94 protein-coding genes, 7 tRNA genes and 1 pseudogene (1 of these 102 only partly in view) are annotated in these 100,883 nt (G+C 73.4%); 66 read left to right on the forward strand and 36 right to left on the reverse strand.

Annotated elements, in window-relative coordinates; translation table 11 throughout:
• Positions 1–741, forward strand: partial view of a DEAD/DEAH box helicase gene (locus IF89_RS0121345; protein WP_030770396.1) — the final stretch only. It extends 2,100 nt beyond the left edge of the window; only the last 741 of its 2,841 coding nucleotides appear in the window; its start codon lies beyond the left edge, outside the window; the stop codon is at positions 739–741.
• Positions 742–826: 85 nt separating this feature from the next.
• On the opposite strand, the gene IF89_RS0121350 is transcribed toward IF89_RS0121345, so the two are convergent.
• From IF89_RS0121350 to IF89_RS0121360, 3 genes are all read right to left on the reverse strand, one after another.
• Entirely contained in the window at positions 827–1,813 is a 987-nt protein-coding gene (locus IF89_RS0121350) for an RluA family pseudouridine synthase (RefSeq protein WP_030770399.1), read from the reverse strand.
• Positions 1,814–1,899: 86 nt separating this feature from the next.
• Complete coding sequence (locus IF89_RS0121355) at positions 1,900–2,739, reverse strand: siderophore-interacting protein (protein ID WP_030770402.1); 840 nt, start codon at positions 2,737–2,739, stop codon at positions 1,900–1,902.
• Positions 2,740–2,786: 47 nt separating this feature from the next.
• Entirely contained in the window at positions 2,787–3,692 is a 906-nt protein-coding gene (locus tag IF89_RS0121360; RefSeq protein ID WP_030770405.1) for a 5'-3' exonuclease, read from the reverse strand.
• Between the two features lie 312 nt (positions 3,693–4,004).
• Between IF89_RS0121360 and IF89_RS0121365 the strand changes: the two genes are divergently transcribed.
• Positions 4,005–4,553 (forward strand): helix-turn-helix domain-containing protein, encoded by a 549-nt coding sequence (locus tag IF89_RS0121365; RefSeq protein ID WP_030770408.1) that lies wholly within the window; start codon positions 4,005–4,007, stop codon positions 4,551–4,553.
• A 3-nt stretch (positions 4,554–4,556) separates the two neighbouring features.
• The gene (locus IF89_RS0121370) at positions 4,557–5,288 is read left to right on the forward strand and encodes a helical backbone metal receptor (RefSeq protein WP_030770411.1); all 732 of its coding nucleotides are present in this window, start codon (positions 4,557–4,559) and stop codon (positions 5,286–5,288) included.
• Between the two features lie 394 nt (positions 5,289–5,682).
• On the opposite strand, the gene IF89_RS0121375 is transcribed toward IF89_RS0121370, so the two are convergent.
• Positions 5,683–6,822 (reverse strand): TDT family transporter, encoded by a 1,140-nt coding sequence (locus IF89_RS0121375; protein WP_030770414.1) that lies wholly within the window; start codon positions 6,820–6,822, stop codon positions 5,683–5,685.
• Between the two features lie 70 nt (positions 6,823–6,892).
• On the opposite strand from IF89_RS0121375, the gene IF89_RS0121380 reads away from it, so the two are divergent.
• A complete protein-coding gene (locus IF89_RS0121380; RefSeq protein WP_030770416.1) occupies positions 6,893–7,813 on the forward strand; it encodes a LysR family transcriptional regulator in 921 nt (306 codons plus the stop codon).
• 19 nt (positions 7,814–7,832) lie between these two features.
• Here IF89_RS0121380 and IF89_RS0121385 read toward each other — a convergent pair whose 3' ends face one another.
• The 4 genes from IF89_RS0121385 to IF89_RS0121400 all read right to left on the reverse strand — a co-directional run bounded on the left by IF89_RS0121385 (position 7,833) and on the right by IF89_RS0121400 (position 11,892).
• On the reverse strand, positions 7,833–8,642 hold the full coding sequence (locus IF89_RS0121385) for a hypothetical protein (RefSeq protein ID WP_234327836.1): 810 nt from the start codon (positions 8,640–8,642) through the stop codon (positions 7,833–7,835).
• A gap of 125 nt (positions 8,643–8,767) precedes the next feature.
• A complete protein-coding gene (locus IF89_RS0121390; protein WP_030770421.1) occupies positions 8,768–9,475 on the reverse strand; it encodes a gamma-glutamyl-gamma-aminobutyrate hydrolase family protein in 708 nt (235 codons plus the stop codon).
• A gap of 44 nt (positions 9,476–9,519) precedes the next feature.
• A complete protein-coding gene (gene eat / locus IF89_RS0121395) occupies positions 9,520–10,998 on the reverse strand; it encodes an ethanolamine permease (RefSeq protein WP_030770426.1) in 1,479 nt (492 codons plus the stop codon).
• A 147-nt stretch (positions 10,999–11,145) separates the two neighbouring features.
• Entirely contained in the window at positions 11,146–11,892 is a 747-nt protein-coding gene (locus IF89_RS0121400) for a FadR/GntR family transcriptional regulator (RefSeq protein WP_030770430.1), read from the reverse strand.
• Between the two features lie 77 nt (positions 11,893–11,969).
• Between IF89_RS0121400 and IF89_RS0121405 the strand changes: the two genes are divergently transcribed.
• The 3 genes from IF89_RS0121405 to IF89_RS0121415 are packed head-to-tail and all read left to right on the forward strand — an operon-like array spanning position 11,970 to position 15,553.
• Positions 11,970–13,340 carry a glutamine synthetase family protein gene (locus IF89_RS0121405; protein ID WP_030770432.1) on the forward strand — a complete coding sequence of 457 codons (1,371 nt, stop codon included), beginning with the start codon at positions 11,970–11,972 and terminating at the stop codon, positions 13,338–13,340.
• Positions 13,341–13,377: 37 nt separating this feature from the next.
• Positions 13,378–14,757 carry an aldehyde dehydrogenase family protein gene (locus tag IF89_RS0121410; RefSeq protein ID WP_030770435.1) on the forward strand — a complete coding sequence of 460 codons (1,380 nt, stop codon included), beginning with the start codon at positions 13,378–13,380 and terminating at the stop codon, positions 14,755–14,757.
• Between the two features lie 4 nt (positions 14,758–14,761).
• Positions 14,762–15,553: a 3-oxoacyl-ACP reductase gene (locus IF89_RS0121415; protein ID WP_030770440.1), complete on the forward strand. Its 792-nt coding sequence runs from the start codon at positions 14,762–14,764 to the stop codon at positions 15,551–15,553.
• A gap of 90 nt (positions 15,554–15,643) precedes the next feature.
• Here IF89_RS0121415 and IF89_RS0121420 read toward each other — a convergent pair whose 3' ends face one another.
• The gene (locus tag IF89_RS0121420; protein WP_030770445.1) at positions 15,644–16,846 is read right to left on the reverse strand and encodes an amino acid deaminase/aldolase; all 1,203 of its coding nucleotides are present in this window, start codon (positions 16,844–16,846) and stop codon (positions 15,644–15,646) included.
• Positions 16,847–17,041: 195 nt separating this feature from the next.
• Here IF89_RS0121420 and IF89_RS0121425 point away from each other — a divergent pair, with 195 nt between their 5' ends.
• From IF89_RS0121425 to IF89_RS0121435, 3 genes are read left to right on the forward strand one after another with little or no spacing between them, the layout of a single operon-like run.
• Positions 17,042–17,899, forward strand: a complete 858-nt coding sequence (locus tag IF89_RS0121425) for a hypothetical protein (RefSeq protein WP_063831325.1) — start codon at positions 17,042–17,044, stop codon at positions 17,897–17,899.
• Positions 17,896–19,116 carry a type VII secretion-associated serine protease mycosin gene (gene mycP, locus IF89_RS0121430; RefSeq protein WP_030770451.1) on the forward strand — a complete coding sequence of 407 codons (1,221 nt, stop codon included), beginning with the start codon at positions 17,896–17,898 and terminating at the stop codon, positions 19,114–19,116. Before IF89_RS0121425 ends, mycP begins: the two co-directional genes overlap by 4 nt.
• A 21-nt stretch (positions 19,117–19,137) precedes the next feature.
• Positions 19,138–19,878, forward strand: coding sequence for an SseB family protein (locus tag IF89_RS0121435; RefSeq protein ID WP_030770457.1), 741 nt, complete (start codon positions 19,138–19,140; stop codon positions 19,876–19,878).
• 73 nt (positions 19,879–19,951) lie between these two features.
• Here the strand turns inward: IF89_RS0121435 and IF89_RS0121440 are convergent, their stop codons facing one another.
• Entirely contained in the window at positions 19,952–20,335 is a 384-nt protein-coding gene (locus IF89_RS0121440) for a DUF1844 domain-containing protein (protein ID WP_030770459.1), read from the reverse strand.
• Positions 20,336–20,659: 324 nt separating this feature from the next.
• On the opposite strand from IF89_RS0121440, the gene infC reads away from it, so the two are divergent.
• The 9 genes from infC (at position 20,660) to IF89_RS0121485 (ending at position 30,704) form a co-directional block, all read left to right on the forward strand.
• Positions 20,660–21,373 carry a translation initiation factor IF-3 gene (gene infC, locus IF89_RS0121445; RefSeq protein ID WP_030770463.1) on the forward strand — a complete coding sequence of 238 codons (714 nt, stop codon included), beginning with the start codon at positions 20,660–20,662 and terminating at the stop codon, positions 21,371–21,373.
• Between the two features lie 104 nt (positions 21,374–21,477).
• Positions 21,478–21,672, forward strand: coding sequence for a 50S ribosomal protein L35 (gene rpmI / locus IF89_RS0121450; protein WP_030770466.1), 195 nt, complete (start codon positions 21,478–21,480; stop codon positions 21,670–21,672).
• A gap of 107 nt (positions 21,673–21,779) precedes the next feature.
• The gene (gene rplT, locus IF89_RS0121455; protein WP_007263143.1) at positions 21,780–22,166 is read left to right on the forward strand and encodes a 50S ribosomal protein L20; all 387 of its coding nucleotides are present in this window, start codon (positions 21,780–21,782) and stop codon (positions 22,164–22,166) included.
• Between the two features lie 134 nt (positions 22,167–22,300).
• Positions 22,301–23,161, forward strand: coding sequence for a TrmH family RNA methyltransferase (locus IF89_RS0121460; protein WP_030770469.1), 861 nt, complete (start codon positions 22,301–22,303; stop codon positions 23,159–23,161).
• A 56-nt stretch (positions 23,162–23,217) separates the two neighbouring features.
• A complete protein-coding gene (locus tag IF89_RS0121465; RefSeq protein WP_030770471.1) occupies positions 23,218–24,477 on the forward strand; it encodes a PAS domain-containing sensor histidine kinase in 1,260 nt (419 codons plus the stop codon).
• A 151-nt stretch (positions 24,478–24,628) separates the two neighbouring features.
• Entirely contained in the window at positions 24,629–25,756 is a 1,128-nt protein-coding gene (gene pheS / locus IF89_RS0121470) for a phenylalanine--tRNA ligase subunit alpha (RefSeq protein WP_030770475.1), read from the forward strand.
• A complete protein-coding gene (pheT, locus tag IF89_RS0121475; protein WP_030770477.1) occupies positions 25,756–28,284 on the forward strand; it encodes a phenylalanine--tRNA ligase subunit beta in 2,529 nt (842 codons plus the stop codon). Before pheS ends, pheT begins: the two co-directional genes overlap by 1 nt.
• Before the next feature lie 491 nt (positions 28,285–28,775).
• Entirely contained in the window at positions 28,776–30,116 is a 1,341-nt protein-coding gene (locus tag IF89_RS0121480) for a hypothetical protein (RefSeq protein WP_030770480.1), read from the forward strand.
• A 54-nt stretch (positions 30,117–30,170) separates the two neighbouring features.
• On the forward strand, positions 30,171–30,704 hold the full coding sequence (locus IF89_RS0121485; protein WP_030770481.1) for an NUDIX hydrolase: 534 nt from the start codon (positions 30,171–30,173) through the stop codon (positions 30,702–30,704).
• 16 nt (positions 30,705–30,720) lie between these two features.
• On the opposite strand, the gene IF89_RS0121490 is transcribed toward IF89_RS0121485, so the two are convergent.
• Positions 30,721–31,614: a 3-hydroxybutyryl-CoA dehydrogenase gene (locus IF89_RS0121490; RefSeq protein WP_046780433.1), complete on the reverse strand. Its 894-nt coding sequence runs from the start codon at positions 31,612–31,614 to the stop codon at positions 30,721–30,723.
• A gap of 140 nt (positions 31,615–31,754) precedes the next feature.
• On the opposite strand from IF89_RS0121490, the gene IF89_RS0121495 reads away from it, so the two are divergent.
• A complete protein-coding gene (locus IF89_RS0121495; RefSeq protein WP_030770487.1) occupies positions 31,755–32,996 on the forward strand; it encodes a glycoside hydrolase family 10 protein in 1,242 nt (413 codons plus the stop codon).
• A gap of 2 nt (positions 32,997–32,998) precedes the next feature.
• Here the strand turns inward: IF89_RS0121495 and IF89_RS0121500 are convergent, their stop codons facing one another.
• Complete coding sequence (locus IF89_RS0121500; protein ID WP_030656039.1) at positions 32,999–33,196, reverse strand: DUF1918 domain-containing protein; 198 nt, start codon at positions 33,194–33,196, stop codon at positions 32,999–33,001.
• A 33-nt stretch (positions 33,197–33,229) separates the two neighbouring features.
• On the reverse strand, positions 33,230–34,159 hold the full coding sequence (locus IF89_RS0121505) for a DMT family transporter (RefSeq protein ID WP_030770493.1): 930 nt from the start codon (positions 34,157–34,159) through the stop codon (positions 33,230–33,232).
• On the opposite strand from IF89_RS0121505, the gene IF89_RS0121510 reads away from it, so the two are divergent.
• From IF89_RS0121510 to IF89_RS0121545, 8 genes are all read left to right on the forward strand, one after another.
• Positions 34,158–35,600, forward strand: coding sequence for a PLP-dependent aminotransferase family protein (locus IF89_RS0121510; RefSeq protein ID WP_051807377.1), 1,443 nt, complete (start codon positions 34,158–34,160; stop codon positions 35,598–35,600). The two genes, IF89_RS0121505 and IF89_RS0121510, sit on opposite strands and share 2 nt — an antisense overlap.
• Before the next feature lie 90 nt (positions 35,601–35,690).
• On the forward strand, positions 35,691–36,266 hold the full coding sequence (locus IF89_RS0121515) for a histidine phosphatase family protein (RefSeq protein ID WP_030770499.1): 576 nt from the start codon (positions 35,691–35,693) through the stop codon (positions 36,264–36,266).
• Positions 36,267–36,538: 272 nt separating this feature from the next.
• Positions 36,539–37,567 (forward strand): N-acetyl-gamma-glutamyl-phosphate reductase, encoded by a 1,029-nt coding sequence (gene argC, locus IF89_RS0121520; RefSeq protein WP_030770502.1) that lies wholly within the window; start codon positions 36,539–36,541, stop codon positions 37,565–37,567.
• A 34-nt stretch (positions 37,568–37,601) separates the two neighbouring features.
• Positions 37,602–38,771: a bifunctional glutamate N-acetyltransferase/amino-acid acetyltransferase ArgJ gene (gene argJ / locus IF89_RS0121525; protein WP_030770504.1), complete on the forward strand. Its 1,170-nt coding sequence runs from the start codon at positions 37,602–37,604 to the stop codon at positions 38,769–38,771.
• Positions 38,768–39,700 (forward strand): acetylglutamate kinase, encoded by a 933-nt coding sequence (argB, locus tag IF89_RS0121530; RefSeq protein WP_030770506.1) that lies wholly within the window; start codon positions 38,768–38,770, stop codon positions 39,698–39,700. Before argJ ends, argB begins: the two co-directional genes overlap by 4 nt.
• Complete coding sequence (locus IF89_RS0121535) at positions 39,697–40,902, forward strand: acetylornithine transaminase (RefSeq protein WP_030770509.1); 1,206 nt, start codon at positions 39,697–39,699, stop codon at positions 40,900–40,902. Before argB ends, IF89_RS0121535 begins: the two co-directional genes overlap by 4 nt.
• A gap of 7 nt (positions 40,903–40,909) precedes the next feature.
• The gene (locus tag IF89_RS0121540; RefSeq protein ID WP_030027366.1) at positions 40,910–41,446 is read left to right on the forward strand and encodes an arginine repressor; all 537 of its coding nucleotides are present in this window, start codon (positions 40,910–40,912) and stop codon (positions 41,444–41,446) included.
• Between the two features lie 66 nt (positions 41,447–41,512).
• Positions 41,513–42,439, forward strand: a complete 927-nt coding sequence (locus tag IF89_RS0121545) for a hypothetical protein (protein WP_030770513.1) — start codon at positions 41,513–41,515, stop codon at positions 42,437–42,439.
• Here IF89_RS0121545 and IF89_RS0121550 read toward each other — a convergent pair.
• The 3 genes from IF89_RS0121550 to IF89_RS0121560 are packed head-to-tail and all read right to left on the reverse strand — an operon-like array spanning position 42,426 to position 45,177.
• Complete coding sequence (locus tag IF89_RS0121550) at positions 42,426–43,124, reverse strand: L,D-transpeptidase family protein (RefSeq protein WP_030770516.1); 699 nt, start codon at positions 43,122–43,124, stop codon at positions 42,426–42,428. The genes IF89_RS0121545 and IF89_RS0121550 overlap by 14 nt on opposite strands.
• A gap of 6 nt (positions 43,125–43,130) precedes the next feature.
• On the reverse strand, positions 43,131–43,712 hold the full coding sequence (locus tag IF89_RS0121555) for a pyridoxamine 5'-phosphate oxidase family protein (RefSeq protein WP_030770518.1): 582 nt from the start codon (positions 43,710–43,712) through the stop codon (positions 43,131–43,133).
• Positions 43,713–43,719: 7 nt separating this feature from the next.
• The gene (locus IF89_RS0121560; RefSeq protein ID WP_051807379.1) at positions 43,720–45,177 is read right to left on the reverse strand and encodes a hypothetical protein; all 1,458 of its coding nucleotides are present in this window, start codon (positions 45,175–45,177) and stop codon (positions 43,720–43,722) included.
• Positions 45,178–45,494: 317 nt separating this feature from the next.
• Here IF89_RS0121560 and argH point away from each other — a divergent pair, with 317 nt between their 5' ends.
• Entirely contained in the window at positions 45,495–46,925 is a 1,431-nt protein-coding gene (argH, locus tag IF89_RS0121565; protein ID WP_030770526.1) for an argininosuccinate lyase, read from the forward strand.
• A gap of 143 nt (positions 46,926–47,068) precedes the next feature.
• Here argH and IF89_RS0121570 read toward each other — a convergent pair whose 3' ends face one another.
• Both IF89_RS0121570 and IF89_RS38150 read right to left on the reverse strand, forming a co-directional pair.
• A complete protein-coding gene (locus IF89_RS0121570) occupies positions 47,069–48,253 on the reverse strand; it encodes a hypothetical protein (protein ID WP_030770529.1) in 1,185 nt (394 codons plus the stop codon).
• A 98-nt stretch (positions 48,254–48,351) separates the two neighbouring features.
• A pseudogene (locus IF89_RS38150) lies at positions 48,352–48,860 on the reverse strand (HAD domain-containing protein).
• An 89-nt stretch (positions 48,861–48,949) separates the two neighbouring features.
• Between IF89_RS38150 and IF89_RS0121580 the strand changes: the two are divergent.
• From IF89_RS0121580 to IF89_RS0121590, 3 genes are all read left to right on the forward strand, one after another.
• Positions 48,950–49,501, forward strand: coding sequence for a TetR/AcrR family transcriptional regulator (locus IF89_RS0121580; protein WP_030770532.1), 552 nt, complete (start codon positions 48,950–48,952; stop codon positions 49,499–49,501).
• Positions 49,498–51,042, forward strand: coding sequence for an MFS transporter (locus IF89_RS0121585; protein ID WP_030770534.1), 1,545 nt, complete (start codon positions 49,498–49,500; stop codon positions 51,040–51,042). Before IF89_RS0121580 ends, IF89_RS0121585 begins: the two co-directional genes overlap by 4 nt.
• A gap of 69 nt (positions 51,043–51,111) precedes the next feature.
• A complete protein-coding gene (locus IF89_RS0121590) occupies positions 51,112–52,587 on the forward strand; it encodes a hypothetical protein (RefSeq protein ID WP_030770538.1) in 1,476 nt (491 codons plus the stop codon).
• Between the two features lie 66 nt (positions 52,588–52,653).
• Here the strand turns inward: IF89_RS0121590 and IF89_RS0121595 are convergent, their stop codons facing one another.
• Complete coding sequence (locus IF89_RS0121595) at positions 52,654–53,283, reverse strand: lysophospholipid acyltransferase family protein (RefSeq protein ID WP_037696105.1); 630 nt, start codon at positions 53,281–53,283, stop codon at positions 52,654–52,656.
• Between the two features lie 307 nt (positions 53,284–53,590).
• On the opposite strand from IF89_RS0121595, the gene IF89_RS0121600 reads away from it, so the two are divergent.
• The 3 genes from IF89_RS0121600 to IF89_RS0121610 all read left to right on the forward strand — a co-directional run bounded on the left by IF89_RS0121600 (position 53,591) and on the right by IF89_RS0121610 (position 55,923).
• Positions 53,591–54,757, forward strand: coding sequence for a glycerophosphodiester phosphodiesterase (locus tag IF89_RS0121600; protein ID WP_030770542.1), 1,167 nt, complete (start codon positions 53,591–53,593; stop codon positions 54,755–54,757).
• A 73-nt stretch (positions 54,758–54,830) separates the two neighbouring features.
• Positions 54,831–55,379 (forward strand): sigma-70 family RNA polymerase sigma factor, encoded by a 549-nt coding sequence (locus tag IF89_RS42265; protein ID WP_078628431.1) that lies wholly within the window; start codon positions 54,831–54,833, stop codon positions 55,377–55,379.
• Positions 55,380–55,416: 37 nt separating this feature from the next.
• Entirely contained in the window at positions 55,417–55,923 is a 507-nt protein-coding gene (locus IF89_RS0121610) for a GNAT family N-acetyltransferase (protein ID WP_030770548.1), read from the forward strand.
• 12 nt (positions 55,924–55,935) lie between these two features.
• Here the strand turns inward: IF89_RS0121610 and IF89_RS0121615 are convergent, their stop codons facing one another.
• Positions 55,936–56,364 carry a hypothetical protein gene (locus IF89_RS0121615; protein ID WP_030770550.1) on the reverse strand — a complete coding sequence of 143 codons (429 nt, stop codon included), beginning with the start codon at positions 56,362–56,364 and terminating at the stop codon, positions 55,936–55,938.
• Complete coding sequence (locus tag IF89_RS0121620; protein ID WP_030770552.1) at positions 56,357–56,725, reverse strand: hypothetical protein; 369 nt, start codon at positions 56,723–56,725, stop codon at positions 56,357–56,359. The genes IF89_RS0121615 and IF89_RS0121620 overlap by 8 nt, the downstream gene beginning before the upstream one ends.
• A gap of 600 nt (positions 56,726–57,325) precedes the next feature.
• Between IF89_RS0121620 and IF89_RS0121625 the strand changes: the two genes are divergently transcribed.
• The 8 genes from IF89_RS0121625 to IF89_RS0121660 all read left to right on the forward strand — a co-directional run bounded on the left by IF89_RS0121625 (position 57,326) and on the right by IF89_RS0121660 (position 68,461).
• The gene (locus IF89_RS0121625) at positions 57,326–58,399 is read left to right on the forward strand and encodes a methionine ABC transporter ATP-binding protein (RefSeq protein ID WP_030770555.1); all 1,074 of its coding nucleotides are present in this window, start codon (positions 57,326–57,328) and stop codon (positions 58,397–58,399) included.
• Positions 58,396–59,064 carry a methionine ABC transporter permease gene (locus tag IF89_RS0121630; protein ID WP_030770558.1) on the forward strand — a complete coding sequence of 223 codons (669 nt, stop codon included), beginning with the start codon at positions 58,396–58,398 and terminating at the stop codon, positions 59,062–59,064. Before IF89_RS0121625 ends, IF89_RS0121630 begins: the two co-directional genes overlap by 4 nt.
• Before the next feature lie 107 nt (positions 59,065–59,171).
• Entirely contained in the window at positions 59,172–60,035 is an 864-nt protein-coding gene (locus tag IF89_RS0121635) for a MetQ/NlpA family ABC transporter substrate-binding protein (protein ID WP_030770560.1), read from the forward strand.
• 230 nt (positions 60,036–60,265) lie between these two features.
• Positions 60,266–60,988, forward strand: a complete 723-nt coding sequence (locus IF89_RS0121640; protein ID WP_043194232.1) for a GNAT family N-acetyltransferase — start codon at positions 60,266–60,268, stop codon at positions 60,986–60,988.
• 70 nt (positions 60,989–61,058) lie between these two features.
• Positions 61,059–62,261 carry a precorrin-6y C5,15-methyltransferase (decarboxylating) subunit CbiE gene (gene cbiE / locus IF89_RS0121645; RefSeq protein WP_030770564.1) on the forward strand — a complete coding sequence of 401 codons (1,203 nt, stop codon included), beginning with the start codon at positions 61,059–61,061 and terminating at the stop codon, positions 62,259–62,261.
• A 274-nt stretch (positions 62,262–62,535) separates the two neighbouring features.
• Positions 62,536–65,745, forward strand: coding sequence for a nicotinate-nucleotide--dimethylbenzimidazole phosphoribosyltransferase (gene cobT, locus IF89_RS0121650; RefSeq protein ID WP_030770567.1), 3,210 nt, complete (start codon positions 62,536–62,538; stop codon positions 65,743–65,745).
• Positions 65,746–66,370: 625 nt separating this feature from the next.
• Positions 66,371–67,606 (forward strand): uroporphyrinogen-III C-methyltransferase, encoded by a 1,236-nt coding sequence (gene cobA, locus IF89_RS0121655; protein WP_030770569.1) that lies wholly within the window; start codon positions 66,371–66,373, stop codon positions 67,604–67,606.
• A 42-nt stretch (positions 67,607–67,648) separates the two neighbouring features.
• A complete protein-coding gene (locus IF89_RS0121660) occupies positions 67,649–68,461 on the forward strand; it encodes a TrmH family RNA methyltransferase (RefSeq protein ID WP_030770571.1) in 813 nt (270 codons plus the stop codon).
• A gap of 171 nt (positions 68,462–68,632) precedes the next feature.
• Here IF89_RS0121660 and IF89_RS38155 read toward each other — a convergent pair whose 3' ends face one another.
• Positions 68,633–69,838: a serine/threonine-protein kinase gene (locus tag IF89_RS38155; protein ID WP_199820539.1), complete on the reverse strand. Its 1,206-nt coding sequence runs from the start codon at positions 69,836–69,838 to the stop codon at positions 68,633–68,635.
• A 543-nt stretch (positions 69,839–70,381) separates the two neighbouring features.
• On the opposite strand from IF89_RS38155, the gene IF89_RS0121670 reads away from it, so the two are divergent.
• Positions 70,382–70,567, forward strand: coding sequence for a hypothetical protein (locus IF89_RS0121670; protein WP_030032802.1), 186 nt, complete (start codon positions 70,382–70,384; stop codon positions 70,565–70,567).
• 216 nt (positions 70,568–70,783) lie between these two features.
• Here IF89_RS0121670 and IF89_RS0121675 read toward each other — a convergent pair.
• The 5 genes from IF89_RS0121675 to IF89_RS0121695 all read right to left on the reverse strand — a co-directional run bounded on the left by IF89_RS0121675 (position 70,784) and on the right by IF89_RS0121695 (position 71,245).
• Positions 70,784–70,855, reverse strand: a tRNA-Val gene (locus tag IF89_RS0121675).
• Between the two features lie 40 nt (positions 70,856–70,895).
• A tRNA-Val gene (locus IF89_RS0121680) sits at positions 70,896–70,967 on the reverse strand.
• A 19-nt stretch (positions 70,968–70,986) separates the two neighbouring features.
• Positions 70,987–71,058, reverse strand: a tRNA-Val gene (locus tag IF89_RS0121685).
• 1 nt (position 71,059) lies between these two features.
• Positions 71,060–71,133 (reverse strand) — tRNA-Cys (locus tag IF89_RS0121690).
• A 39-nt stretch (positions 71,134–71,172) separates the two neighbouring features.
• Positions 71,173–71,245, reverse strand: a tRNA-Gly gene (locus tag IF89_RS0121695).
• 179 nt (positions 71,246–71,424) lie between these two features.
• Here IF89_RS0121695 and IF89_RS0121700 point away from each other — a divergent pair.
• From IF89_RS0121700 to IF89_RS0121710, 3 genes are all read left to right on the forward strand, one after another.
• Positions 71,425–72,507, forward strand: coding sequence for a chorismate-binding protein (locus tag IF89_RS0121700; protein WP_030770573.1), 1,083 nt, complete (start codon positions 71,425–71,427; stop codon positions 72,505–72,507).
• Entirely contained in the window at positions 72,504–73,331 is an 828-nt protein-coding gene (locus IF89_RS0121705) for an aminotransferase class IV (protein ID WP_030770576.1), read from the forward strand. Before IF89_RS0121700 ends, IF89_RS0121705 begins: the two co-directional genes overlap by 4 nt.
• A gap of 127 nt (positions 73,332–73,458) precedes the next feature.
• Positions 73,459–74,301, forward strand: coding sequence for a GNAT family N-acetyltransferase (locus IF89_RS0121710; RefSeq protein ID WP_030770581.1), 843 nt, complete (start codon positions 73,459–73,461; stop codon positions 74,299–74,301).
• Positions 74,302–74,326: 25 nt separating this feature from the next.
• Here IF89_RS0121710 and IF89_RS0121715 read toward each other — a convergent pair whose 3' ends face one another.
• Positions 74,327–74,821: a DsbA family protein gene (locus tag IF89_RS0121715; RefSeq protein ID WP_030770583.1), complete on the reverse strand. Its 495-nt coding sequence runs from the start codon at positions 74,819–74,821 to the stop codon at positions 74,327–74,329.
• Between the two features lie 183 nt (positions 74,822–75,004).
• On the opposite strand from IF89_RS0121715, the gene IF89_RS0121720 reads away from it, so the two are divergent.
• Positions 75,005–75,421 carry a hypothetical protein gene (locus tag IF89_RS0121720; protein ID WP_030770586.1) on the forward strand — a complete coding sequence of 139 codons (417 nt, stop codon included), beginning with the start codon at positions 75,005–75,007 and terminating at the stop codon, positions 75,419–75,421.
• Positions 75,422–75,676: 255 nt separating this feature from the next.
• Here IF89_RS0121720 and IF89_RS0121725 read toward each other — a convergent pair whose 3' ends face one another.
• Together IF89_RS0121725 and IF89_RS0121730 are read right to left on the reverse strand one after the other, a co-directional pair.
• Complete coding sequence (locus IF89_RS0121725) at positions 75,677–76,297, reverse strand: CGNR zinc finger domain-containing protein (protein WP_030770589.1); 621 nt, start codon at positions 76,295–76,297, stop codon at positions 75,677–75,679.
• 199 nt (positions 76,298–76,496) lie between these two features.
• The gene (locus IF89_RS0121730; protein WP_030011909.1) at positions 76,497–76,910 is read right to left on the reverse strand and encodes an SsgA family sporulation/cell division regulator; all 414 of its coding nucleotides are present in this window, start codon (positions 76,908–76,910) and stop codon (positions 76,497–76,499) included.
• 176 nt (positions 76,911–77,086) lie between these two features.
• Between IF89_RS0121730 and IF89_RS0121735 the strand changes: the two genes are divergently transcribed.
• Positions 77,087–77,569 (forward strand): TIGR02611 family protein, encoded by a 483-nt coding sequence (locus IF89_RS0121735; protein WP_030770592.1) that lies wholly within the window; start codon positions 77,087–77,089, stop codon positions 77,567–77,569.
• A 46-nt stretch (positions 77,570–77,615) separates the two neighbouring features.
• Positions 77,616–77,687 (forward strand) — tRNA-Val (locus tag IF89_RS0121740).
• Between the two features lie 130 nt (positions 77,688–77,817).
• On the opposite strand, the gene IF89_RS0121745 is transcribed toward IF89_RS0121740, so the two are convergent.
• Complete coding sequence (locus IF89_RS0121745) at positions 77,818–80,169, reverse strand: SCO7613 C-terminal domain-containing membrane protein (RefSeq protein WP_030770596.1); 2,352 nt, start codon at positions 80,167–80,169, stop codon at positions 77,818–77,820.
• A 140-nt stretch (positions 80,170–80,309) separates the two neighbouring features.
• On the opposite strand from IF89_RS0121745, the gene IF89_RS0121750 reads away from it, so the two are divergent.
• A tRNA-Val gene (locus tag IF89_RS0121750) sits at positions 80,310–80,381 on the forward strand.
• Positions 80,382–80,472: 91 nt separating this feature from the next.
• Here IF89_RS0121750 and IF89_RS0121755 read toward each other — a convergent pair.
• Positions 80,473–81,198, reverse strand: a complete 726-nt coding sequence (locus IF89_RS0121755; protein WP_030770599.1) for a 3'-5' exonuclease — start codon at positions 81,196–81,198, stop codon at positions 80,473–80,475.
• A 229-nt stretch (positions 81,199–81,427) separates the two neighbouring features.
• On the opposite strand from IF89_RS0121755, the gene IF89_RS0121760 reads away from it, so the two are divergent.
• Positions 81,428–82,045 carry a DUF4365 domain-containing protein gene (locus tag IF89_RS0121760; protein ID WP_030770603.1) on the forward strand — a complete coding sequence of 206 codons (618 nt, stop codon included), beginning with the start codon at positions 81,428–81,430 and terminating at the stop codon, positions 82,043–82,045.
• Positions 82,045–83,274 carry a hypothetical protein gene (locus tag IF89_RS0121765; protein ID WP_030770606.1) on the forward strand — a complete coding sequence of 410 codons (1,230 nt, stop codon included), beginning with the start codon at positions 82,045–82,047 and terminating at the stop codon, positions 83,272–83,274. Before IF89_RS0121760 ends, IF89_RS0121765 begins: the two co-directional genes overlap by 1 nt.
• On the opposite strand, the gene IF89_RS0121770 is transcribed toward IF89_RS0121765, so the two are convergent.
• Positions 83,216–83,728 (reverse strand): GNAT family N-acetyltransferase, encoded by a 513-nt coding sequence (locus IF89_RS0121770; protein WP_051807380.1) that lies wholly within the window; start codon positions 83,726–83,728, stop codon positions 83,216–83,218. The two genes, IF89_RS0121765 and IF89_RS0121770, sit on opposite strands and share 59 nt — an antisense overlap.
• A gap of 198 nt (positions 83,729–83,926) precedes the next feature.
• On the opposite strand from IF89_RS0121770, the gene thrS reads away from it, so the two are divergent.
• Positions 83,927–85,903: a threonine--tRNA ligase gene (gene thrS, locus IF89_RS0121775; protein ID WP_030770612.1), complete on the forward strand. Its 1,977-nt coding sequence runs from the start codon at positions 83,927–83,929 to the stop codon at positions 85,901–85,903.
• Positions 85,904–85,973: 70 nt separating this feature from the next.
• Complete coding sequence (locus IF89_RS0121780; protein ID WP_030770614.1) at positions 85,974–86,534, forward strand: HIT family protein; 561 nt, start codon at positions 85,974–85,976, stop codon at positions 86,532–86,534.
• Positions 86,535–86,641: 107 nt separating this feature from the next.
• Here IF89_RS0121780 and IF89_RS0121785 read toward each other — a convergent pair whose 3' ends face one another.
• From IF89_RS0121785 to IF89_RS0121795, 3 genes are all read right to left on the reverse strand, one after another.
• Positions 86,642–87,043 carry a DUF1992 domain-containing protein gene (locus IF89_RS0121785; RefSeq protein WP_030770617.1) on the reverse strand — a complete coding sequence of 134 codons (402 nt, stop codon included), beginning with the start codon at positions 87,041–87,043 and terminating at the stop codon, positions 86,642–86,644.
• Between the two features lie 84 nt (positions 87,044–87,127).
• Positions 87,128–88,792 (reverse strand): hypothetical protein, encoded by a 1,665-nt coding sequence (locus IF89_RS0121790; protein WP_030770621.1) that lies wholly within the window; start codon positions 88,790–88,792, stop codon positions 87,128–87,130.
• Positions 88,793–88,933: 141 nt separating this feature from the next.
• Positions 88,934–91,129, reverse strand: a complete 2,196-nt coding sequence (locus tag IF89_RS0121795) for an elongation factor G-like protein EF-G2 (RefSeq protein ID WP_030770626.1) — start codon at positions 91,127–91,129, stop codon at positions 88,934–88,936.
• A 372-nt stretch (positions 91,130–91,501) separates the two neighbouring features.
• Between IF89_RS0121795 and pgsA the strand changes: the two genes are divergently transcribed.
• The 11 genes from pgsA (at position 91,502) to yajC (ending at position 100,648) form a co-directional block, all read left to right on the forward strand.
• A complete protein-coding gene (pgsA, locus tag IF89_RS0121800; RefSeq protein WP_030770628.1) occupies positions 91,502–92,164 on the forward strand; it encodes a phosphatidylinositol phosphate synthase in 663 nt (220 codons plus the stop codon).
• The gene (locus IF89_RS0121805; protein ID WP_030770630.1) at positions 92,164–93,069 is read left to right on the forward strand and encodes a phosphatidylinositol mannoside acyltransferase; all 906 of its coding nucleotides are present in this window, start codon (positions 92,164–92,166) and stop codon (positions 93,067–93,069) included. Before pgsA ends, IF89_RS0121805 begins: the two co-directional genes overlap by 1 nt.
• Entirely contained in the window at positions 93,066–94,238 is a 1,173-nt protein-coding gene (locus IF89_RS0121810) for a glycosyltransferase family 4 protein (RefSeq protein ID WP_030770633.1), read from the forward strand. Before IF89_RS0121805 ends, IF89_RS0121810 begins: the two co-directional genes overlap by 4 nt.
• Before the next feature lie 254 nt (positions 94,239–94,492).
• Positions 94,493–95,035, forward strand: coding sequence for a membrane protein (locus tag IF89_RS0121815; protein ID WP_030770635.1), 543 nt, complete (start codon positions 94,493–94,495; stop codon positions 95,033–95,035).
• A gap of 135 nt (positions 95,036–95,170) precedes the next feature.
• Positions 95,171–96,088: a pyridoxal 5'-phosphate synthase lyase subunit PdxS gene (gene pdxS / locus IF89_RS0121820; protein WP_030656154.1), complete on the forward strand. Its 918-nt coding sequence runs from the start codon at positions 95,171–95,173 to the stop codon at positions 96,086–96,088.
• Positions 96,089–96,095: 7 nt separating this feature from the next.
• Positions 96,096–96,689: a pyridoxal 5'-phosphate synthase glutaminase subunit PdxT gene (gene pdxT / locus IF89_RS0121825; RefSeq protein ID WP_030770639.1), complete on the forward strand. Its 594-nt coding sequence runs from the start codon at positions 96,096–96,098 to the stop codon at positions 96,687–96,689.
• A gap of 57 nt (positions 96,690–96,746) precedes the next feature.
• A complete protein-coding gene (locus IF89_RS0121830; RefSeq protein ID WP_030656159.1) occupies positions 96,747–97,499 on the forward strand; it encodes a YebC/PmpR family DNA-binding transcriptional regulator in 753 nt (250 codons plus the stop codon).
• Between the two features lie 204 nt (positions 97,500–97,703).
• Positions 97,704–98,234, forward strand: coding sequence for a crossover junction endodeoxyribonuclease RuvC (ruvC, locus tag IF89_RS0121835; RefSeq protein ID WP_030770643.1), 531 nt, complete (start codon positions 97,704–97,706; stop codon positions 98,232–98,234).
• The gene (ruvA, locus tag IF89_RS0121840) at positions 98,231–98,854 is read left to right on the forward strand and encodes a Holliday junction branch migration protein RuvA (RefSeq protein WP_030770646.1); all 624 of its coding nucleotides are present in this window, start codon (positions 98,231–98,233) and stop codon (positions 98,852–98,854) included. Before ruvC ends, ruvA begins: the two co-directional genes overlap by 4 nt.
• Positions 98,855–98,956: 102 nt before the next feature.
• Positions 98,957–100,018 carry a Holliday junction branch migration DNA helicase RuvB gene (ruvB, locus tag IF89_RS0121845; protein WP_030656164.1) on the forward strand — a complete coding sequence of 354 codons (1,062 nt, stop codon included), beginning with the start codon at positions 98,957–98,959 and terminating at the stop codon, positions 100,016–100,018.
• 165 nt (positions 100,019–100,183) lie between these two features.
• Positions 100,184–100,648, forward strand: coding sequence for a preprotein translocase subunit YajC (gene yajC, locus IF89_RS0121850; protein WP_030770649.1), 465 nt, complete (start codon positions 100,184–100,186; stop codon positions 100,646–100,648).
• Positions 100,649–100,883 lie beyond the last annotated feature (235 nt).

The following is a 100,883-nucleotide window of genomic DNA, read 5'->3' on the forward strand; positions in this document are numbered from 1 at the left end:
CGCGCCGCGCTGCGGGCCCACCCCTGCCACGGCTGCGACGAGCGCGAGGACCACGCCCGCTGGGCGGAGCGCTACCACCGGCTCAAGCGGGACACCCTGCAGCTGGAGCGGCGGATCGAGGGCCGCACCAACACGATCGCCCGCACCTTCGACCGCATCCACGCCCTGCTGACCGAGCTGGACTACCTGCGCGAGGACGAGGTCACCGTGCACGGCCGGCGGCTCGCCCGGCTGTACGGTGAGCTCGACCTGCTGGCGTCCGAGTGCCTGCGCGAGCGGATCTGGGAGGGACTGAGCCCGGCGGAACTGGCGGCCTGCGTCTCCGCGTTGGTCTTCGAGGCCCGCCAGTCCGACGACGCGGTCGCACCGAAGGTGCCGGGCGGCGCGGCGAAGGTGGCGCTGGGCGAGATGGTCCGCATCTGGGGCCGGCTCGACGCGCTGGAGGAGGAGCACCGCATCAACCAGGCGGAGGGCGTGGGCCAGCGCGAGCCGGACCTCGGCTTCGCGTGGGCGGCGTACCAGTGGGCCTCCGACAAGAGCCTGGACGAGGTCCTGCGCGAGGCGGAGATGCCGGCCGGTGACTTCGTGCGCTGGTGCAAGCAGGTCATCGACGTCCTCGGGCAGATCGCGGCGGCGGCCCCCTCGGCCACCGGCGACAGCGGCAGCACGGTGGCGAAGAACGCCCGCAAGGCCGTGGACGCGCTGCTCCGCGGCGTGGTGGCCTACAGCTCCGTCGGCTAGCGGGCGCGTCCCGGGAGCGGCGTGACCGCGAGCGGTGACCGGCCGCCGTACGGGGGGATCCCCCCGTACGGCGGCCGCTTCGGTCTCAGGGGCCGCAGCGGTGCGGGGTCTGCGGCGTGGGGCCGGCCTCCCAGCCGGGGCGGTCGTGCCAGGCCTGGAGGGTGCGGGAACTCTCGAAGCGGTGGGCCGCGCCGGTGACGGGGTCGGTGAAGGCCAGGACGCGGGCCAGGAGTTGCAGGGGCCGCCGGTAGTCGTCCGGGGCCGGGTCCGTGACCTGCGGGTAGACCGGGTCGCCGAGGATGGGCAGGCCCAGGCCGTTCATGTGCACCCGCAGCTGGTGGGTGCGGCCGGTGTGCGGGGTCAGCCGGTAGCGGGCGAGAGGGCCGCGGACGTCGGCGAGCTCGATGAGGCTCTCGGCGTTCGGCGGGCCGGGGACCTCGGTGGCGGCGATCACTCCGCGGACCTTCTCGATGCGGCTGCGGACCGTACGGGGAAAGGCCTGCGCCGGGTCGTGGCGGGCGAGTGCCTCGTACTCCTTGTGCACCTCGCGCCGCTGGAAGAGGAGCTGGTAGGCGCCGCGGTCCTCGGGCCGGACGCTGAACATCACCAGGCCGGCGGTCAGCCGGTCCAGGCGGTGCGCGGGGCTGAGGTCCGGCAGGTCCAGCTCCTCGCGCAGCCGGGCCAGGGCGGTCTCGGTGATGTGGCTGCCGCGCGGTGTGGTCGCCAGGAAATGCGGCTTGTCCACGACCAGCAGGTGTGCGTCCCGGTGGATCACGTGCACGGCGAACGGCACCCGCGGCTCCGGGTCCATGTCCCGGTGGAACCACAGGTAGGCGCCCGGCTCGTACGGATCCCGCGCGGCCAGCACGCGCCCGCCGGGGCCGAGGACCCGGCCCGCGGCCAGCAGGCGCGCCATGGACTGCGCGCCGCGGGTGCCGGCGTAGCGGGCGGCGAGGTAACTGCCGAGGTCCGGCCACGCCCCGTCCGGATCGGGCGGCAGCCGGAGCCGGACCGGGTCGATGCCGGCCATCTGGGGCAGGGGCGAGGGGGGTGCCGGGATTCTGCGTCTCATCGGCACCAGGCTATGCGGCGGCCGCCGGGGCGGACCGCCGGAGACAGGGGGCCGGCCCGAACGGACGGCCGGCCCCGCAGGGAGGGTCAGGCGGCGGCGCGGTGCTCCTGTTCCGCCTCCACCATGGCGTTCCAGTCGCGCTTGATCGCCCGCCAGCCCTCGTCCGTCTCGCCCAGGCGCCAGTAGCCCGAGATGGACAGGCGTTCGCGGGCGACGCCGCGCTCCAGGCGGAGGTGGCGGCGCAGGTCCTTGACGAAGCCGGCCTCACCGTGGACGAAGGCGTGGACGTCCGTCGAGGGGAAGTGCAGGGCCTGGACCGCCTCGACCAGCGCTTGGCCGACCGGACGGTCCCCGCGGTGGAGCCACACCGGTACGACGCCGTCCGGGGTCGCGACCTCCAGCTCGTCGGCCGGGCCGTCGACCTCCACGAGCGCGTGCACCCGGGCGCCCCGCGGCATCCGCTCCATCGCCGCGGCGATGGCCGGCAGCGCGCTCTCGTCACCCACGAGGAGGTGCCAGCCCGCCGTCGGGTCCGGGGCGTAGGCGCCGCCGGGGCCGAGGAAGTGCACCAGCTCGCCCGGCTGGGCCCGGGCCGCCCAGGGGCCGGCCAGGCCCTCGTCGCCGTGGACCACGAAGTCGAGGGTCACCTGCCGGTGGACCGGGTCCCAGTGGCGCACGGTGTACGCGCGCTGGCGCGGCCACTGCGCCCTCGGAAAATCACCGCGGATGCGTTCCAGGTCCCAGGGGGCGGGGTAGGAAACACCCTCGGGAGCGAAGAGGAGTTTCACGTAATGGTCGGTGTACTCGCCCGCGCCGAAGTCCGCCAGGCCCTCACCACCCAGCACGAGCCGCACCATGTGCGGCGAGAGCCGCTCGGTGCGTACGACAACGGCGGTGCCGACAGTGCGGCCGCGTCCTTCTGCCACGGTATCCCCTGACTCCCATGAAACTTAGCCTTACCTAAGTTAGCACCTCAGGAGTGCAGGGCGCCGCTCAGACGGGACACAGCGCCCCCCAATCCCCACCGATGGGCTAGCGCGTCGACGAGTTCGGGCTGCGCCGGGGCCTTCGGCAGGGCCGCGTCGAACTGCGGGAGCGGGACGTCGGTGGCCACTTTGACCACCTTCGGGGCCACCGCCAGGTACGGCCGCGACTCGTCCAGCCGCTTGCGCTGGGTCGGCGTCAGCTTCGACTTCGGGTCGTCGACCGCCGCGACGATCCCCGCCAGGTCGCCGTAGGCGTCCAGCAGCTTCGCCGCCGTCTTCTCGCCGATCCCGGGTACGCCCGGCAGGCCGTCGCTCGGGTCGCCGCGCAGCAGGGCGAGGTCCGCGTAACCAGGGCCGTCCACCCCGTACTTCTCCCGCAGCCACGCCTCGTCGGTCACCTGCAGGGTGCCGACGCCCTTGAGGGGGTACAGCACCCGCCGCTGCCGGGCGTCGTCCACGAGCTGGTACAGGTCCCGGTCGCCGGTGACGATGTCCACCGGTCCCGTCGCGCGATCCGTGAGCGTACCGATCACGTCGTCCGCCTCGTAGCCGGCGACACCGACGCGGGCGATGCCGAAGGCGTCCAGGGCGGCCTCGATGATCGGCACCTGCGGGGCGAGCGTGTCCGGGGTCTCCTCCACATCGGGACCCGTCTGCGTCTCGACGGCGACCCGGTGGGCCTTGTACGACGGGATCAGCTCCACCCGCCACTGCGGCCGCCAGTCGGCGTCCATGCAGGCCACCAGGTCGTCCGGCCGGTGGTCCTGGACGAGTCGGCCGATGAAGTCGAGGAGTCCGCGTACGGCGTTGACCGGGGTGCCGTCCGGGGCCTTCACGGAGTCCGGCACACCGAAGTAGGCGCGGAAGTAGAGGGAAGCGGTGTCCAGGAGCATCAGGCGTCGTGTCGTCACGCAGACGATGATGCCGCAACGGCTCGCGGGGCTCGTCCGGTCCGCGGGGCGCCCCGGCGCGCGCCCGACCGCCCCCGGAGCGCCACTGACGGTGAGCGGTCGGGTACGGGAAGGTCGGTGCGGGCGAAACCGGAGGCGGTTGCTGCGTAAGGTGCTTACAGCACACCGATGTGCGACGGACATGGGGAGGGCAGCCCCGACATGAACGACAGGGACGGCAAGGACGGCCTGAGCGGCAAGCCGAACGACGTGGACGACAAGAGCAAGGACAAGGACGGCAAGGAACCGCTGCGGGTGGGTGTGGCCGTGCGCAAGCGCCGCCGCGCGCTCCACCTGACGCTGGCCGCCGTGTCGGCGCGGAGCGGTCTGTCGGTGCCCTTCCTGAGTCAGATAGAGAACGAGCGGGCCCGGCCCAGCATGCGGTCCCTGGAACGCGTCGCCGATGCGCTGGAGACCACGGCCGTCGAGCTGTTGGCCGCCTCCGACACCGCGCGCACGGTGGACCTGGTACGGGCCGGCGACGAGTCCGGGCTGACGCCGGTGCCGGGCGTACGCCCCCTCGTGCGCGGTCACCACCAGCTGCACGCGCTGGAGTTCACCGGGGACCAGGACGCCGGGCGCGAGTACCAGCACCGCAACGACGAGCTGATGTACGTGGTCGCGGGCGCCTGCCAGGTGGAGGCCGAGGGGCGGGCGTACCGGCTGGAGCGCGGCGACGCGCTGTTCCTGTCCGGAGGTGTGCGCCACCGGTGGCGGGCGGTCACCGAGGACACCCGGATCCTGGTGGTCGCCGTGGGCGACCACATCCACGCCACCTCCGAGCCGCCCTCGCCGGGGCACTGAGGCGTGCGGCGACGGGTCGTGTCGCTGGTGCCGTCGCTGACCGAGGCGGTGGCCGTGAGCGCGCCGGGACTGCTGGTCGGGGTCACCGACTGGTGCACGCACCCCGGCGACCTTGGGGCGGCGGAACGGATCGGGGGGACGAAGAACCCCGACGTGGGCAGGATCGCGGAGCTCCGCCCCGACCTGGTGATCGCCAATGAGGAGGAGAACCGGGCGCCGGACCTGGACGCGTTGCGGGCGGCGGGGGTGGAGGTGCTGGTGACGGAGGTCCGGGACCTGCCGCAGGCGCTGCATGAACTCGACCGGGTGCTGGTGGGGGCGCTGGGGTTGACGAGGCCGGGGTGGCTGGCGGACGCGGAGGCGGCGTGGGGCCGGGCGGAGCCCGTGGGCGACCTCAGGGCCGTCGTGCCGGTGTGGCGGCGGCCGTGGATGGTGCTGGGGCGGGACACCTTCGGCGGTGACCTGCTGGGGCGGCTCGGCGTGCGCAACGTCTTCGCCGGGCACGCGGAGCGGTATCCGCGGATGGCGGCGGCGGAGCTGGCCGCGGTGGCGGGGGCCGAGTGCGACCTGGTGGTTTTGCCGGACGAGCCGTACCGCTTCACCGCGGAGGACGGGCCGGAGGCGTTCCCCGGCGCGCCGGCGGCCCTGGTCAGCGGGCGGCACCTGACCTGGTACGGGCCGTCGCTGACCGAGGCGGCGGGGGTGTTGGCGGCGGCCGTGCGCTCCGCGGGCTGAGCCGGTGTGCTGGGGCGCTGCCCCAGACCCCGCGCCTCAAGCGCCGGCGGGGCTGGGGTGTGCCTGGTCGGGGGTGTGCTGTGGGGGCGAAACACGGTCGTGGTGTGGCGGAGTCGCGGTGCCGGGCAGGGGTGTCTCCTCGGCTCGGCGGGTGCCGTACTTCGCGGTGGTGCTCGGGGGTGACGCCTCGTCCTGCGGGGACACCCGACCCCTGAGTACCGCCGCGATCGCTCGAACGCGCCGAGCCGAGGAGATGCTCCGCCCCGCACAGCACCGACACCGACCAGCAAAATCCAGCCCCGCCGGCGTTTGAGGCGCGGGGTCCGGGGCGGAGCCCCGGCTACCACCGGCCGGGCCGGGGGGCCGGACTGCGTCCCCCCGCGGGAGCCCGACGCTAGGGCCGGTCCGCTGCCCCCGCGGGAGCGAGGAGGCGGCCCGAGGCGAGGCCGCGGAGGGTGTGGGCGGCGGCCAGGAGCCAGGCTGTCAGCAGGGCCAGGAACAGGGCCGCGGCGAGCCAGGCGAGGGCGGTGAGGCCGGTGTGGCGGGCCAGGCCGGCGGCGCCGGTGACACAGGTGCCGACGGGGAAGGTCAGCGCCCACCAGGTCATCGAGAAGCCCATGCCGGCCCGGGCCGCCCGGACCAGCAGGCACACGGCCAGGGTCAGCCACAGCAGGGCGAAGCCCATCACGGGGACCCCGTAGACGACCGCGAAGGCGCCGAGCGCGTCGGCGTAGGGGGCGCCGATGGCCTGCGGCGCCACGTCGGCCAGCTGGTTCACGGCGGTGGTGGACTGCCCGAGGGGGCCGAGGACCAGGAACAGGGTCGGGGTCAGGGCCAGGGGGAGGGGGCCGCCCACGATCAGGCGGCCGAGGATCAGCGGCAGCATCAGCAGCGTGGCGAGCAGGCTGATGCCGAACATCGCGTAGCAGGCGAGCAGCAGGGCCTCGCGGGGCTGGCCCGGGGCCAGGTGCGGTATCAGCAGCGGGCCGACGGCGGCGGAGACCATGGGGGCGACGAGGGGCAGCAGCCAGACGGGGGTGGCCTGCTGCGGCTCCACCTGGTGGCGCACCACCATCAGGTACGGCACGGCCACCGCCATCACCAGGCCGATCGCGGTGCCCGCGGCGAACAGCACGGCGTCCGCGGCCACGGCGGAGCCGGTCCCGATGAGGTCCTTGCCGACGGTCAGCGTGGCGCCGCCTACGGACAGGAGGGCCATCGAGAGGCATCCGTAGAAGGGGGCGACCGCGGGGTCGAGGAGGTGGGCGCGGGCCTGGTCGCGGTGGTGGAGCCAATGCCCGGCGCGGGCGGCGAGCACGACGGCGAGGGCGGCCGCGGACAGCGCCCAGACGAGCTGGCAGGCCACGCGCTGGCCGGGAAGCTGGTACGGCAGGGCCGCGCCGGCGCCGGCGACGATCGCGGTGCCCATGACGGGGGCGTACCAGTTGGGGCCGAGGTGCCGCAGCGCCGGTGCCTTGTGGGCGGGGGGCGCGGGTTCGGTGAGGGTGCGGGGTCGCACGAGGGTGGTGGCCATGGGGCCAGCCTCACGCCGGGGCGGGCCGCGCGGCAGGGATCACCTGCCTATAAGGCCATAAACTGATGTTATGGGTGAGGAGAAGTCGGTTCCGCTGGCGCACCGCGTACCGGACCTCGGGGCGCTGGAGCTGTTGCTGACCGTGGCGCGCGTCGGGAGCCTGAGCGGGGCCGCCCGGCGGCTGGGCATCACCCAGCCCGCGGCGAGCAGCCGGATCAGGGCGATGGAGACCCGACTCGGTGTGGCGCTGGTGGACCGTTCCCCGCGCGGGTCCACACTGACGGCCGAGGGTGCGCTGGTCACCGACTGGGCGCGGCGGGTGGTGGAGGCGGCGGAGGCCTTCGACGCCGGAGCACAGGCGCTGCGCGGGCGGCGGGACTCGCGGCTGCGGGTGGCTGCCAGCATGACCATCGCGGAGTACCTGCTGCCGGGCTGGCTGATCGCGCTGCGCGGGCAGCGGCCGGACACGGCCGTGTCGCTGCACGCGGGAAACTCCGCGGTGGTCGTACAGCGGGTGCTCGCGCACGAGGCCGACCTCGGCTTCGTGGAGGGGCTGACGGTGCCGGAGGGACTGGACTCGGCGGTGATCGCGCAGGACCGCCTCGTCGTGGCGGTGGCGCCGGTGCATCCGTGGGCGCGGCGTGCGCGGGGCGTGGGCGCGGCGGAACTGGCGGCGACCCCGCTGATCCTGCGCGAGCGGGGATCGGGCACCCGGCAGGTACTGGACGCCGCGCTCGCCGGTCACGGCGGGCTCGCCGCGCCGCTGCTGGAGCTGGCGTCGACGACGGCGGTGAAGGCGGCGGCGCTGGGCGGGGCGGGTCCGTGCGTGCTGTCGGAGCTGGCGGTGGTGGACGAACTGGCGGCGCGCCGGCTGGTGGCGGTCCCCGTGTCGGACGCCGACCTCGGCCGGGCCCTGCGCGCGGTCTGGCCGGCGGGCGCCCGCCCGGCGGGCCCCGCCCGGGACCTGCTCTCCTTGACCCGGGGCGGCTAGGGCGAGAGTGCGGCAGTGGTCAGGTCGGGTGCTCCTCGGCCCGTGAGCGGAGGGTCTTCGTCAGGAGGGTGCCCACGACGATCAGGGCGGCCCCGAGCCACCACATGTTGTCGAAGATCAGGACCGCGATGCCGATCGGTACGAGCATGCCCGCCAGCGGCACCAGGAAGCCCGCCCAGGGCGTCGGCTCCGGGGGGAGGCCGGCGGCCTCGCGGACCGCCTGGGCGCGGGCGACGTCCGGGTACCACACGGTGAACTTCACCGCCGCGACGATGGCGAGGATCTGGATGATCCAGCCGGTCCAGATGTTGCCGGGGTCGTGCAGGACCAGGTCCCCGATCGCGCCCGCGGCGGCCGCCACCAGGAAGGCGACGCCCCAGGCCCCGGTGATCATGTAGTTGGTCCGCAGGAAGCCGCGGGTGTGCCACAGCGACGGGTCGACCTGCTCGCGGGCGTACTGGATGGTGAAGGGCGTTCGCACGGCCATCGAACCGAAGGCGATCACGGCCAGCGCGATGTTGGCCACTTCGCCCGCGTACGTCTCCAGCCAGCGCAAGGTGCCCTCGCTCGCCAGCAGGCCGATCACGGCCATGGTCGCGAAGAAGGTGATGTCGGCCAGTTCCAGCAGCTTCCAGGAGCTGCCGCGGTGGACGAGGTGGGTGAGGGCGGTCAGGGTGACGGCGGCTGCGAGGGCCAGGCCGACGGCCAGTTCGAACCGTCCCGGGCCGACCAGCAGCGAGAAGATGATCCACGGCGCCATGCCCACGACCGGGTTGTCCAGGACCCCGGCCATCGGCCTGCGCGCCGTGCGGTGTGCCTCGGTGCTCACCCCTCCAGCGTGCGCGCCCGGCGGCCGAAGGGCCATTCGTGGTGGCGTCCGCGCTCGGCGCGTCGGGCCGGCCGCGGGGCCCCGGCGGTGGGGAGGACGCCGGTGCCACCGCGGCCGGCGGCCGGTCAGGCCACCGGTACCGCGCCGCGCACGGCGGCGGCCTCGATCAGGGACGCCATCACCCGGGTGTCCTCGTCGCGCTCCGGATGCCATTGCACGCCCATCACCCAACGGGCGGGGTCGGGCAGCTCGATGGCCTCCACCGTGCCGTCGAGCGCGTGCGCCGAGGCGACCAGCCCGCGGCCCAGGCGTTCGACCGCCTGGTGGTGGTAGGTGGGGACCTGGGCCTCCTCGGGGACCAGGTCCGCGTACCGGGTACCGGGGACGGGGCGGACCGGGTGCCAGGACATGACGCCCGGGGTGTCGACGTGCCCGTCGATGTGCTGGATCAGCGTGCCGCCCAGGGCCACGTTCAGAGCCTGCATCCCCCGGCAGATGCCGAGCACGGGCACGTCCGCCTCCAGCGCGGCGCCGATCAGGGCCAGCTCCCACTGGTCGCGCACCGTCGCGGGGGCGCCCGTACGGGGGTCGCGAGCAGCCCCGTAGTGGACCGGGTCCACGTCCGGGCCGCCCGCCACGACCAGGCCGTCCACCCGGCTCAGCACCTCCGCCGCCCACCCCGGCTCGTCCGGGGGCAGCAGCACCGCCGCGCCGCCCGCCGCCCGGACGAGTTCGTGGTAGGCGGCGGGTACGAGGGACGCCGGCAGGTCCCACACCCCGTAGCGGGTGGATTCCTCGACGTAGGTGGTGATGCCGATGAGCGGCCTGGGCACGGGCGAACCTCCGGAAGGGGGCGTGGACGGACGGTGACAGCGTTTCAGTCGCGGGCCAGTTCCGCCTCCGCTTCCGCGAGGGCCGCGAACTCCTCCTCGGGGGCCGACGCCACCAGGCGGTGCCGGCTGTAGAAGGCGAAGTAGGCCAGGGCGACGGCGTACACGGCCAGGGCGATGAACGCCGCGTCCTTGTCCACCAGGAAGGTGGCGACCAGGGCCGAAAGGGCCAGCACGAAGGCCACCGAGGAGGTCAGGATCCCGCCCGGGGTGCGGTACGGGCGTTCCAGTTGCGGCTCCCGGCGGCGCAGCACGATGTGGGAGAGGGCCATCAGGGCGTAGGAGATGGTGGCGCCGAACACGGCGATGTTGAGCATGCGGGCGCCGTTGCCGGTGGCGGCGGCCAGGGCGAAACCGATCGCCCCGGGGATGATCAGACCGAGGTACGGGGCCTTGCGCTTCGAGGTGAGCGAGAGGAAGCGGGGCAGGTAGCCGGCGCGGGAGAGGGCGAAGAGCTGGCGCGAGCCGGCGTAGATGAGGGAGAAGAAGGAGGCCACCAGGCCCGCCAGGCCCGCGTAGTTCACGAAGCGGCTCAGCGCGGTCGGGCCGCCGTCCCCCTCCAGGGCGACGACGAGGGGGTTGCCGGCCGTCCTGACGGCGTCGGCGCCCTGCGCGCCGGTCGCGGCGAAGAAGGTGATCAGGGCCAGCAGGGCGAGGATGCCCATGGAGACGGCCAGGGCCCTGGGCATGGAGCGGACCGGGTCCTTCGCCTCCTCGGCCGCGAGCGGTACGCCCTCCACGCCCAGGAAGAACCACATGCCGAAGGGAAAGGCGGCCCAGATGCCGAGCACGCCCAGCGGCAGCCAGGAGTTCGAGCCGAAGGCGCTCGGGTCGACGGGGATGTCGTTCAGGCGGTCGGCGCTGAACTCGGTGAAGGCGCCCACCGCGAAGATCAGCAGGGCGGCGACCGCGACGGCGGTCACGACCAGGCTGAAGCGCAGCGCCTCGCCGACACCCCAGAGGTGCACGCCGATGAAGATCACGAAGCAGGCGAGGTAGACGGGCCAGCCGGAGGTGAGGCCGAAGAGACCGAGGGACTCCACGTAGTCGCCGATGAAGATGACGATCGCCGCCGGGGCCAGGACGTACTCGATGAGGATGGCGGTGCCGGTGAGGAAGCCGCCCCAGGGGCCGAGGGCCCGCCGGGCGAAGCCGTAGCCGCCGCCCGCGGTCGGCAGGACGGTGGACAGTTCCGCGAGGGAGAAGACCAGGCAGGCGTACATGGCGCCCATCAGGACGGTGGCGATGGCCAGACCGCCGAAGCCGCCCTTGTCGAGGCCGACGTTCCAGCCGGAGAAGTCCCCCGAGACGACATAGGCGACGCCCAGCCCGGTCAGCAGCAGCCAGCCGGCGCTGCCGCGGCGCAGGGTGCGGCGCTCCAGGTAGTCGTCCGGGCCGTCGCCGCCGGCGGGTGACGTGGGGGGTGCGGGCGCGGCTGCCAGCCGTGCCTCGATGTCGTCGGCCATCGTGCGCTCCTGCCTCGGGGCAATGGTTGTGGGGCGTACCTTTGTCCGAGTGGAGCGGAACGCGCAAGACCTGCGCGTAAAACAGAAGTTACGAAAACCTCTCGGGCCGCCCCCTCGCCCCCGGTCCCGGTCCGCCCCCCGGCCGTCTCAGGCGAGGAATCCGCGCAGCAGCGCCGCCGTGCCGCAGCAGTGCTCGCGCATGGTCTCGCGGGCCCCGGCCGCATCCCCCTCCAGCACGGACTCCACCAGCGTGCTGTGCTGCTGCTGGGAGTGCTCCAGGTTGCGGACCAGCAGGGGGATGCAGTCGAGCAGGTCGTTCACGGTGGCCCGGACGGCCGCGTACTGGGCCGTCAGGGTGGCGGACCCGGCGAGCTCGCACAGGGTGAGGTGGAAGAGGGTGTCCTGGCGCCGGTAGTCGGCGAGCGGGGCGTCGTGGGTCGCGCCCAGGGCCGCGAGCAGCCGTTCGGTGCCCTCCTCGGTCAGCCCCTGGGAGGCGCACAGCCCGGCCGCCCCCACCTCCAGGACCTCGCGGAAGCGCAGGACGTCCTCGATGTCGACGCCCGCGACCCGCCTGCGCAGCTCCTCCTCGGTGCCGCCGGCCGGGGTGTCGCGGCGGGGCAGGACGAACGTTCCGCCGTACCGGCCGCGCCGCGCCTCCACCAGGCCCTGGTCCTGCAGTACCTTCAGGACCTCGCGCAAGGTGACCCGGCTGATCCCCATCCGCTCCGCCAACTCGCGCTCGGGCGGCAGCCGCTCCCCGCCCGGCACCAGCCCCAGGCGGACCACCTGGAGGATCTGCTCCAGCGCCTCCTCGAACCCGTTGCCCGCCCGCACCTGGCGCAGCACCGGGTTCAGGCGCCGGGCGGCGTCGCCCTCGCTCGCCGTGTCGGTCATCTCGGCTCCTCCCCTTCCCAAGCAATGGTTCTATTCAATACCTTAGGCCTCCTCGGCTCACCGAAGGAGAGAATCCCGTGGTAGACCGCAAGCCGCCGCTCACGTCCGAGGAGCTCCGCGTCCTCGTCGCGAGCGGCGAGATCGACACAGTCGTCCTGGCCTTCCCCGACATGCAGGGGCGGCTCCAGGGCAAGCGGTTCGCCGCACCGTTCTTCCTGGACGAGGTCCTCGCGCACGGCACCGAGGGCTGCAACTACCTCCTGGCCGTCGACACCGAGATGAACACCGTCGACGGTTACGAGATGTCCTCGTGGGACCGGGGCTACGGCGACTTCGCCATGCACCCCGACCCCGCCACCCTGCGCCGCATCCCCTGGAATCCCGGCAGCGCCTTCCTCCTCGCCGACCTGGCCTGGAACGACGGCACGCCCGTGGTGGCCGCACCCCGCCAGATCCTGCGCCGCCAACTGGACCGCCTCGCCGAGCACGGGTACACCGCGATGGTCGGCACGGAGCTGGAGTTCATGGTCTTCCAGGACACCTACGAGCAGGCCTGGAACGCCAACTACCGCGGCCTGACCCCCGCCAACCAGTACAACATCGACTACTCGGTCCTCGGCACCGGCCGCATCGAACCCCTGCTGCGCCGGATCCGCAACGAGATGCAGGCCGCCGGCCTGACCGTCGAGTCGGCCAAGGGCGAGTGCAACCTCGGCCAGCACGAGATCGCCTTCCGCTACGACGAGGCGCTCACCACCTGCGACCAGCACTCCGTCTACAAGACCGGCGCCAAGGAGATCGCCGCCCAGGAGGGCGTCTCGCTCACCTTCATGGCCAAGTACGACGAGCGCGAGGGCAACTCCTGTCACATCCACCTCTCGCTCACCGACGCCGACGGGCGCAACGCGATGGCCGGAGAGGGCCACGAGGAACACGGCATGTCACCCGTGATGCGCCACTTCCTGGCCGGCCAGCTCGCCGCGCTGCGCGACTTCTCCCTTCTCTACGCCCCGAACGTCAACTCGTACAAGCGTTTCCGGCCGGGATCCTTCGCCCCGACCGCCGTCGCCTGGGGCCTCGACAACCGCACCTGCGCCCTGCGCGTCGTGGGCCGCGGCCGCTCCATGCGCTTCGAGAACCGCCTCCCCGGCGGCGACGTCAACCCCTACCTCGCCGTCGCCGGCCTGGTCGCGGCCGGCCTCCACGGCATCGAGAACCGCCTGGAGCTGCCGCCGATGTGCGCCGGCAACGCCTACACCGGCGACTACGCGCACGTCCCCACCACCCTGCGCGAGGCCGCCGAGCTCTGGGAGACCAGCGAGATCGCCAAGGCCGCCTTCGGCCCCGAGGTCGTCGCCCACTACCGGAACATGGCCCGCGTGGAACTCGACGCCTACGACTCCGCGGTGACCGACTGGGAGCTGCGCCGCTCCTTCGAACGCCTGTAGCCACCCACGCCACCGAACCGAAACTGTGAGGCACCACGTGTCCGATGCGTCGGCTCCCGCCGATCTGAGAGTGCTGAATCCGGCCACCGAGGAACTCGTCGCCGTCGTCCCGGCCGCCACACGGGACGACGTCGACGAAGCAGTCACCCGGGCCGCCGCGGCCCAGCGCGCCTGGGCGGCGGCCGCGCCCGCCGACCGCGCCCGCCTGCTGCGCAGGTTCGCCGCGGTCGTCGACGCGCACACCGAGGAACTGGCCCTGCTGGAGGTCCGGGAAGCCGGCCACACCATCGGCAACGCCCGCTGGGAGGCCGGCAACGTCCGTGACCTCCTCGACTTCGCCGCCGGGGGAGTGGAACGGCTCTCCGGCCGCCAGATCCCCGTCGCCGGGGGCATCGACGTCACCTTCCTCGAACCCCTCGGCGTCATCGGCGTGATCGCCCCCTGGAACTTCCCCATGCCGATCGCCGCCTGGGGGCTGGCCCCGGCCCTCGCCGCGGGCAACGCCGTCATCCTCAAGCCCGCCGAGACCACCCCGCTGACCGCACTGCGCCTCGCCGAACTCGCCCTCGAAGCCGGGATCCCCGAACACCTCTTCCAGGTGCTCCCCGGCCACGGCGGCACCGCGGGCGACGCGCTCGTCGAACACCCCGGCGTCGCGAAGATCGTCTTCACCGGCTCCACCCGCGTCGGCAAGCAGATCATGGCCAAGTGCGCCGACCGCGTGAAGCGCGTCACCCTCGAACTCGGCGGCAAGAGCCCCAACATCGTCTTCGCCGACGCCGACCTGGAGGCCGCCGCGGCAGCCGCCCCCATGGCCTTCCTCGACAACACCGGCCAGGACTGCTGCGCCCGCACCCGCATCCTCGTCCAGCGCTCCGCCTACGACCGCTTCCTCGACCTCGTCGCCCCCGCCATCGCGGCCGTCGCCGTCGGCGACCCGCTCGACGAGAAGACGCAAGTGGGCCCGCTGATCTCACGGACCCAGCTGGACCGCGTCCGGTCCTACGTCACCGACGACCTCACCACCCTCCGCGGCACCGCACCCGAAGGCCCCGGCTTCTGGTACCCGCCGACCCTCGTCACCGACGTCGCCCCCACCGCGCCCGTCGCCGCGGAGGAGGTCTTCGGCCCCGTCGCCGTCGTCCTCCCCTTCGAGGACGAGGAGGACGCCGTGCGCCTGGCCAACGCCACCGAGTACGGCCTCTCCGGATCCCTCTGGACCCGCGACATCGGCCGCGCGCTGCGCGTCTCGCGGGCCGTCGCCGCCGGCAACCTGTCCGTCAACTCCCACAGCAGCGTCCGCTACTGGACCCCCTTCGGCGGCTACAAGCAGTCCGGCCTCGGCCGCGAGCTCGGACCCGACGCCCTCACCGCTTTCACCGAGACCAAGAACGTCTTCATCAGCACGGAGGCCTGAACCCATGCCCGTAGAGCCCACCGAGATCATCTGCCGCCGCCTCGTCGGCCGCACCGCCGTCATCACCGGTGCCGGCAGCGGCATCGGCCTCGCCACCGCCCGCCGGCTGGCCTCCGAAGGCGCCCACGTCGTCTGCGCGGACATCGACGAGACGGCCGGCAAGGCCGCCGCCGAAGAGGTCGCAGGCCTCTTCGTGAAGGTCGACGTCACCGACAAGGACGATGTCGACGCCCTCTTCAGGACCGCCTTCGACACCTACGGCTCCGTCGACATCGCCTTCAACAACGCCGGCATCTCGCCCCCGGAGGACGACTCCATCCTCACCACAGGGCTCGACGCCTGGCGCCGCGTCCAGGACGTCAACCTCACCTCCGTCTACCTCTGCTGCAAGGCCGCCCTGCCCTACATGCAGCGCCAGGGCCGCGGCTCCATCATCAACACCGCATCCTTCGTCGCCATCATGGGCGCCGCCACCTCCCAGATCTCCTACACCGCCTCCAAGGGCGGCGTCCTGGCCATGTCCCGCGAGCTCGGCGTGCAGTTCGCCCGCGAGGGCATCCGCGTGAACGCCCTGTGCCCCGGGCCCGTCAACACCCCGCTGCTCCAGGAACTCTTCGCGAAGGACCCCGAGCGGGCCGCCCGCCGGCTCGTGCACATCCCGCTGGGCCGGTTCGCCGAGCCCACCGAGATCGCCGCCGCCGTCGCCTTCCTGGCCAGCGACGACTCCTCCTTCATCAACGCCACCGACTTCCTCGTCGACGGAGGCATCTCGGGCGCGTACGTCACCCCGCTGTAGCCGCACGCCCCCCGCCCCGCCCGGCCGGGCGCCGCACGGCGCCCGGCCGTCGCCCCCACCGCCCCGCGAACGACACGCCCCGACCCTCCGTCAGAGGAAGGTGCGGCCCTCGCCCCGATAGGTCGGCACGCTGTCCGTGACCCGGTCGCCCTCGACGAGGTGCAAGGTGTCGAACCGTTCGCACAGCTCGCCCGCCTTCGCATGGCGGAACCAGACCCGGTCGCCGATCAGCAGGTCGTCGGCCGGGCTCCCCAGCAGCGGCGTCTGCACCTCGCCCGCGCCCTCCTGCGCGTCGTAGCGCAGCCCCTGCGGCAGGTACGGGACCGGCAGCCGGTCCGGGCCGGCCGCTCCGGAGGCCGGATAACCGCCGCCGAGCACCGTCACCACCCCCACCCCGGGACGCCGTACCACCGGCTGCGCGAACAGGGCCGCCGGACGCCCGCTGAACGAGGTGTAGTTGTCGAAGAGCCGCGGCACGTACAGCCCCGACCCGGCGGCGATCTCCGTCACCGCGTCCTCGGCCGCGGTCTGCTGCACGCTGCCCGTACCGCCGCCGTTGACGAACTCCAGGTCCGGTACGACGGCCCGCACCGCCGCCACCACCGCGGCCCGCCGCGCCGCCAGCTCCCGCCGGGCGGCGCCCTGCATCAGCCGGATCGCCCGGGACCGCAGCGGGCGCCCCGCCAGCGCGTCCCCGACCCCGGCGACATGCCCCTCGTACGCCATCAGCCCCACCACCCGGAACCCGGGCCGGGCGGCGACCACTCGGGCCAGCGCGGCCAGTTGCCCGGGCTCGCGCAGCGGCGAGCGGCGCGCCCCGACGCGGATCCGGCCGCCCAGCATCCACAGGGCGGTGTCCAGCTCCAGGCAGACCCGGACCTCCTCGGTGCCGCCGTCCCGGGCCCGGTCGATCAGCTCCAGCTGCGCGGGGTCGTCCACCATCACGGTCACGGCGGCGGCCAGCTTGGCGTCGTTCGCCAGCTCGCCGAAGCCGGCGCGGTCCGCCGACGGATACGCCAGGAGCACGTCCTCGAACCCGGAGCGGGCCAGCCAGAGCGACTCGGCGAGCGTGTACGACATGATCCCGGCGAATCCCGGCCGGTCCAGCACCCGTTCGAGCAGGGCGCGGCACCGGACCGACTTGCTGGCGACCCGGACCGGCTTGCCCCCGGCCCGGCGTACGAGATCGTCCGCGTTGGCGTCGAAGGCGTCGAGATCCACAAGGGCCAGCGGCGCGTCCAGGTGCGCGGTCGCCCGGTCGTACCGGGCGCGGTCGGTGGCGGCGGAGTTCATGGGCGGCAGCTTGCCAGAGGTCTCTACCGGTGGGTAGGCCCCGGCGCCCCCCGCCCCGGCCGGCCCGCCCCGGGCCCCGTACGTCATGCAGTCCGGACGGCACCCCGGCCCGTACCCCCGTCCCGCCGGGCGCCCCCGGCGAACCCCGTAGAGTACGGGGAGGCAGCCGTACGGAACGGGGGGCGGAGCCGCCGGATGACCACGACGACACCGCGGACCACGATCCCGGGCGAGCCCGACCCCTGGCCCCCGCCCGCGCACCCCGCCCACGCCCTGCCCCGCCGCAGCCCCGCCCGCGTCGCAGCCGCCACCGTCTGCCTCGTCCTCGGCGGCGGGCTCGTCGGCGGGGCCGCCATCACCACCTGGGCCGAACACCGCGCCGCCGACCGGCCCCTGCCCGCCGACGCCGCCTACCGCAAGGCCGGCTCGCTGTGGCGCTCCGCCCCCGTGGACAGCCTCCTCCCGCCCGTCCTCGCCGGCCCCTCGGCCGGCCCCGGCGGAGCCGACCGCACCTGGACCCGCATCGCGCTCGCCCCCGACGCCGAGTGCCCCGCCGCCCTGCCCGCCGACTGGCAGGCCGCGATGGCCGCCACCGGCTGCACCCGCGTGCTCCGCGCCACCTACACCGACGCCACCCGCAGCTCCCTGATCGCCGTGGGCATGGTCTTCACCCCCGCCGACGGGCCCGCCATGGCCGCACTCGACGGCCGCCTCACCGCCCCGCCCGCCTACGGCTTCGCCGACCACCAGCGGGCCGCCTGGGCCGCCTCCGTCCGCACCGAGGCCCCCGTCGTCGTCTACGCCGTCTCGGCCTTCGCCGACGGCCGCCCCCAGGACGCCCCCCGCCCCGCCGCCGAACTCGTCCAGAAGGACGCCACCGGGGCCGCCGCCCGAGCGGGCCTGGGCCACGAGGCCAAGGCACTCGCGGACCGCCTCGGGGCGGGCCTCGCCACCCTCGCCGCTCCACCGGGCACCCCTGCCACCCCCGCAGCACGCGCCACGCCCGCCACACCTGCCGCACCCGCAACACCCGCCCCGAAAGCCGCCCGATGACCCCCGCCGCCGCGTCGACCCCCGCCCGCACGGCCCTCCGCGGCGCAGTCGTGCTCGCCGCCACCACCCTCTTCACCACCGCCACCGCCGCCCCGGCCGCCGCCGACTCCATCCGCGACCGCCAGTGGGGCCTCCTGGCCCTGCGCGCCGAGGAGGCCTGGGGCACCACCCGCGGTGACGGCGTGACCGTGGCCGTCCTCGACACCGGCGTCGACGCGTCCCACCCCGACCTGTCCGGGCAGGTCCTCGCGGGCACCGACCTCATCGGCATGGGCGCCGGCCCCGGCGACCGCGCCTGGGCCCGCCACGGCACCGCCATGGCGAGCATCATCGCCGGGCACGGCCACGGCCCCAGCCGCGGCCAGGGCGTCCTCGGCATCGCCCCGCAGGCCCGGATCCTGCCCGTGCGGGTGATCCTCGAAGAGGGCGACCCGGGTCGTGCCAAGGCCCGGGAGAGCAAGGGCGGCGCCCTGGCCGAGGGCATCCGCTGGGCCACCGACCACGGCGCCGACGTCATCAACCTGTCCCTCGGCGACGACAGCGACTCCGCCCACCACGAGGCGGGTGAGGACGAGGCGGTCCAGTACGCCCTGTCCAAGGGCGTGGTCGTGGTCGCCTCCGCGGGCAACGGCGGTGAGTCGGGCGACCGCGTCTCCTACCCGGCCGCCTACCCGGGTGTCATCGCGGTCACGGCGGTCGACCGCCGCGGACGCAAGGCGAAGTTCTCCACGCGCAACTGGTACGCCACCGTGAGCGCCCCCGGCGTCGACGTCGTCATCGCCGACCCCGACCGCTCCTACTACGAGGGCTGGGGCACGAGCGCCGCCGCGGCCTTCGTCTCCGGGGCCGCCGCGCTCGTCAAGGCCGCGCACCCCGACCTGTCCCCGGCCCAGATCAAGAAGCTGCTGGAGGACACCGCCTCCGACTCCCCGGCCGGCGGCCGCGACGACGCCCGCGGCCACGGCATGGTCGATCCCGCCGCCGCCCTCCAGGTCGCGGGGGCCCTGCGGCCGGAGGCAGCGGTACCCGCGCCGGCCGCGGCGGCGAGCAGCCACTTCGGCCCCGGCCCCGAGCCGGTGCGCCCGCCCGAGCGCGGCGCCCGGCTCGGCGCCCCCGCGGCCGCGGTCGCCGGTGCGGTGCTGCTCAGCGTGGCCGCCGTACTGGCCCGGCGCCCCCGGCGGGGTCCCCGGGGCCGCGACGCGGACCCGGCACAGTAGGGTCGGGTAACTGTGGCGAACATGGCGAACAAGAACATTCCCGACCCGGGCTTCTCCGACGACGACGGCTCCGCCGATCCCGAGCTGACCGCGGCCCTGGCGGCCTGGGCCGAGGACCGCACGCAGGAACCGCGCGTACTGGCGGCGCTCAGGGGCGCCCGGCTGCTGGTGCCGGTGGTCGCCGTGTTCGGCGAGGTGGAGACCGACCCGGAGACCGGCCTCAAGCGGGAGAAGACCAGCGACATGGCCGTCCCGACCCTGCGGGCGGGCGACCGGCGGGCCCTGCCCGCGTTCACCTCGACCGCCTCGCTCGCGCTGTGGGACCCGGCCGCCCGGCCGGTGGCCGTCCCTCTGCACCAGGCCCTCGCGGCCGCCGCGCACGAGAAGGCCGACACGGTGGTACTGGACCTGGCCGGCCCGGTCGCCTACCAGCTGACCGGCCCGGCGCTGCTCGCCCTCGCCGAGGGCCGCACCGACACCGACCCCTTGTCCGACCCCGCCGTACGGGAGGCCGTACGGGCGGCCGTGTCGGCCGAGCCGGCCGTCCTGCGCGCCCACCTCGGGCCGGGCGGCGCGGACGCCGACGGGATCCTCGCGATCGTGCTGGCCGCCGACGCCCCGGTGCCCGCCGCGGCCCGCCGCGTCGCCGAGGCCCTGGCGGCGGACACCACCCTGCGGGCCCGCCTGGTCCGCGGCCTGAACCTGGCGCTGCTGCCGTCGGACGCCCCGGCCCCGCCCGGCGAGCCGCTCTTCACCCGCTGAACGGCGGGGGAGGGGCGGACCGTGGGATCACGGCCCGCCCCTCCCCGTCGTGTCCCTGTGCCGGACGGCCCGATCAGCCGAAGACGGGACCCGTGAACTTCTCGCCCGGGCCCTGGCCGGGCTCGTCCGGGACGATCGAGGCCTCGCGGAAGGCCAGCTGGAGCGACTTCAGGCCGTCGCGCAGCGGGGCCGCGTGGAATGAGCTGATCTCGGTGGCGCTCGCCGTGACCAGGCCGGCGAGGGCGGTGATCAGCTTGCGGGCCTCGTCGAGGTCCTTGTGCTCGGAGTCCGGCTTGTCCAGGCCCAGGTTGACCGCCGCGGCGCTCAGCAGGTGCACGGCCACCGTGGTGATCACCTCGACGGCGGGCACGTCCGCGATGTCGCGCGTCATGGTGTCGTAGTCGGGGGCGCCGTCGGCAGCGGTTTCGGTGGAGGCGGGGGGTGTCGCGTCAGTCATGCGCCCCACGATATGCCGTGCGGCGGGCTTGCAACGCGGGTGCTAGTATGTACATCGACCGGCCGGATGCTGTGGTGTCCGGCCCACAAGTGGAGGCTCCGTTCTCCCACCCGACCGCCTTCCGGGGCGGCGGGTCACCGGTCAGGCGGCATCCATCGTTCCGTACGGACGATGGAAAGCCGCCCGAGTCTGCGCCCCGCGTGTCACATGCGGCGGTGCTCCGGTTGTTTTGGAGCCCCTGCCTGTGCCCGGCGGGGTTTTTTCATTCTCCCGCTGTGGTCGGTCCGACGGACATACACGTCAGCGGCTGTCTGCCAGGCAGTCGTGTGGTGCTACCGAGGAGGATCCATCAGCACCGAGCCCCGCATCAACGACCGGATTCGCGTTCCCGAGGTACGACTCGTCGGTCCCAGCGGCGAGCAGGTCGGCATCGTGCCGCTTGCCAAGGCGCTTGAGCTCGCGCAGGAGTACGACCTCGACCTGGTCGAGGTCGCGGCGTCCGCACGCCCGCCGGTCTGCAAGCTCATGGACTACGGCAAGTTCAAGTACGAGTCGGCCATGAAGGCCCGTGAGGCGCGCAAGAACCAAGCGCACACGGTCATCAAGGAAATGAAGCTCCGGCCGAAGATCGACCCGCACGACTATGACACCAAGAAGGGTCACGTCGTTCGGTTCCTCAAGCAGGGCGACAAGGTCAAGATCACGATCATGTTCCGCGGTCGCGAGCAGTCCCGGCCGGAACTCGGCTACCGACTGCTGCAGCGTCTCGCTTCGGACGTCGAGGAGCTCGGCTTCATCGAGTCGAACCCGAAGCAGGACGGCCGAAACATGATCATGGTCCTCGGTCCGCACAAGAAGAAGACCGAGGCGATGGCCGAAGCCCGCGAGGCGCAGGCCGCCCGCAAGGCCGAGCGCCAGGGTGTCGCCGCTGCCGACGAGGCGGCTCCCGCCAAGGAGACCGCCGCGGCCGAAGCGACGGACGCCACGGATGCCGAGGTCACCGAGGCCGACGCCGGTGAGGCGAACGCCGAGGCCTGATTCCGAGGCACCTGTCTCGAATCACCTACACACCATGACGCTCCCCCGAGCCGGTCCTCGTCGGACCGGCGAGGGAGCGCCACCGACGAGGAGATAACGGCGCCATGCCGAAGAACAAGACGCACAGCGGTACCAAGAAGCGCTTCAAGGTCACCGGCTCCGGCAAGGTGCTCCGCGAGCGCGCCGGCAAGCGCCACCTGCTCGAGCACAAGTCGTCCCGCCTGACCCGTCGCCTCACCGGCAACGCGGAGATGGCTCCCGGCGACGCCGCGAAGATCAAGAAGCTTCTCGGCATCTGACGTCCTCCGCTCCCCCTGCCGGGAGCGGAAGCATGTCGAGACCGGGACCCCATCGAATTTCCGGGCCGTGTGAAGACACCCACGGCCCCGCTACAAGGAGTTAAAAAGTGGCACGCGTCAAGCGGGCAGTAAACGCCCACAAGAAGCGCCGGGCGATCCTCGAGGCGGCCTCCGGCTACCGCGGTCAGCGTTCGCGCCTGTACCGCAAGGCCAAGGAGCAGGTCACCCACTCGCTGGTCTACAACTTCAACGACCGCAAGAAGCGCAAGGGCGACTTCCGTCAGCTGTGGATCCAGCGCATCAACGCCGCTGCCCGCCAGAACGGCATGACGTACAACCGCCTCATCCAGGGTCTGAAGGCCGCCAACATCGAGGTGGACCGCAAGATCCTCGCGGAGCTGGCCGTCAACGACGCCAACGCGTTCGCCGCGCTGGTCGAGGTCGCGCAGAAGGCCCTCCCGGCCGACGTGAACGCCCCCAAGGCCGCCGCGTAAGGCCTGGCCGGCCGCAGCAGCGGTCGGCACCCTCGGACCCGCAGGCGATGCGCCTGCGGGTCCGAGTGCTTTCCCGCACCGTCGCGCCCCGGGCGCCCGCACCCCGAGAGAGAACCGCACAGACCATGGCTGACCTGGGTCACCCCGCCGAGCTGATCTCCCCCCGATCCCCGCGGGTGGCCGCCGCCAGGCGACTGGTGCGGCGCAACTTCCGCACCAAGGAGCGCCGGTTCATCGCCGAGGGCCCCCAGGCGGTCCGCGAGGCCGTCGAGCACCGCGGTCCGACGGGCGGCCCCACCCTGATCGAGCTGTTCGCCACCGTCGAGGCCGCCGAGCGCTACTCCGAGATCATCGGCGCCGCTCTGGACGCCGGCGCGCGCGTGCACTACGCCTCCGACGACGTGCTCGCCGAGGTCTCCCAGACCGTCACCCCGCAGGGCCTCGTCGGCGTCTGCCACTTCCTCGACTCGCCCTTCGAGGACGTCCTCAAGGCCGAGCCCAAACTCGTCGCGGTCCTCGCGCACGTCCGCGACCCCGGAAACGCCGGCACCGTGCTGCGCTGCGCGGACGCCGCCGGCGCCGACGCGGTGGTGCTCACCGACGCCTCCGTCGACCTGTACAACCCCAAGTCCGTACGGGCCTCCGTGGGCTCCCTCTTCCACCTTCCGGTCGCCGTCGGCGTCCCCGTCGAGCAGGCCGTCCAGGGGCTGCGCGCGGCGGGCGTACGCATCCTCGCGGCCGACGGCGCCGGCGAGGACGACCTCGACGCCGAACTGGACGCGGGCACCATGGGCGGCCCCTCCGCCTGGGTGTTCGGCAACGAGGCCTGGGGCCTGCCGGAGGAGACCCGGGCCCTCGCCGACGCCGTCGTGCGGGTCCCGATCCACGGGAAGGCGGAGAGCCTGAACCTGGCGACGGCCGCCGCCGTGTGCCTCTACGCGTCCGCGCGTGCACAGCGGGCGCCCGGAGGGTGCCGCTCCGTGACCCCCAGCTAGTAGTGTGGCGGCCCGGGGGGCCCACGGCGCTACTCGGAGATGTGGGGTACGGGGACATGACCGTCGGTACGAACAGCTCGCGCGGGGCCGCGGACGCGGCCGAGGCGCGGTTCGGGGACGCCCCCGAACCCCCGGCCGCGGCCGCCGACGGGCTGTGCGGCGTACCACCGCAGGCGGTGGACTCCGCCCGCGCGCGCGGCGCCGGACAGGCCGCCCGGCCGCCCCGCCCCGCCCCGGCGGCGGCCGCCGAGGCGACCGGCCCCGGTGTCGGCCCCGGCTTCGCGGTGGACCCCGACAACCTGCCCGACGGGCTCGTCGTCGCCGACCACACCGGCAGGGTGGTCTGCTTCAACGCGGCCGCCGCGCGGATCACCGCCCTGGCCCCCGAGCAGGCGCTCGGCGCCCCCCTCGACCGGGCCCTCCCGCTGGAGGACCTCGAAGGCCGCCGCTGGTGGGCGCTGACCGACCCGTACGGGGGCCTCGCCACCCGCCGCGGCCAGCCCGAGCGGAACCTGCTGCTGCCCGGCGGCCGCGAGGTGCTCGTCTCCGCGAGCTACATCCGCACCCACCCCACCGGCCCGGTGCGCCGCCTCGTCGTCACCCTGCGCGGCACCGAGGCCCGCCGCCGCACCGAGCGCAGCCACGCCGAGCTGATCGCCACCGTCGCCCACGAGCTGCGCTCGCCGCTGACCTCCGTCAAGGGCTTCACCGCGACCCTGCTGGCCAAGTGGGAGCGGTTCACCGACGACCAGAAGCGGCTGATGCTGGAGACCGTCGACGCCGACGCCAATCGCGTGACCCGGCTCATCGCCGAACTCCTCGACATCTCGCGCATCGACTCCGGCCGCCTGGAGGTGCGCCGCCAGCCGGTCGACATGGCCACCGCCGTGGGGCGGCACGTCCAGGCGCTCACCGCGAACGGCCAGGACCCCGAGCGGTTCCTCGTCAGCATCAGCCGCCCGCTCCCCGACCTGTGGGCCGACCCGGACAAGATCGACCAGATCCTCGGCAACCTCCTGGAAAATGCGGTGCGCCACGGCGAGGGAACGGTCACCATCGGGGTGTCGCCGCATGAGAAGGGAACCGCCGTCACTGTGTCCGACGAAGGCCCCGGGATCCCCGAGGAGTCGATGGCCCGCGTCTTCACCCGCTTCTGGCGGGGGAGCAAGCGCGGCGGCACCGGCCTGGGCCTGTACATCGTCAAGGGCATCGTGGAGGCGCACGGCGGCACCATCACGGTCGGCCGCGGCCCCGGCGGCGGCGCCGAGTTCCGATTTGTCCTGCCCGTGAGCGCCCCGGCCTATCTCACGCAGTAGTCCTGCGGAAGGCTTCACCGGGCGGCCCACGGGCTCCTCGACCCCCGGCGGCCCTTAGACTCGTCCTTTGGCACCTTTGTGTCTCTGCATCGATCGGTCTGATCGCGTCGTACGGGGACCCACCAGCCAGCCATCGGAAGTACGGGAAGAGATGTCGGCACCGAACAAGTCGTACGACCCTGTCGAGGTCGAGGCACTGAAACCGGAAGAGATCGAGCGCATGCGGGACGAGGCGCTCGCCGCCTTCGCGGCCGCCGGCGACCTCGACGCGCTGCGCGAGGCGAAGACCGCGCACATGGGCGACCGCTCGCCCCTGGCGCTCGCCAACCGCGAGATCGGCGCCCTGCCCCCCCAGGCCAAGGCCGAGGCGGGCAAGCGCGTCGGCCAGGCCCGCGGCGCCGTGAACAAGGCCTTCGGGGCCCGCACGGTGCAGCTGGAGGCCGAGCGCGACGAGCGGGTGCTGGTCGAGGAGGCGGTGGACGTCACGCTGCCGTACGACCGCGTCCCCGCCGGCGCCCGCCACCCCCTGACCACGCTGATGGACCGCGTCGCGGACATCTTCGTCGCCATGGGGTACGAGGTCGCCGAAGGGCCCGAGGTCGAGGCGGAGTGGTTCAACTTCGACGCCCTCAACTTCACGCCCGACCACCCGGCGCGCCAGATGCAGGACACCTTCTTCGTCCAGGGCCCCGAGGGCACCGAGGGCGACGAGTCCGGCGTCGTGCTGCGCACCCACACCTCCCCGGTGCAGGCGCGCTCGCTGCTGGAGCGCGGGGCCCCCGTCTACGTCGTCTGCCCGGGCCGGGTGTACCGCACCGACGAGCTCGACGCGACGCACACCCCGGTCTTCCACCAGGTCGAGCTGCTCGCCGTGGACGAGGGCCTGACCATGGCGGACCTGCGCGGCACCATCGACCACATGGTCAAGGAGCTGTTCGGCGAGGAGACCACCACCCGGCTGCGCCCGCACTTCTTCCCCTTCACCGAGCCGTCCGCCGAGATGGACATGCAGTGCTACGTGTGCCGCGGCGAGTCGGTGGGCAACCCCGACCGCCCGTGCCGTACCTGCTCCAGCGAGGGCTGGATCGAGCTGGGCGGCTGCGGCATGGTCAACCCGAAGGTGCTGACCGCCTGCGGTGTGGACCCGGAGAAGTACAGCGGGTTCGCCTTCGGCTTCGGCATCGAGCGGATGCTGATGTTCCGTCACAACGTTGAAGACATGCGAGACATGGTCGAGGGTGACGTGCGTTTCACCCGGCCTTTCGGGATGGAGATCTGATGCGGGTCCCGCTTTCGTGGCTGCGGGAGTACGTCGACCTCCCCGCCGGTGCATCCGGTCGCGACGTCGCGGCCAAGCTCGTCGACGCGGGCCTGGAGGTCGAGACCGTCGAGCAGCTCGGCGCCGGGCTCAAGGGCCCCCTCGTCGTCGGCCAGGTGCTGACCATCGAGGAGCTGGAGGGCTTCCGCAAGCCCATCCGGTTCTGCACGGTCGACGTCGGCGCCGCCAACGGCACCGGTGAACCGCAGGAGATCGTCTGCGGCGCCCGGAACTTCGCCGTCGGCGACAAGGTCGTCGTGGTCCTGCCCGGTGCCGTGCTGCCCGGCGACTTCGCGATCGCCGCGCGCAAGACGTACGGCAAGACCTCGCACGGCATGATCTGCTCCGGCGAGGAGCTCGGCATGGGCGACGACGGCACGCACGGCATCATCGTGCTGCCGCCCGAGCACGAGACCGGCACCGACGCGATCGAGCTGCTCCAGCTCGTCGACGAGGTGCTGCACATCGACGTCACCCCCGACCGCGGCTACTGCATGTCCCTGCGCGGCATCGCCCGCGAGGTGGCCACCGCCTACGGGCTGCCGCTGCGCGACCCCGCGCTGCTCGACGTGCCCGGGCCGAACTCGTACGGCTACCCGGTCAGGATCGACGACCCGGTCGGCTGCGACCGCTTCACCGCCCGCACCGTGACCGGTCTCGACCCGGAGGCCCGCTCCCCGATCTGGCTCCAGCGCCGCCTCCAGAAGGCCGGCATGCGCCCGATCTCGCTCGCCGTCGACATCACCAACTACGTGATGCTCGAACTGGGCCAGCCGCTGCACGCCTACGACCGCTCGCGGATCAACGGCACCATCGGCGTCCGCCGCGCCGAGCAGGGCGAGAAGTTCACCACCCTCGACGGCGTGAAGCGCACGCTCGACGCCGAGGACCTGGTGATCACCGACGACAGCGGGCCGATCGGCCTCGCCGGCGTCATGGGCGGCGCCAACACCGAGATCGCCGACTCCGTCACCGACCCGGAGACCGGCGCGGTCACCGGGACCACCGACGTGGTCATCGAGGCCGCGCACTTCGACTCCGTGGCGATCTCCCGCACCGCCCGCCGCATGAAGCTCTCCTCGGAGGCCTCCAAGCGCTTCGAGCGGGGCGTCGACCCGCTGGCCGCCGCCGCGGCCGCGCAGCGGACTGTCGACCTGCTCGTGCTCCTCGCCGGCGGCACCGCCGAGGCCGGGGTCACCGAGGTCGTCGCCCCGGGCGCGCCGCGCACGATCGCGATGGCCGCCGACCACCCCGACCGGGTCGCGGGCACGCAGTACGGCCGCGAGACCGTCGTGCGCCGCCTCCAGGAGATCGGCTGCGACGTCTACGGCCAGGACGAGCTCGTCGTCACGCTGCCCTCGTGGCGGCCCGACCTCGCCGCGCCCAACGACCTCGCCGAAGAGGTCATCCGGCTGGAGGGCTACGGGAACCTCCCGTCGACCCTCCCGCAGGTGCCCTCCGGCCGCGGCCTGACCGCCCGGCAGCAGCTGCACCGCCGGGTCGGCCGCGCGCTGGCCGGCGCCGGCTACGTCGAGGCGCTCAGCTACCCGTTCCTCGGCGAGGGCGTCTTCGACCAGCTCCAGCTGCCGGCGCACGACGCCGCCCGGCAGGTCGTCAAGCTGGTCAACCCGCTCTCCGACGAGGAGCCGGCGCTGCGCACCACGCTGCTGCCGGGCCTGCTCGGCGCGCTGCGCCGCAATGACAGCCGGGGCAGCCACGACCTGGCGCTCTTCGAGACCGGTTCGGTCTTCCGGGCCGCCGCGCAGCCGGGTGTCGCCGTCCGGCTGCCCGTCGACCGGCGTCCCACCGACGAGGAGGTCGCCACCCTGGACGCGGCGCTGCCCGCCCAGCCGCGGTACGCCGCGGTCGTGCTGGCCGGTGCCCGCGAGCAGGCCGGCTGGTGGGGCAAGGGACGCCCGGCGGACTGGGCCGACGCCGTCCAGGCCGCCCGCGCGCTGGCCGTCGAGGCCGGCACCGAGCTGGTGGTCCGCCAGGGCCAGTACGGCCCCTGGCATCCCGGCCGCTGCGCCGAGCTGGTCGTCACCGTCGGCGGGGTGGAGCAGGTCATCGGCCACGCCGGCGAGCTGCACCCGCGGGTGGTCAAGGCCATGGGCCTGCCGGCCCGCACCAGCGCGATGGAGCTCGACCTGGACCGCCTCGCGGCGGCCGGCGGAGAGGCCGTCCAGGCGCCCCGGATCTCCTCCTTCCCGGTGGCGACCCAGGACGTCGCGCTGATCGTGGACGCGTCCGTCCCGGCGTCCTCGGTGGAGGCCGCCCTGCGCAAGGGTGCGGGCGAACTCCTGGAGTCGCTGCGCCTGTTCGACGTGTTCACGGGTGAGCAGGTCGGCGAGGGCAAGAAGTCCCTGGCGTACGCGCTGCGCTTCCGGGCGGGCGACCGGACGCTGACGGCCGAGGAGTCCACGGCCGCGCGCGACGCGGCGGTGGCGCTGGCCGGCGAGCGGACCGGGGCGGTGCTCCGGGGCGCGTAGCCGCAGGGTCCTCGGACCTGTTCGAAGTCTGCTGAGGGGCGTATCCGTGACCGGATACGCCCCTCACTCGTTCGGGTGGGACGTGCCGCGGCTCCGGCGGGCCGTTCGCCGCGGTGCCGCGCGGGGCGGCGCTCCGTGAGGATTCGGCGGTGACCACGCGCGCCGGGCCCGGTGGAGGGGCCCGGCGCGCGTCCGGTCCGGTCCGCTGCCGGTGCCCAGCGACCAACCGGGCGCCGGCCGGAACCGGAAAGCGCCGCCCGCCTGCCATGGAGTGTCGGGCAGACAGCAGGACGGGCGGCGCGGTGACGGGTCGTCGCACTGTATGAGGGGGGAGCCGACGACCCGAGCTCCTCTTGGCGAGGGTCTTCAGTGAAGCGCCTGAGGGGGTCCGTGCGGCAGAGTGCGGATCGCATTTATGCGCGTACTCACTTCACACCCCGTGTGAACCGCGCACCCACTAGCCTGATACCGACGAGCTACGGGAGCGGCCCATGCAGCCCAATGTCCTGCTCGATGCCCTCCTCGCCGAGGCGGGCATGTCCCATGCCGGGCTCGCCGCCCACGTGAACCAGGCGGGGCGCCCCCGCGGGCTGGCCCTGCGCTACGAACACACCGCCGTCACCAGGTGGTTGAAGGGGCAGCGGCCGCGCGGCCAGGTCCCCGACCTGATCTGCGAGGTGCTCGGGGGCCGCCTGGGGCGGCCGGTCGGGCTGGACGACATCGGCCTGGGGGTGCCGGACCGGCCGGTCTCCCTGCACGCCTCCCCGCTCAGCGGCTTCGTCGACCGGGCCGCCGCCCTGTGGCGCTCCGACGGCCAGGCCCGGCTCCAACTGCTCACCGCCGAGGCGGTCACCGGCACCCCGGCGGTCATCCCGGTCTGGGAGTGGGAGAACCCGCCCGAGGACGCCGACGTCTCGCGCGACGGCCCGAACCGGATCGGCCCGGAGCACGTGGAGATCCTGAAGGCCGCCCGGGCCCACTACGAGCTGATGTACCGCCGGGCGGGCGGCGTCGCGACCCGCGACCGGATCGTCCGCTTCCTCGGTTCCGAGACCGCGCCGATGCTGCGCGGGAGTTACCCCGACGACCTCGGCCGCCGCCTGCACCGCGCCACCGGGTCCCTGGTGGCGGTGGCGGGCATCTGCGCGTACGACTCGGACGCGCACGGGCTGGCCCAGCGCTACTTCCACCAGGCGCTGCGGCTGGCCAAGGCCAGCGGGGACCGCGGACTCGGGGCGTACGTGATCGCCCTGATCGTCAACCAGTCCCTGCACCTGCGGGAGTACCGGCAGGCCGTCGCCTTCGCCGAGGCCGCGCTGCGCGCAGCCGGCCGGCACACCACCCCCGCGCTCGCCGCCGACCTGCACGCCATGCAGGCGAAGGCCTACGCCCAACTCGGCGACGCACAGGCAGCGCTGGCCTGCATCCGGGGCGCGGAGGCGGCCGCCGCGCGGATCCGCCCGGGCAGCGAACCGGACGAGACCGGCTACGTCCAGCCCGGCCTCGTCAACGTCCAGGTCGCCGAGGCACTGCTCAGTCTGGGGGATCTGGAGGCGGCGCGGGTGCAGGCGGCAGCCGCCGTCGGCACCCCCGCGCACGACCGGGGGCGGGTGCACCGGTTGGCGATGCTCTGCGAGATCCAACTGCGTCAGGGCGAGGCGGACCGGGCCGCGGCGGGGGCGGCCGAGATGGCCGAGCGGGCCCGGGGCATGGAGTCGCTGCGGCTGCGCGACCGGCTGCGGGCGGTCCGCGAACAGCTGTTGACCAGCGGTTGTTCGGACGCGCAGGAGACCGTGCGGCTCATCGACGGGGCGTTGCGCGTTCCGCTGTGACAGGGCACCTGCTGCGATATCTGCCACCTACTCGAACGGAAAGGTGGCACAGCCGTGCAGTGGATGAACCTGAGTGAGCAGACGGTGTACAAGAACCGCTGGTTCGATGTGAATCTCGCCGATGTGGAACTTCCCGACGGCCGGCACCTGGACCACTTCGTGATCCGGCTGCGCCCGGTCGCCGCGGCCACGGCCGTCAATGAGGCCAATGAGGTGCTGCTGCTCTGGCGGCACCGCTTCATCACCGACAGCTGGGGCTGGGAACTGCCCGCCGGTGTGGTCGAGGACGGCGAGGACATCGCCGCAGCGGCCGCCCGTGAGATGGAGGAGGAGTCGGGCTGGCGACCCGGCCCCCTCCACCACCTCATGACCGTGGAGCCGTCCAACGGTCTGACCGACGCCCGCCACCACCTGTACTGGGCGGACGGGGCCACCTGGACCGGCCATCCCGAGGACGACTTCGAGTCCTCACGCCGGGAGTGGGTCCCCCTCCAGCTCGTCCCCGCCATGATCGCCGACGGGGAGATCCCGGCCGCCAACATGGCGGCCGGGCTTCTCCTGCTGCACCACCTGCGGCTCGGCCGCTGAAGCGCGTCCCGGGGCGTCAGCCGTACGGGTAGAAGCCCGCGCCGGTCTTGCGGCCCAGGCGGCCGGCGTCGACCATGCGCTGGAGCAGCGGGGGAGCGGCGTACAACGGCTCCTTGTACTCGGCGTACATCGAGTCGGCGATCGAGGCGATGGTGTCCAGGCCGATGAGGTCGGACAGCTTCAGCGGACCCATGGGGTGGGCGCAGCCCAGCTCCATGCCGTTGTCGATGTCCTCGCGGCTCGCGATGCCCGACTCGAACATCCGGATCGCGGACAGCAGGTAGGGGACGAGGAGGGCATTGACGACGAAGCCGGAACGGTCCTGGGCGCGGACCGCGTGCTTGCCGAGCACGTCCCGCACCAGGGCTTCCGCGCGCTTGATCGTCTCTTCGCCCGTGGTCAGCGCCGGGATCAGCTCGACGAGCTTCTGCACGGGGGCGGGGTTGAAGAAGTGGATGCCGATGACCTGGTCGGGCCGCGAGGTCGCGACCGCCAGCTTCACCAGCGGGATCGAGGAGGTGTTGGAGGCGAGGATCGCGTCCGGCCGGGTGATCACCTGGTCGAGGACCTGGAAGATCTCGGTCTTGACCTGCTCGTTCTCGACGACCGCCTCGATGACGAGGTCCCGGTCGGCGAACTCGCCGAGGTCGGTGGTGAAGGTGAGGCGGGCCAGGGTGGCGTCCCGCTCCTCTTCGGTGATCTTGCCGCGTTCGGCGGCCTTGGTCAGGGAGTTCTGAAGCCGGGTCCGGCCGATCTCCAGGGCTTCGCCGGTGGTCTCGGCAACCTTGACCTCAAGGCCGCTGCGGGCACACACCTCGGCGATACCCGCGCCCATCTGGCCACAGCCCACTACGCCGACCCGTGTGATGTCGGAAGGGAGGTCAGTCACTTCGTGCCTTTCGCAGCTCATCCGTCGGCGGGTCCCCCGTACGATTCCGGCGCCCGCCACGCCCCCCGACGTTACTCCCGACCTTGCACGGCGCGGCGGGCCGGGGCGGGCATGCTGAGCGGACACCCTCGCATCGTCACTCAGCGAAACGGAGTCGTCACATGGCGCACATCGGTCGACGGGCACTTCTGGCGGGAGCGGCGGCGGTGATCGCCGCCACCACGGGGGGACCGGCGCTCGCCGGGCCGCGCATCTCCGGCCCGCTCCCCGGGCAGGGCGCCGGAACCCCCGAGTTCCGGGGCATGTGGATCGCGACCGTCTCGAACGTGGACTGGCCCTCGCGCAGCGGGCTGTCCGCCGCGACGCAGCGCCGGGAGCTGATCGACCTCCTCGACACCGCCGTGCGCCGCCGACTCAACGCCGTGATCCTCCAGGTCCGGCCGGCCGCCGACGCCCTGTGGCCGTCCCCTTTCGAGCCCTGGTCGCAGTGGCTGACGGGGGAGCAGGGGGTCGATCCGGGCTGGGACCCCCTGGGCACCGCCGTGGCGGAGGCGCACGCCCGGGGGCTGGAGCTGCACGCCTGGTTCAACCCGTACCGGGTGGCCCACCACACCGACCTCGACCGGCTGGTGCCCGAGCACCCGGCGCGGCAGGACGGCTGGACGGTCGCGTACGGCGGGAGGCTCTACTACAACCCCGGGGTGCCGCAAGTGCGCCGGTTCGTCCAGGAGGCCATGCTCGACGCGGTCACCCGCTACCGGCTGGACGCGGTCCACTGGGACGACTACTTCTACCCGTACCCGGTGGAGGGCGAGTACTTCGACGACGACGCGGCCTACGAGGAGTACGGCGCCGGATTCGCCTCACGGGCGGCCTGGCGGCGCCACAACACCGACACGCTCGTCCGCGAGATGTCCGAGCGGCTGCGCGCCCTGCGGCCCGCGGTCAGGTTCGGCATCAGCCCCTTCGGCATCTGGCGCAACTCCGACCGGGACCCGGCCGGCTCGAAGACCCGGGGCCTGTCCGCTTACGACGACCTGTACGCGGACACCCGCAAGTGGGTCGGGCAGGGCTGGATCGACTACGTGGTGCCGCAGGCCTACTGGCACATCGGCCACCCCACGGCCGACTACGCGGCGCTCGTCCCCTGGTGGGCGAAGACCGTCGCGGGCACCCGCGTGAGCCTGTACGTGGGGGAGGGGCTCTACCGCTGCGCGGCGGACAGCCCCACGGCGGCCTGGCGCGATCCGGCGGAGCTGTCGAAGCATGTGCGCTTCGCCCGCGGGTACCCCGAGGTCCGCGGGCACGTCTACTTCTCGGCGAAGCAGGTGTCCGCGGACCCCAATGGCGCGATGGCGCGTGTGGTGGCCGACCACTACGGCTCGGCCGTGCCCCCGCGGTGACGTCAGTGCCGGGGCTCCGCCGGGTGGCGGACCACGCAGTCGGGTCCGGGAGCCATCAGCGCTTCGTGTCCGTCCTGGAAGCGGACCCGGTACGGGGGCGTCCCGTTCTCGCCGAGCACCTGGGTGATCTCGCCCACCTTGTCGGGTTGCCCGACGATCCTGCCGTGCTGCACCAGCTGGTCGCCCTCGGTAGCTCGCATGTCTGACCTCCTCGGTGGCGCTCCGATCCGGTGCTAGCAGTTTAGGTCGTTCTGAGGCTGTTTGACCCGTTGGGTCACTGCGATGCAGACGAGGACCGCGCAGGCCGCGGCCGGTGCCGCTGGGGCGAGGTGCTCCCCGAGGAGCGCCACGGACCACACCAGGGTCAGCAGCGGCTGGGCGAGCTGGAGCTGGCTGGCCCGCGGTGCTCCGATCTCCGCCATGCCCCGGTACCAGACGTACAGGCCGAGGAAGGTGGAGCCGGCCGCCGCCCAGACCAGTCCGGCCAGTCCGTGGCCGGTGAGGTGCACCGGCTCGTACGCGAGCCCCAGCGCCGAGCCGGCCACGGTGAGCGGCAGGCACAGCACCAGGGCCCAGCCGATCACCTGCCAGCCCGGCAGGACGCGGGCGAGCCGCCCGCCCTCGGTGTATCCGGCGGCGCAGACCAGCAGGGCGGCGAACAGGTACCCGTCGCCGGCGGAGAGGCCGCCGCCGCTCTGCGCGAGGGTGAAGCCGAGCACGACCAGGGCGCCGCCCACGGCCGCGGCCCAGAACGCCCGCGGGGGCCGGGTGCCGGTGCGCAGCGCGGACAGGGCGGCCGTCGTCAGCGGCAGGAGGCCCACCACGACGGCGGCGTGGGAGGTGGTGGAGGTCTGCAGCGCCAGGGTCGTCAGCAGCGGGAAGCCGACGACCACCCCTGCGGCGACGACGGCGAGACCGGCCCAGTGCTCGCGGGCCGGCGGCCTGACCCGGCGGGCCAGCAGGAAGGCGCCGGCGATCGCGGCCGCCAGGACGCTGCGCAGGGCCACCAGCGACCACGGCCCGAAGCTCTCCAGTCCCCAGGCGGTGGCCGGGAAGGTGAGCGAGAAGGCAACGACGCCGAGCGACGCGAGAGCCGTGCCGCGCAGCAGCGGATGCTTCACCGCTATCGCGGCGGGGAGAGTAGCGCTATTCTGTGCTGTCATGTATGAGCGTAGCAGTGTGGCGGAACTGGTCGAATCCCTGAGGGTCGAGGTCGACCGCTACTCGGTGGGTGGAAAGCTCCCGTCGAGCCGTGCTCTGGTCGAGCGCTACCGGGTCAGCCCCGTCACCGTCTCCCGGGCGCTTGCGCAGCTCGCGGCCGAGGGCCTGGTCGTCACCCGGCCCGGCGCCGGCGTCTTCCGCGCCGCACCGCGCACCGCGCTCCCCGCCGCCGGGGACACCTCCTGGCAGGAGGTCGCCCTCAGCGCCGAAGGCGCCGGAGACGTCGTCCCGCGCTCGGTGGACGCCTCCGGGGTGCTGGCTTCGCTGGCCGCTCCGCCGCCCGGCGTGATCGAACTCAACGGCGGCTACCTGCACCCGTCCCTCCAGCCCGAGCGGGCCATGGCGGCGGCGCTGGCCCGGGCCGGACGGCGGCCCGGCGCCTGGGGGCGCCCGCCCGTCGAGGGCCTGCCCGAGCTGCGCGACTGGTTCGCCCGCGAGATCGGCGGCGCCGTCGCAGCGGCCGACGTGCTGGTGACCGCGGGCGGGCAGAGCGCCCTGGCCACCGCCCTGCGGGCACTGGCCCCGCCGGGGGCACCGATCCTCGTGGAGTCCCCGACCTACCCCGGCCTGCTGGCCATCGCCCGGGCCTCCGGATGCCGTCCCGTGCCCGTCCCGGTCGACGCCGAGGGGGTCCGGCCGGAACTGCTCGCCGCGGCGTTCGAGGCGACCGGCGCCCGGGTGTTCGTGTGCCAGCCCCTCTTCCAGAACCCGACCGGCGCGGTCCTGGCCCCCGGCCGGCGGGCCGAGGTGCTGCGGATCGCCCGGGCGGCCGGAGCGTTCGTCGTCGAGGACGACTACGCCAGGGCGCTGGCGCACGAGGACAGCGGACCGCTGCCCGCCACGCTCGCGGCCGAGGACGCCGACGGTGTGGTCGTGCACGTCCGGTCGCTCACCAAGGCCACCTCGCCCAGTCTGCGGGTGGGCGCGCTGGCGGCCCGCGGCCCCGTACGCGACCGGCTGCGCGCGATCCAGGTCGTGGACAGCTTCTTCGTCCCCAGGCCGCTGCAGGAGGCGGCCCTGGAGCTGGTCGGCGCCCCCGCGTGGCCGCGCCACCTGCGGACCGTGGCCGCCGAGCTGCGCCACCGCCGTGACGTGCTCGCGGCCGCGCTGCGCCGGGAACTGCCTGCCTTCGCACTGCCGCACCTGCCGCGCGGCGGCTACCAGCTGTGGGTGCGGCCGGCCGGCGGGGACGAGAGCGCCTTCGTCGCCACGGCCCTGCGCTCCGGCGTCGCGGTGGCACCGGGACGCCCCTACTTCTGTGCCGAACCGCCCGCCCCGTACGTCCGCCTGAGCTTCGCCGGCGTCTCCGGCCCCGCCGAACTGGTGGAGGCGGTGCAGCGGATCGGCGGCGTCCTGCCGGCCGTCGGGGCGCACCCGGCCTGACCGGCCGGGCTGCCCCTCGGAGGCGGGCGGGGGCGGGGCCGTCCGCTCCGGACGCTTGACCCGCCGCCGCGCGCGGCCCACCATCGCCGCATGCCTGTTCGGGTTTCGCTGGTCGCCGCAGCCCGTAGTTCCCTGCTGCTCGCCGAGCGCTTCGACGACGGCCGCCCCCTCGACGGGGTCGGCCGGCGGGCCGTCGAGGCCGCTGCGCGCGGCCTCGTGCCCCTGGGCGCGGCCGAGCTGCGCTACTGCTCGCCGACTCCGCGCAGCCGGGCCACGGGCGAGGCCCTCGGGTACGCGCCCCTGGCCCAGCCGGCGCTGCGCGAGTGCGACATGGGCCGCTGGCGGGGGATGACCCTCGCCGAGGTGGCCGCCCAGGAGCCCGAGGCGGTGGACCAGTGGCTGAGCGACCCGCGGTCGGCCCCGCACGGAGGGGAGTCACTGCTCGCGTTCATCTCCCGGATCGGCGGCTGGCTCGACACCCGCCCCGCCGAGGACGGCGGTGCCATCGTGGCGGTGGCGGAGCCCTCCGTGGTCCGCGCCGCCCTGGTCTACGCCCTGCAGGCGCCGCCGCTGACCTACTGGAGCGTCGACGTACGGCCGCTGTCGACGCTGACCCTCACGGGCCGGTCCGGTCAGTGGCAGCTCTGCCTCCAGGCCCCGGCCTGACCCCGGCGCGCTCCCCCGGCCGCGTGCGGCCGTCTCGTCGACGGGACCGCCGCCACGGCACCGCACGGTCCGGCGGGGGCATCTCATGGACCCCACTCCCCAGCCGTACCCGCGCAAGGCGCGCCGGGGGCGGACCTTTCCTGCTAGACATCCTTGCGAGGCGAGCGGCGCTGCGCCGCCGCCGCGCCCCGGCGCGGCCCGCCCGCGCCACCCGGAACATTGCATAAACGTGCGGACGTACGTATAGTCATGCCATCGATGAGGAGGGTCCGATGGTGGTACGTGTCGCGGTGGCCGGAGCGAGCGGGTACGCGGGCGGAGAAGTCCTGCGCCTGCTGCTCTCGCACCCCGAGGTGGAGATCGGCGCCCTGACCGGCAACTCCAACGCCGGACAGCTCCTGGGCTCCCTGCAGCCGCACCTGGTGCCGCTCGCCGGACGCACCCTGGAGGCGACGACCCCGGAGGCCCTCGCCGGCCACGACGTCGTCTTCCTCGCACTGCCGCACGGCCAGTCCGCCGCCGTCGCGGCCCGGCTCGGCGACGACGTCCTCGTCGTCGACATGGGCGCCGACCACCGCCTCAAGGACCCGGCCGACTGGGACGCCTTCTACGGCGCCCCGCACGCCGGGACCTGGCCCTACGGGCTCCCCGAACTGCCCGGCGGCCGCGCCGCACTGGAAGGCGCCACACGGATCGCGGTCCCCGGCTGCTTCCCCACCGCCGTCTCCCTCGCGCTCTATCCGGCCTACCAGGCCCAGCTCGCCGAGCCCGAAGCAGTGGTCGTCGCCGCCACCGGCACCTCCGGCGCCGGCAAGGCGCTCAAGCCGCACCTGCTCGGCGCCGAGGTCATGGGCACCGTGACCCCGTACGGCGTGGGCGGCGGCCACCGGCACACGCCCGAGATGGTCCAGAACCTCAGCCCGCTCGCCGGCGAGCGCGTCAGCGTCTCCTTCACGCCGACCCTCGTGCCCATGGCCCGCGGCATCCTCGCGACCTGCTCGGCCAAGGCCCGGCCCGGCACGACCGCCGAGTCGCTGCGCGCCGCCTACGAGAAGGCCTACGCCGACGAGCCCTTCGTGCACCTGCTGCCCGAGGGCCGGATGCCGTCCACCAAGTCCGTGCACGGCTCCAACGCCGTCCACGTCCAGGTCGTCCACGACGAGTCCGCCCGCCGGATCATCGCCGTCAGCGCCATCGACAACCTCACCAAGGGCACCGCAGGCGGTGCCGTGCAGAGCATGAACATCGCCCTCGGGCTGCCCGAACAGCTCGGGCTTTCGACCATCGGAGTCGCTCCGTGAGCGTCGCACGCGCAGCAGCGAACAAGGAGACACAGTGAGCGTTACGGCCGCACAGGGATTCACGGCGGCGGGCATCGCCGCAGGGATCAAGGCCAACGGCAACCCCGACCTGGCCCTCGTGGTCAACAACGGGCCGCGCCTCGCCGCCGCGGGCGTCTTCACCTCCAACCGCGTCAAGGCCGCACCCGTCCACTGGTCCGAGCAGGTCCTGCGCGGCGGCACCGTCAGCGCCGTGGTCCTCAACTCGGGCGGCGCCAACGCCTGCACCGGCCCGAAGGGCTTCCAGGACACCCACGCCACCGCCGAGAAGGTCGCCGCCACCCTCGGCGCGCTCGGTCTCGGCGAGCACAGCGCCGGCGAGGTCGCCGTCGCCTCCACCGGCCTGATCGGCGTCCTGCTCCCCATGGACAAGCTGCTCCCCGGCATCGAGACCGCCGCCGCGGCCCTGTCCGAGGACGGCGGCGAGGCCGCCGCCATCGCCATCAAGACCACCGACACCGTTCACAAGACGGCCACCGTGTCCCGGGCCGGCTGGACCGTCGGCGGCATGGCCAAGGGCGCGGGCATGCTCGCCCCGGGCCTCGCCACCATGCTCGTCGTCCTCACCACCGACGCCGACGTGGACAGCGCCGCCCTCGACGATGCGCTGCGCTCCGCCACGCGCACCACCTTCGACCGGGTCGACTCCGACGGCTGCATGTCCACCAACGACACGGTGCTGCTGCTCGCCTCCGGCGCGTCGGGCCTGACCCCGTCCCGCCAGGACTTCGCCGACGCCGTGCGGACGGTCTGCGCCGACCTGGCCCGCCAGCTGATCGGCGACGCCGAGGGCGCCAGCAAGGACATCCGCATCGAGGTCGTCGGCGCGGCCACCGAGGACGACGCGGTCGAGGTCGGCCGCTCCATCGCCCGCAACAACCTCCTCAAGTGCGCCATCCACGGCGAGGACCCCAACTGGGGCCGCGTGCTGTCCGCGATCGGCACCACCGGGGCCGCCTTCGACCCCGACCGGCTGAACGTCGCCATCAACGGGGTGTGGGTCTGCAAGAACGGCTCCGTCGGAGAGGACCGCGACCTGGTCTCCATGAAGGACCGCGAGGTCCGCATCACCGCCGACCTGTCCACCGGCGACGAGTCCGCCGTCATCTGGGCCAATGACCTGACCGCAGAGTACGTCCACGAGAACAGCGCCTACTCCTCATGAGCGACGACAACGCCGGCCGGCCCGGCACCGCCCGCAAGCACACCGCCCTGCCCAAGGCGCAGATCCTCATCGAGGCCCTGCCCTGGCTCCGGCGCCACAACGGCAAGGTGGTCGTCATCAAGTTCGGCGGCAACGCCATGATCGACGAGGACCTCAAGGCCGCCTTCGCCCAGGACGTCGTCTTCCTGCACCAGGCCGGCCTCAAGCCGGTCGTCGTGCACGGCGGCGGCCCGCAGATCAACGCCCAGCTCGTGAAGCAGGGCCTGGTCAGCGAATTCAAGGCCGGCCTGCGCGTGACGACCCCCGAAGCCATGGACGTCGTACGGATGGTCCTGGCGGGCCAGGTGCAGCGCGAGCTGGTCGGGCTCCTCAACCAGCACGGGCCGCTCGCCGTCGGCATGACCGGCGAGGACGCCCGCACCATCACCGCGACCAAGCACAGCCCGGAGATCGACGGCGAGGTCGTCGACATCGGCCGGGTCGGGGAGATCACCGACGTCGACACCGGTGCCATCGAGGCGCTGCTGGCCGACGGTCGGATCCCCGTCATCTCCTCCATCGCCCGCAGCGCCGACGACCACCACGTCTACAACGTCAACGCCGACACGGCGGCCGCGGCCCTCGCGGCCTCCCTCGGCGCCGAGACGCTGATGGTCCTCACCGACGTCGAGGGCCTCTACGCCGACTGGCCGCACAGCGACGAGGTCATCAGCCGGCTCACCGTCGGCGAGCTGGAGAAGCTGCTGCCCGAGCTGTCCAGCGGCATGGTGCCCAAGATGGAGGGCTGCCTGCACGCCGTACGGAGCGGCGTCGGCACCGCCCGCGTCCTCGACGGGCGGGTCCCGCACTCGATCCTGCTGGAGATCTTCACCGACTCCGGCATCGGCACGATGGTCGTGCCCGACCGACAGCCAGGGGGAGCAGCATGACGCAGGGCACCGGCAACCAGGAGTACGGCGCACGCTGGCGGGAGGCACTGACCGACAACTACGGCACGCCCGCCCTCGCCCTCGTGCGCGGGCAGGGCGCCCAGGTCTGGGACGCCGACGGCAAGCAGTACACCGACTTCGTCGGCGGCATCGCCGTCAACGCCCTCGGCCACGCCCACCCCGCGATCGTGACGGCCGTGACCGAGCAGATCTCCACGCTCGGCCACGTCTCCAACCTCTTCGCCTCGGAGCCCGTCATCGCGCTCGGCGAGCGGCTGCTCCAGCTGTTCGGCCGCCCCGGCAGGGTCTTCTTCTGCAACTCGGGGGCCGAGAGCATCGAAGCCGCCTTCAAGATCGGCCGGCTGACGGGGCGGACCCGCATGGTCGCCACCGACGGCGGCTTCCACGGCCGGACCATGGGCGCCCTCGCACTCACCGGACAGCCGAAGAAGCAGGAGCCCTTCCTGCCCCTCCCGGGCGACGTCACCCACGTCCCGTACGGCGACGTCGACGCCCTGCGGGCCGCTGTCACCGAGGAGACCGCGCTCGTCGTCATCGAGCCGATCCAGGGCGAGAACGGCGTCGTCGTGCCGCCCGCCGGGTACCTGACGGCCGCCCGCGAGATCACCCGGGCCACCGGCACCCTGCTGGTCCTCGACGAGGTGCAGACCGGCATCGGCCGCTGCGGCCAGTGGTTCGAACACCAGGCCCACGAAGGCGTGGAACCCGACATCGTCACCCTGGCCAAGGGACTGGGCGGCGGCCTGCCGATCGGCGCAGTGGTCGCCTTCGGGCCCGCCGCCGACCTGCTGCGGCCCGGCCAGCACGGCACCACCTTCGGCGGGAACCCGGTCGCCTGCGCCGCCGGCCTCGCCGTGATCGACACCATTGCCGCGGACGACCTCCTCGACCGGGTCAAGGCGCGGGGGGAGCGGCTGCGCTCGGGGATCGAGTCCACCGGCCACCCACTGGTGTCCCACGTCAGGGGGGCCGGACTGCTCCTGGGTATCGTGCTCACCGAGCCGCTCGCGCCGAAGGTGCAGCGCGCGGCCCAGGACGCCGGCTTCCTGGTCAACGCGCCCGCCCCCGACGTCGTACGGCTCATGCCCCCGTACGTCCTCACCGAGGCCGAGGCGGACGCGTTCGTCCGGGCCCTGCCCGGCATCCTTGACGCAGCAGGCGGGGACGGATCCGGAGAATGAGACGACGATGAGCCAGGCGCAGGACAACGAGCACGGCGGGCAGGCCGTCCCGCAGACCCGCACCGCGCGGCACCGCCGGATCGTGGACATCCTCAACCGGCAGCCGGTCCGCTCCCAGAGCCAGCTGGCGAAGCTGCTCGCCGACGACGGGCTGAGCGTCACGCAGGCGACGCTCTCCCGCGACCTCGACGAGCTGGGCGCGGTGAAGATCCGCAACACGGGGGGCGAGCTGATCTACGCGGTGCCCAGCGAGGGCGGCTTCCGCACCCCGCAGGCCCCGCTGGGGGAGTCCGCCAAGGAGGAGCGCATGCGGCGCCTCTCCGGGGAGCTGCTGATCTCGGCGGAAGCCTCCGCCAACCTCGTGGTCCTGCGCACCCCGCCGGGCGCCGCGCAGTTCCTCGCGTCGGCCATCGACCAGGCCGAACTCCGCGAGATCCTCGGCACGATCGCCGGGGACGACACCCTGATGCTGATCAGCCGGGACCCGGCGGGCGGGCAGGCGCTCGCCGACCACCTCCTGCGGCTGGCTCAGAAGGAGGGCTGAGGGGGCCGACCCGGGGCGCCGAAAATCCCGCTGCCACAGCGGCGTTGGCCGACATAGCCTCGGGGCGTGCGCCAACTCGCCCTCGCCGTCCTGGTGTCCGCCGTGACGGCCGCCGTCTACGGACCCGTCGCCCTGCTGTGGTGGCGTCGCGCGCGGGTCCGCAGGCGGACGCTCCGGCTCGTCGCCGCCGTCGAGCCGGAGCCGTACCACGCGGCCCTGCGGCGCAACGAGGCGACCGAGGCTGCCGCCGCCGAACTGGTCCTGGCCGGGTACCTGCGGATCGACGACGAAGGTGCCGCGTTCCTGACCGGGCAGGGCCGCGACCCCGCCCGGGCCCCCGCCCACCCCGTGCCCGCCGCCCTGCTGGACGCCGTACGCCGGCACGATCCCGAGCCCGTCTCGATCGGCTGGATCGACCGGGGCGACGAGGACTACCTGCGGCGCCGCAGCGCGTACTTGAGCGAAGGCGACGCCCGGCTGCCCGACCTCCCGCGCATGCCCGACGGCGAGGGCAACCAGTTCCTGGCCTGCTGCAGCTGCGTGGGCATCGTCCTGGTGATGTTCTTCTGGGTCCTCGCGAGCGCGCTTCTGGTGACCGGCCGCCCGCAGGGGCCGGGGGAATGGGCCTGCGCCGTGGTGGCCGGCCTCGGCCTGATGGCGCTGCTGCCGGTCGAGAAGGCGGTCGGGGCCGTCCGGGCGCGCACGGAGTGCGGCGACCCGCTGGGCGACCTGGTGCGCTCCCGGCCGCACCCGGCCTTCGCGGCGCTGGACGAGGAGCAGCGCGTGCGGGTGCTGCGCAGCATCAACGACCGCCACACATGGCGCGGCGCCGACGCGGTCGCCGCCGGCGAGGCCGACGACGGGGCCGACGACGAAGACGAGTGGCTGGACGACAAGGTCTGGTGGGAGGACGCCTACGAGTACCGCGCCCGCGACGAGGACGACCGTGAGGACGGCCCGGGCGGGGTCGCCGGACGCCCTAGTAGCGGGTGACGGCGAGCGGCCCGTCCTGCGTGCCGATCGCGATGTGCGGGCGCCGGTCCGGGTCCGCCCAGCGCAGGATCGCCCGCATGGCCCTCTCCGGCACCGACACGCAACCGGCGGTCGCACCCTTGCCGTTGACGTGCAGGAAGATCCCCGCACCCCGGCCGCGCACGGGCCGGTCGTAGTTGAAGGCGATCAGCAGCGCGTGCGCGTACTGCCGGTCGTAGGTGACGAGGTGCTCGGCCTCGCCCGGTGCGCAGTCCGCGGGCAGCGGCTCCACCCAGCGGTTGTACGCGGCCGACGCGTTGTCCTGGCACCACCAGGAGTCCGCGGTCACCCGCCGGTAGACGTACTCCGTCCCGGCGGGCGCCCGCCGGATCCCGAAGGCGTACGGCAGTTCGTACAGGCCCGTCGGGGTGGTGCTGGTGCCCTGGACGCGGGTCGCGCCCTCGGTGAGGCCGCCCGCTCCGAAGCGGGCGGGCGCGCTCCCGACCTCGTACCAGCGCCCCGCCCACCGGTCCCACCACGTCACCCGGCCGGTCGTGGATCCGGGCCCGGGCGCGACGGCGGTGATCAGCTGACTGCCGCCGCCGGTGTCGGCGAGACGGGCGGGCAGGGGCGCCGGCGACGGCGCGGTGCCCTGCGGGAGCAGGGCGCTGACGATCAGTGAGCCGGTGACGAGAGCGGTACGCAGCACATGTCAGACGGTACGTGCAGGAAGGGGCAGGGGCAGCGCAGGCAGGCCGTCGAGACTCGTCGCGATGTGGTCCTTCTTCTCGCAGTACGCGGCGAACTCCTCGTCCGTCTTGCGGGCGAGGTGCTCCGAATGGAGGGTGCGCTCGCCCTGGTAGTCCATGAAGGGGACGGCGTACCCGCACACCTCGGCGATCCGGCGGGCGCGCACCACGATGACCGCCCGGGCGCCCGGCCCGTCGGCCGCGCCGAACAGGCCGATCAGCTCGGGCCAGCGCGGGTCGTCGCGGAAGACCGCCTCCCCCTCGCCGTGGATGCGCACGATCTTCGGGGGGCCGCTGAAGGCGCACCACATGAGGGTGATCCGGCCGTTCTCGCGGACGTGGGCGATGGTCTCGGCGCCGCTGCCGCCGAAGTCCAGGTAGGCCAGTTGCTGGTCGTCGACGACGACGAGGGTGCCGGCGCGGCCCTTGGGGGACAGGTTGACGTGGCCGTCACCCGAGAGCGGGGCGGTCGCGGTGAAGAAGACAGGCTGCTCCTCGATGAACGTGCGCAGTCTGCCGTCTATGCGTTCGTAGAGCTTTCCCATGGACCGATTATCGGCCCGCGAGCCCCAACCTGGTGCGGCGCACGCTCAGTTCGTAGTCGCCGAAGAGCTTCGCGGACCGCTTCAGCAGGGCCGTCAGCTCCGCCCGGTCCGCCTCTCCGGCGAACCGGCCCGGATGCCACGGGCAGGCGCGCACCGCGGCCCGCGCCGTCGTGCGCGTCCGCGGATGCCAGTCGTCGATCAGCGCGACGGAGGCCCGTAGCGCGTGAATGCCGCCCCGGGCGCGCAGCAGGCGGAACGCGGCCCGCCGGACGTGCAGCGGTCGGCGCCGGTCCAGCCGTTCGGTGAGGTGTGCGGGGTCGAGCCGGTGGGCCGCCGGCAGCAGGCCCATGCTCGCCTCGCGGGCCACCGACGGCGCCGGGTCGTCCAGCAGCGCGAGCAGGACGGAGTCCTCCACGGCGGCGTCCCGGCGACGCAGCCCCGCCAGCGCGGCGGCCCGGACCGGTCCGGCGGGGTGCGCCACCAGCTCCCGCAGCAGAGCGGTGTCCTCGCCGCGGCCGCACTCGGCCAGCCCGGCCACCGCGTACGGGGACGGCCCGGCGGGATCACGGACCAGCCAGCGGTAGTGCCCGTGGGCGTCGCCGCCGTCCTGGCCGACCAGCCGGCGGGCGCACGCGCGCACGGACCCGGAGCGGTCGGCAAGGTGCGACACGCCCTCGCCGGCCCGGCCGGCCCGGCGCAGGGCGGTGACCCCGGCGGCGCGCACGGCCGGGAGCCGAGCGCCGGTCAGCGTGTCGATCACCCGGTCGTCCGCCCGGGCGAGGGCGGCGTCGGTCCACAGCCCGGCCGCCGCCGGGTCGGTCTCGGCGGCGGCCCGGCGGGCGCACTCCAGGGCGTCGGCCGGTCCGGGCCCGGTGAGCGCGAGCCGGACGGCGAACTGCCGGGCCTGCCGGTCGCCGCTGTCCAGCAGACCGGCCAGGATGCCCGCCGTCCCGGCGGGGGGCGGCGCGGCCGGACCGGGCAGGTGCCACCACGGCGGCGCGGCCGCAGCCTGCCGACGCAGCACCTCCTCGAACCGCTGCACGATCCACCCGCCGCAGGAGCGTCGCCCGATCCGCAGCGCGAGCGGGGTCAGGTCCCGCAGGACGGCCTCCGGGCGGGCGGTGAGCGCCCGCTCCAGGACCGCGCGGGCCCGCTCCCGTACGGGCGCCGCCGCGTCCGCGGTCAGGACGGCGACCAACTGCACGGGGGCGTCCGGCTCGGCCAGAGCCGCCGCGCGGACCCGGCCGCGCGGGTGGCACAGCCGTAGCGCCGGGGGAGCCGGCACCGGGAACGGCCGCCCGCCGCGGCCCCGCGCGCGGACCTCCGCGGCGAAGGCGAGCCAGACGTCCGGCCCCGCGCCGGGCGGTGGCACCGCGGCCGCGCACCCCTGCATCAGCTCCTCCGCGAGGGTGCGCCCCATCGCGGCGTCGGTGCCGGGTCCCGTGCCGGTTCCTCTGCGGTTCATCTGCCACCACCCCTCCCCCAGGGCCTTCCGGCCCGATCGTAGGCGGCGGCGTGGCAGCCGGCCCGACATATCCGCGGGGGCCGGTCCCTCGCCGCCCACCCCTCGATTGACGAAACATACGGAGCAGTGCATAGTTATGCCAGTCGTTGGGGGTGCTGGACGGCATCGGCATCTTCGCCCCGTCACCGGAGATCGCGGCCGAGCACGACCCGGCCCCCGGCCCCCGGCCGCCGACCGGCACGAAGACGGCCTCCCCGTTACCTCCGCGGCGGGGAGGCCGTTCTCCATCCACCATGCAGTCTTGAGGAGCAGTAGCTGTGAGCAGCAACAACGCTGGTGATGTCCGGCTCTGGGGCGGCCGCTTCGCCGACGGCCCCGCCGAGGCCCTCGCGAAGCTGTCCGCGTCGGTCCACTTCGACTGGCGCCTCGCGCCGTACGACATCGCCGGCTCGCGCGCCCACGCCCGCGTCCTGCACACGGCAGGCCTGCTCACCGCCGACGAACTCGACCGCATGATCGCCGGCCTGGACCGGCTGGAGGCCGACGTCGCCGACGGCTCCTTCACCGGAACCATCGCCGACGAGGACGTGCACACCGCACTGGAGCGGGGCCTGCTCGAGCGGCTCGGCCCCGACCTCGGCGGGAAACTGCGGGCCGGCCGGTCCCGCAACGACCAGGTGGCCACCCTCTTCCGGATGTACCTGCGCGACCACGCCCGGATCATCGGCGGCCTGATCGCCGACCTCCAGGACGCGCTGATCGGTCTCGCGGAGAGCCACTCCGACGTGGCGATGCCCGGCCGCACCCACCTCCAGCACGCCCAGCCGGTGCTCTTCGCCCACCACGTACTGGCCCACGTGCAGGCCCTGTCCCGGGACGCGGAGCGGCTGCGGCAGTGGGACACGCGGACGGCGGTCTCGCCGTACGGCTCCGGCGCGCTGGCCGGCTCCTCGCTGGGCCTGGACCCGGAGGCGGTCGCCGCGGAGCTGGGCTTCGAGCGGGGCTCGGCCGGGAACTCGATCGACGGCACGGCCTCGCGGGACTTCGTCGCCGAATTCGCCTTCGTCACCGCGATGATCGGCATCAACCTGTCCCGGATCGCGGAGGAGGTCATCATCTGGAACACGAAGGAGTTCTCCTTCGTGACGCTGCACGACGCCTTCTCCACCGGCTCCTCGATCATGCCGCAGAAGAAGAACCCGGACATCGCGGAGCTGGCGCGCGGCAAGTCCGGCCGGCTCATCGGCAACCTGACGGGCCTGCTCGCCACCCTCAAGGCGCTGCCCCTGGCCTACAACCGGGACCTCCAGGAGGACAAGGAGCCGGTCTTCGACTCCTGCGACACCCTCGAAGTCCTGCTGCCGGCCTTCACCGGCATGATGGCCACGCTCACCGTCAACCGGGAGCGGATGGAGGAGCTCGCCCCGGCCGGCTTCTCGCTCGCCACCGACATCGCGGAGTGGCTGGTCAAGCAGGGCGTCCCGTTCCGGGTGGCGCACGAGGTGGCCGGCGAGTGTGTCAAGGAGTGCGAGGGGCTCGGCATCGAGCTGGACGAGCTCACGGACGAGCAGTTCGCGAAGATCTCCGAGCACCTGACCCCGGAGGTCCGCACCGTCCTGAACGTCAAGGGCGCGCTGGCCTCCCGCAGCGGCCGCGGCGGCACCGCCCCGTCGGCGGTCGCGGTCCAGCTCACCGAGCTGAAGGCCGACCTGGTCATCCAGCACGCCTGGGCCGTCCACAAGCAGTAGCCGGTCCCCCTGCTCCCGCCGCCCTGCGGCCCGCACGCCCGCCGACCCGGGTCCGGGCCTGTACGTCCGCACGCGGCGGAATACCCGGAGGGGCGGCCGGAGCACCGTGCTCCGGCCGCCCCTCCGGCGCGTCCGCCCGCGGCTCAGCCGAGCGGGTGGTCCGGCTCGTAGTTGGTGAGGACACAGCCCTCGACCTGTGACTTCTCCAGTCGGTAGCCCGACGGGGCGGAGAAGCCGGGGATGCAGTTCAGGTACAGGAACTGCAACTGGTAGAGGCCGTGCCGGGACGACGGGCTGTTGGTCTCCACGGCGATGTTCTCCCCGACGAGGAGCCGGCTCGCGGTCTGCTTCAGCTTGCCGTCGTCCTTGTAGTCGGCCAGCTGCGCCGCCTTCGCCTTCGTCTGCAGCAGCTTCATGTTCCCGACGGTGTCGAGCCAGCTGAGGTCGCGGGCGCGCTGCGCCCCGGCGGGCTGCCCGCACACGGCTCGGCCCGTCACCCCCCACTCCGGGCCGTTGCCCGTCACCACCGGCGCGTAGTCGATCGACTCGGTCGCGACGGCGGCCGGGTCGGTGGAGAAGTGCTTCGCGCAGTCGAGGCTGTTGCCCACGAGCTTGCGCAGCTCGGCCATGCTGTCGGCGCGCGGGAGCCCGAGACTGCCCGTCGCCGGCTGGCCGGCCTTCCCACCCGCGTCGGTGCCCGCGACCGCGCCCGCCGGATCCTGCGGGGCGGCGAGGTTCGGGCTGCCCGAGCCGTCCTCGGAGCCGACGAAGTCGCTGAGGTTGCAGTGTTCGACCAGTGCCTTCTCCCGCTTGTAGCCCTCGGGGACGGGAGCGGTCGGGTTGCACGTCAGGACCCGCAGGTCGGAGCGGACCAGCGCGAGAGCGGTCTTGGTGCTCGTCGGGAACGCGACGAAGCCCTTGCCGATGAGGACCCGGCTCTCCAGCCCGTACGCGCCGTCACCGCTGCCGATCCTGTCCAGGACGTACTTCTTGTAGCCGTCCTGGACCTGCTTCATGTCCCCGGGCACGGCGATGGCGATCTCGCCCTGCCGGGCCTTGTCGCTGCAGACGCCCAGCTCCTTCACCGACCACTGTCCGGCCTTGGGGAAGTCGCCCGCGGGCATCCGGGGGTCTTCGGGACTGTCACTCAGCTCGTCGCAGTCGGCGAACTGCCGCAGGTACCGCTGGGCCTCGGCGAGCGGGCCGGTGTCCGCGGCCGCGGCCGAGGACGCGGCAGGTGTGCCCGGCTGCCCGCCCTCCTTGCAGGCGGCGAGCGTGGCGAGGCATCCGAGGGCGGCGGTGGCGGCGAGGATCCGCTGGGGGCGCATGGGTCGCTTTCGACGGTACGGGCGAGGTCATGTGCATGCTAAGTGGCGCCCGGACCATGATCAAAAACCCCGCCCGCCCGGCCGCCCGCCGCTCCGCGTCACGCGGCCCAAGCAGCCAGAGCGGCGAAGTCCGCACCGACCAGGCCGACCCGCTCGTCGACGTGCAGCAGCAGGGTGCGAGCCGGGTGGCGCTGGTCGACGTACTCGCGGTCCAGCGAGGTGATGTCGTCGTCGATCCAGGCGAAGGGGCGCTCGCCCGCGTACTCCAGGACGTACTGGGTCTTCCAGAAGGTGCCGCGCGGAGCCCGGCCGTGCATCACCGGCCAGTCGATGAACGGGAGCCGGGGCAGGCCCAGGTGCGGGCCTATCCAGTCGTTCGCCTCGTCCTTCCAGGTGGTCGCCCACACCAGGTCGTACGCGTCCGCGAGCGCGAGGAGCTCGGCGCCGTGGCCGTGGTTCAGCCAGACCCGCAGGGGCTTCGCGCGCTCCTCCCGGGTCCAGCCCGTCGGCCGCATCCGATGGGTGGAGTAGCCCGCGGGTCGGCGCTCGCCCGGGCACCGTAGGGGTTCAGCGGTCCGTCGACGTCGATCAGCAGGAGTGGTTTCATCCGGGCAGGATCTCCTTTCGGCCGCCCGCGAGCAGGCGGTTTTCGTTCACGGTGAGACAGTGGTGTCTCAATCGGTGTAGGCTTGTCTCATGGCCATGGATCGTGACCAGGTGCTCCGCGCCGCCGCCGCCCTGCTCTCCCGCAAATCGACCGCCACGATGGACGAGGTCGCCCGCGCCGCCGGAATCGGGCGCGCGACCCTCCACCGGCACTTCGCCGGGCGCGACGCCCTCGTACGCGCCCTCGAAGACCTCGGCATCCGGGAGTTCGAGGTGGCGTTCGACAACGCCCGCCTCGGTGAGGGCACCGCGGTCGAGGCGCTCCGGCGGCTCGTCGCCGAGGCCGAGCCGAACGCCCAGCTGCTCGCCTTCCTCGTCACCGAGAACCAGCTCTTCGAGGGCGACGAGGTCAACGAGGGCTGGGCCCGGCTCGACGCCCGCGTCACCGCCCTCTTCCGGCGCGGCCAGGAAGAGGGCGACATCCGGATCGACCTGAGCCCCGCATGGCTCACCGAGGCCCTCTACGGCCTCATCGGCAGCTGCGCCTGGGCTGTCATGGACGGCCGGGTCGCCGCAAAGGACTTCCAATACTTGATCATCGAGCTGCTGCTCGGTGGCGCCCGACGGAGTGTGGAGAAATGAGCCGTACCGAACAGCTGATACGTCAGAAGGGGGTGGAGGAGAAGGCCCGCGGACGCTGGCTCGCACTCTCCGTGCTCGTCCTGGCCGTGCTGCTCGTCGCGGTCGACGCCACGGTCCTCGGCCTCGCCACGCCCTCCCTCAGCGAAGACCTCAAGCCGTCCGGCAGTCAGTTGCTGTGGATCGGCGACATCTACTCCTTCGTGATCGCCGGACTCCTGGTCTCCATGGGCTCCCTCGGCGACCGGATCGGCCGCAAGAAGCTGCTCCTCGTCGGCGCCACCGCCTTCGGCGCCGTCTCGGTCCTGAACGCCTACGCGACCAGCCCCGAGATGATGATCGTCGCCCGCGCCCTGCTCGGCGTGGCCGGAGCCACCCTGATGCCGTCCACGCTCGCGCTGATCCGCAACATCTTCACCGACCCCAAGGAGCGCAGCCTCGCCATCGGCATCTGGGGCGCGACCGCCTCGGCCGGCGCGGCCGTCGGCCCGGTCGTCGGCGGAGCCCTGCTCCAGCACTTCTGGTGGGGGTCGGTCTTCCTCATCAACCTCCCCGTCATGCTCGCCCTGGTCCTCGTCGGCAGCAAGCTCCTGCCCGAGTCGAAGAACCCGGTCGCGGGCCCCTGGGACCTGCTCAGCGTCGCCCTGTCCCTCGTCGGCGTCATCGCCGTGGTCTACGCCGTCAAGGAAGCCGCCACGCACGGAGTGAACTGGGAGACCGCGGTCGCCGCGCTCCTCGGCGCGGGCGCGCTGTACGCCTTCGTCCGCCGCCAGTTCACCCTGCCGTCCCCCCTGCTCGACATGCGGCTCTTCCGCCACCGCGGCTTCTCCGGCGCGGTCCTCGCCGACCTGCTCACCGTCTTCGGCCTCTCGGGACTGGTCTTCTTCCTGTCCCAGTTCCTCCAGCTCGTCCAGGGGCGCGGCCCGCTCGAGGCCGGCCTGGCGGAGCTGCCCGCGGCCGTCGGCGCGGTGGCCACCGGCCTGGTCGCGGGCCGGTACGCCCGCCGGTACTCCGTGCGCTCCGTCGTCACCGGCGGTCTCGCCGCCATCGGCCTGGCCCTCGCCGTCCTGACCGTCATCCACAAGGAGAGCGGCTACCCGCTGCTCGGCGCGGCCCTGCTCGTCGTCGGCCTCGGCGCCGGCTTCTCCTTCACCGTCACCGCCGACGTGATCCTCTCCAGCGTGCCCAAGGAGCAGGCCGGTTCGGCCTCCGCCGTCTCCGAAACCGCGTACGAGCTCGGCGCCGCCCTCGGCATCGCCCTGCTCGGCTCCATCGTCACCGGCGTCTACCAGGGCTTCACCGCTCCGGCCTCGGTCACCGGACCGGTTGCCGACGCCGCCCACGAGTCCCTCGGAGGGGCCGTGGAGGCCGCCAGGACGCTGGACCCCGACACCGCCGCCCACATGGTCGGCGCCGCCCAGGAGGCCTTCGTCGACGGCCTGCGGCTCGCCGCCGGCGTCGGCGCGGCCGTCCTGCTGGCCACCGCCGCGGCCGCCTGGTTCCTGCTGCGGGGCCAGCGGCTCCAGGAGGGCATCGAGCACTGACCCGTCGCCAAGGGAGGCTGCCCCCAAACGGAGTTGACAGTCCGTGGAACCCGGGACACCATCCCGGCGATGGAGATCAACGATCTGACCCCCGCCGAGCGCCGCGTCTGGGAGGCCTTCCCACGAGGCGAAGGCGTCGACTTCCGGGAGCACCCCGACGACAGCTCCGTCGACGGGGCCGGCTGGGGGCCCGGCCGCACCCTGCGGGCCGAGGTCCTGCGGGCCCTCCTGCTCGGCGCCGCCCCCGCGGTCCAGGGCCGGGTCGCCGGGCTCAAGATCAAGGGTGCGCGGATCGTCGGCAAGCTCGACCTGCGCTACGCGGTGGTCGACCATCCGATCCGGATGCGCGACTGCTGGTTCGAACGCAAACCGCTGCTCTACGGGGCCCAGCTGAAAGCCCTCGTCCTCGGCTACTCCACCCTTCCCGGCCTGACCGCGGCCACCGTGCGCGTCGACGTCGTCCTGCGGCTCTCCTGCTGCCGGATCAGCGGCCCCGTCCGGCTCCAGGGTGCCAAAATATCCGGCGGCCTCTTCCTCCAGGGCGCCGTGATCGGCCCCGTGACGGGTGAGGAGGCGGACGAACCGCCGCTCCAGCTCAACCACGTGGAGATCGGCACCGACATCATCGCCAACGACCTCACCGTCCACGGCCAACTGCGCCTCAACGGCGCTGTGGTCGGCGGCCAGGTCAACCTCGACGACGCCCGCCTGTTCGCCCCCGGCGGCATCGCCCTGCACGCCGAGACCCTGTCCGTCGGCACCGACCTGCGGGCCCGCCGCATGGAGGCCCACGGCACGGTCAACCTCACCGGAGCCCGGATACCGGGCCAGCTCAACCTGGCCGGCGCGGTCTTCGTGAACCCCGGAGGGACCGCCCTGCGCGCCTCCAGCTGCACCGTCGGCGAGGTGTGGCTGCGCGCCTGCGACCGGATCCAGGGCGTGGTCAACCTGCGCCGCTCCCACGTCGACCTGCTGCACATCCCGCCCGGGGCCTGGCCCGACCGGATCCGCATCGACGGCCTGACCTACCGCACGCTGGCCCCGCACCTGCCCGCGGAGGAGCGGCTGCCCGCGCTGGAGCGCGAGGAGTCGGGATATCTCCCGTACGCCTACGAACAACTGGCCGCGGCCTACCGCACCGCGGGCGACGAGGCGGCCGCCCGGACGGTGCAGCTCGCCAAGCTGCGCAGGCACCGCCACACCCTGCCGCGGCACGCCCGCGCCTGGGGGCACCTGCAGGACGCGACCGTCGGCTACGGCTTCCGGCCGCTGCGCGCCGCGGGCTGGCTGGCGGCGCTCCTGCTCACCGGGGCGATCGCCTTCGCGCTGGAGCCGCCGCGCCCGCTGAAGCAGGGGGAGGCCCCGGACTTCAACGCCGTGTTCTACACCATCGACCTGATGCTGCCGATCATCGGTTTCGGCCAGGAACAGGCCTTCGCCCCGAGCGGCGGGCACCAGTGGCTGTCGTACCTGCTGATCGTGACCGGCTGGATCCTCGCCACCACGACGGCGGCGGGCGTCAGCCGGTCACTGCGGCGCCAGTGAGGACGGCGGGAACCGCGAGCAGCACGGGAACCGCCGCGATCGCGGGAACCCGGGGGCGCCGGCCGGTCAGGCCGCCTTCGCCTTGGTCGCGTACATGTCGACGTACTCCTGGCCCGACAGGCGCATGACCTCGGCCATCACCGAGTCCGTGACGGCGCGCAGCACGTACCGGTCACGGTCCATGCCCTCGTAGCGGGAGAACTCCATCGGCTCGCCGAAGCGGACCGTGACCCGGCCCGGGCGCGGCATGCCGGCGCCGCCGGGCTGGAGCTTGTCGGTGCCGATCATCGCGAACGGCACCACGGGGGCGCCGGTCATCAGGGTGAGGCGGGCGATGCCGGTGCGCCCGCGGTACAGCCGGCCGTCGGGGGAGCGGGTGCCCTCGGGGTAGATGCCGAAGATCTTGCCCTCTTCGAGGATCCTGCGGCCGGTCATCAGGGCCGCGACGCCGCCGTTGGCCCCGTCACGGTCGACCGGGATCATGCCGGAGCCGGTGAAGAACCACGCCATGAGCCGGCCCTTGAGCCCCTTGCCGGTCACGTACTCGTCCTTGCCGATGAAGTGCACCGTGCGGTCGCAGACCAGCGGCAGGATCATGGAGTCGATGAACGTGAGGTGGTTGCCCGCCAGAATCACCGGTCCCGAGCCGGGGATGTTCTCGACGCCCTCCACGCGGGTGCGGAACATCGTGCGCATGACCGGTCCGACAGTGGCTTTGATGAGCTTCGTACGGAACAACGTGGGCCCTCCGGCATCGAAAAGCGGCTCGCGCACCCACCACTCGGCAGTAGCGCAGGTGAGGACGATACTCGCGGGTCAGCTCCGAGCGCACATCGGGTTCACGTGTCGGATACGTATTGTTGACGCGCGTTTTCGCCAAGTTCCCCGGATGTGCCTGCGACGCACCCCCTGCGGCCACCCCCGTCCGCCTACCATCGGCACGCCGATCACGGCCTTCATGCTTCACGGCCCCCGGGGGCCTTCACGACGAGGAGTGGCACTCATGGCGCAGGGCGGGGCAGCGCGGCGCACGGTCCTGGGGGCGGCCGCGGTGGCGGCCGGGGCGGGGATCATCGGACTCGGCGCGGGGCCGGCCGCCGCCTCCGGCGGGGGCGCCGGCCCCGGCCGCGGCTTCCGCGACCTTCCGTACCCCACCGTCATCGGCCACCGGGGTGCCAGCGGCTACCGGCCGGAACACACCCTCGGCTCCTACCAGCTGGCCCTCGACCTGGGGGCCGACGTCATCGAGCAGGACCTGGTGCCCACCCGCGACGGCCACCTGGTGTGCCGTCACGAGAACGAGATAGGCGGGACCACCGACGTCGCCGACCACCCCGAGTTCGCCGCCCGGCGCACCACCAAGTCAGTCGACGGGGTCCCGGTCACCGGCTGGTTCACCGAGGACTTCACCCTCGCCGAGCTGAAGACCCTGCGCGCGAAGGAACGGATTCCCGCCGTCCGCCAGCGCAACACGCTCTACGACGGCCACTGGGCCGTCCCCACCTTCGAAGAGGTGCTCCGCTGGGCCGATCGCGAGGGCCGCCGCCGCGGCGAGCGCGTCTGGCTGCACGTCGAGACCAAGCACCCCAGCTACTTCCGCGGCCTCGGCCTCGGGCTGGAGGAGCCCCTCGCCCGGCTGCTGCGCCGGTACCGGCGCGACGGCCGGGACGCCGCCGTCTTCCTGCAGTCCTTCGAACCCTCCAGCATCCAGCGGCTCTCCCGGCTGGTCTCCGCGCCCCGTGTGGTCCTGCTGTCCGCCGCCGGCACCCGCCCCTGGGACTTCGAGCAGGCCGGGGATCCGCGGACGGTCGCGGACCTGGTCAAGCCCGAGGGGCTGAGGTGGATCGCCGGGTTCGCCCAGGGCATCGGCCCCACCATGGACCTCATCCTGCCGCGCGACGCGGCCGGCCGGCTCGGGGCGCCCACCACCCTGGTGAAGGACGCCCACGCCCACGGGCTGCTGCTGCACCCCTACACCGCGCGCAACGAGAACAGCTTCCTGTCGGCCGAGTACCGCAAGGGGACGGACCCGGCGGCGTACGGGGACGCCCTCGGCGCCTTCCGTACCTACTTCGCGCAAGGCATCGACGGGATCTTCACCGACAATCCGGACACCGGACTGCTCGCGGCCGAGGCCTTCCGGCCGGGCCGACGCCCCGTCAACGACTGAGCGCCGCTTCCCGAACGAGTGGCCCGCGCCGGGTGGGGAAACCGCCGGGCGCGGACCGCTCGTCCCGCTCGGCATGGACCTGCTGAAGGACCCCGACCTCGTCAACGAACTGGGCCCGCTGCTCTCCGCGGAGGCGGCGGCGGAGGCCCCGGCCGCCGGAGTGGACGCCGCCGACCTGGAACAAGCCGTCTGGGTCAGGCTGCTGGAGAGCGGCCGGCGCGCACCCGATCCCGCCGACCCGGCCGAGCCGGCCCGCTGGCTGCGCCGCGCGGTACGGGCCGAGGCCCGGGTCGCCCGGCGCCGCACCCGGCGGGAGATCCCCTACGACCACCGGCCGCGCAGCGATGCCGGCTCCGGCCCCGGGACCGCACCCGAAGACGCCCTGCTGCACGGCGAGGAGCACCGCGCCCTCCGATCGGCCGTCGCCCGGTTGCCCGGACGCTGCCCCGAGCTGATGAAGGCACTTCTTTCGCCCAGAGACCTCACATACCGTGAAATCGCAGGAGAGTTGGGTATCTCACAAGGAAGTTTAGGGCCCGTGCGTTCCCGTTGCCTGGGATGTCTGCGCAGAATGCTCGCGGCAGAGGTTGCGGCTCCTGGCCTTCGGGGAAGGGAGCGGTAGACCAACGGGCTACCAGGTGAGCTGGAGGCATGCGCACATGGGCATGAGCGTGACCATTTCGGCGGCGGTCGCCGAGGACGCCGAGCAGATCTTCAAACTCCAGTACCTCGCCTTCCAGCGCGAGGCCGAGCTGTACGGCAACTACCTCATCCAGCCGCTCACCCAGTCCCTGGACTCCCTCAAGGGCGAACTCGCTACCGACACCGTCCTCGTGGCCCGGCTCGGCGACGAGATCGTCGGAACCGTGCGCGGCAGCGTGGACGACGAGGGAACCGCCAAGATCGCCAAGCTCTGCGTCCACCCGCGCCTGCAGGGCCACGGGCTCGGCGCCCGGCTGCTGCGCGCCGTGGAGGAGGCTCTCGCGGGCCCCGGCACCGCCACCCGCTTCCGCCTGCACACCGGTCACAAGAGCGAGTCCAACCTGCGCCTCTACCGCAAGGCCGGCTACGTCACGGTCGGTGGGCGCACCGCGTCCGACGGGGTGCAGCTGGTCATCCTGGAGAAAGAGGCCAAGAATCCCACCGACTTCGCGGTCAGCGCCTGAGCCGGGCCCCGCTCAGCGCCTGCGCAGCCAGAGCATCCCGGTGATCGGCAGGATCACCGGGATGAACAGGTAGCCCATGCCGAACTGCGACCAGACGGTCGTGTCGGGGAAGGACTCCGGTCGCAGCAGCGTCCACGTGCCCACGGCCAGGACGCCCGCCAGCTCGGCGGCGCAGCAGAACAGCGCCGCCCGGCGCGCCCTCTCCCCGCCACGCACGAGGGAGTACGTGATGAAGGCGTAGGCGAGCGCAGCCAGCGCCGACAGCGAGTAGGCCAGCGGCGCCCGGCCGAACTCGGTCGAGATCTGGTAGGCCGACCGCGAGACCGCGCCCACCACCATCACCCCGTACAGCCACACCAGGAGCAGTCCCGGCCCGGAGACCAGCCGCTTGCGTCCGGTGGCAGTGGCCTCCGACGTCGTCCCCGTCTCGGTCTCAGGCACCAGTGGTTCCCCAGATGTCGTAGAGCCGTACTTCGAGGACGGCGAGGACGACCGCGCCCGCGGCCACCGTCACCGACCCCCACTTGGTCCGCTCGGTCAGCGACAGCAGCCCGGCGGCCGGCACCGCGGCGAACGCGCCGAGCAGGTACGCCACGAAGATCACTGCGCCCTCGTCGGGCTTCTCGCCCCTGGCCAGCTGGACCAGCCCGATCACCAGCTGGGCCAGGACCAGCACGGTCACGACGGCCATGCCGATGAAGTGCCAGTCCTTGGTCGGCTGGTCCCGCAGCGCGGCGAAACCGCACCAGGCGGCGAGGGCGAGTGCGGCCACGCCGATGGCGACCGTCAGGGCGTCGAGCATGCTGCGAGGGTATTACGGGCCGGCAGACCCCCCGCGCGCGCCCCTTCCCGTACGCCGGCCCGCGCCCGGCCGCCGCGGCCCGCCGGCTCCCGTGGTCTTGACCACAGGGATCCGCCCCGCAGCCCTCCGCAGTGGCGTCGGGCCGCCCTCCCCCCGAGGGCCTCCGTGGCGCGTCCGTGCAGGTCAGCGGCAAGTTCGGCAGAGCGGGAAGGACGGACGCGTTGCACCGGTGTGGTCCGGTATGCGGCCGCATTCCGTCCGGTATGCGGACAGTTTTGATCGGTCAGGGGATACGTCTGCTTTACTGGGGCCCATGACCACGACGAGCAGCCGCACCCTTGCGACCGAGGCGACGATGACGCCCGGTGCTCGCTGTATGTGTCGAATGTGCGCCTTCTGAGGGCCCCTTCCTGAGCCTCGCGCCCCGAAGCGAGACCGGCCGGCCGTACGTCACCGCTTGAGGGACGGCACGGCCCACTCATGCCCCGCGCACGCGTCGAAGCCATCGATTTCCGACGGTTCGTCCCGTATCGCGTCCCAGATGTTTGCCCCGTGCCCGGCACCCCGCTGCGCCGCGCACTCGACAGCGACGGAATTCCTGTGATCACCACATCGGGCCTCACGAAGGTCTACCAGTCCCGTGGCCGCGAGGTCACCGCCCTGGACGGCGTCGACCTGCACGTCCGCGAGGGCGAGGTCTACGGAGTCATCGGCCAGAGCGGCGCCGGCAAGTCGTCCCTGATCCGCTGCGTGAACCTGCTGGAGCGCCCCACCACCGGCACCGTCCACGTCGACGGCGTCGACCTCACCGCCCTCGCCGGCCGCGGCCGCCGTGCCGGCAAGGAGCTGCGCGAGGCCCGCAGCCGCATCGGGATGGTCTTCCAGCACTTCAACCTGCTGTCCTCGCGCACCGTCCAGGCCAACATCGAGCTGCCCCTGGAGATCCTCGGCGTCTCCGGCCGTGAGCGCTCCCGCAAGGCCCTCGAACTCCTCGACCTCGTCGGCCTCGCCGACAAGGCGAAGGCCTACCCCGCCCAGCTCTCCGGCGGCCAGAAGCAGCGCGTCGGCATCGCCCGCGCCCTGGCCGGCGACCCCAAGGTGCTGCTCTCCGACGAGGCCACCAGCGCCCTCGACCCCGAGACCACCCGCTCCATCCTGAAACTGCTGCGCGACCTCAACCAGCAGCTCGGCCTCACCGTGCTGCTCATCACGCACGAGATGGACGTCGTCAAGACCGTCTGCGACTCGGCCGCCCTGATGAAGAAGGGCCGGATCGTCGAGTCCGGCACCGTCGCCGAACTGCTCGCCACCCCCGGCTCCGAACTGGCCGGCGAGCTGTTCCCGGTGACCGGCTCCGCCTCCGGCCCCGACCGCACCGTCGTCGACGTCACCTTCCACGGCGAGGCCGCCGCCCAGCCGGTCGTCTCACAGCTCTCGCGCACGTACAACGTCGACATCTCGATCCTCGGCGCCGCCATGGACACCGTGGCCGGCCGGCTCATCGGCCGCATGCGCATCGAACTGCCCGGCCGCTACGAGGACAACGTCGTGCCCGTCGGCTTCCTGCGCGAGCAGGGCCTCCAGGTCGACGTCGTCGACACGGCCGACGGGATCGACGACGAACTGACCGAGCTGACCGAGCTGGCCGAGCTGGCCGAGGATGGTGCCAAGTGACCTGGTCCGAGATGCAGCCCCTGCTCACCCAGGGCACCTACGACACCCTCTACATGGTGCTGTGGTCCACCCTGGTGACCGTCCTCGGCGGACTGCCCGTCGGCATCCTGCTCGTCCTCACCGACAAGGGCGGCCTGCTGCAGAACCAGCCGGTCAACAAGGTCCTCGGCGTGATCGTGAACATAGGCCGCTCGCTGCCGTTCATCATCCTGCTGATCTTCCTGATCCCGGTCACCACCACGGTCGTCGGCACCTTCATCGGCCCCACCGCCATGATCGTCCCGCTCGCCATCGGCGCCGTCCCCTTCTTCGCCCGGCTCGTCGAGACCGCCGTCCGCGAGGTGGACCACGGCCTCGTCGAAGCCGTCGAGTCCATGGGCGGCGGCGTCCCCACCCTGGTCGGCAAGGTCCTCCTCCCGCAGGCCCTGCCCTCCCTGGTCGCGGGCGTCACCACCACGGTCATCACCCTCGTCGGCTACTCCGCCATGGCGGGCGCCGTCGGCGGCGAAGGACTCGGCTCCAAGGCCATCACGTACGGCTTCCAGCGTTTCGAGACCGGCTTCATGGTCGCCACCGTCGTGGTCCTCATCGCCATCGTCACGGTGGTCCAGCTGATCGGCGACGGCGTCGTACGCCTCCTGGCCCGCCGCGGCCGGACGGCCTGACCCCCGGGCCACCGCCCCCCTGATGTCCCCCACAGAGCCCGCACTTGTCGTGCTTGGGCCGCCACCAGCAAGTCCTCGGTACTTGTTCAGCAAGAAAGGCACTCTTCGTGCGTAAGAACACCAAGCTCACCGCCCTCGCCGCCACCGCCACCGCGCTGACCCTGGGCCTCACCGCCTGCGGCAGCTCCTCCGACCCGTCCTCCGCCAAGGGCGACGGCGGCACGGCCGACGAGAGCAAGCCGCTCGTCATCGCGGCATCCCCGAGCCCCCACGCCGACGTCCTGAACTTCGTCAAGGACAAGCTCGCGGCCAAGGAGGGCCTCAAGCTGGAGGTCAAGGAGTTCACGGACTACGTCCTGCCCAACACCGCCACCGAGCAGGGCCAGGTCGACGGCAACTACTTCCAGCACAAGCCGTACCTCGACGACTTCAACAAGAAGAACAACACCCACGTCGTCCCCGTGGTGAACGTGCACCTGGAGCCCCTCGGCCTGTACTCCAAGAAGGTCAAGGCACTCTCCGACATCAAGGCCGGCCAGACCATCGCCGTCCCCAACGACACCACCAACGAGGGCCGCGCGCTCCAGCTGCTGGCCGCGAACAACCTGATCACCCTCAAGGAGGGCGTCGGCACCAGCGCCAAGCTGTCCGACATCACCGACAAGAAGGGTCTGGAGTTCAAGGAGCTGGAGGCCGCCACCGTCCCGCGCGCCCTCAGCGACGTGGACGCCGCGGTCATCAACGGCAACTACGCCATCGAGGCCGACCTGTCGCCCGCCAAGGACGCGCTCGCCCTGGAGAAGGCCGAGGGCAACCCGTACGCCAACTTCCTCGCGGTCAAGGAAGGCAACCAGAACGACCCGCGGGTCCAGAAGCTCGCGAAGCTCCTGAACTCCGACGACGTCAGGAAGTTCATCGAGGAGAAGTACCAGGGCTCGGTCGTCCCGGCCTTCGGCACCCCCGCCTCCTGACCCGCCGCCCGACCCGTCGGGCGCCCAGCCGTCAGGCATCTCGGCCCCGCACGCCCCTGTCGGCGCGCGGGGCCGAGTCCCGCCCGCCCGGGGGCAACCCGGCCCTGCACATCCCCCGGTCGATGCTGCATGCTGTGGCTTACGACCTGTGCACGGTCCCGCACGAACGGTTCCGCACCACGGTCGCCTCGCACCACGGTCGCACCACGTTCTCAGGCATGGAGCAGCGCATGACTACCACCTTCCCGGACGTCACCATCAGCACGGAACGGCTGGTGCTGCGCCCGTTCGAGGAGGAGGACATCACCGCGCTCGCCGAGATGATGAACGACGAGAACATCACCGCCTGGACCTCCGCACCGCACCCCTACACCCGCGCCGACGCACACGCCTGGGCCACCCGGGACTCCCACGCCGAACGCGCCGAAGGCCGCGGCATCGTCTTCGCCGTCACCGAATTCCTCACCCAGCGCCTCGTCGGCATCGTCCACCTCCGCAACACCAACTGGCGCACCCGCGCCACCGAGGTCGGCTACGTCACCGCGCCCTGGGCCCGCGGCGAGGGCTACGCGAGCGAGTCCGTCCTCGCCGTCGCCCAGTGGCTCTTCCGCGAGCAGGGGTTCGAGCGCCTCGAACTGCGCACCGCCGCCGACAACACCGCCTCCCAGCAGGTCGCCCAGAAGATCGGCTGCATCAGCGAGGGCGTCCTGCGCAACGCCTGGACCGTACGGACGCAGACCCCCGACGGCAGCTGGACCGACAGCCGCACCGACCTCATCGTCTGGAGCCTCCTGCCCGAGGACCTCGACGAGGGCGAGGGCTACGACGGATACGAAGGCTACGAGAGCTACGAGAGCCACGAGAGCAGCGCCCCCGGCGGACACGCCGGCGACACGGTCCCGGGACAGCGCTCCGACGCGCACGGCCACCCCGTCGGCGCCGACCGGAAATGAACCGATGAGCAGGTAGTCTCACCGTGTCCGCCCCTCCTTCCCGCCCCCCCACATCAGGAGACAGACGACGATGGCCGACCGGGTCACGGTGATCGGCTGGGACGGTTCGCCCCTCACCTCGGCCGCCCGGTCCGCGCTCTCCGCCGCCACCCTCGTGGCCGGCGCCGCCCACCACCTCGCCCTTCCCGAAGTGCCGCCCACCGCCGAGCGCATCCGCCTCGGCAGCCTGGGCCTCGCCGCCCGCCGCATCGCCGGTCACCGCGGCACCGCCGTCGTCCTCGCCGACGGCGACCCGGGCTTCTTCGGCGTCGTCCGCACCCTGCGCGCACCGGAACACGGCCTGGAGGTCGAGGTCGTCCCCGCCGTCTCCTCCGTCGCGGCCGCCTTCGCCCGCGCCGGCATGCCCTGGGACGACGCCCAGGTGGTCGTCGCCCAGCCCCGCACCCTGCGGCGCGCCGTCAACGTCTGCCGAGCCCACCCCAAGGTCGCCGTCCTCACCTCGCCCGGCGCCGGCCCCGCCGAACTCGCCCTGCTCCTCGACGGGGTCCACCGCACCTTCGTCGTCTGCGAGGAACTCGGCACGGACCGCGAGCAGGTGAGCGTCCTCACCTCCGACAAGGCCGCCGACCACAACTGGCGCGACCCGAACGTCGTCATCGTCATCGGCGGCGCCGGCCAGACCCCGTCCGCCGACCCCGCCTGGCTGCTCGGCCAGAGCGCCGCCCACGGCGCGGACCGCGGCTGGGCCCGGCCCCAGACCGGTGCGGGGGGAGGGGAGTCGGCACTGCTGCACGCGGCCCAACTCGCCCGGCTCGGACCGCGCACCGGCGACCTCGTCTGGGACATCGGCACCGGCTCCGGCGGCGTGGCCGTGGACGCGGCGGCCCTCGGCGCGGCCGTCATCGCCGTGGACAGCGACCCCGGGGCCGGCGAGCGCGTCACCGCCGCCGCCCGCAAGCGGGGCGTGCAGCTGCAGTTCGTCGCCGGGCGGGCACCCCACGTCCTGGAGAACCTGCCCGAACCGGACGTCGTCCGCGTCGGCGGCGGCGGTGCCGAGGTCGTCGCCGCCGTCGCCGACCGCCGCCCCGAACGGATCGTCAGCCACGCCTCCACCCGCGACGAGGCGGAAGCCGTCGGCAGGGTACTCACCGAACACGGTTACGACGTCGAGTGCGCGCTCCTCCAGGCCGTCGGCCTGGACCCCCGCACCTGGGCCGAACAGGACCGTTCCGTCGTGTTCCTCCTGGCAGCTCAGCGCCCTGTGACCCGCTGAGACGAGGGCCGGGGTAGGCTGGCCGATCGTCGTACCGCGCGGACGCTCCGGGCATCACGACACGGCCTGGACGCGCGACGTGGCGCAGTCCACAGAGGACCGTGGTGGTTATGGCCGCCACGGCCGCCAACGGGCGCGACAATGCTTACTGGTTGTCGTGCAGGCGCACGTGGGACGGACTCGTCGCACCCGCGACACCGCACGGCAACTCCGCTCGGAGGCCTCGTGGGCGACCGGGTGATCGAAGAGGCAACACGATGGGCGAGGGGTAAGCATGACTGACACCGGCCAGGTCCCGGGCGAGGGTCACCCGGACAGCACGGGCATGGTGGATCAGCAGGGCATCCCCGCCCCGGTCCAGATCCCGCCCCCGATGCCCGGCTACGCCTTCCAGGACCTCATGGACAATCCGGCCGAGCCGGAGGACGAAGAACTCCTGCTGATGCCGAGCGCCCAGGGATCCTGGAGCGACCCGCAGGTCGTCCCGCCGGCCCCCGCCTTCCCGGTCGAGCCCCAGCACGCCGAACCGCAGACCTACGCCGACGCCTCCTACGGCGCCGGGACCGCCTACGCCGGCGCGCCGACGGCCTACCCCGAGCCCGCCGCGTACGGCGACTTCGCCCAGCCCGCCGCCTTCCCCGAGGGCGCCTACAGCGCCGGCGCCCACGAGACCGGCGGCCGGGACTCCGGCGCGCTCGACCTCGGCGGGCTCGTCGTCCCGCCGCCCGCCGCGCCGGTGGCCCCCGCAGCCCCGGTCCGCCGCCCGCTGCACATGGGTCCGCCCGTGCCCGACGCCACTGGTGGAGTCGTACGGTCCCTCGCGGACCGCGGCCCGGCCGCTGCGCCCGCGCCGGCCGCCCCGACCCCCGCCCCGGCGCCCACGACCCCGCTCCACCAGGCCGGACCCCCGACCCTCGGGCCCGAGTACCTGGACGTGCCGCGTACCGAGGCCGCGCAGGAACCGGCCCCGGCCGCCCCGCAGCAGCTCGGCGAGGTCCCGCCGCAGGGCGGGACGCCGTGGGCGGAGCAGGCCAACGCGCCCGAGCAGGCCGCGGCGCCCGAGCAGGTGCCCGCCGAGGCAGCGCAGGCTGCCGAGCCGGTGGCGGCCCCCGAGCCCGTCCAGGCCGGCGCGGAGCCGGAGCCGGAGCAGGTGCAGGCGCCCGCAGAAACGGTGGCTCGGCCCGCGCAGCCCGACGCCGCACCGGCCGAGGCGGTCGCCCCCGCGGAAGCCCCGGCGGGGGAGACCCCCGAACCGGTTGCGGTCGAGGCGCCCGCCGTCGTACCCGAACAGGCGGCCCCGGCCGAGCACGCCGTGGGCGCCGAGCAGGCCGCGGGCGCCGAGCCGGTCGAAGCCGCAGCAGCAGCCGCAGCCGTCGCCGTCGAGCCGGTCCAGCAGCCGGCCGAGGACGCCGGCGTGCCGGCCGAGCCGGTCGCCGTGGAGCCGGTGGCCGTCGAGCCGGTCGGTGCGGCGCAGGTGGCCGTGGAGCCGGTGCCGGCCGCCGAGGAGGAGCCGGCCGAGCCCGCCGCGCCCGAGCCGGTCCAGCCGCAGCCGGTGGCGGTCGCCCCCGGGGAACCCGCCGAGCCGTCCTCGGCCGCAGAGCCGCAGCCGGCCGCGGTGGTCGCCGCCGAGCAGCCGGCCGAGCAGCCCGCCGTGGCCGTCGCCGCCGAGGCGCCGACCGAGGCGCCGACCGAGGCCGAGCCCGCAGCGCAGTCCGAGGCCGAGGCGCCCGCTGCGGTCGAGCCCGCCGCCGGCGACCCGGCCCCCGGCTACGACGACGCCGAGCGCGAGGCCGTCCTGCGCGTGATGCGCGAACGCCGCGACATCCGCAAGGGCTTCCGCACCGACCCGATCCCGCACGAGGTGCTGCTCCGCGTCCTGGAGGCGGCCCACACCGCCCCCAGCGTCGGACACTCCCAGCCCTGGGACTTCGTCGTCATCCGCTCGGCCGAGACGCGCCGGACGATGCACGAGCTCGCCCAGCGCCAGCGCGAGGCCTACGCCAAGTCGCTGCCCAAGGGCCGGGCCAAGCAGTTCAAGGAACTCAAGATCGAGGCCATCCTCGACACCCCGGTGAACATCGTCGTCACCGCCGACCCCACCCGCGGCGGCCGCCACACCCTCGGCCGGCACACCCAGCCGCAGATGGCCCCGTACTCCTCGGCCCTCGCCGTCGAGAACCTCTGGCTCGCCGCGCGCGCCGAAGGCCTCGGCGTCGGCTGGGTCAGCTTCTTCGACGAGCGCGAGATGGTCCGCGAGCTCGGCCTGCCCGAGCACCTGGAGGTCGTCGCGTACCTGTGCGTCGGCTACGTCGACGAGTTCCCCGAGGAGCCGGAGCTGGCCCAGGCCGGCTGGTCGCAGCGCCGCCCGCTCTCCTGGGTGGTCCACGAGGAGACCTACGGCCGCCGCGCGCTGCCCGGTGAGGAGCCGCACGACCTGCTCTCCGAGACGGTCGCCAGCATCCGTCCGCTCGACGCCAAGGCACTCGGCGAGGCCTGGGAGCGGCAGAAGCGCATGACCAAGCCCGCGGGCGCGCTGGGCATGCTGGAGATCATCTCCGCCCAGCTGGCCGGTCTGTCCCGGGTCTGCCCCCCGCCGATCCCGGAGCCGGCCGCGGTCGCGATCTTCGCGGGCGACCACGGCGTGCACGCCCAGGGCGTCACCCCGTGGCCGCAGGAGGTCACCACGCAGATGGTGGCCAACTTCCTCGGCGGCGGCGCGGTCTGCAACGCCTTCGCCAACCAGGTGGGAGCCGAGGTCTGCGTGATCGACGTCGGCGTCGCGGGCGACCTCCCGGCCACCCCGGGCCTGCTGCCCCGCAAGATCCGTCCCGGCACCGCAGACCTGTCCACCGGTGCGGCGATGACCCGCGAAGAGGCCGTCGCCGCCATCGAGGTCGGCATCGAGACGGCCCGCGACCTCGTCGCGGCGGGCAACAAGGCCCTCCTCACGGGCGAGATGGGCATCGCGAACACGACGGTCTCCGCGGCCCTCATCTCCGTCTTCACCGGCGCCGACCCGTCGGAGGTCACCGGCCGGGGCACCGGCATCAACGACGAGACGCACGCCCGCAAGGTCGAGGTCGTTCGCCGCGCCCTCGAACTCCACCAGCCCGACCCGGCGGACCCGATCGGCGTCCTCGCCGCGATCGGCGGCCTGGAGCACGCGGCGATCGTTGGCCTCCTGCTCGGCGCCGCCTCCCTGCGTACGCCGGTCATCCTGGACGGCGTCAGCGCCGGAGCCGCCGCGCTCGCGGCCCGGGCCATCGCGCCCGAGTCGCTGTCGGCCTGCATCGCGGGCCACCGCAGTGCGGAGCCGGGGCACGTGGCCGCCCTGAACAAGCTGGGCCTGCGCCCGCTGGTCGACCTGGACCTCCGCCTCGGCGAGGGCACGGGCGCCCTGCTGGCCCTGCCGCTGGTGCAGAGCGCGGCCCGCGCGATGCACGAGGTCGCGACGTTCGACTCGGCGGGCGTGACGGAGAAGTAACCCCGCCCTCCCCGACGAGGCGCCCCTCCACACGGCGCCCCCGGTGGCGGGCGGGGCGTCGGCGGGCATTGCCCCGCCCTCCCCGTCGCGGCGGGGCTCCGCCCCCGGCGCCTCGATCGCCGACGGGTACCGGCCGGGCGGGGCTCGACCCCGCCCGGCCGAACGCCTCACTCGCCGGCGGTGCCGGATTCCGGAGCCCTGTACCGCCCCCGCGCTCCGTCGTTGGCGGTCCTTGGTGCCGGCCTCCGCCCCCGCCCGTCCCGGATGCCCCGCCCGCCGGGCCCGGCTCGCGGGACAGGGTGCTGCGGGCGGCACCGCTGTGCGCACCCTGCCCGCCGTCTCCGCAGGCGGCGCGGCGCACGGGCCCATCGGCCCCGGTGCCGCCGGCACCCTCCGCGCCTTACCGGGTACGTCCGAGCCCCGTCGGCGGTCCCGGTCGCGCGGACCCGGCCCGGCGGCGTAGAAGTGCGGGTTCCGGCAGGGGCCACCGCCGCCCCCGTCCGTACCGCGGGACGGCCCGCGCCGTATGGTGGACCCGCACCGCATCACCGCACGTCAGCATTCCCGCCGCTCCAGAGCCGCAGCGGCACGACAGAACGACTGCCGCATCAGGAGCCGCACCAGCATGGCCGACATTCCCGCCTACCCCGTAGGACTCCGCCTCGCCGGCCGCCGCGTCGTCGTCATCGGCGGTGGCCAGGTCGCCCAGCGTCGCCTCCCCGCGCTCGTCGCGGCCGGCGCCGACGTCCTGCTCGTCTCGCCCTCCGCCACCCCCTCCGTGGACGCCATGGCCGAGACCGGCGAGATCCGCTGGGAGCGCCGCCGCTACCAGGACGGCGACCTCGCCGGAGCCTGGTACGCCCTCATCGCCACCCAGCACCGCGACGTGAACGAGCAGGCCTCGGCCGAGGCCGAGCGCGAGCGCGTCTGGTGCGTGCGCGCCGACGACGCCTCCGCCGCCACCGCCTGGACCCCCGCCACCGGCCGCATCGAGGGCGTCACCGTCGCCGTACTGACCGGCAACGACCCGCGCCGCTCCGCCGCCGTGCGGGACGCCGTCGTCGAGGGCCTGCGCGACGGCAGCCTCGCCGCCCCCGGCCACCGCCACAGGTCCACCCCGGGCGTCGCCCTCGTCGGCGGCGGCCCCGGCGACCCGGACCTGATCACCGTGCGCGGCCGCCGCCTCCTCGCCGAGGCCGACGTGGTCATCGCCGACCGGCTCGGCCCGCGCGACCTGCTCGACGAACTCCCGCCGCACGTCGAGGTCATCGACGCCGCGAAGATCCCGTACGGCCGGTTCATGGCCCAGGAGGCCATCAACAACGCGCTGGTCGAGCACGCCAAGGCCGGCAAGGCCGTGGTCAGGCTCAAGGGCGGGGACCCGTACGTCTTCGGGCGGGGCATGGAAGAGCTGCAGGCCCTCGCCGAGGCGGGGATCGCCTGCACCGTGGTGCCGGGCATCTCCAGTTCCATCTCGGTCCCCGCGGCCGTCGGCATCCCGGTCACCCACCGGGGCGTGGCCCACGAGTTCACCGTGGTCAGCGGCCACGTCGGCCCCGACGACCCGCGGTCCCTGGTGGACTGGGCCTCCCTCGCCAAGCTCACCGGCACCCTCGTGGTCCTCATGGGCGTCGACAAGATCGGCCTGATCGCCGAGGCGCTGATCCGCCACGGCCGCTCCGCCGACACCCCGGTCGCCGTCGTCCAGGAGGGCACCACCGCCGCCCAGCGCCGCGTCGACGCCACTCTCGCCACCGTCGGCGAGACGGTCCGCGCCGAGGAGGTCCGGCCGCCCGCGGTCATCGTCATCGGCGAGGTCGTCCGCGTCGGGGCCCCGGACGTTCCCACCGCCAGCGCCTGACAGGCCGTTGGCACCGCACCCAGGACAAGGCAGTATCACCCTGTGGCTGATCTCATCACCATCACCGACCCCGACGACCCCCGCCTGCGCGACTACACGGGCCTGACCGACGTCGAACTCCGGCGCAGGCGCGAGCCCGCCGAAGGCCTCTTCATCGCCGAGGGCGAGAAGGTCATCAGACGGGCCAAGGACGCCGGGTACGAGATGCGCTCGATGCTGCTCTCCGCCAAGTGGGTCGACGTCATGCGCGACGTCATCGACGAGATCCCGGCACCCGTCTACGCCGTCAGCCCCGACCTCGCCGAGCGCGTCACCGGCTACCACGTGCACCGCGGTGCCCTCGCCTCCATGCAGCGCACACCGCTGCCGACGGCCGAGGAACTCCTGGCCACGACCCGCCGCGTGGTCGTCATGGAAGCGGTCAACGACCACACCAACATCGGGGCCATCTTCCGCAGCGCCGCCGCCCTCGGCATGGACGCGGTGCTGCTGTCGCCCGACTGCGCCGACCCGCTCTACCGGCGCTCGGTGAAGGTCTCCATGGGCGCGGTGTTCTCCGTGCCCTACGCCCGCCTGGACGCCTGGCCCAAGAGCCTGGACCGGGTGCGCGAGGCCGGCTTCAGGCTGCTGGCGCTGACCCCGCACGAGAAGGCGACGCCGATCGAGGTGGCCGCTGCGCAGTACCTGGAGCGGGTCGCGCTGATGCTCGGCGCCGAGGGCGACGGACTGTCCACGCAGGCGCTGGTGGCTGCCGACGAATGGGTGCGCATCCCCATGGCCCACGGCGTGGACTCGCTGAACGTGGGCGCGGCCGCCGCGGTCGCCTTCTACGCGGTGGCCCGCAGCCACCCCTAGGCCGTCCGCTCCGGATCCTGCCCGCCGGCAGGAGGGCACCCGCCGCCGGCCGGGCCGGCGGCGGAGGACGACCCGGGGCGCGTCCGCCGAGGGGGTCGCCGAGCCGCGCCGTCCGCCCGGACGGCATGCCTGCCGGCCCCCGCCCGACCGGAGGCACCCCGCGGACGCGGCCTACAGCTTCTGGGCGGCCGCGATGCCCAGCGCCACGACCAGCGTGACCACGATGAACACGATCAGGCGCTGGCGCATCAGCTTCGGGTCGGGCCGTGAGGGGCGCCGTCCGGCACCGGTCGTGCGGGGTGCCTGGCGGCCGCCCGTGCGTCCCGCGGTCGGCCGGGAGGACGGCCCGCCGGGACTGCGCGGGTGGCGCGGGGAGGACGGCCGCGAGTGCGGGCCCCCCGGCGTGCCGCCCTGCGCCGACCGGGGGCCGCCGCCGCCCGTACGACGCTCCGAACGCTGCTCCGCAGGGTCAGCAGCCCCCTCGGGCAGCCGTCCCGCCGGCCGCTCGGTGCGCGCCCGCTGCGCCGGCGGGCGGCCGTCCGACAGCCCCTGCGCCTCACGGGCCGCGATCTCCTTCAGCCGCATCGACAGCTGGAGCGTGCTGGGCCGTTCCTCGGGGTCCTTGGCCAGGCAGGCCCGTACCAGGGGCGCCAAGGCGTCCGGTACGCCCTGCAGGTGCGGTTCCTCGTGCACCACGCGGTACAGCATGACCTCGGAACTGCCGTGGCCGAAGGGGGAGTCGGCGGTGGCGGCGTAGGCGAGGGTGGCGCCGAGCGCGAAGACGTCGGTGGCCGGCGTGACGGCCGCGCCCCGCACCTGCTCGGGCGCCAGGAAGCCGGGCGAACCGACTGCGGTCCCCACGTGGGTGAGGGTGCTGGCCCCGGTCGCCCAGGCGATGCCGAAGTCGATGATCCGCGGGCCCTTGGGGGACAGCAGGATGTTCGAGGGCTTGAGGTCCCGGTGGACGACCCCGGCCTCGTGGACGGCCACCAGCCCCTCGGAGAGCGCGGCGCCCACGGCGGCGATCTGTGCGGCCGTGAGCGGGCCCTCCTCGGCCACCTTGTCGTGCAGGGAGGGGCCGGGCACGTACTGGGTGGCGAACCACGGCCGCTCGGCCTCCAGGTCGGCGGCGACCAGGCGTGCCGTGCACCCGCCGCGGATCCGCCGGGCCGCGGACACCTCGCGGGCGAACCGCGAGCGGAACTCCTGGTCCTCGGCGAGGTCCGGCCGGATGACCTTCAGGGCGACGCGCTGACCGCGCCGGTCCGACCCCAGGTAGACCACGCCCATGCCGCCGGCCCCGAGCCGCCGGTGCAGTCTGAACGAGCCGACGACACGCGGGTCCTCGCGCCGGAGCCGCATCATCGCCATGTCCACCCCGCTGACGTCGTCCTGTTGACGTGGCACAGCTTACGGACCATCCGGCATGCGTGCTCAGAGGCCGCGCCCTCGTCGGAGGATTCGATCGTCAGTGCGGCGAAGCACACTTGAGGGAGCCTCAGGTATACGCCGTACCTCGTGCGCCGCGGCCGCCGACGGGCTCAAACAGCCCTTCGGGCAAGGGGATTGGCGCCCTGCCACAGGTCGGCGTGCTCCGGCGCGCGCGCCGGAGCCGCCGCGCCCCGGGCTCATCGTGCGGATGACCCGTCGGCGGACACGCATGAGCAGGGAGTGACGGAAGTGAGGGAAGTCACTACCCTCCGGTCATCCCCTCGGGGAAGACCCCTACACGGGGCGGACGGTGTCCACCCAGGGGAGTACGCGGCACGGGCGCCGTCATCCTCCTGGAGGCCCGGCAATGGGTACGACGGCATGAGGCCGGCAGCCGCCCGCCCGCCTAGTGTTGAGGTCGAGCGGCGGGTGATGCACTCGTCCCCCGAGGTCAAGAGCCCGCCGCTGCCAGACGACAGGGAGAGCACCATGGCGGGCATCGCACGGCAGGGACGCAAGGCATTCGCGTTCAACAGCCATGAGTCCGGCACCCGCCACCCCCTGGTGGCCGCGGCCATGGTGCTCCCCCTGGCCGCCCTGCTGCTCTTCCTCTTCGGAGGCTTCGATCAGCTGGCGGCGCAGGCGTCGTCCGTGGGCATGATGCCGGGGCGCTGAGCGGCGCCCCGGGCCCGGGAGAGCGGCTCGGGCCGGGACATCGGCCTGTCGTACCCCGTGGGGACGGGGGCGCGGCGGACGGCAGGTGAAGGGTGCTGCCCGTACGGCTGGGGAGTCGTACGGGCAGCACCCTTTTCGACGCCCGCACACCGGCCGACACCCGTGTGGTGGAACGCGAGAGCCCCGGCCGTCGAAACGGCCGGGGCTCTCGGACAGTGCGCGATACTGGGATTGAACCAGTGACCTCTTCCGTGTCAGGGAAGCGCTCTCCCGCTGAGCTAATCGCGCGGGACCGCGGTGCGAAACCGCAGGTGAGGCGTGTACTGCGTGCGCGATACTGGGATTGAACCAGTGACCTCTTCCGTGTCAGGGAAGCGCTCTCCCGCTGAGCTAATCGCGCGGGGATCCTTGCGGATCAGTGGACGATACTGGGATTGAACCAGTGACCTCTTCCGTGTCAGGGAAGCGCTCTCCCGCTGAGCTAATCGTCCTTGGAGGTGGAGACGGGATTTGAACCCGTGTAGACGGCTTTGCAGGCCGTTGCCTCGCCTCTCGGCCACTCCACCATGGAGCTGCAGGGGTTCTCGGGAAGATCCCCCACTTCGAGCGGACGACGAGACTCGAACTCGCGACATCCACCTTGGCAAGGTGGTGCTCTACCAACTGAGCTACGTCCGCAGGTCGCCTTGTTCGCTCCGGGGTCTTCCCCTTCGCTCCCTGGCGACGTGTTGAACTCTAGCGGATTCCCGGGCCAGCTCAAAAACGCGTTTCCGCAGCGTGCTGCCGCTCGATCACCACAGGTCACCCGGCCGTCACCGCACCGGCGCCGTCGCGTCGCCGGTCATAGACTCGCAGCCGTGCACGACCTGCCCCCCATGGCCCGCTTCGGCGGCCTCCTCGCGACCGACCTGCGGGATGTCACCAGTGACCCCGCCGCCCTCGACTCCACCGGCTTCTGGGCGGTGGCCGCCGACTTCGAAGGGCGCCTCGTCTGCGCGCGTTTCGGGGACGTGCGACCCGCCCCCGTCCCCGAGCCCGTGCCCGGTGCCTGGACCGGCCCGGACGCCGACCGGTGGACCTCCTCGCTCGACCGCGCCGCGTACGTAGCGGGCGTGCGCCGCATCCGCGAACACATCGCGGCCGGCGAGGTCTACCAGGCCAACCTCTGCCGGGTGATGTCCGCGCCGCTGCCGGACCCGGACCGCGCCGACGTCGACGCCCTCACCGCGCACCTCGCCCGCGGCAACCCCGCCCCCTTTGCAGGAACGATTCGGCTCGCGGCGCACGGCGTGGAGATCGCCACCGCATCGCCCGAGCTGTACCTGCGCCGCGACGGCCGCCGCGTCGAGTCGGGCCCCATCAAGGGCACCGGCCGCACCGCCGACGACCTCCTGCCCAAGGACCACGCCGAGAACGTGATGATCGTGGACCTCGTACGCAACGACCTCGGCCGGGTCTGCGCCACGGGCTCCGTGTCCGTGCCCGAGCTGTGCGCCGTCGAGGAGCACCCGGGGCTCGTCCACCTGGTCTCCACCGTCAGCGGCGAGCTGTCCGACGGGGCCGGCTGGCCCGAACTCCTCGCCGCGACCTTCCCGCCGGGATCCGTCACCGGCGCGCCCAAGTCCTCCGCACTGCGGATCATCGAGGCCCTGGAAACCGCACCGCGCGGCCCCTACTGCGGAGGCATCGGCTGGGTCGACGCCGACCGCGGCGCCGGCGAGCTCGCCGTCGGCATCCGCACCTTCTGGATCGACCGGGAGGCCCCCGGCGGCCCCCGCCTCCTCTTCGGCACCGGCGCCGGCATCACCTGGGGTTCCGACCCCGACCGCGAGTGGGCGGAGACCGAACTCAAGGCCGCCCGCCTGCTCCGCGTCGCGGCGGGCCGGGGGACCGGCGCGGCCCACGGGGCGAACGGCACCACCGGAAGGACAGCACCATGAGAATTTGGCTCGACGGAGCCCTGCGGGGCGCCGACAGCGCGAGAGTTTCCGTCCTGGACCACGGCCTCACCGTGGGCGACGGCGTCTTCGAGACGCTCAAGGCCGTCCGCGGCCGGCCCTTCGCGCTCACCCGCCACCTGGACCGGCTCACCCGCTCGGCCCGGGGCCTCGGCCTCCCCGACCCCGACCTCGACGAGGTGCGCCGCGCCTGCGCCGCCGTCCTGGAGGCCGAGCCGGTCGAACACGGCCGGCTGCGCCTCACCTACACCGGCGGGGTCGCCCCGCTCGGCTCCGACCGGGGCGACGCCGCGCCCACCCTGATCGCCGCCGTCGCCGCCTCCCCGCGCCGTCCCGACACCACCACCGTCGTCACGGTGCCGTACGTCCGCAACGAGCGCTCCGCCGTGGCCGGCCTGAAGACGACCTCGTACGCGGAGAACGTGGTGGCGCTCGCCGCCGCGCACCGGGCCGGGGCCTCCGAGGCGCTCCTCGCCAACACCGTCGGCCGGCTCTGCGAGGGCACCGGCTCCAACGTGTTCGTCGTGCTCGGCGGGGAACTGCACACCCCGCCGCTGGAATCCGGCTGCCTCGCCGGGATCACCCGGGCCCTCATCGTCGAATGGACCGGCGCCAAGGAGACCGACCTGCCCTTCGAGGTGCTCGAGCAGGCGGACGAGGTCTTCGTGACCTCCTCGCTGCGCGACGCCCAGGCGGTCGTCCGCCTCGACGGCCGCACGCTCGGGACCGGCACCGGGCCCGGACCGGTCACGGCCGAGGTCATGCGGATCTTCGAGGCGAAGGCCGGCGCGGACCTCGACCCGTGAGCGCCTCTCCCCGAGTGCCCGTCTCCGAAGAGCAGTCCCCGAAAAGCGGTCCCTGACGGGCGGTCCGTGCAGGCCGGTCGGTGAACACCGGTGACGCGGAGCCGCGGGACCGGTAGAACGGCAGGTGATGACCACCACCCTGCGGCCCGCGCAGCCGCTCCAGCGAAACAGCGACGGCACCCGGCGGCAGACCTACGAGGTCCGCGTCAACAGCCGTCGTGTCGGCACACTCGAACTGGCCACCCGGTCGGCCGCCCAGCCGGCCGTCGGCGTGATCCGGGACCTGTGGATCGACGAGGGCGACCGCCGGCGCGGTCGCGGCACGGTCGCGGCGCTCGCCGCCGAGGAGGTGCTGCGCTCCTGGCGCTGCACCGGCGTCGCGGTGTCGGTTCCCGCCGACGCCGAGCCGGCACTGCGGATGGCCGCGGCCCTCGGCTACCGGGAGACCGGCCGGATCATGGTCAAGGAACTGCCGCAGGAGCCGCCGGACCTCTCCGCGGGCAGCGCCGGTCGGCCGATGACCCGGGACGAGTTCGACGCCTGGCTTGAGCCGGGCATCGTGGAGTACGGCGCCCGGCTCGTCGCCCCCGGCATGACCCCGGAACAGGGCGTGGCCGCCTCCCGCGCGGAGCACGCCAGGATGCTGCCCCAGGGGCCGGACACCCCCGGGACCGACTTCCTGCTCCTGGAGACACCGGCGGGGGAGCGGCTGGGCACCGTGTGGATCGGGCAGTGCGAGCTGCCGGGCCTCGGCTCCGTCCCGTACGTGTACGACGTCAAGGTCGCGCCCGAGCACCGGGGGCAGGGCCACGGCCGGGCCCTCATGCTCCTCGCCGAGCGGACCGTGCTGGCCGCCGGCGGGAGCCGGCTGGGCCTGCACGTGGTGGAGGGCAACACCCCGGCCCGGCGGCTCTACGAGTCGCTCGGCTACCGCGACACCGCCGTGAACGCCGCCAAACAGTTGATCTAGGTCGTGACCGGACGGGGAGGGAGCGTCAGGCCGCGGTCAGGCGGTCGACGATCTCCTCGATGCGGGCGCGCAGGCCTTCCTGGCTCTTGCCGCCGTCGAGCCGCTCGCCGTCGATCACGTACGTCGGCGTACCGGTCACGCCGATCGCCTTGCCCTCGGCCTGGTCGGCGTCGACGATCAGGATGTGCCGTCCGTCGATCAGCGCGGTGTCGAACTCCTCGACATCGAGACCCAGCTCGCGGGCGACGTCCAGCAGCACGGGCTCGCCCCGCTCGGTGAGTTCCGCGGTCCGGGCCAGCAGCGCCTCGGCGTAGGGCCACCCCTGCCCCTGCTCGGCGGCCTCCTCGGCCGCCTGTGCGGCGGCGAACGCGTGCTTGTGCTTCTCCAGCGGGAAGTGGCGCAGCCGGATGTCCAGCCGGTCGCCGTAGCGGGCCCGCAGGGCGCGGACGTCGTCCAGGGCGCGGTGGCAGTCCGGGCACTGCAGTTCGCACCAGACGTCGAGGATCACGGAATCGGTCATGCGACCAGTCTCCCAGTCCCCGCCCGCCCCGCCGACCGGCACCTGGGGAGGAGCCGCGACCCCGAGATCCCCCGGAGATCCGTCCACGGGCGGCCCAGCGCCTGGCCCCTACGGCGGCGGGCGGTGCACGATGGACGGACGGGGACGACGGACCGCCCCGCCGCCGAGAGTCCGGAGGACCGCATGCTGGCCGAGACCATTTGCTCCGCGGTGTCCGCGGCGGGCCTGGGCATCGCCGCGCTGACCGCCTACCGGAGGCGGTTCCTGGCCGCCGCGCGCATCACCGCGTACGCGCTCGTGCCGATCGGCCTCGTCCTGACGGGTGTCGTCGAGTGGCTGGCCGGCATCGTCTTCAACCCGGCCGTCTGGATGGGCTTCGGGCTGCTGGCCCTGGCCTGGCTGATCCTCGTCACCACCCGCGCCGTCGAACGGCGCAGGCTGGGCGACGCCGAGAAGCCCGCGAAGCGGACGAAGGCCCGCCCGTCGCCGGAGACGGTCGCCCCGGCCGCTTCCAAGCCCTCCCTGGGCGCCACCCCGGCCGCGGCCCCCGCGGACGACTTCTCCGACATCGAGGCCATCCTCAAGAAACACGGCATCTGACCGCGGCTCCCGGCGGGAAGCACGGCGCGGGCCGGCCCGGGGCGCAGAGGGCGGTACGTCCACGAGATCGAGCGAACTACCGCGCGAGTGTTGGCGTGTTGAGGGGTGCGGGGCGGCCCGCTGCGCCATCATCGCCCCGACATGTTCGAGACATCGCAGAGTGACCACGCGGTGCCCGTGGCGGTACCCGACCCCGTTGCCGACGAGCCGCGGGGCTGTCTGTTCGCGCTTTCCCAGCCACCCCTGATGATCTTCCTAGCGGTGATCGGGATCCTGCTGCTGCTCGCCGCCGTGCACGATCTCTTCCTGCTCTGACGGACCCGCGTCGGCCTCCTTGCGGCGGGCCCGGTACGCCGCCACGTGCAGCCGGTTCCCGCAGGTCCGGCTGTCGCAGTAGCGCCGGGAGCGGTTCCGCGAGAGGTCCACGAAGGCGCGCCGGCAGTCGGGGGCCTCGCAGCGGCGCAGCCGCTCCTGCTCCCCGGAGACCACGATGAAGGCCAGTGCCATGCCGCCGTCGGCCGCAAGGTGGTCGCCCACCGACGCGCCCGGCGCGAAGTAGTGCACGTGCCAGTCGTAGCCGTCGTGGTCGGTCAGCTGCGGGGTGGTGCCCGCGGTGGCCACCAGCTCGTTGATCAGCACTGATGCGGCGCGGGCCGTCGGCGCAGCGAAGACCTGGGCGAACTTCGAGCGCACGGTGCGTACGCCGGCCAGGTCGCGGGCCCCGAGCTCGCCGACGTCGCTGATCGAGTACTCCTGGACGAAGCCGCGCAGCGCGCCGACGTCCGAGAGCCCGTCGGGCTGGTCCGGCTCGGCCGCGGTGTTCACCAGCGCGACGACGACGTCGAGCGCGCGACGGGTGTCGTGTGGGATCTGCACGGTGTCTCCCTCGGGGGCCGGGCCTGCGGCGACGGGCGCGCCGCCGATGCCGCCAGACTCTAGCCGGTCCCCGCGCAGCACACTGGCGCCGTCCTCGCGGGTGGCTTCCGCGGGAACAGCGCCGGGCGCAGGCGTATGTGGTTGTCCGCTCCGCACCGTCGCCCCGAGTCGGACGGTGTCGAGCGGCTGGGGGCCTGGCTCAGCTTTCGGCCAGGATGTGGGAGAGCTCCTTGTCGAGGTCGAAGTGCCGGTGCTCGGTCCCGGGTGGAACCGCGGCGTCCGTCCGCTTGAGGAACGACTCCAGGGCTCGGGCGGGTGCTTCGAGAAGCGCTTCTCCCTCCGGTGAGCTCAGGGCGATGCAGACGACGCCCTGACCGTGACTGCGGGAGGGCCAGACGCGGACGTCGCCGGTACCGGTGGGCCGGTGCAGGCCCTCCGCGAGGAGGTCGCGGGCGAACACCCATTCGACCGTTTCCTCGGCGCCGGTGTGGAAGGTGGCGTGCACGGCGTAGGGGTCGGCCGTGTCATACCGCAGGCCCGCGGGAACAGGCAGTGAGGACTCGCTCGACACAACGAGGCGCAGGTGCAGCTCGCAGCTGACCGTGGTGTTCATAAGCGCCAGGGCCTTTCGCTCAGTGTGCGCTCGGGGATTCGCACGTCGGCGAAATCGACATGCCACCTACGGTGTCGTTGTAAACCCCTCTGACCGTTTTGCGGACCTCTGGGTCCCTCGGACGGCGGATCCAAACGGTCGTTCCCGTGTGCTGTGCACTCAGGTAGATTCGACCTATGCATACGGGGAGTGACCGCGGAACGAACGAGTCCGCTACCGGCGACACCACCACGGGACCCACCGGACAGCGTGCCGAAGGAGCCGCGGAGGAGACCGCCGAGGAAACGCTGCACGTCTCGAAGGCGCCCGCCTTCATCAAGGCCCGCCGGACCCTGCACCTCAGCTGGCAGGTCGGCGTCTTCGTCGTGGGACTCGCGGTGATCGCGGCCGGCGTCGCCATGCTCGTCCTGCCCGGCCCCGGCTGGGTCGCGATCTTCGCGGGCCTGGCGATCTGGGCCACCGAGTTCGCCTGGGCCCACCTCGTGCTGCGCTGGACCAAGCGCAAGGTCACCGAGGCCGCCCAGAAGGCCCTCGACCCCAAGGTGCGCCGCCGCAACATCATCCTGACCACCACGGGCCTCGTCATCGCGGGCGCCCTGATCGGCTTCTACCTCTGGAAGTACGGGCTCGTCCTGCCGTGGGACCTCAAGGGCCAGTGACGGTCGAGGAGCACCGCTGACATGGGGTAATGTTTGCGGTGCGTCCGGGCGATTAGCTCAGTGGGAGAGCACTTCGTTCACACCGAAGGGGTCACTGGTTCGAACCCAGTATCGCCCACCCGGACCCGAGGCCCGGAGACTTCACCGTCTCCGGGCCTCGGGCGTTCCACCCCCCGGCCGCCTGGGGCGTGTCTTTCGGATCATGCCGAGCCCCGCTCCCTGATCCGGCCCGATCCAAAAGACACGCCCTAGCCCAGGCGCCCGATCGCGGCCCGCAGCCGGCGGGCGTCGCGCAGCCGCCGCTCGTACGTCGCGCCCGCCGCCAGCAGCAGCACACCCGCCAGGGCCGGCGGCACCCAGCGCGGCAGCGCCCCCGCCACCTGCACCACGTACGGCGCCAGCTCGTGCACCGCCACCGCTGCGAGCACCGCACCGCCCAGCAGCAGCGGGGCCTGCAGCCGCCAGCGCGCGCCCGCCAGGGTCACCGCCAGCGCGGCCGCCCCCAGCAGCAGCGGACGCAGCCAGCCGGCATCCCCCCACGCCGCCAGGAGGCTCGGCAGCAGCGTCGCCCCCAGCCCCGGCCCGTACGCCGTCCACGACGAGGCCCCGGCGTCCCGGCGCCGCCGCAGGAAGCCCACCGCCAGGGCGGGCACCGTCACCGGCAGCGTGTATGCCTCCGGCGCCGTCACCCCCGCCTCCACCAGCCGCACCCACGTTGCCGCCACGAACAGCGCAGCCGCCGCCCAGCCCAGCACCCGCCGCTCCGGCCGCACCGCGGCCCCCGCGCACACCACCCCGGCCAGCGCCAGGACCAGCGCCAGCGTCCCCGGCCGCCCCGCCGACAGGGCCAGCGCGAGCACACCCGACGCCCCCGCCGCGACCTCGACCGGCAGCCGTACGGCTCCCCACCGCGGACCCGGCGCCGCCACCGCCGCCGGCACCGCGAGGACCGGCAGCGCCCACCAGGCCACCGCCAGGTCCGCCACCGCGGACGCCGCCACCAGCAGACCCGTCGCGTACCCGACCGCGCACACCGCCGCAGCCGACCGGACCCACCGCGCGGCAGGCCCGTACGCCGCTCCCGCCGCACAGCCCGCGCCCAGCAGCCCCCAGACCGCGAAGGTCGCCGCGCGGCCGTCCAGCGCGCCCAGGGACACGTTCGCGGCGCCAGCCAGCGCGCACGCGGCCGCCGCGATCCCGGCCGCACGCACGGGGGAGCGCAGGGCGAGGACCCCCGCCGCGCCCGTCACCGCGAGCTGCACCGCGAACACCGCCGCCACCGGCAGCCCCAGCAGCACCGGCGCCGCGAACAGGCCCGCCCAGGCCGGCAGCACCGCCGCCACCGCGGACTCCGGCCGCGCCGGCACCGGCGACAGCCACCGGGCGGCCGCCGCCGTCAGCAGCAGCGCGACCGCGGCCGCCGCGCCCGGACCGTGCACAGCCGCCGGCGGGGTCGTCACCGCCCACACCTCCTCCAGCACGCGGAGCCGGGCCACCAGTACCGGCACCACCACCGCGCCCGCCGCCAGCGCGCCGAAGGCGCCCACCACCGCCCCGGCCCAGGCCGCCCCGCGCCGCACCGACTCCGGCAGGGCGGGCACCCGTACCGCCGCCAGCAGCGGCAGACCCACCAGCAGGTGCGCCACCAGCGCCCAGCCCGGTGCCAGCTCCGGCCGTGCCACACCGGCCACGGCCACCACCGCCGCCACCGCCCCCACCAGCGCGGCCCCCCACACCCGCGGCTCCCGCCAGGCCGCCGCCGTCCCCAGTGCGGCACCCGCCAGCAGCAGCGCCGCCGGAGCCGCGGCCTGCGCCGCCGAGGCCGCCGACCACGACTGCGCCGCCCCGAGCAGCAGCGCCGCCGAGCCCAGCACCGCCGCCGGCAGCGCGGCCGCCCGCACCCGGAGGGCCAGCGCCGCGTCCAGCGCCGCCGTCACCAGCAGCGCCCAGCCGAGGCCCGTCGCACCCGCGTCCGCGGCGACCGCCGCCAGCGGGAGCGGCAACTGCGCCGCGGCCACCGCCGCCGGCAGCGGGATCCGCAGCGTGCGCAGCGCCGACCCGTAGCCGGCCCACACCGCCGCCAGGACGGCGGCCGCGCCGGCCGCGTACCCGGTGCCGTCGGCGCCCGGCATGCCCACCGCGTACAGCGCGTACGCGTCCAGCACCGTCAGCAGCAGCCCCACGGCGGCCACGGACTCCGCCGTCGACCGCAGCCCGCGGCGCAGCAGCACCCCGGGCGCGGCCAGCGCCGCCGCCGTCACCACGGCCAGCACCGCCGAACGCCCCGCGATGCCCATGGAGCCCCAGCTGACCAGCGTGAACGCCAACGCGGCCACGGCCAGCAGCACCGCGCCCAAGGTGAGCAGCACGTTCTGCGCGCTCGGGGCCGAGGCCTCCTTGCGCGGCCCGGCGGACCAGGCGGGCGGGACCGGCGGGCCGGACACGGCCGGCCCCCAGCCCGCGGGCACCGCGGCGGACTGCCGCAGCAGGCCCAGCAGCCACTCCCGGCGGGCCAGCAAGAACAGGCGCCGGGCATCGAGTTGGGCCAGCTCGCGGTCGATGAGCGCCAGCTCTTCGGCCGGCGGCAGAGACGAGTTCATAACCGGAGTGTGGCGCCCGTCACCCGGTCAGGACATGGGCGGGGGTACTCACATGCGACCTGAGTACCCCCAGGGCGGACCCGGGCCGGAGCAGCGGTTTGAACCAGCCCCGAGGCTTCTGTATTGTTCAGTGCGTTCCCGGGCGATTAGCTCAGCGGGAGAGCACTTCGTTCACACCGAAGGGGTCACTGGTTCGATCCCAGTATCGCCCACCGGGAGAGGCCGGTCCGTCGATGACGGACCGGCCTTCCGCATGTCCGGACCGTCTGCGACACACCACCGGGCCGGCTGCCCGCCGCCCCCTCACGCGGCCGCCGACAGGTCCGGCCGCAGCGGCCAGTGCGGGTCCACCGCCTCCGGCGTCCCCTGCCGCGCGAACCATGCCTGCAGGCCGCGCGCCTGCGCCGCGTGCCACACCGCCTGGAGCGTGTGCAGCTCGGCCGGCGTCAACCGGTCCAGCCGCGACGCGAACCGGCGGCCCACCGCCCGGACCAGCTCCAGCGAGGCCATCGCATCCGCCGCCGCGTCGTGCGCGCCCTCCAACTCGATCCCGTAGTGCGCGCACAGGTCCGTCAGCGTCCGCCGGCCCTTGCGGTAGCGGTCCAGGTGCTTGTCCAGCACCCGCGGGTCCAGCACCGTCAACGGCCGGTTGTCCAGGTACCGCGACAGCGACGACGCCCGGTGCCGGCGCAACTCCCGGTCCAGCAGCGTCAGGTCGAACGGCGCATTCATCACCACCACCGGCCGGCCCGCGACCTGCTGCTCCCCGAGCGCCCGGGCTATCTCCTCCACCACCGGCGCCGGCCAGCGCCCGTGGCGCTGGAGGTGCTCGTCGGTGAGGCCGTGCACTTCCGTCGCGCCCGGGGGCACCGGAACGCCGGGGTTGACCAGCCAGCGGGTCGTGCGCACCCGGCCGCCCGCGCACTCCTGCACGATGAGCGCGGCGGACACGATCCGGTCCTGCTCCACGTCCACCCCGGTGGTCTCCGTGTCGAATGCGGCCAGCGGGCCCTCGTACCAGCGGTTCATGGCGAACTCCTCGTCCCCGGTCGGCAGTTGGGGTGCAGCCGGGCGCCGCCGCCTCGGAACGTGCCGCCCCTGCCCGAATCGGTGATACCCGGGCTGTTTGTTCCGTACGCCGTTTGCGGCGACCCGGGTGCGGAGACAACAACCCTGGGGGGCCGTGCACATGACCGGTCGTCACCCACCCACCCGACCACCGCCGAAGGCAGAGCCCGGAAGGCATGGGGAGCCGGCCATGGCGCTCGCGCAGCCCGAACCGGGCGGGGTGCTGGAGGGGCAGATCGGGCCGCGGACCGCCGCCGGTGCAGGCGCACCGGACGACGCCACGCGGACCGTACCGCTGCGCGGCACACTCGCCACCACCGCCTGCATGGAGACCCTCCAGGTGGGATACCTGCACGCCGTCGCCGCCGCGGCCGGCTGCTCGCTGTCCCAGCCCTTCCCCGACAACGGCGTGGACTGGCACGTCAGTCACGGCGCCCCCGAGCACGTCGTCGACGACGAGGTCACCATCAAGGTGCAGTTGAAGGCGACCTACCAGGTACCGCCCCGGCCGCCCGGCCCCACCTTCTCCTTCACCCTCGACAACGAGCACCTGGTGAAGCTGGCCCGCACCCCGGTCGCCGTGCACAAGATCCTCGTCGTGATGCTCGTCCCGCGGGAGCGCGACCAGTGGCTCGCCGCCGGACACGACCGGCTCGACCTGCGGCACTGCTGCTACTGGACCAATCTCGCCGGACACCCCGTCACCGGCCGCCGCCGGACCACCGTACGGATACCGACCGCGCGGATCTTCGACGACCGGGCTCTGTGCGAGATCATGACCCGGGTCGGGTCGGGAGGGACACCCTGATGCACTGGCACCCGTCGAACCTCGAACCGCTGCTGCCCCCGGACCACAGGCCCTTCCCGCACCCCGCCGGCGCCACCGCCGGGCCGGACCCGGCGCAGGTCGACCCCGCCGTGCTGGGCGCCCTCCTGCACCGGCACGGCTGGCTGCGCCGGGGCGGATCCGCGGGCCGCTACGGGCGATGGACACCGCCCGGTCACGCCGGCACCAGCGTGCTCGTCCCCGAGACCCGGGCCTTCCCCGACTGCACCGACCTGCTGGAGGAGGCACTGACCGCGCTCTCGCGCAGCACCTTCCCGTCCGCACGGGAGGTGCTCTACGGGCTGAGCGTGCCCAGCGACGAGGTCCGCTGGGAGCGGGAGGTCCCGCCCGGGGCGTACGGACTGGAGGGCGAGGCCGCCTGGACCGTACAGGAGCAACTGCGCTCGGCCGCGCGGCGGTTGCTGCTCGCGGGCGCCCTCGCCGCGCGGGCGAGGGCCGGTTACTACGGCGCCAGGCACCGGGCCCAGGCCGAACGGGCCCTGGACCAGGTGCTGGTGGGGCCGCAGCCGGGCGGGCGGCGGTTGAGCGCGTACGTGCCGGTCGACGGCGGGCGGGGCATCGTGACGCGGCTGCACCACGCACTGCACGCGGCCCGCGAGGCCGTGGACTACCGGCGGGCCACCGGCGGCATGGAGGCCTTCGACGCCGCGGTGGGCGCGGGAGTCAGCCGGGAGCTGGCCCAGGCGCTGATCGCGCTGGTGCGGGGCTCGGAGGGGGCCCGCATCGCGCTGGCCTGGGCACCTGCGGCGGGGGTCCCGGCGGGCTGCGCGGCCCGGCCCGAGCCGGTGGAGTTCTCCCCGGGCGACCTGCCCGTCCTGCGGGAGGCGGCGGCGCGCTACACCCGGGACGAACCGGCCGTGGCGGTCCGCGTCGCGGGGGCGGTGGTCCGCATGCGGCGCTCGGCGCCGGGCGGCGGGGGCACGATCCGGCTGCGGGTCCTCGCCGGGGCGGAGGTCCCGTGGGTACGGGCCGCGCTCGACGAGGAGGCGTACCGGGTGGCGGGCCACGCGCACCTGGTGGGCCTGCCCATCCGGATCAGCGGGCGCTTGCAGCGCCGGGGCGGGTTCCGCCGGCTCACCGGCGTCACGGACGTGCGCCCGGTCCCCCTCGACGAGGTCGAGCGGGATCGCCTCATGAAGTCGCTGGACGAGTCCCTCGACCCGGCGGACGTGCTGCCGTCGGACGACTGAAGGAGGCCATGGTCAGCCCCGGGGCGGGGGAGAAGTCCGCGCCGCGGACGAAGCCGAAGCTCTCGTAGAGGCGGACGGCGGGGGCGTTGGCCGCGCCCGTGGCGACCTCGACCGGCCGGCCGGGGAACAGCTCGGCCAGGGCGTGGCGCAGCAGCCCGGAGGCGACGCCGCGGCGGAAGAAGGCGGGGGCCACGCAGAGCCGGTCGATGCCGATGCCGCCGTCCGGCACCTCCTCCCAGGCCAGGAACCCGGCCGGCTCCCCCTCCCGCGAGAAGGCCCCGACCCAGTGCAGCGGCTGCGCCCGCATCTGCGCGAGACTCTCGTGCAGGGCGGGGATCCCGTCGAAGCCGATGAGGTCCGCCTCGACGGCGTACGCCTCCCGGGCGATCCGGTGGACGGCGCGGGCGGTGGCGTCGTCGGCCAGGTCCAGGGGACGGATCTGCGGGCTCGGCATACGGGTCCTTCCGAGGGGCTGGGGCGGCCCCTCACGCTACCGGTGCCCTCCGCGGCGCCACCGGGGTCCCGGGCGGCCGCGGTCGTCCGGGGGAGGGGGCGGAGCCCGGGAGGAACCGTTTAGCGGCGCAGCCGGTCGGCTCGGTACGATTCAGGCGCGCAGCGTTCGCTCGCGCATCCCCTGAGTCAGGAGAGACCGGTGTCAGACGTCCGTGTGATCATCCAACGCGATTCCGAGCGGGACGAGCGCGTGGTGGCCACGGGCACTACGGCGGCCGAGCTCTTCGCCGGCGAGCGCACCATCGTCGCCGCCCGTGTCGCGGGCGAGCTCAAGGACCTCTCGTACGAGGTGCAGGACGGCGAGACCGTCGAGCCGGTGGAGATCTCCTCCGAGGACGGCCTGAACATCCTGCGCCACTCGACCGCGCACGTCATGGCCCAGGCCGTGCAGGAGCTGTTCCCCGAGGCCAAGCTCGGCATCGGCCCGCCGGTCCGCGACGGCTTCTACTACGACTTCGACGTGGCCCGGCCCTTCACCCCGGAGGACCTCAAGGCCGTCGAGAAGAAGATGCAGGAGATCCAGAAGCGCGGTCAGCGCTTCTCCCGCCGCGTGGTCACCGACGAGGCGGCCCGCGAGGAGCTCGCCGACGAGCCGTACAAGCTGGAGCTCATCGGCATCAAGGGTTCCGCGTCCACCGACGACGGTGCGAACGTCGAGGTGGGCGGCGGCGAGCTGACCATCTACGACAACCTGGACGCCAAGACCGGCGAGCTGTGCTGGAAGGACCTCTGCCGCGGTCCCCACCTGCCCACCACCCGCACCATTCCGGCGTTCAAGCTCATGCGCAACGCGGCCGCCTACTGGCGCGGCAGCGAGAAGAACCCGATGCTCCAGCGCATCTACGGCACCGCGTGGCCGTCGAAGGAGGAGCTGAAGGCACACCTCGACTTCCTCGCGGAAGCCGAGAAGCGCGACCACCGCAAGCTCGGCAACGAGCTGGACCTCTTCTCCATCCCGGACGAGATCGGCTCCGGCCTCGCCGTCTTCCACCCGCGCGGCGGCATCATCCGCCGGGTGATGGAGGACTACTCGCGCCGCCGGCACGAGGAGGAGGGCTACGAGTTCGTCTACTCCCCGCACGCCACCAAGGGCGCGCTCTTCGAGAAGAGCGGCCACCTGGACTGGTACGCGGAGGGCATGTACCCCCCCATGCAGCTCGACGGTGGTACCGACTACTACCTCAAGCCCATGAACTGCCCGATGCACAACCTGATCTTCGACGCGCGCGGCCGCTCCTACCGCGAGCTGCCGCTGCGCCTGTTCGAGTTCGGCACCGTGTACCGGTACGAGAAGTCCGGCGTCGTGCACGGCCTGACCCGGGCCCGCGGCTTCACCCAGGACGACGCGCACATCTACTGCACCCGTGAGCAGATGGCCGAGGAGCTCGACCGCACCCTCACCTTCGTGCTCAACCTGCTGCGCGACTACGGTCTGACCGACTTCTACCTGGAACTGTCCACCAAGGACCCGGAGAAGTTCGTCGGCTCGGACGAGGTCTGGGAGGAGGCCACCGCGGTCCTCCAGCAGGTCGCCGAGAAGCAGGGCCTCCCGCTGACCCCCGACCCGGGCGGCGCGGCCTTCTACGGCCCGAAGATCTCCGTGCAGGCGCGCGACGCCATCGGCCGTACCTGGCAGATGTCCACCGTGCAGCTCGACTTCAACCTGCCGGAGCGCTTCAACCTGGAGTACACCGCGCCGGACGGCTCCCGCCAGCGCCCGGTCATGATCCACCGCGCGCTGTTCGGCTCGATCGAGCGGTTCTTCGCCGTGCTGCTGGAGCACTACGCGGGCGCCATGCCGCCGTGGCTGGCCCCGGTGCAGGCGGTCGGCATCCCGATCGGTGACGGGCACGTGGAGTACCTGCAGGAGTTCGCCGCCGAGGCAAAGAAGCAGGGCCTGCGGGTCGAGGTGGACGCCTCCTCCGACCGGATGCAGAAGAAGATCCGCAACCACCAGAAGCTCAAGGTCCCGTTCATGATCATCGTCGGTGACGAGGACATGGCGGCGGGTACGGTCTCCTTCCGCTACCGCGACGGTTCGCAGGAGAACGGCATCCCGAAGGCCGAGGCGCTCGCCAAGCTGGCGAAGGTCGTCGCCGACCGCGTCCAGGTCTGAGCCGTTCGGGCGGGCCCCCGGAAAGTGATCACTTTCCGGGGGCCTTCCTCGTCGGCGCGGGCGAGGTCATATGCTGCATGCCATGACGACTGAGCCGGAGCAGCAGATCGGGGTCGGCACGCAGGACGCGTTCCAGCGTCTGTGGACGCCCCACCGGATGGCCTACATCCAGGGCGAGAACAAGCCGACCGGCCCCGAGGCCGGTGACGGCTGCCCCTTCTGCGGGATTCCGGAGATGTCCGACGAGGACGGCCTGGTCGTGGCACGCGGCCGGCACGTCTACGCCGTGCTGAACCTCTACCCGTACAACGGCGGCCACCTGATGGTCGTGCCGTACCGCCACGTCGCCGACTACACCGGGCTCGACTCCCCGGAGACGGCCGAGCTGGCCGACCTCACGAAGCGGGCGATGGTCGCGCTGCGCAAGGCCTCGGGCGCGCACGGCTTCAACATCGGCATGAACCAGGGCGCGGCCGCCGGCGCCGGCATCGCCGCCCACCTGCACCAGCACATCGTGCCCCGCTGGGGCGGGGACACGAACTTCATGCCGGTGGTCGGCCACACCAAGGTGCTGCCGCAACTCCTCGCCGACACCCGCCAGATGCTCGCGGACGCCTGGCCCCAGGACTGACCGACCTGCCCGGGGCCCGCACCGTCGGTCGCTGACGGGTGGTGCTTCGAACCGTGCCGGCGGTACCCGCAGGCGCCGCGCAGGCCTTCCGTGCGCACCCCTCGCGCCTACGGCGCCCGGTGCTCGCGCCGGGCCCGCAGCTCGGCCTCGACGTCGAACTCCTCCAGGTTCAGGGGAGGGCCCGGCGGGGGCATCCGCAGGGCCGCCCGGATCTTCGCGTTGACCGCGGTGAGCAGGGCCCGCGCCTCGCGCTCCGTCCGCGCCGCCGCGGCCGCCCCACGGGCGTCCTCGGCCTCCTTGCGCAGCGCCAGCGCCGGCGGCAGCGCGGCGAAGCCCTCCCGGTGCATCTTGTCCCGGATCCACCACAGCTCGTCGTACGGGGCGTCGATCGAGGCCATCGGCTTGCCGAAGCCCGGCAGCTCCGCGAAGTCGCCGCGTGCGGTGGCCTGCCTGATCTGCCGGTCGACGAAGGACTCGAAGTCCACGCCAGGCGGTTTGCGCTCGGTCATGGTCGCCTCCAGCGGCTGTCTCCTGTCCGCTCCAGCCTAGCCAGGGCCGGCTCGAAGAGCGGGCCCGAGCCGACCAGCCGCCTCTCAGGCGTCGTACACGTCCGCCTTGCGCGGCGACGGCTCCTGGATGACGCCGCTCATGATCGAGGAACGGTTCGTGAAGCGCTCGGTGTCCACGCCGTTCTCCTCCAGCACCTTGAAGGTCGCCGCGTGGATCGACCGCAGGACCGGGGCCACCGTGCGCAGCGCGTCGTCCGCCATGAACCGGTGGCGCCACATCGAGCTCGCCCAGACGTGGCGCAGCCCGAACGGTTCGGGCAGGACCAGCTTGCCGCCGAGGAAGTCGAGGACCGGCGGGTACCAGGTCAGGGGTGCCCGCACGGCGAGCCGTACCACCTCCTGGGCGTCCACCAGGGGCAGCGGCTTCTCCACGGTCTCCCAGAAGCGGATGCTCTTGGGCACCTCCACCACCGGGGTCTTGGACTTGGTGGTGAACAGGCCGTGCACGGGGCCCAGGGCGTGCGCGGTGACGTCCACGCGCAGGGTCTTGTAGAGCACGGTGACGGTCACCAGCATGTTGATGATCAGCTGGCCGTCCCAGAGCGGGTACTGGATGCCCAGGTAGTGCCGGTCCCCGGAGTTGAACTGCTGCTCGTTGCAGATCCGGGTGACCTCGTGCGGCTTCACCAGGAAGGCGTCGACGTTCTCGCCGGTGGGACGGGCCACCTCGGCGGCGCCCTCGCCGACCGGGGTGACGATCCAGTGCTGGATGGCGGCGGCCGGGAAGCCGCCGGTGTGCAGCGGGCCGCGCTCCAGCCTGCGCAGCTGGGCGTCGATCGCGCGTATGACGTCCCAGGCCCGGAAGGGGTGGATCTCCTTGTCCTCGTCCCTCGGGGCGAGCTCCTCGGCCAACTGCCAGCTGCCCCAGCGGGTGCCCATGCCGAGGATGCCCTTGGGGCCGGCGTAGAAGACCTGGTTGCTGCGGTCCTCCGCGGTGAGCTTGGCGAGCTGGTGGCGCAGGTCCTCACGGGCCTTCTCGTCGGGATTGCCGGGCACGGCCTCCGGGATCTTGGCGGCGACCCCGCCGCCCGACAGCAGCCCGTCCCAACGTTCCCGCAGGTCGCGGGCGGTCGACTCGCAGGTGCGACGGGCCAGCAGCCAGCCCAGCGCCGGGGCGACGACCATGCCGCGGGCGTAGAGGCCGAGGAAGCCGGTCAGCGGCAGCCGGAACATCAGGACGGCCACCACGATGCCGACGCCCACCAGCAGCGTGGTGCCGAGCCAGGAGTGCTTGCCCTCCTTGGAGGCCAGGGACTTGCGCAGCTGGAAGAGGCCCAGCCACAGCAGCAGCCCGGGCAGGAACAGCACGCCGCAGACCAGCACGATCAGCCTGAGCCTGCGGTCGCGCTCCTTGCGGATGCGGGACGCGGCCAGGCAGTGCTCGACGACCGTCTGCGGGTCGGCGCCGAAGGACTGGATGAGGGGCTTGCGGCCGGCCCCCAGGGTGCGCGCCTCCACGGCCCGGCAGAAGGCCTCGCCGAGGCTGGGCTCGAAGAGCGACAGCTTCGGGGGCTTCACCGTGGCCGGGTGGTTCTCGCTGTTCGCCCCGAGGAGGGCGTCGAGCTTGGTGTCCTTGCCGCCGTCGCGGTACGCGGCCGAGGCGAGGGCGTTGGTCGCCGCCGTCTGCCCCCCGCCGTTCTGCAGAGGAATCTGTGCGCCGGGCCTGAAGTCGAATCCGTCGTCCGCCACCGCTGCCCCCATCGCTGTGCGTTCGTGCTCTTTTGGTGCGCCGACGAGCCTATCGGCGGATCCCACCCCATGGTCATGGGACAGGGAAATGCCGCCCACCGCAAGCTGGTTGGGTGGGCGGCACCCGCTGGTGCAGGCCGACTACGTTCCCTTCCCGGCCTGTTCGCGCACCTTCTCGGCGATCTGCGGCGGCATCGGCTCGTGCCGGGCGTAGGCGCGGGCGAAGCGGCCGGTGCCGTGCGAGACGGAGCGCAGCTCGACGGCGTAGCGGTCGATCTCGATCTCCGGGATCTCGGCGCGCACCCGGGTGCGCCCGGGCCCGGCCTGGTCGGTGCCGACGACCCGGCCGCGGCGGCCCGCGAGATCGCTCATGACCGGCCCGACGTATTCGTCGGGGATCAGGACGTCGAGTTCGGCGACCGGTTCCAGCAGGTCGATGCGGGTCTCGGCGGCGGCCTCGCGCAGGGCGAGGGCGCCGGCGGTCTGGAAGGCGGCGTCCGAGGAGTCCACCGAGTGCGCCTTGCCGTCGAGGAGGGTGACGCGGACGTCGACCAGCGGATAGCCCGCCGCGACGCCGCGGGCGGCCTGGCTGCGCACCCCCTTCTCCACGGACGGGATGAACTGGCGGGGGACGGCGCCGCCGACGACCTTGTCGACGAACTCGATGCCGCTGCCGGGCGGGAGCGGCTCCACCTCGATCTCGCAGATGGCGAACTGGCCGTGGCCACCGGACTGTTTGACGTGCCGGCCGCGGCCGGCCGCCTTCGCGCCGAAGGTCTCGCGCAGGCTCACCCGGTGCGGGACGGGGTCGACCTGGACGCCGTAGCGGTTGCGCAGCCGTTCCAGGGCGACGTCCTGGTGGGCTTCGCCGAGGCTCCACAGGACGACCTGGTGGGTGTGCGGGTTCTGCTCCAGGCGCATCGTGGGGTCCTCGGCGACGAGCCGGGCGAGACCCTGCGAGAGCTTGTCCTCGTCGGCCTTGCTGTGGGCCTCGATGGCCAGGGGGAGCAGGGGGTCGGGCATCGTCCAGGGAGCCATGAGGAGCGGGTCGTCCTTGGCGGAGAGGGTGTCGCCCGTCTCCGCCCGGGAGAGCTTGGCCACGCAGGCGAGGTCGCCGGCGATGCACCGGTCGAGGACGCGCTGCTGTTTGCCGAACGGGGCGGTGAGGGAGCCGATCCGTTCGTCGACGTCGTGGTCCTCGTGCCCGCGGTCGGCGAGGCCGTGCCCGCTGACGTGGACGGTCTCCTCGGGCTTCAGGGTGCCGGAGAAGACGCGCACGAGCGAGACGCGGCCGACGTAGGGGTCGGAGGAGGTCTTGACGACCTCCGCGACCAGTGGCCCGGAGGGGTCGCAGGTCACCTCCGGGCGGGCGGTGCCGTCGGGGCGGGTGACGGTGACGGCCGGGCGCTCCAGGGGCGTCGGGAAACCGCCGGTGATCAGTTCGAGGAGTTCCACCGTGCCCAGGCCCTGGCGGGCGCCGTCGGCCGCCGGCGCCGCCATCAGGACGGGGTGGAAGGTGCCGCGGGCGACGGCGCGCTCCAGGTCGTCGACGAGGGTCTTCAGGTCGATGTCCTCCCCGCCGAGGTAGCGGTCCATGAGGGTCTCGTCCTCGCTCTCGGCGATGATCCCCTCGATCAGGCGCGCACGGGCCTCGGTGATGAGGGCGAGCTCGGCCGGGTCCGGGTCGCGCTCCACCCGCGCGCCGGAGGCGTACTCGTAGACGCGCTGCGAGAGCAGGCCGAGCAGGCCGGTGACGGGGGCGTGCCCGTCCGGGCCGGCGGGGCCGTGCAGGGGGAGGTACAGGGGGACGACCGCGTCGGGGTCGTCCGCGCCGAAGATCTCGCCGCAGACGGCGGTCATCTGCGTGTAGTCCGAGCGTGCGGCCTCAAGGTGCGTGACGACGATGGCGCGGGGCATGCCGACGGCCTCGCACTCGTCCCAGACCATGCGGGTGGCGCCGTCGATCCCGTCCGAGGCCGAGACGACGAAGAGGGCCGCGTCCGCCGCGCGCAGACCGGCCCTGAGTTCTCCGACGAAGTCGGCGTATCCGGGGGTGTCCAAGAGGTTGATCTTGATGCCGTCCCATGCGACGGGGACGAGGGAGAGCTGGATGGAGCGCTGGCGGCGGTGTTCGATCTCGTCGTAGTCGGAGACGGTGCCGCCGTCCTCGACCCGACCGGCCCGGTTGACCGCTCCGGCGGTCAGGGCGAGGGCTTCGACCAGGGTGGTCTTTCCGGATCCGCTGTGGCCGACCAGCACGACGTTGCGTAGGGACGAGGGCCGGTCGGCCGTCAGTGCCCTGCCGGCGGCTCCGGATTGGTGTGATGTGGCTCCCATGGTGCTCGTGCCTCCCGGTGGTGACGGTGAGGAGGGTGGGTTCCTTGTCCCCGCGCATGAGGAATGCGCGGTTCTACGAGCTTTGCACTGCTGTCACACCGCGTCCATACGTCGTACCGGGGACGTACCCCGGGCCGGTGCCGGGGCCGTGCGTCGGACCAGTGCCGGGGCCGTGCTCCGGGCCGGTGCCGGGCCGGTGCCGGAGCCGTACCCGTGCCCCACCGTGACGCGCCGGCGGCGGTCCACGGCACGAAGAACGCCTTACGGGCGAGAACCGGTGGGTGCGCGGCGTTCCGGCGGCGGCGCGCTGGCTACGATGGGCCAGCCGGTGGCCGTTGTGGCCGTGCGGCCCAGCGACCCTCCGGGAAGGCCATGCTGAACAAGTACGCGCGTGCATTCTTCACGCGTGTTCTCACGCCATTCGCCGCATTTCTGCTCCGGCGGGGGGTGAGCCCGGACGCGGTCACCCTGATCGGCACGGCCGGAGTGGTGGCGGGCGCGCTGGTCTTCTTCCCCCGCGGCGAGTTCTTCTGGGGCACCATCACCATCACCCTCTTCGTCTTCTCCGACCTCGTCGACGGCAACATGGCCCGACAGGCCGGGATCTCCAGCCGCTGGGGCGCCTTCCTCGACTCCACCCTCGACCGGGTGGCCGACGCGGCGATCTTCGGCGGCCTCGCCCTCTGGTACGCCGGCTCCGGCAGCGACAACGCGCTGTGCGCGGTGGCGATCTTCTGCCTGGCCAGCGGCCAGGTGGTGTCGTACACCAAGGCGCGCGGCGAGTCGATCGGACTGCCGGTGGCCGTCAACGGGCTCGTCGAGCGTGCGGAACGCCTGGTGATCTCGCTGGTCGCGGCCGGCCTGTCCGGGCTCCAGACCTTCGGCGTGCCGTCGTGGATCGGCGTCCTCCTGCCGATCGCCCTGTGGGTGGTCGCCGCGGGCTCGCTGGTCACGCTGATCCAGCGCGTGGTCACCGTACGGCGCGAGGCCGCAGAGGCCGACGCCGCCGCAGCCCCCGAGGGCGGCGCCGCCTGATGGGTACCGCACAGGACAAACTGGTCGACGGGCTGTACGGCCTCGGCTGGGCCGGGGTCAAGAAGCTGCCCGAGCCGGCCGCCGTGGCGCTGGGCCGGCGGATCGCCGACTTCGCGTGGAAGCGCCGCGGCAGGAGCGTGCTGCGGCTGGAGTCGAACCTGGCCCGCGTGGTCCCGGGCGCCGGCCCGGAACGGCTGCGCGAGCTCTCCAAGGCCGGCATGCGCTCCTACATGCGGTACTGGATGGAGTCCTTCCGGCTGCCCACGATGGACCCGGAGCGGTTCGGCACCGACGTCGAGTTCCAGGACGAGCACATCCTGCGCGATGCCCTCGCCTCCGGGCGCGGGGTCGTGGTGGCCCTGCCGCACCTCGCCAACTGGGACCTGGCCGGCGCCTGGGCCATCGGCCACCTCGGGGTGCGGTTCACCACGGTCGCCGAGCGGCTGAAGCCCGAGTCCCTCTACGACCGCTTCGTGGCCTACCGGGAGAGCCTGGGTATGGAGGTCCTGCCGCACAGCGGCGGCGCCGCCTTCGGCATCCTGGCCCGGCGACTGCGCTCGGGCGGCCTGGTCTGCCTGGTGGCGGACCGCGATCTGTCGGCCTCCGGGGTCGAGGTCGACTTCTTCGGCGCCAAGGCGCGCATGCCGGCCGGACCGGCCCTGCTGGCCCAGCAGACGGGCGCGGTGCTGATCCCGGCCACCCTGTACTACGGCGGGACGCCGAAGATGTACGGCCGGATACACCCCGAGGTGGCGGTCCCCGGGACCGGGACCCGGGCCGAGAAGACCATCGCCATGACCCAGGCGGTGGCGGACGCCTTCGCGTGGGGCATCGCCGAGCACCCGGAGGACTGGCACATGCTGCAGCGGCTCTGGCTGGACGACCTGGAGGAGCGCACGCCGTGAAGATCGGCATCGTGTGCCCGTACTCGTGGGACGTGCCGGGCGGCGTCCAGTTCCACATCCGCGACCTCGCCGAGCACCTGATCGGGCTCGGCCACGACGTGTCGGTGCTGGCCCCGGCCGACGACGAGACCCCGCTGCCGCCGTACGTGGTCTCCGCGGGGCGGGCCGTCCCGGTCCCGTACAACGGCTCCGTGGCCCGGCTGAACTTCGGCTTCCTGTCGGCGGCCCGGGTGCGGCGCTGGCTGCACGAAGGCACCTTCGACGTGATCCACATCCACGAGCCGGCCTCGCCCTCGCTGGGACTGCTGTCCTGCTGGGCCGCCCAGGGGCCGATCGTGGCCACCTTCCACACCTCCAACCCGCGCTCCCGGGCGATGATCGCCGCGTACCCGATCCTGCAGCCCGCGCTGGAGAAGATCAGCGCGCGCATCGCGGTGAGCGAGTACGCGCGGCGCACGCTGGTGGAGCACCTGGGCGGGGACGCGGTGGTGATCCCGAACGGCGTCGACGTGGACTTCTTCGCGAAGGCCGAGCCGAAGGCCGAGTGGCGCGGGCAGACGCTCGGCTTCATCGGCCGCATCGACGAGCCGCGCAAGGGCCTGCCGGTGCTCATGGCGGCCTTCCCCAAGATCGTCGAGGCCTGCCCGGACGTACGGCTGCTGGTCGCGGGTCGCGGTGACGAGGAGGAGGCGGTGGCGACGCTGCCCGCTGGGATCCGCTCGCGGGTGGAGTTCCTCGGGATGGTCTCGGACGAGGACAAGGCGCGGCTGCTGCGCAGCGTCGACGTGTACGTGGCACCGAACACCGGCGGCGAGAGCTTCGGCATCATCCTGGTCGAGGCGCTGTCGGCGGGCGCGCCGGTGCTGGCCTCGGACCTGGACGCCTTCGCGCAGGTCCTCGACCAGGGCGGGGCCGGCGACCTCTTCGCCAACGAGAACGCCGACGCCCTGGCGGCGGGCGCGATCACCCTGCTCCGGGACCCGGCCCGCCGGGCCGCGCTCAGCGAACGGGGCTCGGCGCACGTGCGGCGCTTCGACTGGTCCACGGTCGGCGCGGACATCCTGGCGGTCTACGAGACGGTCACGGACGGCGCGGCGGCCGTCGGCGCCGACGAACGCGTCTCCCTGCGCACCCGCCTCGGCTTCTCGAAGGACCCGACGGCCCTCTGACCTGCCGCACCGCCCCCCGGCCTGGCCGCGGGGGGCGGGCACCGACAGCCTGACCGGCCCGCGCCGACGGTCCGCCCCGGCTGCCGCCGAGTGCGACGAAGTGGTCCGCGGTACGGCGCCCCGCGTCTCGTCGGTACGGCGCCACGGGTCTCGCTTCCCCCGGGTCGTCGCCGATCGTGCACCGTTCGGGCCCGGCCCCACCCGGACAGGCCCGATGGGAGCCCCGCGCTCCCGGAGCGGTAGGGTCGCGCAGCGTGATCGAAACCCTTGTCTGGATCGCCCTGGCGCTCGCCGTCATCGGCGTCTACCTCAGCTGGACCGCCGGCCGGCTGGACCGGCTGCACTCGCGGATGGACGCCGCGCGGGCCGCGCTGGACGCGCAGCTGGTCCGCCGGGCCTCCGTGGCGCTGGAGGTGGCCACCTCCGGAGCGCTCGACCCGGCCTCCTCGCTCGTGCTGTACGAGGCCGCGCACGCCGCCCGGCAGGCCGAGGAGGACCACCGCGAGGTCGCCGAGAGCGAGCTGAGCCAGGCGCTGCGGGCCGTCTTCGCCGACGCCGACCAGGTCGAGGCGCTGAAGGCGGCCCCCGGCGGGGCGCAGGCGACCGAGGAGCTGGCGGCCGCCGTCCGCCGGGTACCCATGGCGCGGCGGTTCCACAACGACGCCGTCCGGGCCGCCCGGGCGCTGCGTCGCCACCGCAAGGTCCGCTGGTTCCGCCTGGCCGGCCGTGCGCCGTTCCCGCTGGCCTTCGAGATGGACGACGAGCCCCCGGCGTACCTCGCGGACCGCCCGGCCTGACCGGCAGGACGCCGCCAGGGCCACCAGGGACAAATGAAAGAGCCACTGGCTCCATATTGGCCCTTGTAGTGGACTGATGCTTTGGGGATGCTCGGCTGGAGCATTACCCGTCTTCCTTTCGAGTGAGGTCAATCCGTGAGCACGCTTCCCACCTCCCCCCAGTCGGCCGAGTCGGCGATCGGCACCTCGCGCGTGAAGCGCGGCATGGCCGAGCAGCTCAAGGGCGGCGTGATCATGGACGTGGTCAACGCCGAGCAGGCGAAGATCGCCGAGGACGCCGGCGCCGTGGCCGTCATGGCCCTGGAGCGGGTCCCCGCCGACATCCGCAAGGACGGCGGCGTCGCCCGCATGTCCGACCCCAACATGATCGAGGAGATCATCGAGGCGGTCTCCATCCCCGTCATGGCCAAGTCCCGCATCGGCCACTTCGTCGAGGCCCAGGTCCTGCAGTCCCTCGGCGTCGACTACATCGACGAGTCCGAGGTCCTGACCCCGGCCGACGAGGTCAACCACTCCGACAAGTGGGCGTTCACCACCCCCTTCGTCTGCGGCGCCACCAACCTCGGTGAGGCCCTGCGCCGCATCGCCGAGGGTGCGGCCATGATCCGCTCGAAGGGCGAGGCCGGCACCGGCAACGTCGTCGAGGCCGTCCGCCACCTGCGCCAGATCAAGAACGAGATCGCCAAGCTGCGCGGCTTCGACAACAACGAGCTGTACGCCGCCGCCAAGGAGCTGCGTGCCCCGTACGAGCTCGTCAAGGAGGTCGCCGAGCTCGGCAAGCTCCCCGTGGTGCTGTTCTCCGCCGGTGGCGTCGCCACCCCGGCCGACGCGGCGCTGATGCGCCAGCTCGGCGCCGAGGGCGTCTTCGTCGGCTCCGGCATCTTCAAGTCGGGCGACCCGGCCAAGCGCGCCGCCGCCATCGTGAAGGCCACCACCTTCTTCGACGACCCCAAGATCATCGCGGACGCCTCCCGCAACCTGGGCGAGGCCATGGTCGGCATCAACTGCGACACCCTCCCCGAGGCCGAGCGCTACGCCAACCGCGGCTGGTAGTACCGACATGACGAACACCCCCGTGATCGGTGTCCTGGCCCTCCAGGGCGACGTACGGGAGCACCTGATCGCCCTGGCCGCGGCGGACGCCGTGGCCAGGCCGGTCCGGCGCCCCGACGAGCTCGCCGAGGTGGACGCCCTGGTGATCCCCGGTGGCGAGTCCACGACGATGTCGAAGCTCGCCGTGCTCTTCGGCATGCTGGAGCCGCTGCGCGAGCGCGTCGCCGCGGGCATGCCCGTGTACGGCACCTGCGCCGGCATGATCATGCTCGCGGACAAGCTCCTCGACGGCCGTGAGGACCAGGAGACCCTGGGCGGCATCGACATGATCGTGCGCCGCAACGCCTTCGGCCGCCAGAACGAGTCCTTCGAGGCGAAGATCGACTTCGCCGGCATCGAGGGCGGCCCCGTCGAGGGCGTCTTCATCCGCGCCCCGTGGGTCGAGTCCGTCGGCGGCGCCGCCGAGGTGCTCGCCACCTACGACGGCCACACGGTCGCCGTGCGCCAGGGCAACGTCCTGGCCACCTCGTTCCACCCCGAACTGACCGGCGACGACCGCGTCCACGCCTACTTCGTCGAGATGGTGCGCGCGGGGCTGTGACGAGGTCCCGGTAGGATCGGGGACGAACACTGTTGGTGACGCGAAGGAGACAGGCGGATGTCCGGCCACTCTAAATGGGCTACGACGAAGCACAAGAAGGCCGTGATCGATGCCAAGCGCGGCAAGCTCTTCGCGAAGCTGATCAAGAACATCGAGGTCGCGGCGCGCATGGGCGGTGCCGACATCGACGGCAACCCGACGCTCTTCGACGCGGTCCAGAAGGCCAAGAAGCAGTCGGTCCCGAACAAGAACATCGACTCGGCGGTCAAGCGCGGCGGCGGCCTGGAGGCCGGCGGCGCCGACTACGAGACGATCATGTACGAGGGCTACGGTCCCAACGGTGTCGCGGTGCTCATCGAGTGCCTCACCGACAACCGCAACCGCGCCGCCTCCGACGTCCGCGTCGCCATGACCCGCAACGGCGGTTCGATGGCCGACCCGGGCTCGGTCTCGTACCTGTTCAACCGCAAGGGCGTCATCATCCTGCCCAAGGCCGAGCTGTCCGAGGACGACGTCCTCGGCGCGGTGCTGGAGGCCGGTGCCGAAGAGGTCAACGACAACGGCGACACCTTCGAGATCATCAGTGAGGCCACCGACCTGGTCGCGGTCCGCACCGCGCTCCAGGAAGCCGGCATCGACTACGACTCGGCGGACTCCAGCTTCGTCCCGACCATGCAGGTCGAGCTCGACGAAGAGGGCGCCCGCAAGATCTTCAAGCTGATCGACGCGCTGGAGGACAGCGACGACGTCCAGAACGTCTTCGCGAACTTCGACGTCTCGGACGAGGTCATGGAGAAGGTCGACGCGTAACGCCGCAGCGGGCGGAGCGCAACCGGCGGGCCGACAGGACACACCCTGTCGGCCCGCCGTCGCATTGTCAGTGCGGGCGGATAGCCTGACGGCGTCAATCGGGTGTGCGCCCGTCTTCGGACCGCAACCCTCAACGGAGCAGCCACGACGGTGCTCAGCCACCACCGCGCGCGCGGCGGAGGTTCAGCCGCAGAAGGGGGCGCGGTGCGGGTACTGGGCGTGGACCCCGGGCTGACCCGGTGCGGTGTCGGCGTCGTCGAGGGCGTCGCCGGCCGCCCCCTCACCATGCTCGGGGTGGGGGTCGTGCGGACGCCCGCGGACGCGGAGCTCGGCCACCGGCTCGTCGCCGTCGAACGGGGCATCGAGGAGTGGCTCGACACGCACCGGCCCGAGATCGTCGCCGTGGAGCGGGTCTTCAGCCAGCACAACGTCAGCACGGTGATGGGCACCGCCCAGGCCAGCGCCGTCGCCATGCTGTGCGCCGCACGCCGCGGGATACCGGTCGCCCTGCACACCCCGAGCGAGGTCAAGGCCGCCGTCACCGGCAGCGGCCGGGCCGACAAGGCCCAAGTGGGCGCCATGGTCACCCGGCTGCTGCGGCTCGCCGAGCCGCCGAAACCGGCCGACGCCGCCGACGCCCTCGCCCTGGCCATCTGCCACATCTGGCGGGCCCCCGCCCAGAACCGCCTCCAGCAGGCGGTAGCCCAGCACGCCTCGAAAGGCCGTACCCGATGATCGCCTTCGTCAGCGGCGCGGTCGCCGCGCTCACCCCCACCCTTGCCGTGATCGAGGTCGGCGGCGTGGGCATGGCCGTGCACTGCACGCCGAACACCATCGCCGGCCTGCGCACGGGCGAGCAGGCCCGGCTGGCCACCTCCCTGGTCGTCCGGGAGGACTCGCTGACCCTGTACGGCTTCGCCGACGACGACGAGCGCCAGGTCTTCGAGCTCCTGCAGACCGCCAGCGGTGTCGGTCCGCGCGTGGCGCAGGCGATGCTCGGCGTGCACACGCCGGACGCCCTGCGCACCGCCTTCGCCGCGGGCGACGCGAAGGCGCTGACCGCGGTGCCCGGCATCGGCCCGAAGGGCGCCCAGAAACTCCTGCTGGAACTGAAGGGCAAGCTCGGCGCCCCCACCCCGGTGGTGGGCGCCCAGCGCGCGGTCGCCTCGGCGCCCGCGCCCTGGACCGAGCAGCTCGCCGCCGCCCTGATCGGCCTGGGCTACGCGTCGCGCGAGGCGGAGGAGGCGGTCGTGGCGGTGACCCCGCAGGCCGAGGAGGCCATCGCCGCCGGCGGCGCCGCCCCGGTGCCGCAGCTGCTGCGGGCCGCCCTGCAGTCCCTGAACCGGGCCCGCTGACGCCGCCGCGCAGGCCCGGCCGTCCCCGCCCGCCCCCGACCGTACGGCCGCGGCGGGGCCCGCACCGACCACAGCAACGAAGCAGAAGGCAGACTGAACACCGTGAACTGGGACGACGAGAGCGACGACCGGATCGTGGCGGCCGCCGCCGACGGGGAGGACACCGCCGTCGAGGCGGCCCTGCGCCCCAAGGACCTCGGGGAGTTCGTCGGCCAGGAGAAGGTCCGCCAGCAGCTGGACCTGGTTCTGAAGGCGGCCCGGCAGCGCGGGGCCACGGCGGACCACGTCCTGCTGTCCGGCGCGCCCGGCCTCGGCAAGACCACCCTCTCCATGATCATCGCGGCCGAGATGGGGGCGCCCATCCGGATCACCTCCGGCCCCGCCATCCAGCACGCCGGCGACCTCGCCGCCATCCTCTCCTCCCTCCAGGAGGGCGAGGTCCTCTTCCTCGACGAGATCCACCGCATGTCCCGGCCCGCCGAGGAGATGCTCTACATGGCCATGGAGGACTTCCGCGTCGACGTGATCGTCGGCAAGGGCCCCGGGGCCACCGCCATCCCCCTGGAGCTGCCGCCCTTCACCCTGGTCGGCGCCACCACCCGGGCCGGGCTGCTGCCCCCGCCGCTGCGGGACCGTTTCGGCTTCACGGGACACATGGAGTTCTACGCCCCCGAGGAACTGGAGCGCGTCGTCCACCGCTCCGCCCGCCTCCTCGACGTGGAGATCGACACCGACGGCGCCGCCGAGATCGCCGGCCGCTCCCGCGGCACCCCCCGCATCGCCAACCGCCTGCTGCGCCGCGTGCGCGACTACGCCCAGGTACGGGCCGACGGGGTGATCAACCGCGAGGTGGCCGCCACCGCCCTCCAGGTGTACGAGGTCGACGCCCGTGGGCTCGACCGACTCGATCGAGCCGTTCTGGAGGCACTGCTGAAGCTGTTCGGCGGCGGGCCGGTCGGGCTGTCGACCCTCGCGGTGGCGGTGGGGGAGGAGCGGGAGACCGTCGAGGAGGTCGCGGAACCGTTCCTGGTCCGCGAGGGCCTGCTCGCCCGCACCCCCAGGGGGCGGGTCGCGACCCCCGCCGCATGGGCTCACCTGGGGCTTGTCGCACCCCAGCACGGCGGAAGCGGATCAACGGGGCAACAGGGCCTGTTCGGGGCCTGACGGCGCGGAGGTTCGCGCCCCCAGGAACTGCGGTGCCATGCTGGGCGTTGTTCCATCGGTGCGGACTCGCCTAGACTCCGCCGATGCCGACCCTTCGGGTCGGCGTGCCCACCCCCGTAGAAAAGGCCGCCGTCCGCGTGCGGTCGTGCGAAGGATTTCCGTCCCGTGAATCTCGTGACACTCCTCCCGTTCATCGCGATCATCGCGGCGATGTTCCTGATGACCCGCTCCGCGAAGAAGAAGCAGCAGCAGGCCGCGCAGATGCGCGACCAGATGACGCCCGGTACGGGCGTCCGCACCGTTGGCGGCATGTACGCCACGGTGAAGGAGATCGGCGACGACACGGTCACCCTCGAGGTGGCTCCCGGCGTCCACGCGATCTACGCGAAGAACGCCGTCGGCGCCGTCCTGGAGGACGCGGAGTACAACCGCATCGTCCACGGCATCGACGACGTGACGACCGACACGCCCGCCGTCCCCGACGACGCGTCCTCCCTCACCGAGGCCCCGAAGACGGACCTCGGCAAGGGCAGGGACGAGACGCCGAAGCTGGACCTGGGCAAGAAGGACGAGCCCAAGGGCGACGAGCCCGAGACCGGCAAGAACGACGGCGAGGCCGGCGCGAAGTAGCGCGCGGCCGGGGACCGTGCGGGCGCCTGACCGGCGGCCGGCACGGTCCCCGTCAGTCACACTTCTGCGGGGGGCAGGGGTCCCCACCACACATTTCGTGGCCGTCCGCGCGCTGACCCGGCGCGGGACGGTTGGACAGGGAGAAACGACAAGGTGGCAGCACCGAAGAAGGGCCGGCGGCCCACGGGGGCTCAGGGGAGGCCGGGGCGCGCCCTGGCGATCATCCTGATCGCGA

The organism is Streptomyces sp. NRRL F-2664 (assembly GCF_000719345.1).
In the GTDB taxonomy this organism is placed as follows: Bacteria; Actinomycetota; Actinomycetes; order Streptomycetales; family Streptomycetaceae; genus Streptomyces.

Coding starts and splice junctions, on each gene's coding strand:
- IF89_RS0121350 (WP_030770399.1), bottom strand. CDS start 1,813: ATGAGACGCAGAATCCCGGCACCCCCCTCGCCCCTGCCCCAGATGGCC.
- IF89_RS0121360 (WP_030770405.1), bottom strand. CDS start 3,692: ATGCTCCTGGACACCGCTTCCCTCTACTTCCGCGCCTACTTCGGTGTG.
- IF89_RS0121375 (WP_030770414.1), bottom strand. CDS start 6,822: ATGGCCACCACCCTCGTGCGACCCCGCACCCTCACCGAACCCGCGCCC.
- IF89_RS0121380 (WP_030770416.1), top strand. CDS start 6,893: ATGGGTGAGGAGAAGTCGGTTCCGCTGGCGCACCGCGTACCGGACCTC.
- eat (WP_030770426.1), bottom strand. CDS start 10,998: ATGGCCGACGACATCGAGGCACGGCTGGCAGCCGCGCCCGCACCCCCC.
- IF89_RS0121400 (WP_030770430.1), bottom strand. CDS start 11,892: ATGACCGACACGGCGAGCGAGGGCGACGCCGCCCGGCGCCTGAACCCG.
- IF89_RS0121415 (WP_030770440.1), top strand. CDS start 14,762: ATGCCCGTAGAGCCCACCGAGATCATCTGCCGCCGCCTCGTCGGCCGC.
- IF89_RS0121420 (WP_030770445.1), bottom strand. CDS start 16,846: ATGAACTCCGCCGCCACCGACCGCGCCCGGTACGACCGGGCGACCGCG.
- IF89_RS0121425 (WP_063831325.1), top strand. CDS start 17,042: ATGACCACGACGACACCGCGGACCACGATCCCGGGCGAGCCCGACCCC.
- mycP (WP_030770451.1), top strand. CDS start 17,896: ATGACCCCCGCCGCCGCGTCGACCCCCGCCCGCACGGCCCTCCGCGGC.
- IF89_RS0121435 (WP_030770457.1), top strand. CDS start 19,138: ATGGCGAACAAGAACATTCCCGACCCGGGCTTCTCCGACGACGACGGC.
- IF89_RS0121440 (WP_030770459.1), bottom strand. CDS start 20,335: ATGACTGACGCGACACCCCCCGCCTCCACCGAAACCGCTGCCGACGGC.
- rpmI (WP_030770466.1), top strand. CDS start 21,478: ATGCCGAAGAACAAGACGCACAGCGGTACCAAGAAGCGCTTCAAGGTC.
- IF89_RS0121465 (WP_030770471.1), top strand. CDS start 23,218: ATGACCGTCGGTACGAACAGCTCGCGCGGGGCCGCGGACGCGGCCGAG.
- pheS (WP_030770475.1), top strand. CDS start 24,629: ATGTCGGCACCGAACAAGTCGTACGACCCTGTCGAGGTCGAGGCACTG.
- pheT (WP_030770477.1), top strand. CDS start 25,756: ATGCGGGTCCCGCTTTCGTGGCTGCGGGAGTACGTCGACCTCCCCGCC.
- IF89_RS0121480 (WP_030770480.1), top strand. CDS start 28,776: ATGCAGCCCAATGTCCTGCTCGATGCCCTCCTCGCCGAGGCGGGCATG.
- IF89_RS0121490 (WP_046780433.1), bottom strand. CDS start 31,614: ATGAGCTGCGAAAGGCACGAAGTGACTGACCTCCCTTCCGACATCACA.
- IF89_RS0121495 (WP_030770487.1), top strand. CDS start 31,755: ATGGCGCACATCGGTCGACGGGCACTTCTGGCGGGAGCGGCGGCGGTG.
- IF89_RS0121500 (WP_030656039.1), bottom strand. CDS start 33,196: ATGCGAGCTACCGAGGGCGACCAGCTGGTGCAGCACGGCAGGATCGTC.
- IF89_RS0121510 (WP_051807377.1), top strand. CDS start 34,158: ATGTATGAGCGTAGCAGTGTGGCGGAACTGGTCGAATCCCTGAGGGTC.
- IF89_RS0121505 (WP_030770493.1), bottom strand. CDS start 34,159: ATGACAGCACAGAATAGCGCTACTCTCCCCGCCGCGATAGCGGTGAAG.
- IF89_RS0121515 (WP_030770499.1), top strand. CDS start 35,691: ATGCCTGTTCGGGTTTCGCTGGTCGCCGCAGCCCGTAGTTCCCTGCTG.
- argC (WP_030770502.1), top strand. CDS start 36,539: ATGGTGGTACGTGTCGCGGTGGCCGGAGCGAGCGGGTACGCGGGCGGA.
- argB (WP_030770506.1), top strand. CDS start 38,768: ATGAGCGACGACAACGCCGGCCGGCCCGGCACCGCCCGCAAGCACACC.
- IF89_RS0121535 (WP_030770509.1), top strand. CDS start 39,697: ATGACGCAGGGCACCGGCAACCAGGAGTACGGCGCACGCTGGCGGGAG.
- IF89_RS0121540 (WP_030027366.1), top strand. CDS start 40,910: ATGAGCCAGGCGCAGGACAACGAGCACGGCGGGCAGGCCGTCCCGCAG.
- IF89_RS0121555 (WP_030770518.1), bottom strand. CDS start 43,712: ATGGGAAAGCTCTACGAACGCATAGACGGCAGACTGCGCACGTTCATC.
- IF89_RS0121560 (WP_051807379.1), bottom strand. CDS start 45,177: ATGAACCGCAGAGGAACCGGCACGGGACCCGGCACCGACGCCGCGATG.
- IF89_RS0121570 (WP_030770529.1), bottom strand. CDS start 48,253: ATGCGCCCCCAGCGGATCCTCGCCGCCACCGCCGCCCTCGGATGCCTC.
- IF89_RS0121580 (WP_030770532.1), top strand. CDS start 48,950: ATGGCCATGGATCGTGACCAGGTGCTCCGCGCCGCCGCCGCCCTGCTC.
- IF89_RS0121585 (WP_030770534.1), top strand. CDS start 49,498: ATGAGCCGTACCGAACAGCTGATACGTCAGAAGGGGGTGGAGGAGAAG.
- IF89_RS0121590 (WP_030770538.1), top strand. CDS start 51,112: ATGGAGATCAACGATCTGACCCCCGCCGAGCGCCGCGTCTGGGAGGCC.
- IF89_RS0121595 (WP_037696105.1), bottom strand. CDS start 53,283: ATGCGCACGATGTTCCGCACCCGCGTGGAGGGCGTCGAGAACATCCCC.
- IF89_RS0121600 (WP_030770542.1), top strand. CDS start 53,591: ATGGCGCAGGGCGGGGCAGCGCGGCGCACGGTCCTGGGGGCGGCCGCG.
- IF89_RS42265 (WP_078628431.1), top strand. CDS start 54,831: ATGGACCTGCTGAAGGACCCCGACCTCGTCAACGAACTGGGCCCGCTG.
- IF89_RS0121610 (WP_030770548.1), top strand. CDS start 55,417: ATGGGCATGAGCGTGACCATTTCGGCGGCGGTCGCCGAGGACGCCGAG.
- IF89_RS0121620 (WP_030770552.1), bottom strand. CDS start 56,725: ATGCTCGACGCCCTGACGGTCGCCATCGGCGTGGCCGCACTCGCCCTC.
- IF89_RS0121640 (WP_043194232.1), top strand. CDS start 60,266: ATGACTACCACCTTCCCGGACGTCACCATCAGCACGGAACGGCTGGTG.
- cbiE (WP_030770564.1), top strand. CDS start 61,059: ATGGCCGACCGGGTCACGGTGATCGGCTGGGACGGTTCGCCCCTCACC.
- cobT (WP_030770567.1), top strand. CDS start 62,536: ATGACTGACACCGGCCAGGTCCCGGGCGAGGGTCACCCGGACAGCACG.
- cobA (WP_030770569.1), top strand. CDS start 66,371: ATGGCCGACATTCCCGCCTACCCCGTAGGACTCCGCCTCGCCGGCCGC.
- IF89_RS0121670 (WP_030032802.1), top strand. CDS start 70,382: ATGGCGGGCATCGCACGGCAGGGACGCAAGGCATTCGCGTTCAACAGC.
- IF89_RS0121705 (WP_030770576.1), top strand. CDS start 72,504: ATGAGAATTTGGCTCGACGGAGCCCTGCGGGGCGCCGACAGCGCGAGA.
- IF89_RS0121710 (WP_030770581.1), top strand. CDS start 73,459: ATGACCACCACCCTGCGGCCCGCGCAGCCGCTCCAGCGAAACAGCGAC.
- IF89_RS0121715 (WP_030770583.1), bottom strand. CDS start 74,821: ATGACCGATTCCGTGATCCTCGACGTCTGGTGCGAACTGCAGTGCCCG.
- IF89_RS0121720 (WP_030770586.1), top strand. CDS start 75,005: ATGCTGGCCGAGACCATTTGCTCCGCGGTGTCCGCGGCGGGCCTGGGC.
- IF89_RS0121730 (WP_030011909.1), bottom strand. CDS start 76,910: ATGAACACCACGGTCAGCTGCGAGCTGCACCTGCGCCTCGTTGTGTCG.
- IF89_RS0121735 (WP_030770592.1), top strand. CDS start 77,087: ATGCATACGGGGAGTGACCGCGGAACGAACGAGTCCGCTACCGGCGAC.
- IF89_RS0121745 (WP_030770596.1), bottom strand. CDS start 80,169: ATGAACTCGTCTCTGCCGCCGGCCGAAGAGCTGGCGCTCATCGACCGC.
- IF89_RS0121755 (WP_030770599.1), bottom strand. CDS start 81,198: ATGAACCGCTGGTACGAGGGCCCGCTGGCCGCATTCGACACGGAGACC.
- IF89_RS0121760 (WP_030770603.1), top strand. CDS start 81,428: ATGGCGCTCGCGCAGCCCGAACCGGGCGGGGTGCTGGAGGGGCAGATC.
- IF89_RS0121765 (WP_030770606.1), top strand. CDS start 82,045: ATGCACTGGCACCCGTCGAACCTCGAACCGCTGCTGCCCCCGGACCAC.
- IF89_RS0121770 (WP_051807380.1), bottom strand. CDS start 83,728: ATGCCGAGCCCGCAGATCCGTCCCCTGGACCTGGCCGACGACGCCACC.
- IF89_RS0121780 (WP_030770614.1), top strand. CDS start 85,974: ATGCTGCATGCCATGACGACTGAGCCGGAGCAGCAGATCGGGGTCGGC.
- IF89_RS0121785 (WP_030770617.1), bottom strand. CDS start 87,043: ATGACCGAGCGCAAACCGCCTGGCGTGGACTTCGAGTCCTTCGTCGAC.
- IF89_RS0121795 (WP_030770626.1), bottom strand. CDS start 91,129: ATGGGAGCCACATCACACCAATCCGGAGCCGCCGGCAGGGCACTGACG.
- pgsA (WP_030770628.1), top strand. CDS start 91,502: ATGCTGAACAAGTACGCGCGTGCATTCTTCACGCGTGTTCTCACGCCA.
- IF89_RS0121805 (WP_030770630.1), top strand. CDS start 92,164: ATGGGTACCGCACAGGACAAACTGGTCGACGGGCTGTACGGCCTCGGC.
- pdxT (WP_030770639.1), top strand. CDS start 96,096: ATGACGAACACCCCCGTGATCGGTGTCCTGGCCCTCCAGGGCGACGTA.
- IF89_RS0121830 (WP_030656159.1), top strand. CDS start 96,747: ATGTCCGGCCACTCTAAATGGGCTACGACGAAGCACAAGAAGGCCGTG.
- ruvA (WP_030770646.1), top strand. CDS start 98,231: ATGATCGCCTTCGTCAGCGGCGCGGTCGCCGCGCTCACCCCCACCCTT.